Annotated in this window: 81 protein-coding genes and 5 tRNA genes (2 of these 86 cut by a window edge); 37 read left to right on the forward strand and 49 right to left on the reverse strand. The window is 46.6% G+C overall.

Annotated elements, in window-relative coordinates; translation table 11 throughout:
- Together BC349_RS03955 and BC349_RS03960 are read right to left on the reverse strand one after the other, a co-directional pair.
- On the reverse strand, positions 1-531 hold the 5' portion of the coding sequence (locus tag BC349_RS03955; RefSeq protein WP_187255433.1) for a CapA family protein. The gene continues 438 nt to the left of window position 1, outside the view; only the first 531 of its 969 coding nucleotides appear in the window; it begins with the start codon at positions 529-531; its stop codon lies off the left edge, out of view.
- Positions 532-541: 10 nt separating this feature from the next.
- Complete coding sequence (locus BC349_RS03960; protein ID WP_187255434.1) at positions 542-2,926, reverse strand: Lon protease family protein; 2,385 nt, start codon at positions 2,924-2,926, stop codon at positions 542-544.
- 192 nt (positions 2,927-3,118) lie between these two features.
- Here BC349_RS03960 and BC349_RS03965 point away from each other — a divergent pair, with 192 nt between their 5' ends.
- The gene (locus BC349_RS03965; protein ID WP_187255435.1) at positions 3,119-4,249 is read left to right on the forward strand and encodes a baeRF3 domain-containing protein; all 1,131 of its coding nucleotides are present in this window, start codon (positions 3,119-3,121) and stop codon (positions 4,247-4,249) included.
- Between the two features lie 11 nt (positions 4,250-4,260).
- Here the strand turns inward: BC349_RS03965 and BC349_RS03970 are convergent, their stop codons facing one another.
- The 9 genes from BC349_RS03970 to acsA are packed head-to-tail and all read right to left on the reverse strand — an operon-like array spanning position 4,261 to position 12,589.
- Positions 4,261-4,899 carry a dienelactone hydrolase family protein gene (locus BC349_RS03970; protein WP_187255436.1) on the reverse strand — a complete coding sequence of 213 codons (639 nt, stop codon included), beginning with the start codon at positions 4,897-4,899 and terminating at the stop codon, positions 4,261-4,263.
- A 10-nt stretch (positions 4,900-4,909) separates the two neighbouring features.
- The gene (gene polX, locus BC349_RS03975) at positions 4,910-6,697 is read right to left on the reverse strand and encodes a DNA polymerase/3'-5' exonuclease PolX (protein WP_187255437.1); all 1,788 of its coding nucleotides are present in this window, start codon (positions 6,695-6,697) and stop codon (positions 4,910-4,912) included.
- Between the two features lie 11 nt (positions 6,698-6,708).
- Positions 6,709-7,098, reverse strand: a complete 390-nt coding sequence (locus tag BC349_RS03980) for a hypothetical protein (RefSeq protein ID WP_187255438.1) — start codon at positions 7,096-7,098, stop codon at positions 6,709-6,711.
- 17 nt (positions 7,099-7,115) lie between these two features.
- Complete coding sequence (locus BC349_RS03985; RefSeq protein ID WP_187255439.1) at positions 7,116-7,445, reverse strand: HPF/RaiA family ribosome-associated protein; 330 nt, start codon at positions 7,443-7,445, stop codon at positions 7,116-7,118.
- A 48-nt stretch (positions 7,446-7,493) separates the two neighbouring features.
- Positions 7,494-7,772: an acyl carrier protein gene (locus BC349_RS03990; protein ID WP_187255440.1), complete on the reverse strand. Its 279-nt coding sequence runs from the start codon at positions 7,770-7,772 to the stop codon at positions 7,494-7,496.
- On the reverse strand, positions 7,769-8,881 hold the full coding sequence (locus tag BC349_RS03995) for a dihydrolipoamide acetyltransferase family protein (protein ID WP_187255441.1): 1,113 nt from the start codon (positions 8,879-8,881) through the stop codon (positions 7,769-7,771). The genes BC349_RS03990 and BC349_RS03995 overlap by 4 nt, the downstream gene beginning before the upstream one ends.
- On the reverse strand, positions 8,874-9,872 hold the full coding sequence (locus tag BC349_RS04000; protein ID WP_187255442.1) for an alpha-ketoacid dehydrogenase subunit beta: 999 nt from the start codon (positions 9,870-9,872) through the stop codon (positions 8,874-8,876). The genes BC349_RS03995 and BC349_RS04000 overlap by 8 nt, the downstream gene beginning before the upstream one ends.
- Position 9,873: 1 nt before the next feature.
- Positions 9,874-10,854 carry a pyruvate dehydrogenase (acetyl-transferring) E1 component subunit alpha gene (pdhA, locus tag BC349_RS04005; protein ID WP_187255443.1) on the reverse strand — a complete coding sequence of 327 codons (981 nt, stop codon included), beginning with the start codon at positions 10,852-10,854 and terminating at the stop codon, positions 9,874-9,876.
- Between the two features lie 7 nt (positions 10,855-10,861).
- On the reverse strand, positions 10,862-12,589 hold the full coding sequence (acsA, locus tag BC349_RS04010; protein ID WP_187255444.1) for an acetate--CoA ligase: 1,728 nt from the start codon (positions 12,587-12,589) through the stop codon (positions 10,862-10,864).
- Positions 12,590-12,713: 124 nt separating this feature from the next.
- Here acsA and BC349_RS04015 point away from each other — a divergent pair, with 124 nt between their 5' ends.
- The 3 genes from BC349_RS04015 to BC349_RS04025 all read left to right on the forward strand — a co-directional run bounded on the left by BC349_RS04015 (position 12,714) and on the right by BC349_RS04025 (position 15,398).
- Positions 12,714-13,430: a 3-ketoacyl-ACP reductase gene (locus BC349_RS04015; RefSeq protein WP_187255445.1), complete on the forward strand. Its 717-nt coding sequence runs from the start codon at positions 12,714-12,716 to the stop codon at positions 13,428-13,430.
- Positions 13,431-13,795: 365 nt separating this feature from the next.
- Positions 13,796-14,392, forward strand: a complete 597-nt coding sequence (locus tag BC349_RS04020) for a hypothetical protein (protein ID WP_187255446.1) — start codon at positions 13,796-13,798, stop codon at positions 14,390-14,392.
- 244 nt (positions 14,393-14,636) lie between these two features.
- Positions 14,637-15,398 carry a murein L,D-transpeptidase catalytic domain family protein gene (locus BC349_RS04025; RefSeq protein ID WP_222840062.1) on the forward strand — a complete coding sequence of 254 codons (762 nt, stop codon included), beginning with the start codon at positions 14,637-14,639 and terminating at the stop codon, positions 15,396-15,398.
- A 2-nt stretch (positions 15,399-15,400) separates the two neighbouring features.
- On the opposite strand, the gene BC349_RS04030 is transcribed toward BC349_RS04025, so the two are convergent.
- The 5 genes from BC349_RS04030 to BC349_RS04050 all read right to left on the reverse strand — a co-directional run bounded on the left by BC349_RS04030 (position 15,401) and on the right by BC349_RS04050 (position 26,911).
- Positions 15,401-16,900, reverse strand: a complete 1,500-nt coding sequence (locus BC349_RS04030; protein ID WP_187255447.1) for an FG-GAP repeat domain-containing protein — start codon at positions 16,898-16,900, stop codon at positions 15,401-15,403.
- Positions 16,900-18,231, reverse strand: coding sequence for a vanadium-dependent haloperoxidase (locus tag BC349_RS04035; protein ID WP_187255448.1), 1,332 nt, complete (start codon positions 18,229-18,231; stop codon positions 16,900-16,902). Before BC349_RS04035 ends, BC349_RS04030 begins: the two co-directional genes overlap by 1 nt.
- A gap of 11 nt (positions 18,232-18,242) precedes the next feature.
- Positions 18,243-21,692, reverse strand: a complete 3,450-nt coding sequence (locus BC349_RS04040) for a VCBS repeat-containing protein (RefSeq protein ID WP_246456772.1) — start codon at positions 21,690-21,692, stop codon at positions 18,243-18,245.
- Between the two features lie 244 nt (positions 21,693-21,936).
- Positions 21,937-23,679 (reverse strand): RagB/SusD family nutrient uptake outer membrane protein, encoded by a 1,743-nt coding sequence (locus tag BC349_RS04045; RefSeq protein WP_187255450.1) that lies wholly within the window; start codon positions 23,677-23,679, stop codon positions 21,937-21,939.
- 37 nt (positions 23,680-23,716) lie between these two features.
- Positions 23,717-26,911 (reverse strand): SusC/RagA family TonB-linked outer membrane protein, encoded by a 3,195-nt coding sequence (locus BC349_RS04050; RefSeq protein WP_187255451.1) that lies wholly within the window; start codon positions 26,909-26,911, stop codon positions 23,717-23,719.
- A gap of 276 nt (positions 26,912-27,187) precedes the next feature.
- Between BC349_RS04050 and BC349_RS04055 the strand changes: the two genes are divergently transcribed.
- The 4 genes from BC349_RS04055 to BC349_RS04070 are packed head-to-tail and all read left to right on the forward strand — an operon-like array spanning position 27,188 to position 33,290.
- Positions 27,188-28,162, forward strand: a complete 975-nt coding sequence (locus tag BC349_RS04055) for a Gfo/Idh/MocA family protein (RefSeq protein WP_187255452.1) — start codon at positions 27,188-27,190, stop codon at positions 28,160-28,162.
- A 5-nt stretch (positions 28,163-28,167) separates the two neighbouring features.
- On the forward strand, positions 28,168-29,577 hold the full coding sequence (locus BC349_RS04060; protein WP_187255453.1) for a sugar transferase: 1,410 nt from the start codon (positions 28,168-28,170) through the stop codon (positions 29,575-29,577).
- Between the two features lie 15 nt (positions 29,578-29,592).
- Positions 29,593-32,361, forward strand: a complete 2,769-nt coding sequence (locus BC349_RS04065) for a M1 family metallopeptidase (protein WP_187255454.1) — start codon at positions 29,593-29,595, stop codon at positions 32,359-32,361.
- A gap of 2 nt (positions 32,362-32,363) precedes the next feature.
- The gene (locus BC349_RS04070; RefSeq protein WP_187255455.1) at positions 32,364-33,290 is read left to right on the forward strand and encodes a GNAT family N-acetyltransferase; all 927 of its coding nucleotides are present in this window, start codon (positions 32,364-32,366) and stop codon (positions 33,288-33,290) included.
- Here the strand turns inward: BC349_RS04070 and BC349_RS04075 are convergent.
- Positions 33,265-34,053: an FkbM family methyltransferase gene (locus BC349_RS04075; RefSeq protein ID WP_187255456.1), complete on the reverse strand. Its 789-nt coding sequence runs from the start codon at positions 34,051-34,053 to the stop codon at positions 33,265-33,267. The two genes, BC349_RS04070 and BC349_RS04075, sit on opposite strands and share 26 nt — an antisense overlap.
- Positions 34,050-34,730, reverse strand: coding sequence for a 2-C-methyl-D-erythritol 4-phosphate cytidylyltransferase (locus tag BC349_RS04080; protein WP_187255457.1), 681 nt, complete (start codon positions 34,728-34,730; stop codon positions 34,050-34,052). The genes BC349_RS04075 and BC349_RS04080 overlap by 4 nt, the downstream gene beginning before the upstream one ends.
- 31 nt (positions 34,731-34,761) lie before the next feature.
- Between BC349_RS04080 and BC349_RS04085 the strand changes: the two genes are divergently transcribed.
- Both BC349_RS04085 and BC349_RS04090 read left to right on the forward strand, forming a co-directional pair.
- A complete protein-coding gene (locus tag BC349_RS04085) occupies positions 34,762-35,337 on the forward strand; it encodes a DUF4230 domain-containing protein (protein WP_187255458.1) in 576 nt (191 codons plus the stop codon).
- The gene (locus BC349_RS04090; RefSeq protein ID WP_187255459.1) at positions 35,334-35,966 is read left to right on the forward strand and encodes a DUF4230 domain-containing protein; all 633 of its coding nucleotides are present in this window, start codon (positions 35,334-35,336) and stop codon (positions 35,964-35,966) included. The genes BC349_RS04085 and BC349_RS04090 overlap by 4 nt, the downstream gene beginning before the upstream one ends.
- Positions 35,967-35,976: 10 nt before the next feature.
- Here the strand turns inward: BC349_RS04090 and BC349_RS04095 are convergent, their stop codons facing one another.
- From BC349_RS04095 to rpoC, 4 genes are all read right to left on the reverse strand, one after another.
- Positions 35,977-36,963, reverse strand: coding sequence for a bifunctional heptose 7-phosphate kinase/heptose 1-phosphate adenyltransferase (locus BC349_RS04095; protein ID WP_187255460.1), 987 nt, complete (start codon positions 36,961-36,963; stop codon positions 35,977-35,979).
- A 30-nt stretch (positions 36,964-36,993) separates the two neighbouring features.
- A complete protein-coding gene (locus BC349_RS04100; RefSeq protein ID WP_187255461.1) occupies positions 36,994-38,460 on the reverse strand; it encodes an APC family permease in 1,467 nt (488 codons plus the stop codon).
- Between the two features lie 196 nt (positions 38,461-38,656).
- Positions 38,657-39,247, reverse strand: coding sequence for an OmpH/Skp family outer membrane protein (locus BC349_RS04105; RefSeq protein ID WP_187255462.1), 591 nt, complete (start codon positions 39,245-39,247; stop codon positions 38,657-38,659).
- A 153-nt stretch (positions 39,248-39,400) separates the two neighbouring features.
- On the reverse strand, positions 39,401-43,693 hold the full coding sequence (gene rpoC / locus BC349_RS04110; protein ID WP_187255463.1) for a DNA-directed RNA polymerase subunit beta': 4,293 nt from the start codon (positions 43,691-43,693) through the stop codon (positions 39,401-39,403).
- Positions 43,694-44,021: 328 nt separating this feature from the next.
- Here rpoC and BC349_RS04115 point away from each other — a divergent pair, with 328 nt between their 5' ends.
- Together BC349_RS04115 and BC349_RS04120 are read left to right on the forward strand one after the other, a co-directional pair.
- Positions 44,022-50,588, forward strand: coding sequence for a PKD domain-containing protein (locus tag BC349_RS04115; protein ID WP_187255464.1), 6,567 nt, complete (start codon positions 44,022-44,024; stop codon positions 50,586-50,588).
- An 8-nt stretch (positions 50,589-50,596) separates the two neighbouring features.
- Positions 50,597-51,625 (forward strand): PorP/SprF family type IX secretion system membrane protein, encoded by a 1,029-nt coding sequence (locus BC349_RS04120; RefSeq protein WP_187255465.1) that lies wholly within the window; start codon positions 50,597-50,599, stop codon positions 51,623-51,625.
- Position 51,626: 1 nt separating this feature from the next.
- Here the strand turns inward: BC349_RS04120 and BC349_RS04125 are convergent, their stop codons facing one another.
- A complete protein-coding gene (locus tag BC349_RS04125; RefSeq protein ID WP_187255466.1) occupies positions 51,627-53,180 on the reverse strand; it encodes a hypothetical protein in 1,554 nt (517 codons plus the stop codon).
- A gap of 205 nt (positions 53,181-53,385) precedes the next feature.
- Between BC349_RS04125 and BC349_RS04130 the strand changes: the two genes are divergently transcribed.
- From BC349_RS04130 to BC349_RS04200, 15 genes are all read left to right on the forward strand, one after another.
- Positions 53,386-54,552, forward strand: coding sequence for a 2-isopropylmalate synthase (locus BC349_RS04130; protein WP_187255467.1), 1,167 nt, complete (start codon positions 53,386-53,388; stop codon positions 54,550-54,552).
- Positions 54,553-54,594: 42 nt separating this feature from the next.
- Positions 54,595-56,046 carry a 3-isopropylmalate dehydratase large subunit gene (gene leuC / locus BC349_RS04135; protein WP_187255468.1) on the forward strand — a complete coding sequence of 484 codons (1,452 nt, stop codon included), beginning with the start codon at positions 54,595-54,597 and terminating at the stop codon, positions 56,044-56,046.
- Entirely contained in the window at positions 56,043-56,636 is a 594-nt protein-coding gene (gene leuD, locus BC349_RS04140) for a 3-isopropylmalate dehydratase small subunit (RefSeq protein WP_187255469.1), read from the forward strand. Before leuC ends, leuD begins: the two co-directional genes overlap by 4 nt.
- 1 nt (position 56,637) lies before the next feature.
- Complete coding sequence (locus BC349_RS04145) at positions 56,638-58,116, forward strand: ATP-binding cassette domain-containing protein (protein WP_187255470.1); 1,479 nt, start codon at positions 56,638-56,640, stop codon at positions 58,114-58,116.
- An 11-nt stretch (positions 58,117-58,127) separates the two neighbouring features.
- Positions 58,128-59,243 (forward strand): 3-isopropylmalate dehydrogenase, encoded by a 1,116-nt coding sequence (gene leuB / locus BC349_RS04150; protein WP_187255471.1) that lies wholly within the window; start codon positions 58,128-58,130, stop codon positions 59,241-59,243.
- A gap of 259 nt (positions 59,244-59,502) precedes the next feature.
- The gene (ilvE, locus tag BC349_RS04155; protein ID WP_187255472.1) at positions 59,503-60,399 is read left to right on the forward strand and encodes a branched-chain-amino-acid transaminase; all 897 of its coding nucleotides are present in this window, start codon (positions 59,503-59,505) and stop codon (positions 60,397-60,399) included.
- 30 nt (positions 60,400-60,429) lie between these two features.
- Positions 60,430-62,115 carry a dihydroxy-acid dehydratase gene (ilvD, locus tag BC349_RS04160; protein ID WP_187255473.1) on the forward strand — a complete coding sequence of 562 codons (1,686 nt, stop codon included), beginning with the start codon at positions 60,430-60,432 and terminating at the stop codon, positions 62,113-62,115.
- Positions 62,063-63,802, forward strand: coding sequence for a biosynthetic-type acetolactate synthase large subunit (gene ilvB, locus BC349_RS04165; RefSeq protein ID WP_187255474.1), 1,740 nt, complete (start codon positions 62,063-62,065; stop codon positions 63,800-63,802). The genes ilvD and ilvB overlap by 53 nt, the downstream gene beginning before the upstream one ends.
- 63 nt (positions 63,803-63,865) lie before the next feature.
- Entirely contained in the window at positions 63,866-64,456 is a 591-nt protein-coding gene (gene ilvN, locus BC349_RS04170; RefSeq protein ID WP_187255475.1) for an acetolactate synthase small subunit, read from the forward strand.
- Between the two features lie 54 nt (positions 64,457-64,510).
- A complete protein-coding gene (gene ilvC / locus BC349_RS04175) occupies positions 64,511-65,569 on the forward strand; it encodes a ketol-acid reductoisomerase (protein WP_187255476.1) in 1,059 nt (352 codons plus the stop codon).
- A gap of 15 nt (positions 65,570-65,584) precedes the next feature.
- Positions 65,585-66,934, forward strand: coding sequence for a threonine ammonia-lyase (gene ilvA, locus BC349_RS04180; protein WP_187255477.1), 1,350 nt, complete (start codon positions 65,585-65,587; stop codon positions 66,932-66,934).
- A gap of 204 nt (positions 66,935-67,138) precedes the next feature.
- Positions 67,139-71,656, forward strand: coding sequence for a glutamate synthase large subunit (gene gltB, locus BC349_RS04185; protein WP_187255478.1), 4,518 nt, complete (start codon positions 67,139-67,141; stop codon positions 71,654-71,656).
- A gap of 76 nt (positions 71,657-71,732) precedes the next feature.
- On the forward strand, positions 71,733-73,235 hold the full coding sequence (locus BC349_RS04190) for a glutamate synthase subunit beta (RefSeq protein ID WP_187255479.1): 1,503 nt from the start codon (positions 71,733-71,735) through the stop codon (positions 73,233-73,235).
- 357 nt (positions 73,236-73,592) lie between these two features.
- Positions 73,593-74,984, forward strand: coding sequence for an ammonium transporter (locus tag BC349_RS04195; RefSeq protein ID WP_187255480.1), 1,392 nt, complete (start codon positions 73,593-73,595; stop codon positions 74,982-74,984).
- A gap of 113 nt (positions 74,985-75,097) precedes the next feature.
- Positions 75,098-76,225: an outer membrane beta-barrel protein gene (locus tag BC349_RS04200; RefSeq protein WP_187255481.1), complete on the forward strand. Its 1,128-nt coding sequence runs from the start codon at positions 75,098-75,100 to the stop codon at positions 76,223-76,225.
- A 99-nt stretch (positions 76,226-76,324) separates the two neighbouring features.
- On the opposite strand, the gene BC349_RS04205 is transcribed toward BC349_RS04200, so the two are convergent.
- Complete coding sequence (locus tag BC349_RS04205; RefSeq protein ID WP_187255482.1) at positions 76,325-78,910, reverse strand: phosphoenolpyruvate carboxylase; 2,586 nt, start codon at positions 78,908-78,910, stop codon at positions 76,325-76,327.
- A gap of 351 nt (positions 78,911-79,261) precedes the next feature.
- Here BC349_RS04205 and thrA point away from each other — a divergent pair, with 351 nt between their 5' ends.
- The 3 genes from thrA (at position 79,262) to thrC (ending at position 84,054) form a co-directional block, all read left to right on the forward strand.
- Positions 79,262-81,706: a bifunctional aspartate kinase/homoserine dehydrogenase I gene (gene thrA / locus BC349_RS04210; RefSeq protein WP_187255483.1), complete on the forward strand. Its 2,445-nt coding sequence runs from the start codon at positions 79,262-79,264 to the stop codon at positions 81,704-81,706.
- Positions 81,707-81,720: 14 nt separating this feature from the next.
- Positions 81,721-82,680, forward strand: coding sequence for a homoserine kinase (locus tag BC349_RS04215; protein WP_187255484.1), 960 nt, complete (start codon positions 81,721-81,723; stop codon positions 82,678-82,680).
- Positions 82,681-82,758: 78 nt separating this feature from the next.
- Entirely contained in the window at positions 82,759-84,054 is a 1,296-nt protein-coding gene (thrC, locus tag BC349_RS04220) for a threonine synthase (RefSeq protein ID WP_187255485.1), read from the forward strand.
- A gap of 12 nt (positions 84,055-84,066) precedes the next feature.
- Here the strand turns inward: thrC and BC349_RS04225 are convergent, their stop codons facing one another.
- Entirely contained in the window at positions 84,067-86,043 is a 1,977-nt protein-coding gene (locus BC349_RS04225; protein WP_187255486.1) for a S9 family peptidase, read from the reverse strand.
- Between the two features lie 124 nt (positions 86,044-86,167).
- On the opposite strand from BC349_RS04225, the gene BC349_RS04230 reads away from it, so the two are divergent.
- Genes BC349_RS04230 through BC349_RS04240 form a run of 3 tightly spaced genes read left to right on the forward strand, consistent with a single transcriptional unit; the run spans position 86,168 to position 89,403 of the window.
- On the forward strand, positions 86,168-87,640 hold the full coding sequence (locus tag BC349_RS04230; RefSeq protein ID WP_187255487.1) for a sodium:solute symporter: 1,473 nt from the start codon (positions 86,168-86,170) through the stop codon (positions 87,638-87,640).
- Positions 87,618-88,106, forward strand: a complete 489-nt coding sequence (locus tag BC349_RS04235; RefSeq protein ID WP_187255488.1) for a GNAT family N-acetyltransferase — start codon at positions 87,618-87,620, stop codon at positions 88,104-88,106. The genes BC349_RS04230 and BC349_RS04235 overlap by 23 nt, the downstream gene beginning before the upstream one ends.
- Before the next feature lie 10 nt (positions 88,107-88,116).
- Positions 88,117-89,403, forward strand: a complete 1,287-nt coding sequence (locus BC349_RS04240) for a serine hydrolase domain-containing protein (protein ID WP_187255489.1) — start codon at positions 88,117-88,119, stop codon at positions 89,401-89,403.
- A 217-nt stretch (positions 89,404-89,620) separates the two neighbouring features.
- On the opposite strand, the gene rpoB is transcribed toward BC349_RS04240, so the two are convergent.
- From rpoB to BC349_RS04275, 7 genes are all read right to left on the reverse strand, one after another.
- Positions 89,621-93,424: a DNA-directed RNA polymerase subunit beta gene (gene rpoB, locus BC349_RS04245; protein WP_187255490.1), complete on the reverse strand. Its 3,804-nt coding sequence runs from the start codon at positions 93,422-93,424 to the stop codon at positions 89,621-89,623.
- Positions 93,425-93,639: 215 nt separating this feature from the next.
- The gene (locus BC349_RS04250) at positions 93,640-94,935 is read right to left on the reverse strand and encodes an ABC transporter permease (RefSeq protein WP_187255491.1); all 1,296 of its coding nucleotides are present in this window, start codon (positions 94,933-94,935) and stop codon (positions 93,640-93,642) included.
- A 1-nt stretch (position 94,936) separates the two neighbouring features.
- Complete coding sequence (locus BC349_RS04255; protein ID WP_187255492.1) at positions 94,937-95,671, reverse strand: ABC transporter ATP-binding protein; 735 nt, start codon at positions 95,669-95,671, stop codon at positions 94,937-94,939.
- Positions 95,672-95,680: 9 nt separating this feature from the next.
- A complete protein-coding gene (darH, locus tag BC349_RS04260) occupies positions 95,681-96,682 on the reverse strand; it encodes a BtrH-related acyltransferase DarH (RefSeq protein WP_222840063.1) in 1,002 nt (333 codons plus the stop codon).
- Between the two features lie 16 nt (positions 96,683-96,698).
- Positions 96,699-97,109, reverse strand: a complete 411-nt coding sequence (locus tag BC349_RS04265) for a DarG family dialkylresorcinol biosynthesis protein (RefSeq protein WP_187255493.1) — start codon at positions 97,107-97,109, stop codon at positions 96,699-96,701.
- A 22-nt stretch (positions 97,110-97,131) separates the two neighbouring features.
- On the reverse strand, positions 97,132-98,268 hold the full coding sequence (darB, locus tag BC349_RS04270; RefSeq protein WP_187255494.1) for a dialkylresorcinol biosynthesis protein DarB: 1,137 nt from the start codon (positions 98,266-98,268) through the stop codon (positions 97,132-97,134).
- Between the two features lie 42 nt (positions 98,269-98,310).
- Positions 98,311-99,231 (reverse strand): flavodoxin family protein, encoded by a 921-nt coding sequence (locus tag BC349_RS04275; protein WP_187255495.1) that lies wholly within the window; start codon positions 99,229-99,231, stop codon positions 98,311-98,313.
- A gap of 77 nt (positions 99,232-99,308) precedes the next feature.
- On the opposite strand from BC349_RS04275, the gene BC349_RS04280 reads away from it, so the two are divergent.
- From BC349_RS04280 to BC349_RS04290, 3 genes are read left to right on the forward strand one after another with little or no spacing between them, the layout of a single operon-like run.
- A complete protein-coding gene (locus tag BC349_RS04280; protein WP_187255496.1) occupies positions 99,309-99,566 on the forward strand; it encodes a phosphopantetheine-binding protein in 258 nt (85 codons plus the stop codon).
- Between the two features lies 1 nt (position 99,567).
- Entirely contained in the window at positions 99,568-100,776 is a 1,209-nt protein-coding gene (locus tag BC349_RS04285; protein WP_187255497.1) for a beta-ketoacyl-[acyl-carrier-protein] synthase family protein, read from the forward strand.
- Positions 100,769-101,830, forward strand: a complete 1,062-nt coding sequence (locus BC349_RS04290) for a beta-ketoacyl synthase chain length factor (RefSeq protein ID WP_187255498.1) — start codon at positions 100,769-100,771, stop codon at positions 101,828-101,830. Before BC349_RS04285 ends, BC349_RS04290 begins: the two co-directional genes overlap by 8 nt.
- A 168-nt stretch (positions 101,831-101,998) precedes the next feature.
- Here BC349_RS04290 and rplL read toward each other — a convergent pair whose 3' ends face one another.
- From rplL to rpsU, 15 genes are all read right to left on the reverse strand, one after another.
- Entirely contained in the window at positions 101,999-102,373 is a 375-nt protein-coding gene (rplL, locus tag BC349_RS04295; protein WP_187255499.1) for a 50S ribosomal protein L7/L12, read from the reverse strand.
- Between the two features lie 104 nt (positions 102,374-102,477).
- The gene (rplJ, locus tag BC349_RS04300; protein WP_187255500.1) at positions 102,478-103,020 is read right to left on the reverse strand and encodes a 50S ribosomal protein L10; all 543 of its coding nucleotides are present in this window, start codon (positions 103,018-103,020) and stop codon (positions 102,478-102,480) included.
- Between the two features lie 46 nt (positions 103,021-103,066).
- Positions 103,067-103,759, reverse strand: a complete 693-nt coding sequence (gene rplA / locus BC349_RS04305) for a 50S ribosomal protein L1 (RefSeq protein ID WP_187255501.1) — start codon at positions 103,757-103,759, stop codon at positions 103,067-103,069.
- 26 nt (positions 103,760-103,785) lie between these two features.
- The gene (gene rplK / locus BC349_RS04310; RefSeq protein ID WP_187255502.1) at positions 103,786-104,229 is read right to left on the reverse strand and encodes a 50S ribosomal protein L11; all 444 of its coding nucleotides are present in this window, start codon (positions 104,227-104,229) and stop codon (positions 103,786-103,788) included.
- 244 nt (positions 104,230-104,473) lie between these two features.
- Positions 104,474-105,040 (reverse strand): transcription termination/antitermination protein NusG, encoded by a 567-nt coding sequence (gene nusG, locus BC349_RS04315; RefSeq protein WP_187255503.1) that lies wholly within the window; start codon positions 105,038-105,040, stop codon positions 104,474-104,476.
- Positions 105,040-105,234 (reverse strand): preprotein translocase subunit SecE, encoded by a 195-nt coding sequence (secE, locus tag BC349_RS04320; RefSeq protein ID WP_187255504.1) that lies wholly within the window; start codon positions 105,232-105,234, stop codon positions 105,040-105,042. The genes nusG and secE overlap by 1 nt, the downstream gene beginning before the upstream one ends.
- Positions 105,235-105,336: 102 nt before the next feature.
- Positions 105,337-105,407, reverse strand: a tRNA-Trp gene (locus tag BC349_RS04325).
- A gap of 94 nt (positions 105,408-105,501) precedes the next feature.
- Positions 105,502-106,689: an elongation factor Tu gene (gene tuf / locus BC349_RS04330; protein ID WP_187255505.1), complete on the reverse strand. Its 1,188-nt coding sequence runs from the start codon at positions 106,687-106,689 to the stop codon at positions 105,502-105,504.
- Between the two features lie 143 nt (positions 106,690-106,832).
- Positions 106,833-106,904 (reverse strand) — tRNA-Thr (locus BC349_RS04335).
- 10 nt (positions 106,905-106,914) lie between these two features.
- Positions 106,915-106,987 (reverse strand) — tRNA-Gly (locus BC349_RS04340).
- 88 nt (positions 106,988-107,075) lie between these two features.
- Positions 107,076-107,158 (reverse strand) — tRNA-Tyr (locus BC349_RS04345).
- An 11-nt stretch (positions 107,159-107,169) separates the two neighbouring features.
- Positions 107,170-107,242 (reverse strand) — tRNA-Thr (locus BC349_RS04350).
- Between the two features lie 171 nt (positions 107,243-107,413).
- Positions 107,414-107,713 (reverse strand): HPF/RaiA family ribosome-associated protein, encoded by a 300-nt coding sequence (locus BC349_RS04355; protein ID WP_187255506.1) that lies wholly within the window; start codon positions 107,711-107,713, stop codon positions 107,414-107,416.
- 142 nt (positions 107,714-107,855) lie between these two features.
- Positions 107,856-108,785 (reverse strand): tyrosine-type recombinase/integrase, encoded by a 930-nt coding sequence (locus BC349_RS04360; protein WP_246456774.1) that lies wholly within the window; start codon positions 108,783-108,785, stop codon positions 107,856-107,858.
- 51 nt (positions 108,786-108,836) lie between these two features.
- Positions 108,837-109,034 carry a 30S ribosomal protein S21 gene (gene rpsU / locus BC349_RS04365; RefSeq protein WP_187255507.1) on the reverse strand — a complete coding sequence of 66 codons (198 nt, stop codon included), beginning with the start codon at positions 109,032-109,034 and terminating at the stop codon, positions 108,837-108,839.
- 106 nt (positions 109,035-109,140) lie between these two features.
- Here rpsU and BC349_RS04370 point away from each other — a divergent pair, with 106 nt between their 5' ends.
- Positions 109,141-109,728: a riboflavin synthase gene (locus BC349_RS04370; protein WP_187255508.1), complete on the forward strand. Its 588-nt coding sequence runs from the start codon at positions 109,141-109,143 to the stop codon at positions 109,726-109,728.
- Positions 109,729-109,947: 219 nt separating this feature from the next.
- Here BC349_RS04370 and BC349_RS04375 read toward each other — a convergent pair whose 3' ends face one another.
- Both BC349_RS04375 and porU2 read right to left on the reverse strand, forming a co-directional pair.
- Complete coding sequence (locus tag BC349_RS04375) at positions 109,948-110,514, reverse strand: hypothetical protein (protein ID WP_187255509.1); 567 nt, start codon at positions 110,512-110,514, stop codon at positions 109,948-109,950.
- 916 nt (positions 110,515-111,430) lie between these two features.
- A protein-coding gene (porU2, locus tag BC349_RS04380) for a putative type IX secretion system sortase PorU2 (protein WP_187255510.1) crosses the window boundary here: on the reverse strand, positions 111,431-115,343 show its 3' portion. Its footprint extends 1,169 nt past the window's final position; 3,913 of the gene's 5,082 nt are visible here — the last part of the coding sequence; its start codon lies beyond the right edge, outside the window; its stop codon occupies positions 111,431-111,433.

Here is a 115,343-nt window from a genome sequence, read left to right on the forward strand (position 1 = left end):
AGCAATACTCTTAACCGCAAATTTCCGGTCGACGCCCGAAGAAATATCAATATAGTTCGTACCGGGTTCCGCCTCCCCGGCTTTCCAGTCCGGCTCATTATCAGTAAATCCAACAACACCAACTGCCAGACTGTTTTTCACAAGAACCCGGGGACGAATGGCTTCTGCCCGGTTTAAACCGGCGCCGGCATAAGCAATCCCGGCTTCTTTCAGGGTTGACAAAGTTTCAATTAAACCTTCCTTTCCAAAATCCAGCACATGATTATTGGCGAGGTTTACCAGGGAAATTTCAGCACCAAGCAGGGTATCCACCTTATCCGGTGTTGCTTTAAAATTGAAAGTTTTGGGAGCCTTCCTGTTGTAATGAGTAAATGCATTTTCCAGGTTAACGATATTGATATCGGAAGTCTTCAAAACCGGCAGCAGGTTTCCCCATGGATATAGTGATCCATTTTCGCTGATGGCCGTGTGAACGCCTCTTCCCAGCATCACGTCACCAGCCAGACCTATCTTGATGTGATGACCATTCATAATTCATTTATCAAACAATTTCTGCATTATTTTCCTGGTTGCTGAACTCCTTCATACGGTCTGCATATTCATCCAGTGCCTGTTTGACAAAATATGCCACTGTACCTTCCTGCACGGGACTGCCGGATTTTACCCCGGTCAGGATTTCAATACCGTCATCAATTGTATCCACTGCCCAGATATTAAATTGCTGCTGTGATACAGCCTTCAGTACCTCATCTTTCAACATCAGGTTCCTGACATTTGAAGCAGGAATGATTACCCCCTGTTCACCCGTCAGACCAACTGATCGGCACACTTCGAAATATCCTTCAATCTTTTCATTCACCCCGCCAATAGCCTGAACTTCGCCCTTCTGGTTAACAGAGCCGGTTACTGCAATTCCCTGTTTTATCGGAAGTTTCGACAGGCTTGAAAGGATGGTATACAATTCTGCAGAGGATGCACTGTCGCCTTCAACCTCTGAATAACTTTGTTCAAATACAATCCGGGCGACAATACTGGCCGGACTGTTCTGGAAATATTTTTCAGACAGGTAGCCGGAAAGGATCATGACGCCCTTGGTGTGAATGGGGCCGCTTAATTCAGCCTCCCTCTCGATGGCAACCACCCCTTCTTTACCCAGGTTAACACTGCAGGTTATGCGATTCGGCCGGCCAAATGCGATGTCGCCCAAATCAATAACGGAGAGACCATTGATCTGCCCGGTTTTCTCACCTTTCAAATCAATGAACAGTTGCCCGGTGGTGATCATTTCATTTATCTTTTCCTGGATCAGGTTAGACCGGTACAATTCTTCTTCGATGGCTTTAAGGATATGGCTTTCTGTTATGTGGTCTGATTTATCCCCGAGGGCATAATGGTGAGCTTCCCGGACGATGTCTGCAATATCCCCGAAACGGGTACTTAGCTTGTGCTGGTCACTTACCAGCCGGGAACCATATTCCACTACCCTGGCCACCGCATCTGCACCAGGTTTCAGCAGGTTTTCATTTTTGCAGGTGTACTGGACAAACCTGGAATATTCACTTTCTCCTTTGGGTGTCCGGTCCATTTCTGTATCAAAATCTGCCTTCACTTTAAAGAGTCCTTTGAATTCGGGCTCATAGGAAAACAGCAAGTGGTAATAGGTCGGATGGCCAATCAGGATAACTTTTACATGCAGGGGAATGGCCTCCGGTTTCAGTGTTTTTGTGGTGAAAAAACCATATTGTTCGCCGGCTTCCTCAATTACAATTTCCTTGGTCTTCAGCGCCCGTTTCAACGCATTCCAGGAAAAATAATTACGCAATAATTCTTCCACCCTGATAATCAGGTACCCGCCGTTGGCCGCATGCAGGGAGCCCTTCCGAATCATGGTAAAATCTGTCAGCATAGTACCCATGTAGGACTCTTTTTCAACCCGGCCCATCAAATTGCTGTAGGTGGGATTTTGTTCAATAATTACCGGGGCCCCGTTCAATTCAGAATTATCAACCAGGACATTCACTTCATACCGGTTCAGGAAATTGCTGGCGCGCTGCCCGTTATTTCCACCCTGACTTTTATGGGCCAGCAGGAATTCCGCAAGATTATCCAGGATATCATTCTTAACATCCATGAGGTACTCAAGAACCAGCGGCACCTGTTTGTAATTACCGGCCACATCTTCTATGCGGGAACTTATCGTAATGATGGCAACATCCTTTTCGAGCTTACTCAACTCCCGGTTTACTGCTTTTTCCTGCTTACGCAATTCACTCAGTTTGACCTTGATTTCATCCAGGAACTTATCCTGTTTCTTGCGCAGATCGTCCTGCTGCCACTGGGGAAGGGCGCCAAATTGTTCGTCTGTCAACGGTTCTCCGTCAATCATCGGGATCGTAATGATTTCCCATGGCGTTTGCTTTAATAACAGGGACTCCTCTTTTGCCCTTTCACTCAGGACATTAATAGCCTGGGATTGCTGCTCTTCAAACGCGGAAATAACCTTTAAACGGCGGTTGGCATATTCTTCACTCTCAAAAGCCTTGAACAAAGATTGCCATACATCCACGATCAGATCTTTCATCTCTTTTTTGAATGCGATTCCCCTGCCTGTAGGCAGACTCAGTTTTGTAGGCTGATAAGGATCCCTAAAATTGTTCACATAACACCAGTCTCCTGGAGTCGCTTCGCTTTTTGCAGGTTCCTGAACAAATATCTTAACTGCTGTGAGGCGCCCCGATCCGGCCATTCCGGAAGCGTAAATGTTAAATCCATCGGATTTGATGCCCACCCCCAGCTTTAACGCCTTCGAAGCTCTGGGCTGACCAATAATCGGGTTTGAAATCTGGGTAAGATCGGCTGATTCAATTACAACAGTTCCGGTATCGCAGGTGTTACGCAATTCGTTTAGAGCAAGCTTCTTTTTCATCTGTTGATTATTTACTTATAAATCCAATCCTACCCTCGTTTAAATTTAGTCAAAACAATACTGGAAACCAATTTTAACAGCCTCCAATTTGGAGGCTTGATGTTAATCAGCCCACCCTTTGAGTTCTGTCATTTCCAGGGCAGATTTGAATCAATACCTTTAAGCAGATCGTTAAACTTCAATACTTTCTATATGTTAAGTGAAACCCTGGTCGGCGAAGACCTGCTCGCCATGCAAAATGAGAAAGGAAATATCTGTATTTCCATAGTTGTTCCCACACACCGGCTTTCACCTGAAAGAAGGGTTGATGTCCAGGAGTTGGAAAAAGCCATACAAAACGCAAAACAACTTCTTGAATACAAATATCCTGACAATGACAATAAGCCGTTGAGTGAGGCCATGGATGATTTGTACAGCACAATCGACTTTACGCACAATTCAGAGGGAATAGGATTATATATTTCCTCCCACCTGAAACTGGCTGTAAAATTCCCATTCCCGGTTGAGGAAAAAGTGATGGTGGGAGATGATTTCGAGATCAGGGACCTGCTGTATAAAGTGAACCTTTCCCATCCCTACTATGTCCTCAGACTGACAAAAAACGGGGTAAACCTGTTCGAGGGAAGCATGGATCGGTTAGAGGAAATCACGGATAAGAATTTCCCTTTGAAATATGAGGACGAATACATTTACAATGCTCCGGGACAGAGTGGTTTCTTTGGCGGCCAGTCCGTTGTAAAAAGCGTTGAACGGGACAAGTCAACAATGGAAGCGATCCGGTTTGAAGACTTTTTCCGGCACATGGATTCGGCACTGAATGATTACCTGGTTGGCAACACACCGTTTATTGTAATGGGAATTGAAAAGGAGCTTGCCTGGTTCACTAAGGTGTCAAGGCATAACAGCCTCCTGGCAGGAAAAATTTCCGGCAGTTACCATCACGCCAACCTAAAGGAGTTATCAGAGTTGGTTTGGCCATTGATGCAGAAGCATTTCAATGATGAGACAAAGAGACTATTGGCAGACTTCGTGGAACAATACGGACGTAAACTGGGTCTTTATGGAATTGAGGATGTATGGCAGGCGGCACGGGAAGGAAGGGCATTCAAACTCCTGGTGGAGAAGGATTACAGATGCCCCGGTTTTATTTCACTGGAAGACAATAAATTTCATTTAAGGGTGCCAAACAGAACCCATAAAATCCTGGCAGACGCTGTGGATGAGATCATTGGAATGGTACTTGAAAAAAATGGTGAAGTTCATTTCACCGATAATGGTGAACTGGAAGAATTCCGGCATATTGCACTGATAACAAGGTTTTGACCAGCCGGATGCTATTGAAGGTAGCGGATAAACCATTCTGCTGCTACTTCACAAACCTGTTCCATCGTTCCGGGTTCCTCAAACAAATGGGTAGCATCCGGAATGATGGACAGTTTTTTTACATACTTTAACTGGGCAAGGGCCTGCTGGTTCATTTGTATTACATCAAAATCCCTGCTGCCAACAATCAGCAAAACCGGGGCCGCAACACGGTCCAGTACTTCCATTGCAAGGTCGGGACGTCCACCACGACTTACCACTGCTGCGATCTGCGGCAGCGCTGCAGCTGCCCTCAAAGCCGAAGCAGCCCCCGTGCTTGCACCGAAATAACCTATTGAATGTTCTGTTGCCACAGGCTGGGTTTCCAACCATTCTGTTACACTCACCAGTCGCCGGGTCAACAGGTCAATATCAAATCTGTTGGAATAGTTGATGTCCTCCTCCCTTGTCAGCAGATCAAACAGTAGTGTGCCCAGTCTTCTCTTGTGCAGGTAGTTGGCCACCATCCGGTTGCGCGGACTGAATCTACTGCTGCCGCTTCCATGTGAAAAGACCACGATACCGCTGGAACCTGAAGGAATCACCAGGTCGCCCGAAACCGTTACATTACCAACAGGTATTTCCACTTCCTCCTTTAATTCGAAATGCATAAAATATTATTTAAGATTCAACCTTCCTGTGCTTTCTTTTTTGTTGCCTGAATTTCTCCACCTGTTTCCAGGAATAACTGTTCAGGATGTTTTCATGGGTGCACCAGCCACGCCTGGCAACAGATACTCCCTGGCTCATGAAAGCATACTGATCCAGGGAATGCGCATCGGTGCTGATAGTAAGCATGACACCTTTCGCCACGGCAGCTTTAACAAGATCATCTTTCAGGTCGAGCCGGTTTGGCTGGGCGTTGATTTCAATTGCAGTACCTGTTCTTACGGCAGCGTCAAAAAGCTTATCCCAGTCCACCCCGTAAGGCTCCCGCTTTCCGATCAGTCTTCCGCACGGATGACCGATGCAGTTCACAAAAGGATGATTGCAGGCACTGATCAACCGTTCGGTATTGTCTTTGGTAAAACCGCTGTGAATGGATGCCGTAACCCAGTCAAACCTTTCCAGCAAATCATCCGGAAGGTCAAGCGAACCATCGGACAGGATATCAACCTCTGCGCCTTTCTTTACAAAGTCCAGTTTCAGTTTTTTATTCACCCTATCGATTTCCGCAAACTGTTTTATAAAATCTTCAACCTGCAGACCACCGGCGATTCTCTCGGAAGGCGAATGGTCCGTCATTACAATGTATTCATAGTACGGGTAGTCCTTTTGTATAAAGCGGGCGATGGTCTCAATATCTTCCGCCCCATCACTCCAGGTGCTGTGCATCTGCATATCACCACGCATAACCGACTCCGTTAGCAGGTCGGGTAATTCATGCTTTATTGCCAGTTCAACTTCTCCCCTTTCCTCTCTAAGTTCAGGAGGGATCCATGACATCCCGAAGAGTTTGTAGATCTCTTCTTCTGTTGCACCTGCCAGCATTTTATCAGATGCCGCATCGAACACACCGTATTCATTCAACTTCCATCCTTTCTCCCTGGCCCAGGTACGAAGCCTGATATTATGTTCTTTTGAACCGGTAAAATAAAGCAGGGCTGCGCCGTATTCGTAATCATTCACCAGGCGAAGATCAACCTGAACGGAATTGTCCTTGAGTAATATACTGGCTTTGGTTTCACCGCTGGCAAGGACCCGGTCGACCAGGGGTAAAGAAATAAACCGGGCTACAATTCTTTTCCTGTTTTTTTTATCCGCAATTGCTATCAGGTCAATATCCCCGATCGTTTCCTTGCGCCTGCGAAGACTTCCTGCCAGTTCGGCCTTCCTGATGCCGGGGATGGAAAGCAATTGTTGAAGGATGGCTTCCCCTGTTTTCAGGGCATCCCAGAGAAGCATTCTGCTGTGTGCTTCCTTGAAAAGTTTGAGACCGCGTTTCATGTTTTCAATCCGCTTTGCGCCAAATCCCTTCAATGAAGCCAGTTTGCCGGATTCTATCGCCGCGACCAGGTCATCGCGGTTATTGATGAGTAACTTTTCATGGAGCAGGCGCGTGGTGGCGGGACCAAAGCCGTTTATGTCCATCAGTTCCAGCAATTCTACCGGAACCTCCTGCTTCAGTTTTTCAAATGTTTTTATTTTTCCTGTTGCCAGGAACTCCATTATTTTTTCAGCGATGCTTTCCCCGATACCTTTTAATTTATCAAGTGAGGCAATGTCTGTAGCATACACTGAAATATCATCATTTAACGCAGCGATGGTACGGGAAGCCCCGTCATAGGCGATCACCCTGAACCGGTGTTCTGTACCGAGATAACGATAACAGGCAGCCATCTGGTGAAAAATGGCGGCCAGTTTCGCATTGTGCGATTCACCTGAACCGAGTAGTGGAGCAGGTATCATGTTGTTTTAATTCATTGCTTCAACAATCCCGACAGGAAATCATACACCCCATATTTCAGGTCAATGAAATCCTTTTCTGCGGTGAACATATCTGCCCGAAGGGAATCCTGGCTGGAGATTACATCAGGTGGCAGGTTGGTATCATCCAATAACTCACCGTCCTGCATGATCCGGTTATCCTGGGCCTGGATGGCCGCTTCCAACCTTAATAGTTCCGTCTTTTTCAATTCCAGCCTTTCGAGCAGATCCTCTGCCTGGCCAGCCAGTGCGGGAATACTGTCGCGTCGGATAGCATCATCCAGGCGCTGTTCAAAATCTTCCAGTTCTTCCCTTAAGAAACGGATCATTTCATCCCAATCGGTTAACTCATCGAAACAATATCCTGCAATTGAAAATATCATAATGTAAATTTAAACTATCATACATCTACCGTACTGGTTGTTTCTTCCGGCGGTTCCTTTCCCAGTTCAACCTGTCGCAGCACCCTGGTTTTCAATTCATCCATGACCTCACGGGCTGACAGGTAAAAATTTTCAGAAACCCTTCTTGCGTATAAATTATCACTGAACACAGTAAGCCTGATCTCACAGATCTTATTATCAGCCGGCTGAGATTCATCTTCTCTGAAAAATACTTCCGCCCGCGAAATATCCTTATTCAGGTGTGAAAGCTCCAGCAATTCCTTTTCCATTGATTTCAAAAATGATTCTTCAATTTTCAGGTGCGGGCAATTTATTTCTATGGTCATAACATCCGTTTTAAATGGAGTTTTATATTGGATTAAAGTTAGTTCCATTCAGAACCGGCAGGGATGATGATCCTCAGGAAAACGGATGATTTTCCTCCCTACATATTCCACAACCTTTGCCAGGGTGCTGATTTTCCCATAATCCTCTTCAGGTATATCCACTCCTGTACGTTCATCCAGTGCCATCAGGAATTGCAGGGCATCGAAGGAATCAATACCCAGAACATCCCTGATAATATCATCTTCCGCCAGTTTTTCCGGTTCGGAATCTGGAGCAACCTGCTTTAACAATTGACATACCAGTTGCCTGATTTCTTCTTCTTTCATAATGATCCGGGAGTTTGAAGTAAGGAATTTAATTCAGTCAGGAAGCGACTTCCCGTCATTCCATCCGTAGCGCGATGGTCCGCAGCCAGCGTAACGCTAACAGTTTTCCTGACATTCAGCATGCCATTTTCGGCCCAGGGCTGCTCCAGGATGGCGCCAAATCCGACCAGGGCTACCTGTGGCGGATAGATCACTCCGTACACAAGTTCCACCTGCCCTTCACCAAGGCTGGTAATGGTGATGGTAGTATTAACCAGTTCGGAACTCCTGAGTTTCATGGCGCGGGCACGGGGGATCATATCATTTAATGCCGTCATCAGTTCGTCCAGGGACTTTCCCCCGGCATCCCTGATGGCAGGGATCATGACTCCGCCGCCACGCAGTGAAACCACAAAGCCAATATTGATCTCCTCTTTTTTGACAAGTCCATTTTCATACCAGGCATTTAGCTCAGGAACTTTTTTCAGGGCAAGGGCCACTGCCCTGATCAGTAAAACCACCGGAAGCAACCTGTTTTTTACAGTTCTTTCACGGTTGGTTTCAGTGAGCCATGCCAGCGACCGGGTCAGGTCAATTTTTGTTTCAAGATAATAGTGCGGAATCTCACGGTTCGATTTACTCATGGCCGAAGCAATAGCCTGCCGGATATTGTGGCGGGCGGATGAAGTTTCCAATAGCTCAGTGGCCTCCTTCTTTTCATCGACTTGCGCAGTTTTTTCAATCTTAGCAGAAATAACGGCTGCTGCAGCTTTTTCCACATCCTCTTTTGTAATTGCGCCACCTTCGCCTGTACCTGTAACAAGTGCCAGGTCAATGTCCTTTTCCGCTGCCATCCTTTTAGCCAGTGGCGATGCCTTGATTCCGACACGGTGTTCCGTGGAATCCAGTACTGCCAGTGTTTTACCAACAGGTACTTTTTCACCTTCCCCAACAAGGAGTTCTTTAACAACCCCTTCTTCAAATATTTCAATATCGATCAGGCCTTTCTGTGTATCGACCTGGGCAATGATATCGCCCCGCTTTACAGCAGCACCCGGTTTCACCAGCCATTCGACCAGGGTCCCATCTTCCATATCTGCGCCAAGACTTGGCATTCGGAATTCAATCATGCTGCAGGATTTTTTTAATCATATTAACGATATCCCCTGCCTGGGGAACAGAAATATCTTCCAGGTGTTTCGGGTAAGGCATTGGTACTTCCACCCCGCACAACCTGTGTACAGGAGCATCGAGTTCATAAAATGCCTGCTCCATAATCCTGCTGCTGATTTCAGCAGAAATGCTGACCGAACGCCATGCCTCCTCCACGACAAGTGCGCGGTGTGTCTTCCTTACAGATTGCAGGAAACAACTTTCATCGAGGGGGCGCAGCACCCTGAGGTCAACCACTTCGGCATCAATGCCCAGCTTAGCCAGCTCATTGGCAGCTTCCAGGGATTTGTACACCCCGGGGCCATAGGTAATAATGGAAATATCTTTCCCTTCGCGCCTTATTGCAGCCTTCTGAATCTCCACTATGCCAGCACCGGCAGGTATTTTACCCTCCAGGTTCAGCATTGCGGTATATTCAAAAATAACAACCGGGTCTGGTTCCTTCAGGGCCGCCAGCAACATCCCACGGGCATCCTCATGCGTACCTGCGGATAACACTTTCAGTCCGGGTATATGCGCATAAAAAGATTCCCAGCTGTGCGAGTGTTGCGCAGCCAGTTGACGGCCCAAACCTGAATTCATTCGGATAACTACAGGCACATTCACCTGTCCGCCCGACATGTGCAACAGGGTGGCAGCATTGTTGACAATCTGGTCCATGGCCAGCAGGCTGAAATTAACCGTCATCACTTCAACGACAGGTCTCATCCCTGCGATGGCAGCACCAATTCCTGCACCCACAAATCCGGATTCGGACAATGGGGTATCCATGATCCTGTCCGGACCGAACTCTTCCAGTAATCCCTTGCTCACTGCGAAAGCGCCGCCATAGCGTCCTACATCTTCGCCCATCAGGAAAACCCGCTCATCTGCACGCAGCGCATCCCTTAATGCCTGTTTAATGGCTTCCCTGTAGGTGATGCTGATGGTATTATTTTCGTTTGCCATGTCAGCTGTTTTGAGGTTCACTGTAAACAAAACGTGTCAGATCTTCAACAGGCTCCCAACTGCCTGCTTCCGCAAAACCAACTGCCTTTTGCACGGCTGTTTCCACTGTTGATTCCAATTCACTGATGGCTGCAGCATCAAGGCTGCCCTGTTCCAGTAGCAGGTTCTGAAGTGCAGTGATGGGATCCTGCTTTTTCCATTCTTCCACTTCTGCTTTGTTCCGGTAGAGTTCGGCATCAAACATGGAATGCGCACGGAACCGGTAGGTATTACAAACAAGTAAAAAGGGTTTGCCGGTACTGCGTATCTTTTCAGCTGCGCGTATAGCAGCTTCTTCCACCGCCAGTACATCCATGCCATTCACGGCCATGGACTCCATGCCATAGGCGCTTCCCTTTAATTCGATCTGCGGAAGGGAGTGAGAATAACGCAAAGCCGTACCCATTGCATAGAGATTGTTCTCGCAAACAAACAGCAGGGGAACCTCCCACAACATGGCAAGGTTCATTGACTCGTGGAACTCACCTTCGGCAGCAGCGCCTTCCCCGAAAAAACAACAGGTAAGCCTGGCCGCTTTTTGTTTTTTTGCGGCCAGCGCCACACCAACGGCCACTGGCAGATGGCCTCCCACGATCGCATTACCGCCGAAAAATTTCTTACCTGCATCGAAGAGGTGCATGGAACCGCCCCTGCCCCTGCTACAGCCTTCCTGTTTACCATACATTTCTGCCATGATTCTTCCGGGATCAACACCCCTCGCCAGAGCGTGACCGTGTTCACGGTAGGTACTTAAAATATTATCATCCGTCTTCAGGGCCTGCATCACGCCAACAGCCACAGCTTCCTCACCAACATAAAGATGCAGGAAGCCTCTTATTTTTGTCTGGGTATACAACTCCGCTGCTTTTTCTTCAAAGCGCCGAATCAGCATCATCTGGTAAAGCATCTGCTTACCATGATCCCTGTCGATTGTATTTTCCATGTGTTAACTATGTTTGCTCCAGGGTCGACAGGTCCCCTTCAGGCAGGCCCAGTTCCCTGGCTTTTAATAAACGTCTGAGAATTTTTCCGCTTTTGGTTTTGGGCAGGGCGGTAATAAAACTTAACTCTTTCGGCGCAACGGCAGCACCAAGTTTTTTTCTCGCGAATGCGATGATATCCATCTGCAGTTCCCTGCTGCCGGCATGGCCGTCCTTTACCACAATGAATGCCTTTACCAGTTCCCCGATCAGCGGATCAGGCTTCCCGATCACAGCCGCTTCCGCTACGGCAGGATGGCCCAGCAGTACAGATTCAACTTCAAATGGTCCAACCATGTGGCCGGATGTCTTGATGATATCATCCGCCCTTCCGGCAAACCAGAAATATCCCTCTTCATCAATGCTGGCCATATCGCCTGTGAGGTACCATTCGCCCCTGAAACATTTATCATACCGCGCCTGTTCATGTATATAGGTACGGAACATGGAAGGCCATCCTTTTTTAATCACCAGCTGACCTTTTTTACCGGGTTCTTCAATAATGCGGATATCTGTTTCCGTTATATCTGCAATGCCGGCAGTGATTCCCGGCAATGGTTTTCCCATTGAACCGGGTTTCACTTTCATTGATATGAAATTGGCAATCATGATGCCACCGGTTTCTGTTTGCCACCAATTGTCCAGAATCGGTTTTCCAAACATCTTTTCTCCCCACAGAACTGCATCAGCGGGTAAGGGTTCACCCACACTGCAAATCATCCTCAAATGTTCCAGGTTGAATTTTTCAGTTGGATTAAGGGATACCCGCATCAACCTGCGGATGGCAGTAGGGGCCGTGTACCATATATTCACTTTTTGTGCTTCCAGCAACTCATACCACCTGAGGGCATCAAACTCTTCCTCATCGATTATATTGGTAATACCATTTACGAGCGGAGCGATGATGCCGTAGGACGTGCCCGTAACCCAGCCGGGATCAGCAGTACACCAGAATACATCGCCCGGATGAAAATCAAGCACATACCTGCCTGTTGTATAATGCATCAAAACCGCGCCGTGCACATGCAGGGCGCCTTTAGGCATTCCGGTTGTTCCACTCGTGAAATGCAGGAGGGCCGGTGTTTCCGGATCTGTCGGAGCTATGATAAACTCATCGGGCGCTTCCCGCATTAACTGACTGAGGGATAATACCCGCCGGTCTATATGACCGGGCACATCAGTAAGTAAAATATACCGAAGGGATGGCAACCTGTCGAGCTGTGGCTTAAGTTTTTTTTCATACAGGTCCCGGGTGGTTACGAGTAAAACAGCTCCGCCAATATGAAGACGCTGGTATATCGGCTCCGGCCCGAATACGGAAAACAGGGGACAATAAACTGCGCCTGATTTCAGGGTTCCCAAAGCAGTTATGTATAATTCCGGGATGCGGCCAGTAAGCGTAAAAACGGTTTCGCCCCTGGCAATACCTAACTGTGACAACAGATTGGCAAATCTCGCGGTTAGTTTCTTCAGGCTTTTATAGCTGAAATCCTCAACACTCCCGTCTTTCCTTATCCAACGTAATGCAACCAGGTCAGACTTTTTGGATTCAGCATGCCGGTCAACCGCTTCATAGGCAATATTAATCCCACCGCCATGAGGTAATCCATCCAGGTTGCCAAATTCCGTTTTCCAACTAAATGAAGTGTGAAGAAGGGAATAATCGGCCAGGTTAGGTAATTTTGCTGTTCTTGCCATGACATAGATTGATACAGTATGTCAAACTTTTTTCAAGGTACCGGTTATATCCAGCCGGAAAAATGACCTTGCTCATCATTCGTAATGATCAATATTATTAAATTTAAAATACGAACAGTAGCTTATGGAATCACTAATAGGGAAAACAGCACTGGTTACAGGAGCTGGTAAAGGAATCGGTCGTGCCATCGCACTGGCGTTGGCAAATGAGGGAGTCCACCTTGGATTGCTTGCAAGAACCGCTAAAGACCTGGAGGAACTGGCGGCGGAGATCACCAGTAAAGGCGTCAAATGTTCAATAGCTGTCGCAGATGTGAGCAATATGCAGGAAGTAAACTCAGCTGTTGAAAAAATAAACAAAGAACTGGGACTGGTGGATATTCTCATCAACAATGCCGGCATTGCATCTTTTGGAAAATTCCTGGAATTGCAACCAGCAGAATGGGAAAATATCATCAGGGTAAACCTGCTGGGTGTATATTATGTTACTCGTGCTGTTTTGCCGCAAATGATTGAAAGAAAAACGGGCGATATCATCAATATTGCCTCCACCGCAGGACAAAGGGGCGCAGCCCTGACCAGTGCCTACAGTGCATCAAAATTTGGGGTGATCGGCCTTACTGAATCGCTGATGCAGGAAGTAAGGAAACATAATATCAGGGTAACCGCCCTCACCCCAAGTACGGTGGTTACGGAACTTGCGCAAAGCCAGAACCTGATCACCGGTGATCCGGAAAAAGTAATGCATCCGGAAGATATTGCAGAACTTATCCTGGCACAATTAAAGCTAAACCGAAGAGTGTTTATTAAGGAGGCAGGAATCTGGTCTACTAATCCATAACGTAAATCTACCATAGTAAAATTACGAATCATACTATAAAAAAAAGAGACGTATTACTACATCTCTTCGCGCCAAAGCCGGTGAAAATTCATTTTGCATTGGCAGAGCCTTGCTTTCATTTAATTCAGAAAGCGATTGGGTTTCACAGGCATGAATACAAACGGGCCATTAATACGGGTAACAAGGTACCACCGGTTTTTCAAAGGACCTGGACTGGATTGGATATGGATATTTAAAAACTTCAATTACTAAACAAATTCGAGGCCAAAATCGTCCAATCAGAAAATTGTGGATATCTGCTTAATAAGTTGGCATCTGAAAAAAATATTATTAGGTTAGCGCCTACTTTTAAACAAATCCCAAAAATGAAAAAACTCCTTATCGCAGCCCTTGCCCTATTTGCCCTTACGAAAACAAATGCCCAAAGCTTTATGCATGGTGCCGGTACCGGTCTTTCGGTTGTCACTATGAAGAACGGCGACCCTTCCGCTTATGGCACTTTGCTGTATTCACCGCGGTTAACTGTGATGGAAACCGAAACTTCCTCCATTACCGTAGGTATTCCGCTTACGCTTGGCCTGGCGGGATCATATTCTTACGATAATTACTACGGTGAAAGCAGCGACATCCAATACCTGGTCAATGCGCCGCTGATGGTGAACCTCAATATCGGGGCTGGCTCATCACCCATTACTGAAGACCGCTTCGGATTTTTCATTGGCGGTGGTTTCGGGATAAACTATGGAAACTACCTGGTAGACGATGTCATTATTGTTGATGGATTTGAATATTATGACCAGGTTTCGAAAAATGTGACGACCTATGGCCCGGCAGCCAATGCCGGTGTCCGGATTGGTGTGGGAAGGCAAACCAAAAACATAGAAATCCTGCTTTCCTATATGAAGGGAATCAATGAAACGAAGCCTAATACATTTGGTCTGGCCTGCCTGTTTAATTTTTAAGCGACCGATTCTACTGAATACACCAAAAGCAGCAATCCCGCCTCCGGAGGCGGGATTGCTGCTTTTAAAAGCCATCCGGCTAACCGGAAAGGCTTAAAATTCGTTTATGGCAGGGTTTATGCGCCAATTCCAGCCGGCCGAACAACCTTTAGCCACCTGTTTACGTCTACCGGGGTAAGTAGGGACTATCAGTCCTCCAGTGTGACGGGAATTATTTTTTGACAGTTAAACAGCAGATAAACCTATGAGTTTTAAAAAAACCGGAATTCTGATAGCAGCAACCGCAACAATCCTTCTCTCCTATGCAGGCATCCTTGCAGCTGGAAAAAAAGATTTTGAAGCAAAGCCCTCCCCTTTATACCCTGCCAAAACTTATTCAGACAGCAGTCTGGTCAATACGGGTGCTGAAGAAATGAATTCAACCGGACTCTATTCCTCCCTTAAACTTGATTCGCTGGGCCTGAATGAGCCCGCTTTCCAGCAGGCACTGAAGGGCTGGAGAAAATTAAAGTCACAAGGGCTGCTGGACCGGGAAACGATCATGACCATTGCCGATTTCAGCCAGCCAAGTACCCGTAAGCGCCTGTATGTCATTGATCTGGAAAGCAAAAAAGTATTATACCATACTTATGTGGCACATGGCCGGAATTCCGGGAAAGAACATGCCATACAGTATTCCAACAGACCTTCATCCTACCAGAGCAGCCCGGGTTTTTATCGGACAGAAGGAACCTATTACGGAAGTAATGGATATTCGTTGCGGCTGAAAGGACTTGAAAAGGGAATAAATGACAATGCTGACCGGAGAGCCATTGTGATGCATGGCGCGGAATATGTAAGCGAATCGCTGATCCGTAACCAGGGCTACCTGGGCCGCAGCCAGGGTTGTCCAGCCATTCCCGTGAAACTGACCCGCCCCATCATCAACACCATTAAGGATGGGTCCTGCCTGTTCATTTATACACCGGTTACACAATATGCCCAGCGTTCCAACCTGGTCAGATAAAATTACCTGGTCTTGTTATAAAGGATTATGAAGGATGGGGTGGAGTTTCCCGTTTTGGCGGGGGCGATTGCATCCCCCATTCCAAAATCTGCACTGCCGATTATCAGGTCTATGTCACCATCGCCTTCCACATCACCTGCATCCATGGTAATCCAGTTTCCATAAGTAACTTCTTTAAAAGAATAAGGGGAAAAGTCGAGGTCGCCGTTATTCTCCCAAAAAACAAAACCTTCTTCAGGGGTAGCAGCCCTGTCGGGGAAAAATGAAATGGAGGCAATGTCCATATCACCGTCACCATCAAAATCATTCGCAATAGCTTTCCCGGCGCCATTCATAGGTAGGAACAATTGTTCTTTAAACCTGTACTTTCCGTCATTCAGGTAGATCCTGATGCCATGATAGGCTTTCAGGATCGGAGGGTAATCCCCATTGTCACCGTTGGTGGCAACTATATCCGAAAACCCATCGCCGTTCATATCTGCCAGTTCAAAATAATTGGATCCGTAAGCAGGGGGAAACTGCAGGATTCTTTCTTCCCTGAATTTTCCATTGCCCTGGTTGTAATAAATAAAAATGCCCTCATCCCCCTGGGCCATCAAAGCCATGATATCGGGCCTGCCGTCTTTATCAAAATCCTCGACAACATTCCTGATGGCACCCGGCAATTGCCTTAAGATATGCCGTGTATAGCCGCCTGTTTCCTTTTTTTCATACCAGCACAACTGGCCTGACAGGTTACCAAATTCACACATGATCAAATCCTCCCTTCCATCACCATTCAGGTCGGAAATGGATGCTTGAACTGGTCTTTGCAGGCTATCCAGCAAAATATTTGCTTTTCCCATTTTCCCGTCAATGGACCTAAGCTCACCAAGTTTCAGATCGGAAGGCACCAGTACTCCCATCGTCAGGGCCAGCAATTCATTGTTCCTAATAAGAAGCTGTGAAATCCCCGTACCCACAGGCACAGAATCTATCACCACAGAATTGCCGCGGGTTTTATACAGCTGGCCTGACAAGCCATCTCCCCAATAAATCAGCCTGCTGCCGGTGTCAATTTTCACCATGGTGGTAACCGGGTGTTCGGTTGAAAAGGAAGGAATTACAGGCTCAAAAAATTTAAGCCCCATTTTTATTTTCGGGGAGGGGGCAGATCTTTTCAACGGCTCCGAGGGCGCCTCACTCAGGTAATAGTGAATAATCTTATCCCATTGATCAGGCTTTAATGCGGGTTCATTGCTGGTCTGCACATAATGATTCATACCCAGATGCCGGTAACCGACCATTTCACTCATTTTCGGCAAAACAAAATTGGCCCAGGTGGTTTTATTCAGCAGCTCCGGTTCGGGAAGAAGATGGCAACTTATGCAATACTGTTTTGCCAGGAGATACCCTTCCGCCGATTTATCATCAGTGAATCTTTTTGCTTTATTACTGTTACAATATGTCAGCCAGGCGATACAAAAAAATATGCCGGGAAATATCACAAATGCTTTCTTCATCAGGGTGCAGTAGCCGTTGTTTTGTTAATTACCAGATTGCCGACCAAAACACCCTGCCGGGCCCCGGCATCAACCCCTGAGCGATAGTGAATGCCACCATATACACGACTGATGGATGCTTCATTTGCCGCTTCCATAAACGAATTAAAATCCTTTTCCATACCAATGTATTCTTTATCGCTGTCATCATGAAAGGAGAAATTTTCACCGATCAGTTTTGTTAAAATTGTTGCTGCAGATGCAGAAATTACACTGTGACCACTGGGGTATTCAGGAAAAGGCGGAGTCTGTAAAAAGGGAGACCAGCTTTCATCAATAAACTCATTGATAACGGTAACCGGCCTTATCACCTGGCTGGCATATTTTTCTTCCCAGCAGGAAACAAAACCATCCATTAGCCCCACCGCTGTTAAAGCAAGTACCCGGGCAGTTTTCTCCGCGTCGGCCTTGTCTTTTTTACAGGCAATGGAGGCGATTCCCATCCAATGTCCTCCAGGTGTTATTTTTTTATTTGCGAACATCATATGCCCGGCATGCTCCACCACAAATGGATTATCGTCCCAATAGGTAGCAATGTCTTTTTGTTCTTTTGTAAGGTTTTTACCAATAGAGTAAACTTCATAGGCGAATTTGAAGAAGGCACTGGAACTGTCCATACTGTAAACCGGAGGGGGCGGCAATTTGAACTGAGAGCCTGAATCGAGGACGAAACCTTTCATATCACCCCAGCAGGGTTCTACTGCATCGCTGTAATCCGGTGGTGTAGGGCGCCATTTACCGGGCTCCTTGCTTCCAATAAACCGGGGCTTTCCTCTTGTTTGGGGATAGTTATCCACTGCCGCCCTGGCAAGTACCTGTCTGCCCACGGATTCACCATATGCGATTGATCTGTCAAATGTTTCAGCATCCAGTTCATTTCGGAAATTCTGGAGCAGTTCCTTCTCATAAACTTTCAGGGTGTCAATAGAAAAAGTAACCTTGTATGCAACCGTGAAAAATGCCTTGGATGCTGCTAACAGAAAATTATAAGATTTACCTTTTTCTGGTTCCGGCATCGGTGCAAAGCCATTCAGTTTTGCTGTAAGGGATGGCGCTCCCGGTTTTGAATGCCGCACTGCCTCATAGGATGCAAGAGAAGTATAACTGTAGATCCTGGCAGCAACCGGTGGGGTGAATACATCATAAATGATGAGGTCTGTTAATACTTTCTGGTTGTTGTGCAATACTGTCGGATTATTCACATCAAATGAACCCTTACTGCCTGGTTGTTTGCATGAAAGCTGCAGTAAACATAGGATTACCAAAACACTTACAATTTTTACCTGTTTCATAGCCACGAAAATTAGAATGTTATTTTCCTTGCAGTACCCTGGTTATTGGTGATCAGTACTTCACTAACCTGATCATCAACCTGGAGATATCTTCCGGATTGTGATAAAAAGGATGACCCATAAAAAGCCTCCTGTTTTCTTATTTTCCCGTTCCTGAGTTTCATAGTTGCGAAGGCATCTGTAGCCAGGAAGGGAATCTGCCGGGACTGCTTTTGCCATTTAAATGTTTTCAAAGGTCCGCGGTTCTGTCCGGCTATAATCAAAGTATTACCATTTGCTGAATTTAACTTCACCAATGATTTTCCGTTACCCGGAATATAAATACCGCTTTCCGAAATGGGTTTGGGAATAAATCCGCCATTGGCATCTCCCTGCAGGAACAAACCATTCAACGCATCGTAACGGCCAACGGATACTTCGGTTCCGAAATCATTGCCATTCATTAACAGGTCAAGCCAGCCGTCGCCATTAAAATCTTCGGCAACCATTCCGTTAATCTGTGAAATCTGGGCCTGCATGGGAAGGGCTGTCATGGTGAAGACGCCTTTCCCGTCGTTTCTCAGCAAACTGCTCTTCATGTTATTTGCCTCCACAACGAGCATATCTTTTCTCCATTCCTCTGTAATCAACTGATCCATGGTTGAATTGGCAAATAGATTGTAATTCTGGAACCGGGTTCTCAGACTGATGATCTGCTTGATCAGGTCGTCCCTGGTCTGGGCGGGAAATTCCTTTTTATTTCCTTCCTTGTCAGGCAGGTACATAGAGGGGATGGCATCAAAAGAATTATTGTTGTCAAAATCTTTTGCGTAGATCCTGACCGGGTAAAGATTAGTGGCGCGATAAAAGGAATTTTCTCCCATGTTTCCAACCACATAATCCATATCCCCATCTGAATCATAATCACCCGGCGCGATACTGTTCCAGAATCCCAGTTCATTATTAATTCCGGAAAGTTTTGACACATCAGTGAATACTCCTTTTTCATTCTTCAAAAATCTTAACGGCATCCATTCGCCCGCCAGCATAAGGTCGGTCCAGCCGTCGTTATCAAAATCTGTCCATACCGCATCACACACCAAACCGATATTGGACAATCCGGCCGCGATTGAACTGGTTACATCCGTGAATTTTGCCTGACCGTTTTTTGAATCATTGCGGTAGATAAAACTTGAAACAGGTTTAGGATAATTCCATGGTTCTACCCTTCCGGCAAGGAATAGATCAAGATCGCCATCCTTGTCAAAGTCTGCCGCGCGAACGCATGATTTGCTGACATAGTTTTTCGGAATTGCCATAGTATCCATTGAGAAATTTCCCTTTCCGTCATTGGTATAAAACTTATCCTGGTAATGAACCGAATTCGGGTCTGTTTCATAGCTTCCGCTGGCGGTATAAAGATCCAGGTCGCCATCTCCGTCAGCATCAAACAGCAATAAGCCCATATCTTCCCATTGTTTGGTAGCCGCACCTGCATTTTCCAATATGTTTTTTCTGACAAACATTCCATTGGATTGCTGCAGAAGCATCACCGGGCTATAAGAATAGGAGCCGCCCATTACCAAATCATCCATACCATTGCCATCAATATCACCCACTGCCAGTCCTGGACCGTATTCGGACAGTTTATGCGGAAGTAATTTCTGAATATTAAAATCACTGAAATCGATTTCCTCCTGTTGTAAGGAAAGCCCCAGTGAATCGGTAATATCCCTGAATAAAGTATTAACTGCCAGTACTGCCGGGGTTTGCGCAGAAACAGGTTCCGCCTCACTGAATTTTACCTTGAGTAACTGGTCGGCCTTTACCCCTGTTAATTTTTGCCTTGCACCACCCGGCCATTTAATAATCAGTGAATCCAGTGACGCCAGTTTCCCCAATCCAAAATGACCGATGTCCTGGATGGATGATAAATAGCCCCTGTAAGGCGTATGGTCGTACACCTGTTTTTTGCCCTTGTCATAATATAATTCTGCAACAGCACCCAGGCCATTCCTGTTCTGTGGGCCGCCTTCAAATTTAATCTGCAGGAAATGATTGCCTTTTTTTCCTGGTTTTACTGACCTGTTTTCATAGATCATGGCTTCCTGGTTCGTATTGTTTATAACCAGTTCAAGGTCTCCGTCATTATCGAGGTCTCCATAGGCAGCGCCGCTGGAAAATGTTGGATCCGTCAGTCCCCATTTCAATGAGACATCGGTAAAGCGGCAATCACCATTATTCCGGAAAGCATAGTTGGTCAATTTGACTTCCGGAATCTGTTCCAGTAAAATATCCTTGGAAGCAATTTTATTGGCTTCAGCCCTGTAAGTCATAAAATCACGGTCGGTGATATCCTTTGGATAACCGTTGGTAATGATCATATCCCGCCAACCGTCATTATCAAAATCGGTTACCATTGGGGTCCAGCTCCAGTCTGTTTCAGCTATGCCGGCATAAAAAGCAATATCGCTGAAAACAGGATGGGAAATAGAGTCCTTCCCTGTAATCGTATTACCCTGGTTCAACTGCAGTGTATTTCTTACGTATTGATACTGGTAACCAAATTCTTCATTGTTAAGGTAATTCTGGTAGCTGTTGGCGGACATCATCATTTTTTTCCGGTGATTGGATGCCGGCAGCATATCAACTGCGATAATATCCATTAAACCGTCATTGTTGATGTCGGCAACATCATTCCCCATTGCGGAGTAGGAACTATGTTTCAGGTAAACGTCTGCCATATTGGTGAATGTGCCGTTGCGGTTATTGATATAGACCAGGTCATTGGACAGGAAATCATTGGTCACGTAAATATCTTTCCAGCCATCCTGGTTAATGTCGGATATATTGAGTCCTAGTCCATACCCTTCAATCAGGATGCCGGCTTCTTTGGAAACATTTGTAAACACAGGATGTCCCTTGGCTGTATCCCAGTCATTTCGGTACAACCTGTCAGTATTTTCAGCCGATCCATCAGTTACTTTTTTCCTGTACTGATTTGGATAGCGAACATCATCCATTTTATTAGTCAGAACATACAGGTCGAGGTCTCCGTCATTATCATAATCAAAAAATGCGGCGTTGGTGGTATGTCCGGTATCTGCTACATTATAAGCCAGGGCTTCATCGACAAATACAGGCACTCCGTTTGCGTCGGGACCTTTATTGATATAGAGTGTATTGGCTCGCTGCTTAGGATCGTTTTTAATGGAAGCCCCTACATAGAGATCCATCAGGCCATCATTATTAATGTCCACTGCAGCCACGCCTGTAGACCATTTGCCGGCGCCATCAGTCTTCGAAAGATCAGTCACATCACGAAACTTAAGGCCGCCTTCGTTCAGGTAAAGTTTATTGGGAACCCGGTTGCCGGTAAAATAAATATCCTGCAGGCTGTCATTGTTAAAATCAGCAATAGCCACTCCACCGCCATTGTACACGTATTCAAGGTCCAGGATATTAATGGAATCATTTTCCATTATGTTATTAATAAACCTGACACCTGATTCGGAGGAATCCAGTTTCTGAAATATCTGATCAGTATGGGTAGAACAACCTATAATCAAAACTACCAGGAGCAACAGTGGAAAAGGAAATTTCATTTATCACAGGAATTTAAAACCCAATTTAGCCAATTATAAGACTATTGTATAAAAGAAAAGGGTAGATAATATCTACCCTTTTCTTTTGAAATATCTATGATCTACATCAGTTAATCATGAATTAATAACCGGGGTTCTGTTCAAGTGTGGAAGCTCCGCCACTTGAATGCAGGTCAATCTGGGTTTGAGGAATGGGGAAATATTCATTTTTACCCTTTACAAAAGTTGCGCTACCATAACCGGCGCTCAACTTAGGCTTCTCATAATTCAGGAAGGCATTCAGTGCTACATCAGCAATACCCCAGCGTACGAGGTCGAAAAAGCGATGTCCTTCCATACCCAGTTCAAGCTTGCGCTCAAATCGTACTGCTGCTTTTGCTGTAGCCGCATCAACCCATGGGGTGTTGTAAAGGCCAATCACATAGTTGGCGTCAGCATCCGGCACTTCAGTTCCAGGCTTGGCAGCTCTTGCACGAACCAGGTTCACATATTCGCGAGCTTTTTCAAGGGAACCGCCACCATCGATTTCTGCTTCAGCAGCCATTAACAATACGTCTGCAAAACGCAGAATTTTGTAGTTGGTTGAAGTCAGGCCGCTGGTCCAGTTGGTAACATCTGTTTGTTTACGTTCCTGGGCTTTGTAATAGGCCATTTTCTTGGGTGCGTAAGGACCACCGTTACCCTGGTCACGGATCCATGACTTACCAGGATGGGGACCCCAGTCCAGGTAAGGGATACCCCTTCTTCCAACAGTCCAGTCGAGACGCGGATCCAGGTTACCCTGATCAGTTGTAAACGGATCAGTCGCTTCAAGGCCCATGTCATTCTTAACCTGATTGGTGCCTACATTGTAGGATCCATCCAGTAAAGGCAAACCGAGGGCATTAGTCCTGAAAGAGTTTACAAATTCAAAAGATGGCTGGAAAAATCCGCAACAACCACCAGGACCACCATTGTAAGGGAAGTTCAGGATATGGTCATAGTTGGCATTTGCTCCACCGGAACCATCGTTGATGGAAGCCTCAAAAGCGAACACTGTTTCTGCGCGGACAGCCGGGTCGGTTTCGCGGTCTGCGTTGAACAGGTCATGAAAAGCAGGCGCAAGGGCATACTTCAGATTTCCTGAAGTCCGTCCGTTTTGAATGATATCAGTAAAGATGGGTCTGGCTTCTGTATATTTTCCCTGGAATAACAAGGCTTTTGCATACATGGCATCAGCACCCCATTTGTTGATACGACCAACTGCACCCGGATCTACCAGCAGGTTTTTCCTGGCGAAATCCAGGTCTTCCATAATTAGCGGCCATGCATCAGTAGTATTGGGAACTTTCAGGTTGCTGATATTGATGGTCTCGTCCACATAAGGAATCTTATTCCACATTTTTTTAGCCTCAAAATGGTAGTACCCACGAAGGAACCTTGCTTCAGCGATCATCTGGGTTTTATCCGCATCTGTAATGTCATTGGTAGTCAGGTTATTCAGAATCCTGATGGTACTATTGGTGCGGGCAATACCTTCATATAAAGCCTGCCACTTAATATTAAAGTAGTTATTGGTAGGCAATGGAACGTATTGCTGGATAGGCACGATATTGGCCTGGTCACCGGCATCAGAACCCTTGTTGGCTTCACCGCCAACAATGCTTCCGTAAACCCAGTTGGAGCCACCGCCCTCCCAGCCGCTGCCTTTCAGCGCGGCATAGGAACCAATCAGGAATTGCTGGGCACCTTTTTTACTTTGTGCCTGCTCTTCGGTTAACAATCCGGTTGTGCTCTGGTCAAGGAAGTCTTTGTTACAAGCCACCATCAGGGAAATGGATGACAGCGAGAACAGTGAAATAAATATTAGTTTCTTATTAATCATTGTAATAATATTTTATAGTGTTAACCCTTTGCCTGAATTATAATCCAACACTCAGTCCAAATACAATCTGCTTGTTAACCGGGTAGTTGCCGATATCAACACCGAAGTTGGTATCTACACCGCTAACCGCAGGATCTGTTCCGGTATAATTGGAAATGGTAAACAGGTTAGTACCCTGAAGGAAGAAACGCAATCTGTCCAGCCTTGCTTTTTTCAGTAATGCAGCAGGTACGGTATAACCGATCTTCAAACTTCTCATCCTGAAATAGCTTCCGTCTTCAACATAATAGGAGTTTAACACACCATTGGTGCTGAAGTTAGAAATATTCTCAATCCGGGGCAGAGACGCACCCGTATTATCTGGAGTCCAGGCACCCAGTGTTCTGGTTGATTTACCGATACCGGCAAAAGAAGGATAGAAGTCAGTGAACCAGCGGGTGAAGTTTAACACTTCACCACCAGCAACACCATAGAACAATGCTTCCAGGTCAAAATTTCCAAACATCAGGCGGGCATTGAATCCGTAGGTGAAATCAGGGTTGGGGTTCCCGATATAAGCCCTGTCCTGGTCATTAATGGCACCATCCTTATTAATATCAGCATATTTGAAACGGCCCGGACCAGCACCGCTCTGCGTAGGTGATTTGGATACATCTGCATCATCAGCGAACAGCCCAATTACCTGGTAGCCATAGAATGAAGACACAGAATGACCTTTGGCATTGCGTACAACGCCACCACCGATCCTGTTAGTAAAGGTTACGTCAAAGAAATCTGTACCATCAGAGACTTTAGTGATTTCATTCTTGTACTTGGTGAAAATTCCATCCATTTCATAACGGAATTTTCCAGCTTTACCCTTGTAGGTAATCATCAGGTCTATACCACTGTTTTTCATGGAACCGATGTTCACGAATGGACGGGTTGCCTGTCCGACAGTAGCAGCCAGGTTATCACGGAACAACAGGTCGGTTGTTTTACGGGTATACCAGTCAAAAATGATATCGAGTTTGTTCTTGATCAGTGTTCCGTCAAAACCGATGTTAATGGTGGTGTTCTCCTCCCATTTTGCTTTCGGGTTACCGATACCGGTGAGAGCAAGGCCTGAGAATGTGCTGGTGTTGGCTCCTGTGATATCATAACCGAATTGTGCACCTGATCCTGCTGAGTTGGTCAGGTTGTTAGGGCTGATACGGGAGTTACCCATTTTACCCCAGCCACCCCTGATCTTCAGTTCATTCAGCCAGGTGATATTTTTCATGAACGCTTCTTCTGTAATGCGCCAGCCTGCAGATACCGCGGGGAATACACCATAACGGTTGTCCTGACTGAATACGGAAGCACCATCACGCCTTAAAGTGGCACTTAACAAATACCTGTCATCATAACCATAATCAACTTTACCAAACTGTGAGAACAACTTGGTAAGCGGAGAACCACCACTGTTAACAACGCGACCACTGGCGTCTGTATTGGTAATGGTTACATAGTTAGGATTAATGGTGAAAGGATTCAAACCACTACCACTCAGGTTCCTTGAATAACCGTCAGCAATAGCTTCGATACCACCAATAAAGTTCACATTATGGTCTCCAAACTCCTGGGAATAACGAACGGTATTCGTCCAGGTCCAGCCACCACCGCTTCCGGCACCTTCACCGAAAGTATAGTTACCTACGTTTTCAGAATTCTCATATGTCCTGTAATTCAGGAAACGGTTCTGGAAGAAATAGAATGCACCGCCAAAACTTGACCTGAAGGTGAAATGGTTAAGGAAGTCAACCTCACCATACAGGTTACCGAAAATTCCGGAGCTAAATCCTTTGTTGTCTTTTGACCGGATACGCCTGGCGATGGGATTGGTTGAGTTGTTGAAGCCTTTGGCCGTAGTACCGGCAAAACCACCACCCTCGTCATAAACGGGTAGTAATGGGTTGATGGTCAGGGCGAACATGATGTCATTTTCACCTGCAGGACCACCGATATTGGGGTTTTCTCTATGGGTAAACTGGAAGTTTTCACCAAAGCGAATACCTTCTTTTACCTTAAACTCAGTGTTCAGGCGAAGGGAATACCTTTTAACATAAGTGTTGATAACAGTACCCTTTTCATCATAGTAACTGATACCTGCATAATATTTGGCGTTTTCATTTCCGCCACTGAAACCAAGGGTATGGTTCTGTAAAGGATTCGTTTCGGTAAGGGCGTCATACCAGTCGGTTCCGGCCTTATTGGCCTTGATCACCTGGTATATGGCTCCTTTATCAAAATTCACGTTGAATTTTGCCGGATCCAGACGAGGGTCATTGGCAGAAAGACCGGAAAGGCCGGACTCATCACCCACTTTCAGGTAATCCGGAATTACCGGTGTAGCACCTGAACCGTACTGGGGATGTGTAGTAGCCTGGCCAGCATTCTTTAGGGCAGTCCAGGTCAGGTCAGCCTGTTGCTGCGGATTGAGCAGGTCGATTCCTTTTCCAGGCATGGTAAATCCATAACTCATGTCATAGGTAACCTTCAGTCCCCTGGCAGTTTTTCCTTTTTTGGTGGTGATCAGAACTACCCCTGCAGAGGCACGAGCACCATAGATGGATGCAGAGGCAGCATCTTTGAGCACAGTAGTTGACTCAATATCATTACCGTTCAGGAAATCAATGTTGGTTGTCGGAACTCCGTCTACCACAAACAGCGGGTCGTTTCCGGAGAAAGAACCAAAACCACGGATCCTCACCTGGCTTACAGTTCCTGGCTGGCCTGAGGTGATTACGGTCATACCCGGCACCCTTCCCTGGAATTGTTGTTCTACGTTACCGGTCTGTACCGCGGCCAGTTGTTCACCTTTTACAGTGGACACAGCCCCTACGATGTTTTTTCTTTGCTGTGAAGAGTAACCGGTTACTACGACTTCACTTAAACCGGAAATATCCTCTTCCAGGGTAATACCCAGGGAGGTTTGATTTCCAACTTCTACTTCTTTTGAAAGGAACCCGATCGTACTGATTACCAGGGTATTTCTTCCCTGGGGCAGATTGATGGAGAAAGTCCCCTGATCCGTAGAGGCAGTGGCGATGGTTGTGCCTTTCACCAGCACGGTTGCCCCCTGAATGGGTTGACCGGCTTTGTTGATCAGTTTTCCCGTAATTGTTTTTTGAGCACTAGCTTCGAAGGCAAGCAAAGCTAATAGAAATGCAAGCAGTCTGCCCATCTTGGGCACAGCAATTTTCTTTGGCATTGGCAATCTTTTGTTTAGTTTGGTTATTAAGTTGCTTTGAAAGCAGCAAGGGCAATTTAACAAAAATTTTAACCAAATTTAAATTCATGACAATTTAATATTGGTAAATGTTAAAAAATATATACTGATTTTGGAGATAATCACGGAAGACTTAAAAATATTTTATATATAATTCAGTTTTTCAGCACTTTTAATACATAATCATTGTCATTCCCGCCCAATATCAGCACTATACCTTGGCATCGCTTGATTATCTTTGATAAATAATCAATTAATATGCTGAAAATCGGTGTTTTTGGTGTCGGCCACCTGGGGAAATTCCACTTAAATAACTGGAAAGAAATAAAAGAGGTGGAAATCATAGGCTTTTATGACCCGAATGACTCCATTGCAGCCGAAGTCAGCGAAAAATACCAGATAAAAAGGTTTGAAAACCCCAATGAGCTTATCAAATTAATTGACGCGGCCGATATTGTAGCCCCAACCAATTTTCACTTTGAACTTTGCCAGCTCGCCATCCGGAATGGCAAACATGTTTTTGTGGAGAAACCACTGGCCAATACCATGGAAGAAGCGAGGGAATTGGTGAAGCTGGTTAAGGAATCCAATATTAAAATGCAGGTGGGGCACGTAGAAAGGTTCAACCCGGCTTACCTGGCTACCAAATCGCTGAAACTGGACCCAATGTTCATTGAAGTGCATCGACTGGCGCAATTCAATCCCAGGGGTACGGAGGTAAGCGTGATCCTGGACCTAATGATCCACGATATCGACATTATTCTGAGTATGGTAAAAAGTGAGGTGAAGAATATTTCCTCCAGTGGGGTTTCCGTAATGACCGATACGCCGGACATCGCCAACGTTCGAATCGAATTCAATAATGGCTGCGTGGCCAACCTCACCAGCAGCAGGATCTCCATGAAGAAAATGCGCAAAATGAGGATCTTCCAGAAAGACGCCTATGTCGGTATAGATTTCCTGAACAAAAAAACAGAGGTTATCAGGCTGAAAGGCGAGGCCGATGAAAATGTCTTTGAATTTGATATTGACACACCCAAAGGGAAAAAAACCATTGCGGTTGCCAACCCGGTTGTTCCGGAGGTAAACGCGATAAAAATGGAACTCGAAGTATTCAGGGATGCCATCCTGAATAATACGCCAACACTGGTATCTGAAGTTGACGGTTTGAGGGCTATGGATGTAGCACACCAGATACTTCAAAAGATCCGTTACAATTCGATCAACTCCTGAGAAAGATGCCGACAACCAAACCCATTGCCCCCGGCTGGTACGCATTGAGCGATTACCTGGCTGCCGCATTGGTCTGGTTCGTTTTTTTTCTGATCCGAAATAAATTGCTCGGTTTCCCACTGGTACAGGAAGGAAGGATCGTCCTGAATGACGGATTTATTCTTGGCTGGATCCTGCTGCCGGTTTGCTGGGTTATTTTTTATTTCCTGATCGGCAGCTACAATTCACTTTATAAAAAATCGAGGCTGACTGAATTCACCTCTACCATTGTTGCCAGCCTGATCGGGTGTACCGCAATCTTCTTCCTCATTCTGTTGAATGATGAGCAGAAGACCCTTTACTACTATTACACCTCCTTCCTCACTTTTGTTACCCTGCAAACGAGCATCACCTTCCTGGGCAGATGGTTTTTATTAACCCGTGCAAAAAAGCAATTACTGGAGGGATCCATCCGGTTCAATACAATATTGGTAGGCGATTCAGGTGTAGCGAAGAATATCTACCAGGCTACCGGCGACCAGTTGCGCAAGGCTGGTTATAATTACAGCGGATATGTGGCCGCACAACCGAATGGCCTGAGTAAAAAACTGGAATATTTCGGCACACCGGAGGATCTTGAAAAAATCATTGACCATCATCATGTCAACCTGGTGGTATTGGCGCTGGACAATAACAGGCAGGCAGAAGCTGAAACCTATATCAGGCGACTCAGTGAGAAGGATGTCGAAATCAAACTGGTGCCCACCGCCATTACGATCCTTTCAGGGGCCATCAGGACAGATGATGTATTCAGTCCGATACTGACCGATATTCATACCGGCCTGATGCCGCTCTGGCAGCAAAATATAAAACGACTGATCGATATATTGTTTGCCATAACCGGCCTTCTTGTACTATTCCCACTGCTGGCCTATGTTGCCATCAGGGTCCGGCTTTCTTCCCCGGGTAATATTATCTACCGGCAGGAACGAATAGGCTATAAAGGGAAACCATTCACCATGCTTAAATTCAGGTCAATGGTATCAGATGCTGAAAAAAACGGGCCGGCACTGTCTTCGGATACGGATCCCCGTATTACCCCCTGGGGAAAAATAATGCGTAAATGGAGGCTGGATGAACTACCCCAGTTATGGAATATCCTGCTGGGCGACATGAGCCTGGTGGGACCAAGGGCGGAAAGGAAATTTTATATTGACCAGCTTATTAAACAGGAACCCTATTTCAGATACCTGCAGAAAGTTAAACCCGGGCTTACCTCATGGGGTATGGTACAATTTGGTTATGCGGAGAACATTGAGGAGATGTTACAGAGAATGAAGTATGATCTTTTGTACATTGAAAACATTTCACTGGCACTCGACTTCAAAATCATGTTCCACACCATCAGAATCATTCTGTCCGGCAAGGGCAAATGAACAGATTTGCAACCCATGAAATTCATCAAACATATCATCGCCGGACTATTGCTGCTGCATGGCATTGAATCGTTTTCACAATCTGAGTACTGGCAGCAGAAAGTGGATCACACCATTTCTGTAACGCTTAACACCACTGAAAAAAAACTGGAAGCCTTTCAGGAAATTGTTTATACGAATCACAGTCCCGACACCCTTCGTTTTATTTATTTTCACCTATGGCCGAACGCGTACAGGAATGATAAAACCGCTTTCAGCGAACAATTATTAACCAATAACCGGACGGACTTTTATTTCAGCCATGAAGCACAGAGGGGCTATATCAACCGGCTGGATTTCAGGGTAAACGGAGAAAGAGCTGAACTGGAAGATCATACGGTTCACCAGGATATTGCCAGGCTCCTGCTTCCCGAACCTTTACCTCCTGGAGGATCCCTCCGCATCACCACCCCATTCCAGGTTAAACTTCCTGCCCTGTTTTCAAGAAGCGGTTACCGGAAGAATTTTTTCGTCATAACCCAATGGTACCCGAAGCCTGCCGTGTATGACAGGAATGGCTGGCACACCATGCCGTATACTGACCAGGGTGGCGCTTATTATGAATTCGGCGACTATGAGGTGAGTATCACCATTCCGGCCGGGTATCAACTTGCCGCAACCGGGGCCCTTATTTCCAATACAAACTCAGGAAATGAGGGTGATCATCAAAACACCTATCGCTACAAAGAAAACCAGGTTTCTGACTTTGCCTGGTTCACCTCCCCTGACCTGATAAAAATCTCAGACTCCCTCCTGCTCCCTTCCGGCAAACTGGTGCAGCTTCACAGTTTTTTCATGCCCTCGTCAGCAAAGACCTGGGAAAAAAGCATGGCATATATAAAGGATGCCCTCAGGCTCAGAAGCAAATGGCATGGAGATTTCCCCTATTCCAGGTTCATAGTTGTAGACGGTATACAGGGACAAGGCATTAAGACCATGGAATATCCGGGTATTGCCGTAATAAACCAGGTATTTAATGAACCAGACCTTGACCTGGCCATCAGTCATGCTGCCGGACAAATGTGGTTCAAAAACGTGGTTGCAACTGAGGAACGAAAAAATGTATGGTTGAATGAAGGCCTGGTTTCGTTTTATGATCACCGTTATGAAAAGCAGAAGTATGGCAACAAATTACAGGACCAGGGGTTTATGGCGAAGCAATTCCCTGCCGGCAAAGCGATCCCGATACTGGCAGGGCTCGAAAGCATTCACCGGAGCCAATCCATCCAATCACCATCAGATTCGTTGAAGCAGGGAAATTTCATTTTACTGACGCAGCATAAAACCGCCTGGGTTCTTGAGAAACTGGAAAAAGAGTTGGGTGCCCAAATGTTCGACAGTTCAGTTCAGGAATATTACCGGCAATACAGTTACCGGCATACTGCGCCTGAAGACCTTTTTAACAGCTTTAAGAAGATTTCAGGGAAACCACTTCCTGTCCTGAAAGGATTCAACGAACCTGTTACAGGAACCCTGTTAAAGAACAGGAAAATTAAGCCGGCTTTCCTTTTTGGCAACCAAAACTGGCAGGATACCCGATATGTTTCAATCGGACCATTACCCGGCTATAACCATTATGACGGGCTGATGGTCGGCGGCTTCATACACAACTACCAATTGCCATTGACAAGGTTCCGCTTTTTTGCTGCCCCACTTTATGGTACCAAAAGTAAAAACCTGAACGGACTGGCTAACTTATCCTGGAACTGGTATCCCTCAGACAGTGGCAGCGGACATACCCGGATATTCAGGCAAATTACACTGGGGCTTGACGTGGCAAGATTTACGCACAATGAATTTAAACTGGCACCAACCAGCCTTAACTTTCAGTTTAACAAAGTCGCACCATACCTTAGAATTGACCTGGCTAATAAAAATCAACTGTCAAAAAGGGAACGATATTTTCAGTACAAGTCCATTCTATTCCGTGAAGAATGGCTCGATTCGAGGTTGGAGATAAATGGCGGCGACACCATACTTGTGGATGGTATAAAATCCGTTTCAAGATCATTGCAACAAATAAAATTTGTATTTGCAGACCATCGCATACTCTATCCCTATGAATTGGAAGCTAAGCTGGAAAGCAGCACTGACTTCACCAGGCTGGCACTAACCGGGCAGTATTTTGCAAACTACCCAAACCGTGAAGGCGGCCTGAAAATCAGGTTATTCGCAGGTAAGTTTTTCACACATGGCAACAACAGTATTCAGAAACAATTTAAAAATGACAGGTTTTACCTGAACCTTACCGGAGCAAACGGTTACGAGGACTATACCTACAGCAATTATTTTGCGGGGAGAAATGAATTTACCGGCTGGAAAAGCCAGCAGATCATGATAAGGGATGGCGGGTTCAAGGTACGAACCGATCTTTCCAGTGAAAAGGTTGGCAAAACCGGTAACTGGCTTGCAGCGATCAACCTTTCCGCAGATATTCCTTCTTCCATCAATCCATTGAACAAACTTCCCATTAAGATTCCACTGAAGGTATTTGCGGACCTTGGCACTTTTGCCGAAGCCTGGGAGGAAGAAAATGAGTCATCAATAATACTGTTCAGTGCAGGGCTTCAACTGCCCCTTTTCAAAAATCTGGTGAACATCTATATCCCCGTAATAAACAGCAGCATATTCAGGGACTACAACCGATCAACACTGGGGGGAAAAAAATTCTGGAAAACAATATCTTTCAGTATCGATATCCAGCAGATCAGTGCAGGTAAACTGCTGTCAAAAGCCGGACTGTAAAAATGAATACCCCAAATGAAATAAAATATCTCTCCCGCGAACAGATAGATGAGAAAAAATGGGCGGCCTGCCTGGAGCAGTGTCAGAATGGGCTGGTCTATGGCTGCCATCATTACCTGGATGCGATGTGTTCTCATTGGGATGCACTGGTGTTGAACGATTACGAAGCCCTGATGCCCCTACCCTGGCGAAAAAAATGGGGGTTCAGGTACATCTACCAGCCTGCATTTATCCAGCAAACCGGAATCTTCAGCATCAACCAGCTATCTCCTGACCTGGTTGATGCTTTCCTGCATAATGCCAGGAAATACTTTTCCTTCGGAGAACTTAACCTGAATGTTGCCCCTGTAACATTCAGCAGCAAAAACAGGAATAACTATATCCTGGCACTGGACCAGCCATATTCCATAATATCCTCCAGTTACCACAATGACCTGAAGAAGAATTTGAAAGAAGCAAATAAAAACAGGTTACTGTTTACTGAAAATGTAAATCATTCTGACATACTCAGCCTGTATAAAAACCTGTACCAAAGCATCATGGGTTTTAAAGAATCCGATTATGAGCACATGGAAATATTGATCCGGTTCCTGGAAACACAGGGCCGGGTGGTCATTCGCGGGGTATTCCATGAACAGGAAATGATCAGCGGGGCTGTCTGCCTGAAAGATGCCAGGCGATTGTATTTACTGGTTTCAGCCACAAATGAGAGAGGAAGGAAATTGTCGGCCAACCATTTCCTTATAGACTCACTGGTTAAGGAATTCAGTGAAACCAAACTGGTGCTTGATTTTGAAGGTTCCGACCAACCGGGTATTGCCCATTTCTATAAAAACTTCGGGGCTGAGAACCATCCTTACTATTTTATTTTATGGAACAGTCTGCCCTGGCCGGTAAAATACTTTAAAGCCCAACCGGCACACGACTGAAAAAATACAGCCCGGAATCAAATCCTGTTCTCCGGATAAACTGAAATCCATGAGCCCGGATGATATCAATGACATGCTCACAGCCTTCATGAATCTCTGCCACAATGTATTTCACCTCGAACAGCCAGCTGGTGTCTGAGTCCAGCAGAAATTTTTCGCTGCCCTCAATATCAATTTTAAGCAGGTCTATGGAACTGAGTCGATATTGCGCCATTAATGTCGGCATGGAAATCTGGTTCACTTTTATTTCGCCGCGATCATCCACCACTGAGTTGTAGGCATACCTTGACCTGCGAATGGAGGCATTTCCGTCACTGTTGCCGATTGCAGCCCAAACCGGTGTGCAGCCGGGCAGGTTATGGGTATTTTGTTGCAGTAGTTCAAAATTAGCGGGATCCGGTTCAACTCCCAGAATTGCAGCTGCAGGAAACAACCCGGCCCACCACTGGATTGTCATCCCGATATTTGATCCAAGATCAACGATGTTGACAACTTTTCCTATATCTACCGGTAATGCATAGTTGCGACGCCAGAACACCTCATAAAACATATCAATATCACCGGAGTAGTTCCTCAAAACAATATCTGCAGGCCCTGCAGGGAGATTCAGGAGGTAGGTTGCTGATAGGGATTTATCGACAGTATCACTGTTCCGGTTATGCGAATACATTTTTGTCCTGTACAGGAGGGAAAAAAACGAAGGGATGCCGGCAGATATTTTTGCACAGAAAAAAAGCTTGTCTAAAAGATCAGGTAGTTTCATAGGCCCATTTCCCGTTCTTCCAGCAATTTTTCAGCTATCAGCAGGTCCAGCGGCCGGGTAATTTTTATATTACTGCTTTCCCCTTCCACCAGGTGGATCTTAACGCCCAGTTTCTCAACCACACTTGCTTCATCTGTAAAGGATTCATGATAATCCTGTTCAAATGCCGTTTTAATGATGTCTGAATAAAAGGTCTGCGGTGTCTGGATAAGATGGATTTTATTCCGGTCCACCTGCTGGTTTCCATCCAGGGTTTCTATTCTGACTGAATCGACTGCCCTGGTAGCCGGGATGGCATTCCCTTTATCAACGGCAGCGTTAAAACACCTTCGTATGAGCCCGGGTGTAAGCAGGCAACGTACCCCATCGTGCACAAATACAATTGAATGCCTCTGTATGTGCCTGAGTCCGTTCCTTACGGAATGAAACCTTGTTTCACCGCCAACAGTCATCCAAATCCGGTCGGGATCATAGGTGGATCGTAAAATGGCTTTACCGGTTTCCAGATGCTGCTCAGGCAATACCAGGATGACCTGCATATCCTCAAAGGAATCCAGGAAGGCTGTAAGGCTGTACCACAATACCGGTTTATCCCTTAATAAAAGGAATTGTTTGGGAATGGTTGTACCCATTCTCAGACCAGATCCACCCGCCACTACAACAGCATATTTTTCCATACTCAATTTTCGAAATGCGTAATTTGCAAATATGGGCAAAATTAGGCACTATGCTTATTCGGTTCTCCTGGTATTGCTGATTTCCTGTGCTGGCAGGGAAGAACCTGCCGACAGGGTACTGTACATCAGGGAAATGGGAGACCTGGCCACCACTGAATATACCGTTACCAAAATTGTAAAAGCCAACGACAATAAAACCTGGTACAAACCGGGTGACCGTAAAATTCTTATATCTGTTGAAGCGGTGCTGAAATCAGGGATTGACCTTACCAGCGTGAAAAAAGAAGACATAAAAATTGACGGGAAAAATATCAGTCTTCGGCTCCCCCCGCCAAAACTCATTTCAATTAATATTCCCCCCGAAAAAATCAAGGTTGAATTCGAAGAAATCGGGATTTTCCGTACTGGTTTCGACAACGCGGAAAGGGATGCTTTGCTGGCACAGGCAGAACAACAGATCAGGAACAGTATCAATGAAATCGGTATTTTGAGGACTACGGAAAATAATACCAGGCAGTTTCTGACCCGGTTCCTTCAGCAGTCAGGATTTGAACAGATCAGCATCAGTTTTGATAAGGATTCACCAGCCAAACAAAATCTCCGATGATAAAAAACATCCGTCAGTTACTTGTTGGTCTGGTCATACTTGCGGGCGGGTATTTCCTGGCTGTATCATTCAACCTGCTGCCATCCTTCAGTAAAATTTTCAGTGCTGCACCGGTCATCATCGATGATACACCCATTCTGATCAAAGAAGTGAGGCAAATCAGTGAAATGGTATCCATCACCTCCTTTGATGAAGTGGTAGTCAGTTCCCACAAGCCAGCTCCCGCAGGATCGGCCCGCCAGTTGATTGAACTGGTGAGTCCGGCTCCATTGTATTCCCTCGACAGACTGGTTCTGGTGATCAAAGGGAAAATAATGGTGGGAACCGATCTCGCGCAACTCAGTAACCGGCAGGTCTATATCCAGGGTGATTCAGTATCCATGCAGATTCCACCTGCACGTATCCTGGACATCATTGTAAATCCATCCGACACGGAAACCTTTATTGAAAAAGGAGACTGGAGCCCTGCCGAGGTGAATGAACTGAAGATGAATGCAAGGGAAAAACTGCGCGCACGCGCGATTGAAAAAGGATTGCTAAAGAAAGCGGACGAACAGTCCCTACTGGTAATCAGTAATTTCCTGCGGATGCTGGGTTACAAAAAAATCAGGGTGGTTACGGCCCCATGACCTGAAATCATCAGGACAAAAGTTGTTTACACTCCGTCAAAAGCCTTTCCTTATTGATGGCTGCAGTTCCAACTTCTTCGCAAACCAATCCCCCTGCAATATTCGCCATACGTGAAAACAAGGCGGTATCTCCTGTTGCTGCGAATACCAAAGATGCCACAGCAATTACAGTATCCCCGGCACCGGAAACATCTGCGATGTTTCTTATGTGTGATGGTATGATTTCTGCACGTTCATCATCCTGGTAGAAAACCCCCTTTTCTGATAGTGTAATAAATGAAACGCGGTGACCAAGTTCTTCTTTCAGGAGCCGGTGTACATTTTTCAATTTGTCGAGGGAAACCCCATCGAGTGAAATGTTCAATCCTTCTTTTACCTCTTTCAGGTTGGGTTTAAAAATATCCACGCCTCTATAACTGAAAAAGTTTTTCTTTTTAGGATCCACCGTGGTTATAACCCCATGCTCTTTGCACAACGCGATGACTTTATTGATAAGGCCCTGCGTCAGGACCCCCTTATTGTAGTCTTCAAAGACCAGAACAGCGGGCTTTTCAGCAAGGATATAATCTCTTATGCGATCAATCAATGCAGCTTCTTCAATCTCCCCCAGGTCAGCAGTTGTTTCACTGTCGAGCCGCATCATTTGCTGGTTTCTGCTGATGACCCTGACCTTATTGGTTGTTTTGCGTTCATGGCTGAAAATGATATAGGAAGTATCGACCCCACTGTCGGTAAGTAACTGATCCAGCGCCCTGCCTTCCTCATCTTCTCCCATGACCGAAAAAATATTCACCCTGGCACCCAATGCCACCAGGTTAAGGGCAACATTACCTGCACCGCCAATTCTTAATTCTCGTTTATCCAGTGCGACAACCGGCACCGGCGCCTCCGGTGAAATGCGGTCCACATGCCCCCACCAGTAGGTATCGAGCATTACATCGCCCACAACGCCTACTTTGATACTGGAAAAAGAATCAAATAATTTATCGAAGTCCATTACACTTTTGTTGTTTGTGTTGTGTTGTTCTTAACGCTCCCCTTCATTCCTTCCCTTCCTGCTCGCCACTGCGATATAGTAAATCGGAATTCCGATCAGCACGATGAGCAGGCCGAATGATGCAAATTTCGGTTTATATAACAACAATGCAATACACATGGCAGTTGCCAGTATGATATACAATGCAGGAAGGATTGGATAACCAAATGCCTTATATGGTCTTGGCATGTCGGGACGGGTTGCCCTCAGCCTGAAGATGCCGGCAATGGTGAGGATATAAAAAATCAACACAACAAAAACCACATAATCCAGCAGGTCGCCGTATTTTCCGCTTAAACAAAGTATACAGGCCCAGAGGCACTGTACCCATAGACCTTTGGAAGGAACGCCCTGCTGGTTCAATTGTCCAACCTGCCTGAAGAAGAGTCCATCCTTAGCCATTGTATAATACACCCTGGCACCTGCCAGGATCAGTCCGTTGTTACAACCAAATGTGGAGATCATGATCATAATGGCAATCACGATGGTTCCGGCATTGCCGAAAATATACTGGGAGGCGGCTACCGCAACGCGGTCATTCTCAGCAAAGGCCATTTCATTCATGGGAAGGACAGCCGTATACATCAGGTTGGCCGAAACATAAATAATGGTAACAATCAGTGTTCCCAGGAAAAGGCTCAGTCCAATATTCTTTTCAGGCCGCTTGATCTCTCCTGCGATAAAAGTTACATTGTTCCAGGCATCACTGCTGAAAATGGATCCGACCATGGCAGCGGCGATAGCGCCGATGATGGCAAACATGGATGGGTAGGAAGTTTTGGCTATTGCTTCGCCAACAAATACGAGATCGTTCCCTCCCTCTGTGCGCGACAATTTACCAAAGTTCCAGGCATCGGTCCAGTTGGCCTCCCATACCCCTGCTTTGGCTCCGATCAGAAATCCAAATATGATCAATCCGAATAAGGCCAGGAGTTTGGCCATCGTAAAGGTTGTCTGGATGATCTTTCCTTCCTTAACACCACGGGTATTCACGTATGTCAGCAGGATCACCAGCAGAATCGACACCAACTGGGCTGCCGATAACTGGAAATAAGCCAGGTCGATCAGCATATTGGTTTCACTTAGTGCCGGAAAAATATAGGCCGCAAACTTTGAGAAAGCCACTCCCACAGCCGCGATGGTTCCGGTTTGAATAACGGCAAAAAAGCTCCAGCCGTACAGGAAACCAACCAGGGGATTATAAGCTTCTTTCAGGTAAACATACTGCCCTCCGGCTTTTGGGTACATAGCACTTAATTCACCATAGCTGAGTGCAGCCGTAAGTGTCATAAAGCCGGTCAGCAACCAGACGAATACCAGCCAGCCAGCGCTGCCAACATTTCGGGTGATATCCGCCGATACAATGAAAATTCCGGAACCAATCATCGAACCGGCCACAATCATCGTGGCATCCAGTAATCCAAGGGTGGGTTTAAATCCAGAAGCAGTTTGACTCATATGCAGTTGTTAGGTAGGGAAGATAGAAAAAAAGTGAATAGGGCAATAGGTGAAAAAGTGAAAAGGTGAATGGGGCAATGGGGTTACCAGTATAGAGAAAGCCACCCGGTTGGGATGGCTTTCTCTCAAAATCGTTTAAAATCCTGTCTCACCTCTTCACTCATTGACATATTGACTCATTCACTTATTGACCTTTTCACTTCTTCTTATATTCCGCATTCAATCCTTCAATCAGCTGATCGGTAATATTGTAGACGGTATCCTTGTAAAACATCAGTTCAGGCTCGTAGGACATAATATAGGAATAGCCTTTAGACTTGTTGAACTCTTTCAGGTACCCTTCAATTTTATTCTTGATATTCTTCTTATAATCCATTTTCAGGTTCTCCAGCTGCTGCTCCAGGGTCAATCGACGCTGCTGGTAATTCTGCTGCATCTGCGCATACTCACGTTGAACCGCATCAGCTTCCGACTGGCTCATGGACGCTCCCTTTTGCTGCCACTCACTGATCTTTTTCTGGTAAGAACGTTCCAGTGAAGAGAGTTCCTTATTCATCGACTCTTCTTTCACTTTCAATTCTGCCAATGCATCCTTGAAGAACTCGTATTTGTTTTGCAGTGAATCGATATCAAAATAAGCTATTGTAAATTCATTAGCTTCAGTGGTTTTACCAGTTTCAGCCTGAACAGAATTCGTTTGTTTGCTACCGTTTGAGAATTGCTTATACAGCAGGAAACCGCTTGTCAGGGTCGCTATCAAACTCAAAACCAGGGGAAGTTGCTTCATGAAATATTGTTTGTTACCGGCAAATTAAGGGGTTTCCACAGAATGCAGAAAACCGCCGTGAAATTCTTTGGAAATTTAACTAAAAGAAAGGTGTCTGACGTACGTCAGACACCTTAATTAAGCGTCTGACGTACGTCAGACGCATTATAAAAATTACTCTTCTTCGTCGAAATTCATGGCTTCGCGGGTAGTCTGGAGCAATTCATATTCTTCCTTGCTACCTACGATCATGTTCTCGAAATCGCGCAGACCTGTACCAGCCGGGATCTGGTGACCTGTGATGACGTTCTCTTTCAAGCCCATCATATCATCGGTCTTACCATTGATGGCAGCGGTGCTCAGAACCTTTGTTGTTTCCTGGAAGGAAGCAGCAGAAATCCAGCTCTGTACACCCAGGGATGCCTTGGTAATACCCAGCAGCAGCGGATGTGAAGTCGCGGACTCAGCATCACGGTACTCTACCAGTTTTTTATCAGAACGACGCAGAATAGAGTTCTCTTCACGAAGTTCACGCAGGTTCACAATCTGCCCGGCACGCATCCTGGAGCTTTCGCCCGGATCAGTTACCACCTTCTTGTCGAAGATCCAATCGTTCTCTTCAATGAAATCAAACTTATCTACAGTATCGTCTTCCAGGAACTTGGTATCTCCCGGATCAACGATGGAAACCTTCTTCATCATCTGGCGAACGATCACTTCAATATGTTTGTCGTTGATACGTACACCCTGCAAACGATACACTTCCTGGATTTCATTCACCACATATTCCTGAACAGCGAACGGTCCTTTAATGGAGAGGATATCACTTGGTGCGATCTGTCCGTCCGACAATGCCACACCCGCTTTTACAAAGTCGCCATCCTGGGCCAGGATCTGGCGAGTCAGCGGCACCAGGTATTTCTTGGTAACACCATCGCGGGCTTCCACAATCATTTCGCGGTTACCACGTTTGATGGCACCGAATGCAACCACACCGTCAATTTCAGAAACGATGGCAGGGTTACCCGGGTTACGAGCTTCGAACAATTCCGTTACACGAGGCAAACCACCGGTGATATCCCGGAGCTTTCCAAGTACACGCGGAATCTTCACTACCACCTGTCCGGCCTTCACCACATCACCCTCTTCCATGATGATATGTGAGCCTACCGGTAGGTTATATGATTTGATTTCTTTTCCTTCTACCAGGATCGCAGGAAGCTTGGTCTTGTCTTTGGATTCAATTACCACTTTCTCACGGTGACCAGTTTGCTCATCTGCTTCCTCCCTGTAGGTAAAGCCTTCCAGGACGTGTTCAAACTTGATGGTACCAGGAATTTCGGCGATGATAACGTTGTTGTAAGGGTCCCAGGTACAGATCACATCTCCCTTCTTCACTTTCTGGCCGTCTTTTACCGCCAGGGTAGCACCGTAAGGGATGTTCACCACATTCAGGAGGCGGTCGTTCTCCACATCCATGTTCCTGATTTCACCGGTACGACCGATTACCACCTGAACCTTTTCACCTTCCTGGTTTTCGATACCAACCGTACGCAGACCATCGAACTGCATGGTTCCGTCGAACTTGGCCAGCAGGCTTGATTCTACTGAAGCAGAACCAGCCACACCACCCACGTGGAAGGTACGCAGGGTAAGCTGTGTACCAGGTTCACCGATCGACTGGGCAGCGATGATACCCACCGCATCGCCTTTCTGTGCGGTATAACCTGTTGCCAGGTTTTTACCATAACACTTCACACATACACCACGCTTGCTTTCGCAGGTGAGTACAGAACGGATCTCAACGGTTTCAATTCCGGATTCTTCAATGCGCTGGGCTGTGTCTGAGGTGATTTCTTCACCTGCGGTAACAATCAGTTCATCGTTCAGCGGATCATAAATATTATGGAGGGAATTTCTTCCTTCAATGCGGTCTTTCAGCGGCTCGATAATGTCTTCATTATCTTTCAGTGCCGTTGTTGCAATACCACGCAGGGTACCACAATCTTCTTCTGTGATCACCACATCCTGCGCCACGTCTACCAGACGACGGGTAAGGTAACCGGCATCCGCTGTTTTAAGGGCGGTATCGGCCAGACCTTTACGGGCACCGTGCGTAGAGATGAAGTAATCCAATACGTTCAATCCTCCTTTGAAGTTGGAGAGGATCGGGTTTTCGATGATCTCGGAACCGGTAGATCCACTCTTTCGCGGCTTGGCCATCAGACCCCTGATACCGGCCAGCTGCTTAACCTGCTGCTTGGAACCACGGGCACCTGAATCCAGCATCATGTACACAGAGTTGAAGCCCTGCTTGTCATTCTGCATTTCGCGGATAAGGGTCTCCGTGATACGTGTATCCACCCTTGACCAGATGTCAACGATCTGGTTGTATCGTTCGTTATTGGTGATCAGACCCATGTTGTAGTTATCCCACACTTCATCCACTTCACCCTTGGCCATATCAAGCAATTGCCCTTTAACTTCCGGGATGATCAGATCCTGCGGGTTGAACGACAAGCCGCCACGGAAAGCCATACGGAATCCGAGGGTCTTGATATCGTCGAGGAATTTAGCAGTCTTCGGAACGTTCGTGATCTTGATGATGTCACCAATGATATCACGAAGGCTCTTCTTGGTGAGGAGAGCATTCACAAATCCAACCTCATAAGGTACATGCTGGTTAAACAGTACGCGACCTACAGTGGTTTCGATCAGCTTTTTCTCCAGTACACCTTCTTTGCTTCGCACATTGGTTTTCACCTTGATGGGCGCATGCAGGTCGATCCTGTCTTCATTATAGGCAATGATCACTTCCTCGGGAGAATAGAAGGACATGCCCTCGCCACGAACTTTTTCTGTTTCAGTGGATTTCTTACCCTTGGTGATATAATACAGACCGAGTACCATGTCCTGTGAAGGCAGGGTGATCGGCGTACCGTTCTGCGGGTTAAGGATGTTGTGTGAAGACAGCATTAATAACTGTGCTTCCAGTACCGCGGCATTGCTCAGGGGTACGTGAACCGCCATCTGGTCACCGTCAAAGTCGGCGTTGAAGGCCGTAGTAACCAGTGGGTGTAACTGAATCGCTTTTCCTTCGATCAGTTTGGGCTGGAAGGCCTGTATAGACAAACGGTGCAGCGTTGGGGCACGGTTCAGCATTACCGGGTGACCTTTCAGAATATTTTCGAGAATATCCCAGATAACGGGTTCTTTTTTATCCACCAGTTTACGGGCACTCTTCACAGTTTTTACAATACCTCTTTCGATCAGCTTGCGGATAATAAACGGCTTGAACAATTCAGCCGCCATATCTTTCGGCAGACCACATTCGTGCATTTTCAGTTCGGGACCTACCACGATTACGGAACGACCAGAATAGTCAACCCGCTTACCGAGGAGGTTCTGACGGAAACGTCCCTGCTTTCCTTTCAACACATCTGAAAGTGATTTCAGCGCGCGGCCACCTTCAGCTTTCACCGCGTTGGATTTACGGCTGTTGTCGAACAGTGAATCGATCGCTTCCTGCAGCATCCGCTTTTCGTTACGCAGGATCACCTCAGGAGCTTTGATCTCCAGCAGGCGCTTCAGACGATTGTTACGGATTATCACCCTGCGGTAAAGGTCGTTCAGGTCAGAAGACGCGAAACGGCCACCATCCAGGGGAACCAGCGGACGCAGTTCAGGCGGAATAACGGGAATATATTGCATAACCATCCATTCCGGACGGTTGGTGATACGACTATTGGCATCGCGGAAAGCTTCCACCACACTCAGACGCTTCAGGGCATCGGCTTTACGCTGCTGTGAAGTTTCAGTCGCGGCAGCATTGCGCAGGTCATAGCTCAACTGGTCAAGGTCAATGCGCGCCAGGAGGTCATGAACCGCTTCAGCACCCATCTTCGCGATGAACTTGTTGGGATCTTCATCAGGCAGGTACTGGTTATCTTTTGGCAGGGTTTCCAGCATATCGAGGTATTCCTCTTCTGTCAGGAGATCACCCACATTCTGTCCCTTGTCGGCACGGATACCAGGCTGGATTACCACAAATCTTTCGTAATAAACAATGCTCTCCAGTTTCTTGGAGCTCATGCCCAGCAGGTAACCGATTTTGTTGGGAAGGCTCTTGAAATACCAGATGTGCACCACAGGCACCACCAACTTGATGTGGCCCATGCGCTCACGGCGAACCTTCTTCTCGGTAACCTCAACACCACAACGGTCACACACGATACCCTTGTAACGGATGCGCTTGTACTTGCCACAGGCGCATTCGTAATCCTTCACTGGTCCGAAGATCCTTTCACAGAAAAGACCGTCGCGCTCCGGCTTGTAGGTACGATAGTTAATGGTTTCAGGCTTCAACACTTCACCGTAACTTTTTTCCAGAATGGAATCGGGTGAAGCCAGTCCAATCGTGATTTTGGAAAAACTGGACTTGGGACGATTTTCTTTTTTGATAGCCATAGATATACTGCAGATTGTGTTTTATGGATCCTACCCCGCTGGTTCAGAAGGTTTTACATACAAATTCCTGTTCGTTAACCACTCCTCTGGAGTGCCAACGAAACAGGCTGAAAATCAATTCTTTATATGAAATACACCTATCTTTCCCAACTTAAATAGTGGGCAAAGGTAATAAAAGGAAAGCATTGTAAAAAATTGAAAGAGTTGAAAACCATCAATTTTCATCCCTACTGCAGATTCTGATTGTTAAAAGAATACAAAAAAATAATCTCCAAGGCATTGAATACATAGAATATTTTTTTCATATTGTGGGCCAATACATTTACCATTGGCTCCTGTAACCCTGAAAAAACCAGCTACCCGGGTAGTATGGTTATTGCTGTTTATTGTAATACCAGGCTTATTTTCTGGTATTTTGGCGCAGGCGCCTGCCACCGTCATACGGGTGGACAATGCGAACAGACAGGATCCTGATACGCTCAGTATTTGCATCAACGGATCCCTCAACTTTGCTGACGGATCATTCGGAACACCCATAAAATGGAGCTGGACTTTCAGTAACGGCTCACCGGCAAGCTCAACGGTCAGACACCCGGGCCAGGTAAGATTTAGTGTTGCAGGCATTCAAAAAGTCAGCCTGGTCAGCGAAAACCTCGACGGGAAAGACACAGCCTTTTTTTATGTGGATGTAAAGAACATCAAACCAGTACCGGATTTCAGCTTCTCCCCCAATAATAATTGTGGCAACATACCGGTAAAATTCTCCAACTCCAGCAGCGGGGCTAGCAGATACTTATGGAGATTCGGTGATGAAGACACTTCCATCCAGAAGGACCCATCCCACCAATACCTTTCTCTCACCGGATCCGGGACAGTGACTGTTCAGGCCAAACTGATTGCCTACAATCAATATGGTTGCAGTGACTCTGTGCAGAAACCGGTAACCGTACTGAAAGTGCCGGATGCGTCCCTGGTGTCCACCGATCTCGACGTGCAACTGGTCACCTTTAGTGGAAGACCCACTTTTAAGAAGTGTTCGAATGAGGAAAATTATGTGTTTCATTTTAAAAACGGTTCCAACACCAATGCATCCATTACCCGCTGGGAAATTGACTGGGGAGATGGTTCGCCCAAATATGCAGGAACCACACTTCCCGATACCAGCCATCCCTTCAAACTGGGAAATACGGTGATGACTGTTTCCGCATTTGGAGCAGACGGCTGCATTGGCATAAAAAAATACAATGTGTTTTTGGGAACCAACCCGGCAGGCGGCATTGGATCACCCGGAAATACCACCATCTGCGGCCCCCAGACACTTAGTTTTCCCATCACGGGAACCAGCAATAACCCACCCGGCACCCAATACCAGATTGTGTTTAATGATGGCAGTCCCACCTGGCTTCAAACCCATCCGGCACCGGGACAGATCGACCATGAGTTTGTGGTGGGGTCCTGTGGCGTAAGCAGCAGTAACGGATCCAATATTTTTCAGAACTCCTTTAAAGTTACCCTTGACATTATCAATCCCTGCGGTATAAGCAGCAGTACAGTTACACCAATATATGTATCAGCCAAACCACAACCGCTGATCGGCATCAGCCCCGATTCGATAGTGTGTGTTAACTCCACTGCCACCATTTCTGACATCAGTCGTCTCGGAAACTTTATCACGGTGTCGGGTGCCAATTCAACCTGTGAAACAAACTCTGGTACTGCCTGGAAAGTTTATCCCGCCACCGGCTGGACCACAGCCTCAGGCAAATTGGGCTCACATAATAATAGCCTGAACAATTACAGGCTCTGGAACAACGGATCTTCAAACCTGGGACTCCGTTTCACGGTACCGGGAAATTATACGGTAACACTTTATAAAGCCAATGAATGCGGCGTTGATTCCATTACCCGCATCATTTGTGTGAGGGAACAGCCAAAAGCAAGTTTCACGCTCAACAAAACAGAAGGCTGCGGCCCCCTGCCTGTGGCTGCCGCTAATACCAGCCCGCTCCCCTTGTGCGGTGAAAATATTTTCACCTGGGAAATCACCAGGCTTGATCCTGAAAATTGTGATCCAGCCGGCGGAACTGGTTATACCTATACCAACGGTACCAGTAAAGAATCACTCAACCCGTCGTGGAATTTTAGTTTGCCTGGAAAATACCTTGTCAGGTTAAGGGTACAGGCTGCCGGTAACAGCGCCGCGAGTTGCAGTCCGGATGAATTTACCGATACCGTTACCATCAAAGCCAAACCAAAACTGGGTATCAGTGCACCGGCCACCATTTGTGTTGGCCAAACCATTCAACCAACTGTAAGCACCATCTCCTGTTACGGGAATAGTGTTGCAGGATATGAATGGACTTTTACCGGTGGATTGCCCGCCACTGCAGGTACGGTGGTTCCCGGCGACATCCGCTATAGCACTGCCGGCACCTATTCCATTGCACTCAAAGCAGCCAATGAATGTGGCAGTTCAACGGTAAATACTCCCGTGCAGGTAGTGGCCCTTCCTGCCGCCAGCGCAGGCAAGGATTTAACCGTCTGCAGCGGAGACCAGGTTACTCTTGGATCTCCGGCAATTTCGGGCTACAGCTACCTATGGCAACCGGCAACCGGACTTTCCGGTCCTGTAGCAGCACAACCGGTTTTTTCAGTAGCTAACAATACCGGCACCAACAAAGAATACCAATTGGTCCTGACGGTTAAAGCCGGCTCAGGCGCCAATGCCTGCGCCAACTCCGATACGGTGAATATAACGGTGAAACCAGCGCCGGCTGTGGTGGTTATACCAACTTCGGCAACTGTTTGTGTGGGAGACAGTGTACTGCTGCAATCATCCGGAGCCAAAAGTTATTCCTGGTCACCTTCACCCGGACTAAACCTGGCTTCCGGCGACTCCGTTTGGGCAGGACCATCCACCACCACCACTTACACCGTCACCGGAACGGATACCTCCGGATGCAGATCTTCGGCAACGGCAACGATTACCGTTAAACCGCTTCCACCTGCAGATGCAGGAAATAACCTGGCTTTATGCCTGGTAAATGAAAACATTATCCTAACCGGGGGCATCATACCCGGAGGCGTGTGGATAGGTACCGGCATCAGTGCCGGAAGTGGGGGGTATAATTTTAATCCCTTCCTGGCTGGTATTGGAAACCACAAAGCATACTATACAGTAACCCAGAATGGTTGCACCGCTACCGACTCTACCCTGATTTCAGTATCCGGCCAGGAAGAAGCCAAAGCCGGTGCGGACCAAACCGTTTGCCAGAACAGCGGCGCAATTCAGTTGTCGGGTTTACCCTCCGGAGGCAGCTGGTCGGGTTCCGGACTGGTTACCGGATCGGGACTATTCACACCCGCGCAGGCAGGGGTGTTCACGCTGAAATATAGCTATGGCGCGGGATCCTGCCAGGTAACAGACGAGTTGGTGATAACAGTCTTACCCGGCATAGAAAATAATATCATCCGGAACAGGCAGGATATCTGCGTTGGCAGTACGCCGCAATTGCTGACGGGTTCTGTACCTACAGGGGGAGACAGCTCGAAAATATTCCAGTGGCAGATCAGCCAGGACAGCATAACCTGGACCAATATTATTGGGGCATCAGGGAAAGATTACCAGCCGGAAGCGCTTACTGGTCTCCGTTACTTCCGCCGCCTGGTAAGTTCTACATTGTGCAATGGCCTGCAGGTGAGCACCAGCAACATTATTGATATTGTTCCACATGGCGATGCCATTGCCTCCTTTTCTGCTGCAAAGAATATCAGTTGCTCACCCTTTCAGATAGACCAGTCCATCATAACAACCGACATACAGCCCGATCTCAATGGAAGCTATTGGTGGTTTGTCAATAACAATCCGCTTAATACCAATTCCAGTCCGGTTTTCCCGGGCTACACCATCAACGCAAACAACGACTCTGTCAGCATTTCTTTGGTGGTGCGGAGCCAGTGGGGCTGTGCTTCAGATACTACCACGGCAAAATTCGTTACAATTGCAGGGACCACGGCATCATTTACCAAAGACAGTTCGGAGGGATGTGCACCCATCTCCATTCGATTTACCAATACTTCCAGCCGTCTGGATGGAGTTCAGTTCAACTGGGACTTCGGTGACGGCCAGACTTCAGATTCAGCGCAACCGGATGCAATATTGTACCGTGGCAGCCAGTTCGGCAATGATACCACCTACGTGATTTCACTCAGTGTTTCCAATGGTTGTGAAACTTCTGTTTACAAAGATTCTGTGCAGGTAAGGCCCCTGCCCAAAGCCATATTCGGAATTGATACCACTGCAGGCTGCTCCCCTTTTAAACTTCGCATAAATAACACGTCAAAAGGCGGCTCTGCCACCTATTACTGGGACTTTGGGGATGGCAATACTATGACAACCACAAATAAAGGAGTCATGGAACATGTCTATACCAGTGGAACCGTGGATACCTTCACCATTAAAATGCGGATGGTAACCGAATGCGGGGAAGACAGCCTGGCATATAACATTGTGGTCTCACCGAACCAGATACAGCCCCAGGTGGCAGTCAATGGCAACCAGTTATACGGTTGTACTCCCCATACAGTAACCATCATCAACACTACTCCCGGCGCATCAAGATTTGAATGGAATTTTGATGACGGTTCTCCATTGCTGGTCAGCGATGAAATACCGCAGACGCTTACCCATACCTATACCGATACGGGTACTTTTAATATTTCAGTGAGAATGACCAATGGATGCAGTGACACCGTGATCTACCGACAAGTCATCGTATTACCCGGACCAACCGCGGGATTTGAACCCATTACCCGTCCTTATTGCGAAAGGGATTCTGTTCGCTTCACCAATACCAGCAAACAGGCTGATGCTTACCTCTGGAATTTCGGTGACGGCAAAACCAGCATTCTGGCATCACCCGTGCACCGTTACGAGCAGCCGGGAAAATATTGGGTGATCCTGGTCGCATACAACAGCAACCCTTTCGGCAACAGGTGCAGTGATACCATCAGACAGGAGATCGAAGTGCTGGCTAATCCGGTCGCCTCCATCCTTACGAATGCGGGTACGCTCAATTGTGCACCCTTTACCCTAAACGCCACCACCAATCCGGCCGGCGCCCTGAATGCCAACTGGTATTTTGATGACCCGAACGACCCCACACCCGCAGTAGGCTTCACCGCCAGTCATACCTTTACCAAAGGGGGAACCTACCGCATCAAGCTGTTAGTGTACAATGCAGCGGGCTGTGTTGATTCCTCCTTTACATTGATAAGAGTTCAATATTCACCCGAAACAGGGTTCAACCCGCTGAATACCATCACATGCAGCACTGATTCAACCATCAGTTTCACGAATACTACCACTTATGAAGGCACAGACCTCACCGGTTTCAGGTGGCTGATAGACAGTATACCGGTTAACACTAACCGAAATTTGAATTACCGGTTCAGACTACCCCAGGGAGAACTACTGCCTAAAACCTATGCGGTAACGTTAATCAGCACCAGCAGCATTGGCTGTGCAGATACAAGTTATGGTTCGGTTCGAATGAACCCCACGCCGGTGGCATCTTTTTCCATTCAGAATGACAGGAGTTGTGTTCCCTTTGCACCTGCCATCACTAATAATTCGCAATTCGCGGATGATTTCCGCTGGTACCTCGATGACAGCCTGGTTTCTGCCGACCGAACGCCCGGAAACATTCAACTGCTGCGCGCAAACAGCAACTACCGATTACGCCTGATCGCTTCCAACAGGTATGGGTGCGATCCTGATACCATGGAACAGGTCATTACAACGGCTCCCAAACCTGTTGCGGGCTTTGCGCTCTCAGACTCCCTGGGCTGCACGGGCGTACTTGATGTGCGCATGACCAACAATTCGGTTGGGGCTTCGCGTTATGAGTGGCAATTCGGGGACCAGACACCGTCGGTAAATACGCAGAATGTTCGTCATTTCTATGGCCAGAGCGGGGAATATGATGTGTTGCTGATAGCGGATAATGGTATCTGTCGCGATACGGCAACAAAGATCATCAGGGTAGGCATCAAACCAATTGCAGCATTTGAAGTGGATACGGCACAAGGCTGTAAACTCCTGACGGTAAACTTCCGCAACCTGTCAACCAATGCCACTGCCTATATGTGGGATTTTGACGATGGTAATTTCAGTGGTTCGGAGAACCCGGTACATAGTTTTGGTTTTATCAATTCGCCGTATACCATCCGCATGATTGCGAGGGGAACCTATGGTTGCGAGGACACTGCAGTAAGGCTGAACTATATCACAGTGAAAACGGCGCCAACCGCTTCATTCCGTGTATTGCCATCCCCCGTAATTGAGATACCGGATTATACCTTTGAATTCCTGGATCAGAGCACTGACCTGAAATCACCGGATTACAAGTGGTATTTCGGCGACCAGGCCGGAGTGGGATCAACAATTCCGAGTCCAACCTATACCTATAAGGATACTGGTATTTACCAGGTAAAAATGATTGTAATAAACAAGGATGATTTCTGTTCCGACACTGCCAGCCTGAATGTTCAGATAATGGGTATTCCAGGTTGGCTGCAGGTGCCCAATGCTTTCCAGCCCGGAAGCGCAAGAACAGAACTGAACCGGTTTATACCGAAGGGAACAGGATTGAAAGAGTACCGTCTCCAGATCTATAATGCCTGGGGTGAACTCGTTTTTGAAACCAATAAACTGGATGATAAAGGCCGGCCGGTTGAAAGCTGGGACGGAAACTACAAAGGACAGGGGGTGCAGCAGGATGTATTTACCTGGCGTATTGTTGCCCGCTTCCTTAATGGCACCGAATGGAAAGGCATGCGATATCCTGGAAACGACCAATATAAGAGAGTAGGAACCATTACAGTTATTAAATGACGGTCGTCATGAAAAAGATTTTATTGATTGCAACCATCGTGTTGTCAGGTTATCATTTGTGTGCGCAGGACCACCTGTATTCGCAGTTCCTGAATTCGCCGTTGTACCTCAACCCCGCGCTTACAGGAACGGCTGAAAATGACCTGAGATTTGGGGCAGCATACCGGCGGCAGTGGGCTTCCGTACCCTCAGGCATGCAGTACTACAGTGTATTCGCGGATAAATACATACCTGTTTTCAAAGGTGGATTCGGGATGATGTTTACCGGGTCACATGAAGGATACCTCCACAAACAAAATGTGTCGGCCATGTATTCTTATGGGTTTGGGGGGGAAGATTACCTGATTTCTGCAGGGATCCAGGGCGGTTTCAGCAGTCGTGCCGTGCGTTGGGAAAAGCTCTATTTCTCTGACATGATCAATGACCAGGGCGTCATTCCGGGAGCCCGTTCCCAGGCTGAACTGCCCATTAATAACAATAAATGGTTCCCTGATTTCGGTGCCGGAGCCACCTGCGTTTACAGGAACCTGATGGTTGGATTTTCTGTGCAGCATCTCAACCGGCCCGATGAATCACTCACCCAGGGAGTAACTTCCAATCTGCCCAGGCGCCTGATTGCCCACGCAAGCCTTGTCCTGGTAAAAGAAAATTATGATGATGAATTCGGTCCAAGGCTGATTCCCTCTGCAGTGTATTACCAGCAGGGCCAGTTTAAATCGATTAGTGGCGGGCTGGAATATAAAAACGATTATCTCAATATCGGTCTCTGGTACCGCAACAATGTGGACCTGCGGAAAAACGATGCCATTGTACTATCGATAACCCTGGATTCTTTCCTGGGCGGGGGTGACAGGGGCCGTAAAATGCGTATGGGAATCAGTCACGATGCCACGATATCACATCTGGGTTACACCAATACCACCGGTTCAACGGAGGGCGCCTTCCTGTACGAAGTTTCCACCAACCCCGAATTATCCGGACGGTACCGGAATGACAATATCGGAAGGGGATCTATGAGGTGTTATGATTTCCACTAACTCAGACTTTTTTCCGCCTTGCCACTTCGGCCTTCCTGCGGATTACCTCCTGGACAGGAATGCTGTCGACCTTGCTCTCCAGCCAGGAGATCACATCCAGGTAGGAAAAGGTCCTGGTTTCGCGCGGGTCATTCTCATAAGGTTTAATGCGTTCCAGTAATTTCCGGAAAGCGGCTTTTTCCGTTCCGGCCGGCATGCCAAAGGATTTGCGAAGGAAACGGAACATCTCTTCCTCCACCACGCTCAGGCTGCCCATTTTGGCCATGAAACGATACACTGACTTTACCAGGTATTCGAGGATTTCTGTGTTACCAAGCTCATAGTGGGCAATCAGGTGCAACAGGCGGGCATAACATTGCAGATCGGTCCGGAGGTCCACCTTCCAGTTAATGATTTTTTGCAGGTAATCGATGGCCTTCTCATTGTCCCCGCTGCCAAAATAAAGGCAGGCAATTTTATAGTAAAAGACCAGCACCCGGTGGCGGTCCAGCTGCAAGTGGTATTCCTCTAGTTTTTCTTCGAGGTAGGGAACAAGCGCCAGGCCTTCCGTGAAAGTACCCTGCATAAAATGCTGGTTGATGCGGCCCAGTTGCAGGTATACAAATGCCTGGATCCGGTTGTTATCGTTGTGTTGCACCACTTCCGACTGTTCCAACTCTTCGAAAAGCTTCAGGGTTTTTCCGAACCCTTCCTGGTTTTTGAGGTCGAAATGGGCATTGAGCAGGTTGTGCAGGCCTTTAATATACTGGAGGGTTTCAACCTTAACCATTTCAGGATGCTTACGGAATGACTCCACCCATTTGCTGGTATAGCGGTAATACATCAGGAAATCCTGGCGGATAAAGGCATACCAGCAATAGCTCTGGTACACATACAATTGTTCATAGAACCCTTTGGAATGCACAGCACCGTCGGGCAGGTGCTTTTCAAAAAAGGTATCCAGCTCCGCCTCATCCTTTTTATTCCGGGCATGGCCATGGCGGATGTACCAATCATAGAGGAGCAGGGATAAATTGGAACCGGCATTGATATCTGACAGCTTTCTGACCACCGATTCCGATTCACTTACCAGCGATAAGGCCCTGTGTTCACTGCTGCGGGTTATGTGCAGAGCCTCGATTTTCTTCTCAAAAAAAATAGCCTGCATGAGGAAGCTTGCCTGATTGTGCTGTCTGGCCAGTTCCTTCAGTTTATCCAGAATTTTCAGGCTTTGCAGGTAAAGCCCCTTATTATATAGGATACGCGCATAACCCATTTGCTCATGTAGCTGAATATCAACATTTTGATCATCCTTAATGAGGCGCAGGCTCGATAATAACAGCCGGTAAAGATGGGCTTTCAGGTTGCTGAGCTGCTGCTTTTTAATGCCGGAAGTCTTTTTGAGCAGGGTCGTTTCATCGTATTCGTTCATTTTGTCGAGCGCATCGAAAAGCTCGATCACCTTGAGGTTCTCGGCTGAGGTATTGCGGGAGACAAATAGCTTGAAATTCCGTTTTTCTGACTTTTCAAGTGATTTGACCAGTTGAAACAAAGCATCTACAGTCCTGTTGGGCATCGTAATATTCTAGATTTAAAATCCTTGTCTGTACTGCATTCCAGGCCATCCGGAGCAGTTTAACCAGTGTAATTTACGGGGTATTTTGATTTCTCCCCCCTGCCGCGGAATGGTACTTTCGGGTTGCAGGTCTCCGTATTTCACATTCATAGCAAGCAAAACGAAATTACGAGACCTGCATTTTTTTACAAATTCACCCTCATATATGGATAATAAGATATTCATTTTTGACACGACCCTCCGCGACGGAGAACAGGTGCCCGGTTGCAAGCTCAATAAAAAAGAAAAGATTGAACTGGCTCTTGAACTGGAAGCGCTGGGGGTGGATATCCTGGAAGCAGGATTTCCTATTTCATCTCCGGGCGACTTCGAGGCTGTGAACGAGATCGCCAAACTACTTAAGAACACTGTTGTTTGCGGCCTTAGCAGGGCAGTCCAGAAAGATATTGAAGTAGCTGCAGAAGCACTGAAACCTGCTGCCCGCCGCCGTATCCATACGGGTATCGGCACCTCAGATTTCCATATCAGGTCAAAATTCAATTCAAATCGGGAGGATATCCTTCAGCGTGCCATTCAGTGTGTAAAATGGGCCCGTAATTTTACCGATGATGTTGAGTTCTATGCGGAAGATGCAGGCCGCACCGACAATGAATACCTGGCGCGTGTGGTGGAAGCCGTAATCGCTGCAGGAGCTACCACCGTAAACATTCCCGACACAACCGGTTATTGCCTCCCCCACCAGTACGGGGAAAAGATTGCCTACCTGATCAACAATGTACCCAATGTGGACAAAGCCGTATTAAGCTGCCATTGCCACAATGACCTCGGATTGGCAACAGCCAATTCTATTTCAGGTATTATCAATGGTGCCCGCCAGATTGAGTGCACCATCAACGGACTTGGAGAAAGAGCTGGAAATACATCGCTGGAAGAAGTGGTGATGATCATCAAACAGCATTCATCCCTGGGCTTCTATACGGGCATTAATGCCACCCAGCTGAACCCTATGAGCCGCAAGGTTGCCGAAACCATGCGTATGCCGGTACAACCGAACAAAGCAATTGTGGGAGCCAATGCCTTTTCCCATTCCTCCGGAATTCACCAGGATGGATTCCTGAAAGACACTTCCACCTATGAGATTATTGCTCCGGAAGAAGTTGGCGCCGACAGTTCTAAGATTGTACTGACAGCAAGGAGTGGCCGTAGTGCCCTTGCCTACCGCTTCCAGAAACTCGGGCACCAGTTCAACAGGAACGATGTGGACGTGCTTTACCAGAAATTCCTTGAAATAGCAGATACCAAAAAAGAGGTTTGCGACGAAGACCTCGAAGCCATGGCCAAAGCTTACAGCAGTTCAACAGTAGTTGCTTAACATAATCGCGTCTGACGTACGTCAGACGCACGTCAGACGGGTATGAAAACATTATTCGATAAAATTTGGGAAAAACATGTGGTGCAGCAGATAGCAGGCGGCCCCTCAGTGTTTTATATAGATAAGCACTTCATCCATGAAGTGACCAGCCCCCAGGCATTCCAGGGCCTGGAAAAAAGAGGATTGCCGGTATTCCGCCCGCAACAGGTGGTGGCTACGGCGGACCATAATGTTCCCACACTGAACCAGCACCTGCCCATTAGGGAAGAATTATCCCGCCGGCAGGTGGCCACCCTCATTGAGAATTGCAGTAAGAACAATATTGAATTATATGGCCTTGGACACCCCTTTCAGGGCATTGTGCATGTCATCGGACCGGAACTGGGCATCACCCAGCCGGGAATGACCATCGTATGCGGCGACAGTCACACTTCCACCCATGGTGCATTCGGAGCCATTGCATTCGGAATCGGCACAAGTGAAGTGGAAATGGTACTGGCCACCCAGTGCCTGATGCAAAGCAAACCCAAACTGATGCGTATCAATGTTGATGGTATGCTGCAAAACGGTGTGGGCGCAAAAGACATCATCCTTTATATCATCTCACAGATTTCGGCCAGTGGTGCCACCGGGTACTTTGTGGAATATGCGGGATCAGCCATCCGTGCCCTGAGCATGGAAGCCCGCATGACCATTTGCAATATGAGCATCGAAATGGGCGCAAGGGGTGGTTTGATTGCACCGGATCAAACCACTTTCAATTATATCAAGGGCCGTTTGTTTGCTCCGCATGGAGAACTGTTTGATGAGAAAGTAGCTGAATGGTCGCAGTTGTTCACTGATGCCGATGCAACATTTGACAAAGAGATTTTTATCGACGCGGCTGCCATTGAACCCATGATCACATATGGAACAAACCCGGGTATGGGTATTCCGGTCACAGGTCATATACCCGCTCTTTCCGAGGTTGAAGCAAGCGAAAGACCCTCTTTCGAAAAAGCGCTTCATTATATGGGCTTACAACCCGGAGCTGCCATCAAAGACCAGAAAGTAGACTATGTTTTTATTGGCAGTTGCACCAACAGTCGTATAGAAGACCTCCGCCAGGTAGCTGCTTTTGTAAAAGGCAAACACAAGGCAGATAGTGTGGAAGTATGGGTTGTACCCGGAAGCAAACAGGTTGAAAACCAGGCAAGGGCTGAAGGCATTGACAAAATTTTTGAGGCCGCCGGTTTCCAGTTAAGGCAACCTGGTTGCAGCGCCTGCCTGGGTATGAATGAAGATAAAATCCCCGCTGGAAAATATTGCATCTCTACCTCCAACAGAAATTTTGAAGGCCGACAGGGCCCCAATGCAAGAACACTGCTTGCCAGCCCGCTGACAGCAGCACTGGCTGCAATTACCGGTAAAGTGGACGACATAAGGAACTACCTGGAACCGGTTGTCATCAACGAAAGGTGGAGAATGGAAAACGAAATACTGGTTAACCAATGAAAGCAATATCCCATATCTCATCTACGGTAGTCCCGGTAAAGATGGAAAACATCGATACTGACCAGATCATTCCGGCCCGTTTCCTGAAAGCAACCAGCAGGGATGGTTTTGGAAAGAACCTGTTCCGCGACTGGCGTTTTGAGAACGATGATGAAAACCAGCCAAGGAAAGACTTCGTACTGAACAACCCTGTCTACAGGGGAAAAATACTGGTGGCAGGAAAAAATTTTGGCTGTGGCTCATCCCGCGAACATGCCGCCTGGGCCATCAAGGATTTTGGGTTTGACGTGGTTGTCAGCAGTTTTTTCGCTGATATATTCCGTAACAATTCACTCAACAATTTTCTGCTGCCCGTACAGGTAACGGAAGCATTCCTGCAACAAATTTTCGCCATCACGGAAAAGGATCCGGCAACCGTTGTTGAGGTGGATATTCCCTCCCAAACCATCAGTATTCCATCAGCCGGATTATCGGCGTCCTTTGACATCAATGCTTATAAAAAAACCTGTCTGTTGAACGGGTATGATGATATCGATTATTTGCTGAGCATCCGAAAGGAAATAGAACAATACGAAACAAACAGAAGATAAGATGCCCGGTATTACCACCATAGTGAAAAATCTTTCTCTCCACCTGGGTGGTAAAAAACTTCTTGACTGTATTTCCTTTGAATTAAACAGCGGCAAACATCTATTGATAACCGGACCTTCCGGAAGCGGCAAAACCCTGCTGACAAAAGCCATTGCTGGTCAGCTTTTCCATGAAGGCACCATTAATTTTGTTGAAAATGGCCAGGCTGTATCTCCCTCCATAGTAAGGGTCGAACAGCATTACCATTTTACCAACCTGTCGCACGTAAACCAGTTCTATTACCAGCAACGCTTTAACAGCATGGACGCCGATGATGCTGCCACTGTTTCAGAAGAACTGAAACAGTTCGGTCAGCCTGAGGAAAAGCTTAACCTGCTGTTGAATCTGTTCGGACTGAAAGAACGACTCCATTCACCACTGCTTCATTTATCCAGCGGTGAACACAAGCGTTTCCAGTTAATCCGCGCTTTCCTGCAGGAACCACGGATCATGATCCTGGACGAACCATTCACAGGAATGGATACACGAAGCAGGGACATGCTTCGTGCATATATAACCGAAAAAGCAAAAGAAGGCTGCCAGTTCATCCTAATTTGCGATCCGCATGAGTGCCCGGAAGTAATTGAAACCGTTGCGTTGCTGAAAGACGGGCGCCTGGAAACCTTTGACAATATAAGTGGTATCCTGGCAAAACAACCGGAAAGCATGCGCAGGTTCCTGCCATCTTACCACAATATTAACCTGCCTGTAAAACCTCTCCCCGCTCTCTTCAGCCGCATCATTGAAATGAAAGATGCAAGGATAGCATACGGGAATAAAACCCTGCTGGAAGCGATCAACTGGGCGGTGCTGAATGGAGAACGCTGGTGGCTTAAGGGGGCCAACGGCTCCGGAAAATCTACCCTGCTGAGCCTGGTTACTGCAGACAACCCAAAAGCTTACTCCAATGACCTCTTGCTTTTTGACAGAAAAAGAGGAACCGGCGAAAGCATCTGGGATATCAAAAAAAATATCGGTTATGTATCGCCTGAACTGCAATGGTATTTTGATAACAGCCAGACCTGTTACAATGCAGTTGCTTCCGGCCTTTTTGACACCATCGGATTATTCAGGCAGCTGAATGAAGAACAGCACCGGCAGGTGATGCAATGGCTTGAAGCATTCGGGCTCATGGCATACAGGCATAAACTTCTTTCGCTGTTGTCAACCAGTCAGCAAAGATTAACCCTGCTTGCCAGGGCTATGGTAAAAAACCCTCACCTGCTCATCCTGGATGAACCCTGCCAGGGATTGGATGACCAGCAACGTGATCATTTTACCGATATGGTTGACATGTTCTGCGAAGATGAAAATCGTACGCTCATTTACGTTACACACTATGAAGAAGAACTGCCCGCCTGTATCACCAGGAAAATAGAACTGGATAAGGGCAGGGCAATATCAGATAATTACTTTTCCGAAAAATTACTATCAGTATAAGGGAGGGGAATATGGAAAAAAAGATAGCTGTTATATTGGGAGATGGAATAGGGCCGGAAGTAACCCGCCAATCCATCCGCGTGCTGGATGCAGTCGCCAAACAGTTTGGTCATGTATTTCATTATTCTTATGCACTCATGGGAGCTGATGCTATTGACAAAACAGGCAGCCCCCTGCCCGATGAAACCATCGAAACCTGCCTTAACAGCGATGCCATATTATTTGGTGCAATCGGTCATCCGAAATACGACAATGACCCCAATGCAAAAGTAAGACCGGAACAGGGTTTGCTGATGCTACGGAAATCATTGCAACTATTCGCCAATATCCGGCCGGTCACAACCTATGCATCCCTTCAGCATTTATCGCCGCTGAAGCCGAAAATCCTGGAAGGAATCAATTGTGTCATCTTCAGGGAACTGACAGGCGGCATTTATTTTGGCAACAAAACCTTATCGGAAGATGGCAACACCGCCTCTGACGATTGTATTTATACGAAAGGAGAAATTGAGCGAATCGCTCACCTCGCTTTCAGGGCAGCTCAGCAAAGAAGGAAGAAACTTACCCTGGTTGACAAGGCCAATGTATTGGAAACCTCCAGGCTATGGAGAAAAGTTGTGCAGGAAATGGCTGCACAATATCCCGATGTTTCTGTTGACTTCCTGTTTGTTGACAATGCCGCCATGCAGCTCATCATAAACCCCAGGCAATTCGACGTGATCCTCACCGAGAATATGTTCGGCGATATCCTGAGCGACGAAGCAAGCGTCATTACCGGATCACTGGGGCTCCTGCCATCGGCTTCCATCGGTAATGGCGGTGCTTTATTTGAACCCATCCATGGTTCCTATCCGCAGGCTGCCGGGAAAGACATTGCCAACCCCCTGGGGTCTGTACTTTCGGCAGCAATGATGCTCGATCACTTTGGCCTTACGGTGGAAGCTGCCAAGGTTAGGGCGGCAGCACAGTGGACCCTGGACAGCGGTTTTGTTACCAAGGACATTGATCCAGTAAATTTTTATTTCACTTCGACAATCGGGGAATTGATCTGCGATTTTGTACAGGATAAAATCCATACTGAATTGCATCCGGAAAATATCCAGTTGAGAAAATCTACCATCATTTGAGGCCGCAGCGTCGGCACGAATGATTGATTGAATATTAAAAGTTCTTTTTTTAAATTGACGGGCGTTTGTATATTTGTAATATATCATCGCCTGATGAAAGGAAAAACAATACATATCATCCCAGCACTGATCGCAGTCATTATTGTGGTGGTTATTATTATTATTCCTGTCATGCAAGGAGGTGGTAACTGTATATAAAATAGTCAAACTAAATACAAACGGTCCACCTCAAAAAGGTGGACCGTTTTTTTTATTAACCATGTCAACGTATTATAACAAAAACACGATTCTTTACCTCAATGGCCAATTTGTAAAAGCCAGTGAGGCAAATATTGACCTGTATAGTCAGTCAATGCATTATGGCTATGCGGTATTCGAAGGCATCCGCTCTTACCGGACAGCCAGCGGAGAAACCCGGATATTCAAGCCGGCAGAGCATTACGAGCGGCTGCAACGCTCCGCCATGGCCATGAATATGCCATATTCCTGGGGCGTGGAGGAGTTGACAGATGCCACTTACAAAGTTTTGGAGGCCAACCATTTGCAGGATGCCTATATCAGGCCATTGGTATTTGCACCTGCCAACATGAGTTTCAGCCTCAATAAAGAATCCTATCTCACCATCCAGGTATGGGCGATGGAACCCTTCCTGGGAGAAAACCTGTTGAATGTGATGGGTTCCTCTTTCCAGCGGCCCAATCCAAAAGGATTTCATATAGAAGCCAAAGCATCCGGGCACTATGTGAACTCGATCCTTGCCAGCCAGGAAGCAAAATCAAAGGGTTTTGATGAAGCCCTGCTTACAGACATGAATGGCTTTATCGCTGAAGGACCGGGAGCCAATGTGTTTTTCGAAAAAGACGGCAGGTTATTCACTCCGCCCGCAGGGAATATCCTACCCGGCATCACAAGGGCAACCGTGTTGGAATTATGCCACCATATGGGAATAGAAGTGGAACAGAAATTATTTACCGCTGAAGCCCTGAAAGGTTCCGATGCCGCTTTCTTTTGCGGTACCGCCGCTGAAGTGATCGGCTGGAAAAGCTTTGACGGCGTTCCTTTTGCAAAAAACTGGAACGATTCCCTTGGCCGAAAAATCCAACTCGCCTATAAAGCTCTTGTTACAGAATCAATAACAGAACCTGTATCTGCCTGATAAAAAATTAATCAACAACCATATTTCTACATGTCAAACGAATTGAATAAATATTCCAAAACCCTTACACTGGACCCGACCCAACCTGCTGCACAGGCCATGTATTATGGCATTGGCCTTACTGATGAAGATCTTCAGAAAGCGCAGGTCGGTGTGGCAAGCATGGGTTACGACGGCAATACCTGTAACATGCACCTGAACGATCTGGCCAAACTGATCAAGGAAAGTGTATGGCAGAATGATATGGTTGGACTTACCTTCCATACCATTGGTGTAAGTGATGGTATGAGCAATGGCACGGATGGCATGCGTTACTCTCTTGTTAGTCGCGATATCATTGCCGATTCCATTGAAACTGTTTGTGGCGCGCAATACTATGATGCCGTTATTGCAGTGCCGGGTTGTGATAAAAACATGCCTGGTTCCATTATTGCAATGGGTAGACTAAACCGTCCGGCTATTATGGTCTATGGTGGCACCATCGCTCCCGGGCATTATAAAGGCCAGGACCTGAACATTGTTTCGGCATTTGAAGCATTGGGACAAAAAATTGCGGGCCAGTTATCGGAAGCCGATTTCAAGGGTATTGTAAAACATTCCTGTCCGGGTGCCGGCGCTTGCGGAGGCATGTATACTGCCAACACCATGTCTTCAGCCATTGAAGCACTTGGCATGAGTCTCCCCTACTCTTCTTCCAACCCGGCGCTCAGCGAGGAGAAAAAGAAAGAATGCATGGAAGCAGGAAAAGCCATCCGGCTTTTACTTGAAAAGGATATCAAACCCAGCGATATCATGACCCGTAAGGCATTTGAAAACGCTGTTACTGTCATCATGATCCTTGGAGGATCAACCAATGCGGTTTTACACCTCATAGCGATGGCAAAGAGCGTTGGTGTTTCGCTTACCCAGGATGATATCCAGGCCATCAGTGATAAGGTTCCGGTGCTGGCGGACTTCAAACCAAGTGGTAAATACCTGATGCAGGACCTGCATGAACATGGTGGCATACCATCAGTGATGAAATACCTTTTACAAAATGGATTGCTGCATGGCGACTGCCTGACAGTTACCGGAAAAACCATTGCTGAAAACCTGGCTGCGGTTCCCGACCTGAATTTTGAAACCCAAAAGATCATCCGTCCGCTGGAACATCCATTGAAAGCAACAGGGCATCTCCAGATTCTTTATGGTAACCTGGCCGAAGGTGGCAGTGTGGCTAAAATCAGCGGCAAGGAAGGCGAAAATTTTGTTGGACCGGCGCGCGTCTTTGACGGCGAGCAGGAATTGATCGCAGGTATCAGCAGCGGAAGGGTTAAGCCCGGAGATGTTGTAGTGATCCGCTATGTAGGGCCCAAAGGTGGGCCAGGAATGCCGGAAATGCTGAAACCGACATCCGCCATCATTGGTGCCGGTCTGGGTAAATCCGTTGCATTGATCACAGATGGCCGCTTCAGTGGCGGCACACATGGATTCGTCGTCGGACACATCACGCCTGAAGCATACGATGGCGGGTTGATTGCATTGGTCCATGACGACGATACCATTGAGCTCGATGCAGTGAACAACACCATCAATCTCAAGGTTGCACAGGACGTGATCGAAAGCAGAAAAGCAACCTGGTCGAAACCATCATTAAAAGCAAACAAAGGAATTCTATATAAATATGCAAAGCACGTTAAGTCAGCCGCAGACGGCTGCGTTACCGACGAAGACTGAGAACATCAGCGGATCCCAGGCAGTACTGGAAGCATTGGTGGCAGAAGGCGTTAAAACTATATTCGGTTATCCGGGCGGGGCCATCATGCCTATTTATGATGCGTTGTATGATTACAGCGAGAAACTGGAACATATCCTGGTAAGGCATGAACAGGGAGGCATACACGCAGCCCAGGGATTTGCCCGCACATCGGGTGAAGTGGGTGTGGTATTTGCCACCAGTGGTCCGGGTGCCACCAATCTGGTTACCGGATTGGCAGATGCCATGATCGACTCTACTCCTATTGTAGCGATCACCGGGCAGGTGTTTGCACACCTTCTTGGTACGGATGCATTCCAGGAAACTGATGTGATCAATATTACCACACCGGTAACCAAATGGAATTACCAGGTGACCGATGCAACGGAAATCCCCCATGTACTCGCCAAGGCATTTTATATTGCCCGCAGCGGCAGGCCGGGCCCCGTATTGATCGATATCACCAAGAATGCACAGCTGCAGAAATTCGATTACGAAGGGTACAAGGCCTGTGACCATATCAGGAGTTACCGGCCCAAACCTGTTGTCAGAAAAGAATTCATCAGGGAAGCTGCCAAACTGATTAATGAGGCCAAACAGCCATTTGTTATTTTTGGCCAGGGAGTGATCCTTGGTAAGGCAGAAAAGGAGTTTCTTCAATTCATTGAAAAAGCAGGTATTCCTTCCGCCTGGACCATCATGGGTATGAGTGCCATCCCTACCGATCATCCGCTGGCTGTTGGCATGCTTGGCATGCATGGCAACTATGGCCCTAACGTACTCACCAACGAATGTGATGTACTCATTGCCGTGGGTATGCGCTTTGATGACCGTGTAACGGGCCGCCTGGATAAATATGCAAAGCAGGCAAAGCTTATTCATCTCGACATCGATCCGTCTGAGATCGACAAGAACGTAAAAACAACTGTCCCTGTCTGGGGTGATTGCAAAGAAACTTTACCGATCCTGACAGGGCTGATTGAACAAAAAGTATATCCACAATGGTTGCAACGTTTCCGTGATTTCGAACTGCAGGAAAAGGAAACATGTGTGGAGCCCGAGCTGAACCCGACCAGCGATAATATGACCATGGGTGAAGTAATCAGAACCCTGAATGAATTATCCGGCGGCAATGCAGTTATAGTGACGGACGTGGGACAGCACCAGATGGTAGCCTGCAGATATGCTAAATTCAACCAGTCAAAGAGCAATATTACTTCGGGAGGATTAGGAACCATGGGCTTTGCATTGCCGGCAGCCATTGGCGCTAAATACGGAGCACCGGATAGAACCGTAGTGGCTGTAATAGGTGACGGCGGTTTCCAGATGACAATCCAGGAACTGGGTACCATCATGCAAAGCAATGTGGATGTAAAGATCCTGATCCTGAACAACCATTTTCTTGGAATGGTTCGCCAGTGGCAGCAGTTATTCCATGACAAGCGATACTCCTTTGTGAACATCGCGAGTCCCGATTTTGTACAGGTTGCAAAAGGATATGGTATTGATGGGAAAAGCATCAGCGAAAGAAAAGATCTTCAGACTGCCATGCAGGAAATGCTCCACCATAAAGGAGCCTACCTGCTGGAAGTAAATGTAGGTAAAGAGAACAACGTATTCCCAATGGTGCCGCAGGGATGCAGTGTTGCGGAGATCAGGCTGAGGTAGTGAATAGTGAATGGTGAATAGTGAAACCAGATTTTTTTTTCGAATCGCAAAAAACATCAAACAATGACCAAGCAAGAATATACCATAACCGTTTACACCGAAAACCAGATAGGCCTGCTGAACCGCATTGCCATTATGTTTTCACGGAGGAAAATCAATATTGAAAGCCTGAATACATCACCCAGTGAGGTGGAAGGTATACATCGATTTACAATCGTCATCCACGAGGTGGAAGAAGTGGTGAAGAAACTGGTTCGCCAGATCGAAAAACAGGTGGAAGTATTAAAAGCCTATTATAATAACAATGAAGAACTCATCTGGCAGGAAATGGCGCTTTATAAAGTGTCAACTGATGAGATCGCAGAAAAGGTAAAAGTGGAAAGGCTGCTGCGCGAATATGGTGCAAGGGCGGTGGTGATCAGAAAAGACTATACCGTTTTTGAAACCACCGGCCACCGCGAAGAAACAGACAAGCTGATCAGGGTACTGGAACCCTTTGGCCTGATTGAGTTTGTGCGAAGCGCGAGAATTGCCATTATAAAAGCAAGCCGTGGTTTTCATGAAAAAATCCGCGAGTTCGAGCAACACGAACCCAGTGAACAGGTAATTGAAAACGAATTCCTGGACAAACAGCAGGAAGTGTTCTCCATGTGAAATGGTGAATGGTGAATTGTAAATAATCTTTCAAGCAATAACAAACCCAAAAAAATGGCAAAATTAAATTTCGGCGGTGTAGAAGAAAATGTAGTAACCCGCGAAGAGTTTCCTTTAGCGAAAGCACAGGAAGTTTTAAAAAATGAGACTGTAGCTGTTATCGGTTATGGTGTACAGGGCCCCGGCCAGGCATTGAACCAGCGTGATAACGGTATCAATGTAATAGTAGGTCAGCGTAAAAATTCAAAGAGCTGGGACAAAGCCGTTGCAGACGGATTCGTTCCAGGTGAAACACTGTTCGATATTGAAGAAGCTTTACAACGCGGCACCATCATTTGTTACCTGCTGAGTGATGCTGCACAGATCGCCCTGTGGCCAACCGTAAAAAAATACCTGACCCCCGGAAAGGCTCTGTATTTCTCTCACGGTTTTGGAATCACTTTCAACGAGCAGACCGGCATCATTCCCCCGGCCGATGTGGACGTATTCCTGGTTGCACCCAAAGGAAGCGGTACATCACTTCGCCGCATGTTCCTGCAGGGTCGTGGACTGAACAGTTCCTATGCCATTTTCCAGGATGCAACCGGAAAGGCAAAAGAAAGGGTAATTGCCCTGGGCATAGCTGTAGGCAGCGGTTACCTCTTTGAAACCGATTTCAAAAAAGAAGTATACTCTGACCTTACCGGTGAAAGAGGAACCCTGATGGGTGCCATCCAGGGAATTTTCGCAGCGCAGTACCAGGTATTACGCGACAAAGGACATACCCCCAGTGAAGCATTCAACGAAACTGTTGAGGAACTGACACAGTCACTGATGCCGCTGGTGGCAGAAAACGGAATGGACTGGATGTATGCCAACTGTTCTACAACAGCGCAGCGCGGAGCACTGGACTGGTGGAAGAAATTCCGCGACGCAACAGCCCCCGTATTCAAAGAGCTGTATGAAAGTGTGGCAACCGGCAAGGAATCACAGCGCTCTATCGACAGCAACTCTCAGCCCGACTACCGCGAAAAGCTGGAAGAGGAATTGAAAGAACTGCGTGAAAGCGAAATGTGGCAGGCTGGCAAAACAGTTCGCAGCCTCCGTCCTGAAAACCAGGCAGGAAAAGCATAATGATATCAGGGATTTATGGTCAATGGTGAATGGGTGATTGAGTCAATCGGCAGCCCATTTACCATTGACTTATTCACCCATTCATCCATTCACCCATTCACCATTAACCAATTGACCATTCACCATTTGCCCCATTCCCTCGACTTCCACAAAGCAGCTTTCCGGATAAAGAAAGTGGTTAAAAAAACACCCCTGACCTTTAACCAGAACCTGTCGCGCATGTTTGGCTGTAATGTGTATCTGAAGCGGGAGGATCTGCAGGTGGTGAGAAGCTACAAACTCCGCGGCGCTTACAATATGATGAGCAGCCTTCCCCCGGAACAATTACAGAAAGGGGTTGTTTGCGCCAGTGCCGGCAACCATGCGCAGGGATTTGCTTACAGTTGTAAAAAACTGAAAGCAAAGGGTGTCGTTTTCATGCCGATCATCACTCCAAACCAGAAGGTAAAGCAAACTAAAATGTTTGGGGAGAACTGGATTGAGATCAAACTGGTGGGTGATACATTTGACGACTGCGCCTTTGCAGCAAAAGCCTTTACGGAAGAACATGGAATGACCTTTATCCCTCCCTTCGACGACGAAAAAATCATAGAAGGCCAGGGCACCGTAGGGGTTGAAATTCTGGAAGAACTACCCGAAATAGATTATGTGTTCATACCGGTTGGCGGAGGCGGACTGGCAGCCGGGGTAGGCAGTTACCTGAAAACCTATTCTCCCAAAACCAAGATCATTGGTGTTGAGCCCGAAGGCGCACCTTCCATGACCCGAGCCCTCGAAAAGGGAGAACCGGTAACCGTGGAAAACATTGAGCGGTTTGTTGACGGCGCCGCTGTAAAACGAGTGGGCGACAAAACTTTTAAAATCTGCCGTGAAGTGCTGGACGATATGCTGCTGGTGCCCGAAGGCAAGGTCTGCTCCGTAATCCTGAGATTATACAATGAAGACGCCATCGTGGTGGAACCCGCAGGCGCTTTGTCCATAGCCGCACTTGACCAGTACGCCGACAGAATTGCAGGCAAAAACATAGTCTGCATCATCAGCGGCAGCAACAATGATATCGACCGTATGCAGGAAATCAAGGAAAGATCACTGCAATATGAAGGACTGAAACATTATTTCCTGATCCGTTTTGCCCAGAGACCGGGCGCATTGAAAGAATTTGTAAATTTTGTACTGGGACCCAACGACGATATTACCCGGTTCGAATACATGCAAAAACATAACAAGGAAACAGGTCCCGCCCTGGTAGGAATTGAATTGCAAAGCCGTTCCGATTACGAAGTTCTCCTGGGAAACATGGCGCGCTACAATATCAATTATACCGAACTGAATAAAGATGATAACCTGTTCGGCTACCTGGTGTAACAACAGCCTCCTGCCACCAATGGAACCAGGCTCTGGCTTGGTATACCAGGGATCCGGAGTCCGGCTAAAAAATATTACAACTGTAAAATTTACCCGTTTTTTCAATTTTTTGTTGTATATTCATAGCCTGCTTGCTAGATATATTAAATTCCATATAGGAAACAGCATATTTTATTGAAAAATTTCTAAACTGCATTATCAACGATGGCAAGCAATCAGGGTTTATACCACCCCTCCTTTGAGCACGACGCCTGTGGAATTGGTTTCGTAGCCAACATTAAGAGCAACAAATCTCACCAGATTATTTCCGATGCACTTACCATTCTGGAAAACATGGAACACAGGGGCGCCTGTGGTTGTGAGGTAAATACCGGCGATGGCGCAGGAATCATGATCCAGACCCCGCATGAGTTTTATTTTGACGAATGCGTTAAACTGGGCATTCACCTGCCCTCATTCGGCAAGTATGGTGTAGGTGTGTTGTTTTTCCCCCGCGAAATCAGGCTAAGGGAAGAATGTCGCGACATATTTAACCGTGCTGCGGAAAAGCTTGGACTGGATGTAATCGGCTACAGGAAAGTACCTGTTAACACCGAAGGTATCGGCCCCACCGCGCTCAGTGTTGAACCGGAAATGGAGCATGTGTTCATTGCATGTCCCGACCATATCAACAACCCCGATGATTTTGAGCGTAAACTGTTTATCCTGCGCAATTATGCCAGCCATACCATCAACAATACAGTAAAGAAAGATGCCATCGGTTTTTATATCGCATCGCTTTCCTACAAAACAGTAATCTATAAAGGTCAGCTGACCAGCCACCAGGTCAGGGAATACTTTCCTGATTTGAGCGACAAAAGAATGGTAAGTGCTTTCGGACTGGTTCACTCCCGTTTTGCTACCAACACCTTCCCTTCCTGGAAACTGGCACAGCCTTTCCGTTATATGGCACACAATGGTGAGATCAATACGCTTCAGGGTAACCTTAACTGGCTGCGCACCAGCGAAAAAGGCTTTACTTCCCCGTATTTTACCAAGGAAGAAATGGACATGCTGCTGCCGATTGTAACAGAAGGCCAATCAGACAGTGCATGTCTCGACAATATGATTGAACTGCTGACGCTCACCGGTCGCTCCCTGCCACATGTTATGATGATGCTGATCCCGGAAGCCTGGGATGGCAACGAGCATATGGACCCGGTGAAAAAAGCTTTTTACGAATTCCATGCTGCTTTCATGGAGCCATGGGACGGTCCTGCATCAATCTCATTTACCGATGGGAAAATTATTGGCGCCACCCTCGACAGGAACGGTCTGCGCCCTTCACGATATGCTGTAACCACTGATGACCGGGTGATCATGGCTTCGGAAACCGGCGCATTGCCTGTAGATCCTGCCCTCATCAAGGAAAAAGGCCGCCTGCAACCGGGAAAAATGTTTGTAGTGGACCTGGAACAGGGACGCATCATCAGCGATGAAGAACTAAAACAACAGATATGCTCCCAAAAGCCTTATGCAGAATGGCTGAATAAATATAAGATCAGGATGGAAGAACTGCCTGAACCAAGGGTACTCTTCACCCATCTGGAGCACGACCAGGTGTTCAAATACCAGAAAGCATTTGGCTATTCTACAGAAGACCTGGAAACAATCATTGCCCCAATGGCAGTTGATGGAAAGGAACCAATTGGTTCAATGGGCACCGACACTCCACTTGCTGTATTGAGTGACCAGCCCCAACACATCAGCAGCTATTTCAAGCAATTATTCGCACAGGTAACCAATCCGCCAATCGATCCAATCCGTGAAAGACTGGTGATGTCACTGGCTACCTTCGTTGGCAACAATGGAAACCTGCTGTCGGAAGATCCGCTGGCAGCCCACAGTGTAGCCCTGAAGCATCCTGTGCTCAATAACCACGAACTGGAAAAGATAAGAAGTATCGACACGGGTATTTTCCAGGCAAAAACATTACAGTGTTATTTCCGTGCCGATGGCAAACCAGGTTCAATGCAAAAAGCGCTGGACAGGATCTGCCGTTATGCAGTGGACGCCGTTCAGGATGGATTTGAAGTACTGATCCTTTCAGATCGTGCCATCGATTCTGACCACGCCCCCATTCCGTCACTTTTATCTACTGCAGCTATACACCACCACCTCATCCGGAAAGGATTCCGTGGACAGGTCGGGTTGGTTGTAGAAGCCGGTGATGTATGGGAAGTGCATCATTTCGCCTGCCTGATCGGATTCGGTGCCACCGCCATCAACCCCTACCTGGCATTGTCAACCATCCGCGACATGAAGCTGATGGACAAAATGGAAACAACACTTGACCCCGACCAGTTGAAGAAAAACTATATCAAGGCGGTTAATGAAGGTCTGCTGAAAGTGTTTTCAAAGATGGGTATCTCCACACTTCAGTCATACCAGGGCGCACAGATCTTTGAAATTATCGGGATCAACAAAACCGTGGTAGATAAATATTTCACAGGAGCCACTTCGCGTATTGAAGGCATGGGCCTCGATGAGATCGCGAAAGAAGCGCTGGCAAAGCATTTCCTGGCATTCAGCAAAAAAGATATCCCGGTAGATCGTTTACCCGTTGGCGGTATTTACCAATGGAAACGCAAAGGGGAAGCGCACCTGTTCAACCCACAGACCATTCACCTGCTTCAGTACGCTACCAGGATGAATGATTACAATACTTACAAGAAATATTCAAAACTGGTAGATGACCAGGGGCTGAAAGCCACTACCCTCAGAAGCCAGTTACAATTCAAGAATAACAGGCCTTCTATTCCGATTGAAGAAGTGGAATCTGCAGACAGCATCATGAAACGTTTTGCAACAGGTGCGATGAGCTTTGGTTCTATTTCGCATGAAGCCCATTCCACACTGGCAATTGCCATGAACCGCATCGGAGCAAAAAGTAATACCGGCGAGGGTGGTGAAGATGATATGCGCTACCAGGCCCTACCCAACGGCGATTCTATGAAAAGCGCCATCAAGCAGGTAGCATCAGGAAGGTTTGGGGTAACAAGTTATTACCTCACCATGGCCGATGAACTGCAGATTAAAATGGCGCAGGGTGCAAAACCCGGCGAAGGCGGTCAGTTACCCGGACATAAAGTTGACGAGTGGATCGGCAAAGTCAGACACTCCACACCTGGTGTAGGATTGATCTCACCCCCGCCCCACCACGATATTTACTCCATTGAAGACCTCGCGCAATTGATATATGACCTGAAGAATGCCAACCGTGCTGCCCGTATCAGCGTGAAACTGGTAAGTAAAGCAGGTGTGGGCACCATTGCAGCGGGTGTTGCGAAAGCAAAAGCAGATGTTATCCTTGTAGCAGGTTTTGATGGCGGAACCGGTGCATCACCTATCAGTTCCATCAAACATGCGGGCCTGCCATGGGAACTGGGACTGGCAGAAAGTCACCAGACCTTGCTGAAAAACAAACTTCGCAGCAGGGTGGTATTACAGGCAGATGGTCAACTCAGAACCGGACGCGATATTGCCATTGCCACTTTACTTGGTGCAGAAGAATGGGGTATTGCCACCGCCGCCCTGGTGGTAGAAGGCTGTATCATGATGCGTAAGTGTCACCTGAACACCTGCCCCGTTGGTGTGGCAACCCAGGACCCGGAACTGCGCAAGCGCTTTACCGGAAATGCAGATCATGTGGTTAATTTCTTCCGTTTTATTACGGAAGAATTCCGTGAAATCATGGCGGATCTCGGTTTCCGTACAGTAAATGAAATGGTCGGACAGGTTGATTTCCTGGAACAGAGAACTGATATCACTCACTGGAAATACAAGGGACTTGACCTGTCTCCCGTGTTGTACAAGGAACCGGCATCCATGTATACAGGATTGTACTGTGTGGAAGAGCAGGATCATGGTTTAAGCACTGTGATCGACTGGAAATTGCTTGAAGCCGCCCGGCCCTCACTGGAACAACAACAGAAAGTATTTGCATCATTTGATGTGAAGAACACAGACCGCACCATCGGTACCATTCTGTCGAATGAGATTTCCAAAAAATATGGCGCGGCAGGACTGGCAGATGATACCATTCATTTCAAATTCACCGGAACCGCCGGACAAAGTTTTGGTGCCTTCAATACCAAAGGGATTACCCTTGAACTTGAAGGTGATGCCAACGATTATTTCGGTAAAGGTCTCAGCGGGGCCAAGTTGATCGTTTATCCGTCACTGTTAGCAACATTCAAACCGGAGGATAATATCATCATTGGCAACGTTGCGTTTTACGGTGCAACATCGGGCACTTCGTTTATACGTGGTAAAGCCGGAGAACGTTTTGCTGTGCGTAATTCCGGAGCTACTGCAGTGGTGGAGGGAGTAGGCGATCATGGTTGTGAATACATGACAGGCGGCAAAGTGGTGATACTTGGTGATACCGGCAGGAATTTCGCTGCTGGTATGAGTGGAGGTATTGCATATGTGTATGATGTAAAAGGAATTTTTGCAGGTAACTGCAATACTGAAATGGTTGACCTTGATCCTGTTGGCGAGGATGATACAGCCGATCTGAAAGAGATCATCAGCCAGCATTATACGTATACCGGCAGTACTGTTGCCCAGTTCATCCTGAAAGATTTCGACAACCAGTTACACAATTTCGTTAAAGTATTCCCGCGTGATTACAAGAAAGTTCTCCTTGAACGCAAGGCCAAACAGGAAGCGAAACGGTGAAACGGAGAAACAGTGAATGGTGAATGGTGAATGGTGAATGGTGAATTAATAACAAACTTCAAATTTCAAACTTTATATGGGGAAGCCAACAGGATTTATGGAGTTCACCCGCGAGTTGCCCGGCAAGCGGCCGGTAGAAGAGCGTGTGAATGATTATAATGAATTTGTAAACCGATATTCGGACGAGCAGTTAAACAAGCAGTCTGCAAGATGTATGAATTGCGGCGTACCGTTTTGTCACAATGGATGTCCTTTAGGAAATGTAATTCCTGAATTCAACGATGCAGTATATCGCAAAAACTGGGATGAAGCATATGACATCTTAAGTTCTACCAATAATTTCCCCGAGTTCACCGGGAGGATCTGTCCTGCACCCTGCGAAACAGCTTGTGTGCTGGGCATCAACCAGCCTGCAGTAACCATTGAGGAAATCGAAAAGCATATCATCGAAATTGCCTTTGAAAAAGGATTGGTGAAAGCCCGCAAACCCAACCTGCGCACCGGCAAGAAGGTAGCGGTAATTGGTTCCGGCCCGGCCGGACTGGCAGCTGCGGCCCAATTGAATTATGCAGGACATTCCGTTACTGTTTTTGAAAGGGACGAAAAGCCCGGTGGACTTTTACGTTTTGGTATCCCTGATTTCAAACTGGAGAAATGGGTAATCGACAGAAGGGTTTCCTTGCTGGAAGAGGAAGGCGTTGTATTCAAATGCCACTCCAATGTAGGCGTGAATGTCAGGGTGAATGACCTGCTGAGAGAATACCAGGCAATTGTACTGGCCGGCGGATCCACCGTTCCCCGGGACCTGAATATTCCTGGCCGCAGTCTGAAAGGAGTGCATTTTGCAATGGAATTCCTGAAGCAGCAGAACAAGCGCAATTATAATGCAGACCCATTGGCATTCGGGGATATCGAAAGCAATATCCATACTGAACAACTGATGGCTACTGGTAAACATGTGGTGGTGATAGGTGGGGGTGATACGGGAAGTGACTGCGTTGGCACCTCCAACCGTCATGGTGCTGCTTCCATAACCCAGTTTGAATTATTACCAAAACCACCGGAAAGCAGAACACCTTTCATGCCCTGGCCGACCTACCCCATGGTCCTGAAAACCTCCACCTCTCATGAAGAAGGTTGTGAGCGGCAATGGGCGGTAGCCACCAAGGAATTCATTGGTGATGAAGCCGGGAACCTGAAAGCACTGAAGATAGTTAACCTGGAATGGACCAGCAGTGCTGATGGGCGGCCGGCGCAGTTCAGGGAAGTGGCTGGCTCGGAAAGGGAAATACCCTGCGAACTGGCTTTGTTCGCAATGGGATTTGTACACCCGCAGAAAGAAGGAATGTTATCAGAGTTGGGTATTGAGCTGGATGAAAGAGGAAATGTAAGGGCTGGCGAAAAGGCATTCCAGACAAATATTCCGAAGATCTTCACCGCTGGTGATATGAGGCGGGGACAGAGCCTGGTTGTTTGGGCTATCAGCGAAGGCCGCGAGTGTGCCAGGAAGGTTGATGAATTCCTGATGGGACAGTCAGTACTTGAAACAAAGGACGCAATGTTATCTGTAGCCAGTTGACATATTATATTTAATTACATATTTATTAAAAAGCGGCTTTTGCCGCTTTTTTTATTTATATCCTGAATTCTATTCATTTCCGTTATGCTTTAATACCAATGTTTAAGGGTGAAATAACACTGAATTTCGCTACGCCTGCAATAATTTATATAATTATTTGATTTTCAATATTTCATATAGATAATTATAGCTCCGAAGAAAGGATCGCCCCGCATTGTTTGAAAAAAGCTCGCGCAGAATTATATTATTTTATTTTATATGTGAATATTTAAAGCATTTTAACATGATTTTTATAGGTACTTTAGAGGAATAGTAACAAAGTATTTATTTTTTTAATATTCACTAAAACCTACCGAAATGAGTAAACTGACAACGAAGCAGGTTGCCCCCTTCCTGGTCCTGGCTGGTGTAGCTATTGCCTCTTTATTTATTCCCGCATTGCCCAACTTTGATGATGGCGGCAAACTGTACAGTGCTGCTGATACAGGTTGGATCATCGTAGCCACTGCGCTTGTTTTCCTGATGACACCCGGACTGGCATTTTTTTATGGCGGGATGGTGCATCGCAAGAATGTAATTTCTACCATGATTAAAAGTGTGGTAGCAGCCGGAGTGGTTAGCATTCTTTGGGTGGCTGTTGGATTCAGCCTTTGTTTTGGTGAATCTATTGGAGGATTCATCGGCAACCCTTTGACCTTCGCATTTTTCCAGGGAGTTGGTTCAGGCGCACCCTGGAGCCTGGCACCAACTATTCCACTGGCCCTCTTTGCATTGTTCCAGCTGATGTTTGCAATTATTACTCCCGGACTTGTAGTAGGGGCAGTGGCTGAAAGGATCCGTTTCACGGCATATATTATGTTCATCGCCTTGTTCAGCCTCCTGGTATATGCTCCTATTGCGCATTGGACCTGGCATCCGGAAGGCTTCCTTTTCAAGATGGGCGTACTTGATTTTGCCGGTGGCACTGTAGTGCACATTTCTGCAGGTTGTGCTGCCCTGGTTGGTGCACTTGTCCTGAAACGCCGCCAATCGCATATTGACCAGAAGGAAATCCCACCTGCGAACATTCCCTATGTACTGATAGGTACCGGATTGCTGTGGTTCGGATGGTTTGGATTCAATGCAGGATCTGCACTTGGTGCCAACGCACTGGCCGTCTCCGCATTTGCCACAACCAATACAGCAGCAGCAGCAGCCGGCCTGAGCTGGATGTTCTTTGATGTTGCCCGTGGTAAAAAGCCTTCTGTTCTCGGATTTTGTATCGGTGCAGTCGTGGGCCTTGTGGCAATTACGCCGGCTGCCGGTTTCGTTACCATTCACCACAGCATTTTCATTGGTGTTATTGCAGCCATCATTTCAAACCTGGCTGTTTATTACAAACAAAAATCAACCCTCGATGATACGCTTGATGTGTTCCCCTGTCATGGTGTTGGCGGCATGGTAGGCATGTTACTGACCGGTTTTTTTGCTACCAAAGCCATCAACGGCGCGGGTAACGATGGCTGGTTCTTCGGTAACCCATCCTTCTTCTTTACCCAGCTGAAAGCGCTTGGAATTGTGGTGGCCTATAGCACCATAGTATCCTTCGTGATCTTCAAGTTCATCAACTTCGTATTACCGCTGCGCGTAAGCTCTGAAGAAGAGGAACTGGGTCTGGATGCTACACAACACAATGAAAAATACCTGCAGGGCACCCTACTGGTTCACAATAACGGAGCCCTGACCGAAGAAGAACTTTCTGAAGTATAACCAAAACCAAAACTAACTGCTCCTAAAAAGCAGAAAAAGGTACAGCATAATGATAAACTTCTGACACAAGTTCATCGCCGTACCCTTTCCCTTAACACTTAAAATGTTACACAATGTTACAAAAATTCTTTGCAACAGGCCTTGCTTTTGCCTGCACAGTCTCGATATACGCCCAAAGCGGAGAAACCTCAAACCCTGCTCCGGCTTCCTCTGAAACCACTTCTGCTGAAAGCGCTCCACCTGCTGAAGAGAAAAAACCCCTGGTCAGTTTCACTGGTTCCGCAGATGTGTATTACCGTTATGATTTTGGGAAACAGGCCGGTAATAACCGTACCAGTTTCACCGGCGCGCACAATTCCTTCGCTCTGGGAATGGCAAGTATCAAAGCTGAACACCAGGGCGACAAGGTCGGGGTAGTTCTTGACCTTGGTTTCGGTCCAAGGGCAAAAGATTTTGCCTATGCGGATGAAGGTATTACCCAGGCCATCAAACAATTTTACATCAGCTATAAAGCCACGGACTGGCTGAAATTCACAGCCGGCACCTGGGCCACGCATGTGGGATATGAACTCGTTGACCCACAGCTGAACCGGAACTACAGCATGTCGTACATGTTTACCAATGGGCCGTTCACCCATACCGGACTGAAAGCTGAGCTGTCAAAAGGCAAAAACGGATTCATGGTCGGCGTATCCAATGCAACCGATTACCGCATACCGCCGACTGGCCAGGTCAACAAAAAATTCCTCATTGCACAGTATAGTTTCGCGGCTAGTGACAACCTGAAGTTCTACCTCAACTATGTGGGCGGAAAAAATCCCGACACCTCCAAAACAAGTCAGTTTGACCTTGTAATGACAGGAAAAATCAGCGACGCCTTCAGCATAGGCTACAATGGAACCGTTAACACTACAAAAACCTGGGATGGTGACAAAAATGCTGATGGCAAATCCTGGTGGGGTTCTGCCCTTTACCTGAACCTTGATCCCAAACCCTGGTTCGGTCTCACCCTGAGAGGCGAATACTTCAGTGATAAAAATCAGTTCAAGATCCCTACCAGTGGCCCTGATGGTGCAAGCCTGTTCGCCACCACCCTTTCAGCTAATTTCAAAGTTGGCGGCCTGACTTTCATACCCGAATTCAGGATTGAAAATGCAAACCAAAATATCTATACAGATGCAGATGGCGCAGGAAAAAAATCCTCCGGCAGTTTCCTGATGGCTGCTATCTATAGCTTCTGACCGCTGTTTCACATATGGCAAGCAATCGTTGAGCGTCCCCTGTTTCTACAGGGGACTTTTTTTGGTGAATGGTGAATGGTGAAGGGTGAATGGTGAATGTTAGGCGGAATTGCGGCCGGCATTGATTATACCGAATGAACAGCGCATAACGAGCTTCTCATAAGTAGCTTTCATCTCTGCCTGCTTTGACTTTGCAGCAGCCCCTTCCATTTCACGCACTTTCGTGATCGCATATTGCTGGATGGTAGTCAATGGTAATACGATCCGCTCACGCATGGATACAGACAACTGCTCCACCGGATAATCGGCCATCAACTCATTCTTACCAGACAAAAGAAACAGGTATTTCCTCGTCAGTTCATACTCACTGTAAATCATATGCCATATCTCACCAAAGGAAGGGTGATCAGCCAGATGACTGGTGAGGGGGAAATAACATTTCAGCATGGCCATCTCGCAGTTATCGATCAGTGTCTTGAAGAAGACAGAATGCTGGTACATTTCCTTTACCAGTTTCCATTCGCCCCGCTGCTCCGCTTTCTGAAGGGCTGTACCAACACCATAATAACCCGTTACATTCTGTTTCAACTGGCTCCAGGCCCCCACAAAGGGAATTGCCCGCAGGTCCTTCAGGCTGAGCCTCGATGCTGAGCCTCGTTTAGCCGGTCTCGAACCGATATTCGTTTCAGCATAAAACCTGAGCGGACTTGCATGTGCCAGGTAATCTACAAAAACCGGGTGTTCTTTCAGGGACACATATGCATCAAAACCATCCTCGGCCAGTTTCAACAGAAGATCCTGCTGATTTTTTTCAAGTGTCGGCCTGGTATTGCCCCGTAGTGAACTGCTCAAACCGGCGTTCAGTAACTGTTCCATATTGTATTGCGCCGAATCGATGGTTCCAAAATTCGAACTGATGGTTTGTCCCTGTACGGTGAGTTGGATCTCTTTTCCTGAAACATCGTTCCCCATGGAAGCATAAAACTTATGTGTTTTGCCGCCTCCGCGGGCAGGTGGGCCTCCCCTGCCATCGAAGAACAATACATCAATCTGGTACTTCGCTGAAAGCGCTGTAAGGGCTTGTTTTGCTTCCAGAATGCTGTAATTCGCCATCAGGTAACCACCATCTTTTGTTCCGTCTGAAAATCCAAGCATAATGGTTTGCCTCCTGCCACGCTTTTCCAGATGCTTTCTGTAAGCGGGGAAGGTATATAATGCTTCCATGATTTCACCGGCACGCTGCAGGTCATCAATGGTTTCAAACAATGGCACTATATCAATTGTCAATGAGTCTTTATTCCATCCCGCCAGCAGGAATATGCCATACACTTCCATCACATTGATGGCACTGTTACACTGGCTGATAATGTAGCGGTAACAACCTGTTTCACCATTCTGTTCCTGGATGGAAGCTATTGCCCTGACGGATTGTATCACATCCTGGTGAAGCGGGTCCCTGAACATAACGGATTCATCCAGTCGTGATAGTCCCGCCAATAACTTCAGCTTTTCGCCCTCATCCAGTTTGTGGTAATCTGCCGGCAATACTTTTCCATCTGCTGCCAGCATAGTATAAAATGACTGATGAATTGAACTGTCCTGTCTAACATCCAAAGAGGCATAATACAGGCCGAATGCCTTTATTTTCTGGATCAGGTTATCCACTGACCCCGCAAATAATCCATTGTGCTGATACACCAGCGTGTCCCTTATCTGGTTCAGTTGCTGTATCATTTTCCCTGCATCCAGATCTTCCTGTTTTACCTGCCCGAAAACTTCGTTGTACAACTGTTTTTCAAGATTGGCGATCAGTTGGTCTGTTTCCTTGAAAGTGAGTCGCCGCTTCAATTTGCGTACATCCATATAGTATTGCTTCACAATACTGGAACGCAGGGCGGAAGCGACCTGCAAGGTGGTCTCTGCAGTTACAAAGGGATTTCCATCCCTGTCACCTCCCGGCCAGAACCCCATCTGCAACAATGGCTTATCCTCCTGTAACCAGGGAGTCAGTTCGTTGGCGGCATAGGTCAGTATCCTGCCCACAGCATGATAAAACACATTATCAAGGTACCATATCAGGCTCATCGCCTCATCGTATGGAGTGGGCTTTTGTTTTTTGAAAAACGGAGTTTTGCCCAGTTGCTGCAGATAAGTATTAACCAGCGAAGTGTTATTTTCCTGTAACGCTTTGGAAAGGTCATGAATGATTCCCAGGACGGATCCCGGATAGAACTGGGTAGGATGGGCTGTAAGCACCATCCTTACACAGAAATCATCCTGTACGGATTTCGCGGGATCTCCGTCTGTCTGCTCTAAGGATGATTTTAATTGTTTGAGTGTACCTGTGCCGGAAAGATCATTCACCTTACTGAAGGCTGCATCTTCCAAAGCATCAAAAAGAACTACCTGGCGCTCAACATACTGAACGAACCGGAATAAAAGATCGGTCTGCTCCTGCTCCAGGCGATAGCTGCTATGACTGGAAAAAAATTCGTCCATTATCTGAACGGGGCTCTTTTTTTTCTTGTATCCTTCCTCACAAACGTTCAGCAACATGGAGAGAAGAATGCCGGTCTTTTCAATCCGGTGAAATGGAAGGGAGGTAAACAAACTGTTGTATAACTGAAATTTCAGTGCTACTTCACTTTTGAACTTTTGCAGGGCTGCCGGGTCCATACTTGGCATGATTTCGTTGACTTTAAAAATAAAACATGTGTGGCAGCAATCGGGGAATGAATATAAGAAATCAACAGCAAATCGAAGCCAGACATATTAATAACGAAAAAAATATCAAACTAACGCTTGTTATAATTTGATGGCATAGTACCTTTAGCCCTCCAAAGAAAAGTGGCAAATTTTAACACATATAAGTCAGGTTCCATGACGGCTGTCATCACAGCCTCCACCACGACTATTACCACTATTACAACCCGTTAAGGGTTGTTCATTTCCATATTATCCATTGGGCCTTCAGGCTGTTTCCAGAAGTTCAATCATTTCATTTTCAATTATTTTTCAACATTCCAGAATATTTATATGCAGGTAATAAAATTCGGCGGTACATCAGTTGGTAGTCCCGAAGCCATTTTGCAGGTCATTGAAATAGTCGCAGAAAAAATAAAACAGGAGCCGGTCATTACGATAGTTTCAGCTTTTGGTGGCACAACAGATGCATTGCTGCAGTGCGGGGCACTTGCCGCCGGAGGAAACGAACTCTATAAAGAACAGGTAAACAACATCACTAACCGGCACCTGAATGCTGTAAAACAGCTAATCCCCGTGCAGCAGCAGAGCAGCCTTCTGAGCGCAGTGAAAAAACTCTGCAATGAAGTGGAAGACCTCTGCAACGGAATATTTTTGCTGGGCGAAACAACAGCACGCACAAAGGATAAACTGGTGAGTTATGGCGAACTGATCTCATCACAAATCATAAATGCTGCATTCCAGGCCCGTGGTGTTAAATCTACCTGGTGGGACAGCAGAAAGCTTATCCGCACCAATTCTGAATTCGGAAATGCTGTGGTTGACTTCCCTAAAACCGGTGAACAATTCTCTGCCGCCCGGAAAGAACTGTCTACCTCACTGGTGCTAATGCCGGGCTTTGTGGCATCGGATGCAGCAGGCACCACCACAACACTTGGACGAGGCGGTTCTGACTATACTGCAGCCATCGCAGCAGCCGCGCTGGATGCCAGCAAACTGGAAATATGGACAGACGTCAGTGGTATGATGACTGCTGACCCGCGATGGGTGCCCAATGCTAAAGTCATTCCTTCCATCTCCTACCAGGAAGCGATGGAATTATCCCATTTTGGCGCAAAGGTGATCTACCCGCCAACCATTCAGCCGGTCATGAACAAACACATCCCGGTCTGGATCAAAAATACATTTGCTCCAGCGGACCCGGGCACTGTTATTGAACTGGATGGATTCCGAAATGGCAATCCTGTTCGTGGGATTTCAAGCATCAACAACCTGGCACTGCTGAGCCTGGAAGGCAGCGGCATGATCGGAGTTCCCGGATTTTCAAGAAGATTGTTCGAAGCCCTTTCATCGCAGCAGATAAATGTAATCCTGATTACGCAGGGATCTTCTGAACATTCAATTTGCGTGGGTGTGGATGTGCTCAGTGCAGAAAAAGCAAAACAGGCCGTGGACGCGGCTTTCGAGCCAGAGATTACTTTGCAGAAAGTGGATCCGCTGATCGTTGAAAAAGACCTTTCCATTGTTGCACTGGTGGGAGAGCAGATGAAAAGCCATCCCGGAATCAGCGGAAAAATGTTCGGCGCCCTGGGGAGAAATGGCGTGAATGTAAGGGCCATCGCGCAGGGTTCATCAGAGAGAAACATTTCCGCTGTCATATCAACCCGTGATGTAAGGAAGGCCATCAACCTGCTGCATGAAGAGTTTTTTGAAACCACCAATAAACAGGTCAACCTATTCATCACCGGCGTTGGAAATGTCGGCAGCAGGCTCCTGCAACAACTGGCCCAGCAACAGCAATACCTGCTGCAACATAACAAGCTGCAACTTCGCGTTGTAGGGCTTGCAAACAGTAAAAAATATGTGATCAGTGAGGAAGGTTTGGATCTGCAAAACTGGAAAACCGAGCTGGAAAATGGTTCTGATGGAGACATTGCTTCATTTACCGATGGTATTATCCAGCGTAATCTGCGAAACACTGTTTTTGTTGACATCACTGCAAGCGAAATTGTTGCCAGGATATATCCCAAACTGCTGGAAAAAAGTATTGCTGTTGTTGCCTGTAATAAGATCGCCTGTTCATCTCCGTATGTATATTACCGTGAGTTGAAAGACAAAGCCCACGCATTCAATACATCCTTCCTGTTTGAAACCAATGTTGGTGCAGGTTTGCCCATCATAGGCACATTGAATGACCTGTTAAAAAGCGGCGACCAGGTTCACCGTATTGAAGCCGTGCTTAGCGGAACCCTAAACTTTGTTTTCAACAACTACGATGGCAGCAGGCCATTTGCGGAAGTTGTGCGGCAGGCGCAGGACGAAGGATACACCGAACCTGATCCCCGCCTCGACCTGAGTGGTACTGATGTGATGCGCAAGATCATGATACTTGCCCGCGAAGCAGGGGAAACAATTGAAATGGAAGCCATCTCCAATAACAGTTTCCTGCCTGAGTCATGCATGAAGGGAACTGTAGATGATTTTTATAGGGAGATGCTGAACCAGGAAGCCCATTTTAAAGCCATCTATGACGAAGCCGCTGCCAATGGCAATAAGCTGAAATTCGTAGCGAGCTTTAATAACGGTAGGGCGGCAGTGGGGCTGAGACAGATAGCACCTGGCCACGATCTGTATCATTTATATGGAAAGGATAATATTATTTTGTTTTATACCGAACGTTACCCCGAACAACCATTGGTGATCAAGGGTGCAGGGGCAGGTGCCGATGTAACTGCGTCAGGTGTATTTGCAGATATTTTACGTGCAACCCTCAATTAAAACCAGTACCCGACATGAACCAACCTGAACAATCATCTATTCTATATGGCCGGAAAATAACTGTTGAATGCCCGGCAACAGTAGCCAACCTGGTATGCGGGTTTGATATTCTCGGCATGGCCCTGAAGGATCCGCAAGACCTCATAGAAATGTCGGTGTCAGATCAACCTGGCATTCGAATCAGCCATGCAGATGGCTATGATCTTCCAACAGATCCCGCCCAAAATGTGGCAGGTGCCGCATTGCTGGATCTTATGCAGGGAGTGGAAGAATCGGTGGGATTTGACCTTACCATTACAAAACTCATCAAACCCGGCAGCGGACTGGGCTCCAGCGCTGCCAGTTCTGCCGGTGCCGTAGTGGCAGCCAATCAACTGCTGGGCAATCGTTTCAGCCAGAAGGACCTGGTACGCTTCGCCATGGCCGGCGAGAAAGTGGCCAGCGGTGTGAAGCATGCCGATAATATAGCACCCTGCATTATGGGTGGCATCACATTGATCCGCTCTATCTTTCCCCTGGATATTATACAACTCTCCGCTCCTCCCATGTATGTGACCGTGGTACACCCACAGATTGAGGTCAGGACTTCGGATGCCAGGCAGATCCTGAGAAAGGAAGTCCTGCTGAAAGACGCTATTCGTCAATGGGGCAATATCGCCGGACTGGTTGCAGGTTTCCTGCAAAAGGACTATGACCTGATCGGCAGGTCGCTGGAAGATGTCATAATTGAACCCGTTCGAAGCATCCTGATTCCCGGTTTTGACGAAGTGAAAAAAGCGAGCAGGGAAGCAGGCGCACTTGGGGGTGGAATCAGTGGCTCCGGACCATCCATTTTCATGCTGAGCAGGGAAGCGGCAACAGCACAAAACATTTCAGTTATCATGAAAGATGTGTACGATTCCCTAGGCATAGATTCAAAAATCTACGTAACCACATTAAACAATGAAGGTGCTACGATAAGGAATTTGACCTGAGTTAATTTCTGATTCATTCACCCATTGACTTATTCACCCATTAACCCATTGCCTCATTCACCCATTGCCCCATTCACCATGAATTATTACAGTCTTAACCACCAGTCACCTATAACCGATTTCAGAAACGCTACCATTCAGGGGCAGGCTCCGGATGGTGGTTTATATTTTCCCGAAAACATCCCCCAAAAAGGCAGAGACTGGATCGGTAATCTGAAAAATATTTCCAGGGAAGAAATTGCCTTCCAGGTGATCAGGCCGTTTACAGGCAATACCATACCGGAAGATATCCTCTGGAAGATCGTGGCGGAAACCATTGATTTCCCTATCCCTTTGAAAAAAATCCACGACAATTACTATTCCCTGGAATTGTTTCACGGACCTACCCTCGCCTTCAAGGATATCGGTGCCAGGTTCATGAGCCGCTGCCTGGGATATTTTGCCAGGGAGCGTAGTGAAAAGGTTACCGTATTGGTAGCCACTTCCGGCGATACGGGAGGAGCCGTTGCCAGCGGTTTTCACAACGTGGAAGGAGTAGACGTGGTGATCCTATACCCTTCTGGAAAAGTGAGCTCAGTACAGGAAAAACAACTCACCACTTTCGGTGGTAATATCCATGCGCTGGAAGTAAATGGAAATTTTGACGACTGCCAGCAAATGGTAAAACAGGCATTTTCCGACAGGGCACTGACTGAAAAAATATTTCTCACTTCGGCCAATTCTATCAATGTTGCCCGCTGGTTGCCACAACAGTTTTACTATTTCTTTGCCCTGCAGCAATGGACGGAATCAGAGCCACCGGTAATAAGTGTTCCCAGCGGAAATTTCGGAAACATCTGTGCAGGGATCATGGCCTGGAAAGCGGGTTTGCCGGTGAAGCATTTCATCGCCGCCTGTAACGCCAATGATGTTGTTCCCAAATTCATGGAAACCGGAAAATACGAACCCCAAAAAGCGGTTGCCACCATCTCCAATGCCATGGATGTTGGCAACCCCAGCAATTTTGTCCGGATCCTTGAAATATTCCAGAACCAGTCCACTGAACTGAAAGCGATCTTCTCCAGTCACACTACCAGTGATGAACAAACGAAAAAATTGATTTCCGATGTTTTTAACCAGCACAGTTACCTGCTCGACCCGCATGGAGCTGTCGGCTATGATGCTTTGCACGACTGGATTTCAGGCCATCCTGACGAAAAAGGTATAGTGTTGGAAACTGCTCACCCCATCAAGTTCCTGGATGTGGTGGAACCAGTAATCGGACAAACCATCCCGGTACCGGAAAGTATTGCGGAAAGCATGCAAAAAGAAAAAGCAGCTACCCCTGTCAGCAACAATTATGCTGCCCTTAAAGAGTACCTGCTTTCCCGCTGATTTACGGCCTGGTTATTTCAGATATTTATCAAACCAGTAGATATGACGCTGGAACCTGTCCTTCAGGTAACTGGGAACAGATATGCCATGATTTTGATTAGGATAGATGATCAGTCCGGTTGGTATATTCAGCGACTTAAAAGCCTGGTACATCTGTTCTGCACCAATCACAGGTACGTTAAAATCACTCTGGCTGGCCATGAACAATGTGGGCGTTTTAATTTTATCGGCTTTGAAAAAGGGATAAGAAAGCGCCAGCCATTTATCCTTGTTTTTCCAGGGCACTCCTAATTCTTTTTCATATTGGGTGATATACTGGTCACTGCCATACATGCTTAACTGCAGGGAACTTCCGGCACCGCTTACGGCAGCTTTAAAGCGGCTGTCCGTTGCTATGGTATAATTGGTGCTAATGCCTCCGTAGCTCCATCCAGCCAGTCCCATCCTGTTTTCATCAACGATGCCGGCTGCTACCAGATGGTTGGCTACGCCAATAATATCCATCACCTCCCTGTTGCCCCAGTCGCCATAAATGGCACGGATATACGAAATACCCCGCCCGCTGCTTCCGCGGTAATTCACGGCAGCAACAGCATATCCAGCGGAAGCATAGACCATGCGTGTCATATCAAAATCAAATTCATCCTGTGCCACAGGACCTCCGTGAATGAAGATCATCAGGGGCAGTTTTTTCCCTGCCACCGCATCATGCGGAGTATACAGGATTCCGGACACAATGGTTCCGTCTTTGCTCTTCGATTTGAATCCTTCCACCTTCGGCAATACCAGCGGTGCCAGGAAGGAGTCCTGAATCTGTGTGAGCCTTCTCGGTTCACCACCTTCAACTGCAAATATTTCCGCCGGCTGGTGAGCAGTACTCATCACGGTGATCCAGCTGTTCTTCGCTGTATTTGGTTCCAGGTCGTAAAAACTGTGGTCACCGCTTGTTAAACGGGCATTCATGCCTGTAACCGCATCGAAGCTGACCAATTGCACCTGGCGGTCATCTTCCATCAGGCCAACGATAGTCCTGCCATCTTTAGACCAGTGAATATTCCTTAGCGGACGGTCAAGGGCAGCAGACAGAATTTTTTTATCGCCGCCACTTGAAGGGATTACCGCCAGCAGCGGATGTCCGTACATGGTGAAAGGCTCATCGCTGCTGCTTTGCAGGTAAGCAATGGTTTGCCCGTCAGGGCTCCATACCGGGCGGAAGTCCTCCCCGGACCAGGTAGTCAGTTTCACCGCTGCTGCCCCGGGTTTGGCGTCCATCACATAAATATCTGTATTCTCATTATTATCCGGTACTGCTGTACGATTGCTGGTGAAGGCAATTCTTTTTCCGTCAGGAGAAAAAGCCGGCTGGGTTTCACTATAAATACCTTTGGTGAGCGTGTCCAGTTTTTTGGTGGCCAGATCAAAAATGTACAGATGTGTGGCGGTACTATCAAGGTAGCCCTGGTAATCCTGCTTGAAGTGATACCTGCTGATCACATAGGGCTTCCTGATTTTCGTGCTGGCAGAGTCTGCATAATCGGGATCGGAAATGGTCATTACAATTCTATCACCGGAAGGAGACCATTCGTAATCACCGATTCCACCTTTTATATTGGTGAGCTTTTTTGCCTCTCCACCTTTTGTATTCAAGAGGTAAATCTGGCTGTATTTGTCTTCGCCCCGTTTAGCAGTAAACGATATATATTTTCCATCAGGACTCCATCTGGCATTGGATTCACCCGATGGCTCATAGGTTAGCTGAACCTGTTCCTTTCCATCCCAGCTTGTCATCCACAGATCCTTCGTGAACCTGTCTTTTGTACTGTCGGGGGATCGCAATTCATATAAAACCCAGTTGCCGTCAGGTGAAACTTGGGGCGAGGATGGGTGTTGCAAACGATAAATATCTGAAGGAGAAAGCGGTCTTTTGGTCTGGGCATTGGCAGCCATGGAAAACAATAGTAGTCCGACCAGGAATTTACTTGATTTCATATTTTGAATTTAGCAAATCAACTTAAAACAGCAACATATACTTTTCCATAATATCAAAATTTTTAGCCGGAATTCTGATTAGTGCGTACATTGAAAAAATTTGCTACCATATAATTCCGCCAGCATGAGCCCTACCCTGATTTTCTTAATCATCCTTGGCTACTTTTCGATCCTGATGCTCATTTCAAGGTTCACATCAAGGCATTCGCACGACAATACTTTTTTTGACGGAGACCGTCAATCACCCTGGTTCCTGGTTGCTTTTGGCATGATTGGTTCGGGCATTTCTGCCGTTTCTCTGGTATCGATCCCGGGAAATGTTGGTAATAATAACCTCTATTATTTTCAATTCATACTAGGCACTATTGCAGGATATCTCTTCATCGTTTTTGTACTTACACCTCTCTATTACAACCTTAAACTGGTTTCCATTTATACCTATCTGAAGCACCGCTTCGGGAACACTTCCTATAAGACCGGTTCGCTTTTTTTCATGGTATCACAATCATTCGGGGCGGCACTCAGGCTATTGCTTTCCATTAAAATACTACAGGCTGCCTTCTTCGACAAGCTTCATATTCCCTACTACTTAACCATTATAATTGTACTGCTCCTGATCTGGTTGTATACCAATAAATCAGGTATCAAAACAATTGTATGGACAGATGCTCTGCAATCATTATTCCTAATTACAGTAATCATTATTTCAATTATTACCATCAAAAATTCACTCGGACTTACCACCGGCGGCATGGTTAAATCCATTGTGCACCATCCTTATGCCAGACTGTTTAACTGGGATGCTCATTCCGGTTCCAATTTCTTTAAGCAATTCATCTCAGGCATGCTGATCACAATTGCACTGGTTGGACTTGACCAGAGTATGATGCAAAAAACACTAACCGTCAAAAATGTGAAGGATGCAAAAAAGAATGTCCTGACCTTCAGCTTCTTTATTGCTTTCGCCCAGACACTTTTCCTTGGCCTTGGCATATTGATGTATCTTTTCGCTGAACAAAAAGGAATCAGCCTCGTTTCCCTGAACGGCGAGTTTCAGAATACAGATGAACTCTACCCGCTCTTAACATTGAACTATTTTGGCCAGATCGGTGCCATCGCCTTTTTCATAGGTGTCATTGCTTCCACCTTTGCAAGCATAGATTCCTGTATTGCCGCACTTACAACATCTTTCAGTTACGATTTCCTGGACTTCGAAAACCAATCCCATGAGGCAAAAACAAAAATTAAGAACGGCGTATTATTGGGTGTTAACCTTGTAATGTTCCTGATCGTTATGCTGTTCTGGAACAGCCAGGGAGCCATCATCAATACCATTTTCAAAATTGCCGGTTATACATACGGCCCGCTGCTGGGACTTTACATCACCGGGTTGTTCACCAAAATGAAACTAACGGAGAAATGGGTACCGATTGCGTGCCTTGCCGCAGCCTTGCTGACCTACCTGCTGAATATTTACTTCATAAAGGCATTCAGGTTTGATTTTGGTTTTATGAATATCCTCGTGAACGCAGCGCTGACGATTTTATTCCTCACCATTATTCAAAAGAAGAACAATGAGTACGCAACCGGACAATAATATCCGCCTTACAACTGATCGGAAACATATGGAAGTTTGTGCCCGCATGATGGCATCAACTGATCCCTGGATAACACTGGGTATCTCCTATGAACAATGCCTTTCTGCACTGGAAGGGCCATGTAAGGAATTATATATCCTGCAAATGGACGAGGAGATTGCCGGATTTGTAATATTGCAGGTCTGCGGATCATTCAGAGGATATATTCAAACCCTTTGTATAGATCAAAGATTCAGGGGAAGGGGACTGGGCTCCACTTTATTGCAGTTTTGCGAAGCCAGAATTTTAAAAATATCTCCTAATATTTTTATCTGTGTATCATCCTTTAATAAAGGAGCCCTGAAACTGTACCTGGAATTCGGCTTTAAACAGGTGGGTGAACTGGAGAATTTTATAAAGGACGGATACACAGAATTATTACTACGGAAAACAGTCGGGCCAATCAATGGCTATAATCCAGGATAAAATAATCTATATGAGATACTTCCTTTTATTGTATAGTTTCTTAGCAGTTGCCATGCAGCCGGTAATTGCACAAAAATCAGGCAACAGGGCCCTGAAGACAGAACTTATTCAAAGCATTGACAGCATTCTGAACAGCCAGGTAAGCAATAACCTGATTCCCGGTGCCGTGATCCTGGTGAAAAGAGACAACAAGGTCATTTACAAACAGGCTTTTGGAAATGCTGTACTGTACGATCGCAACAACAACAAACTGTCTTCACCTGAAAAGACAAGTATTGACCATTTGTATGATATTGCTTCACTTACCAAGGTCGTTGGAACAACCACATCCATTATGTACCTGGCGGATAGGAAAATGCTTTCTGTGGATGACCCGGTGGGTAAATACATCAAAGCCTTTGAAAGCCCGGAAAAAAAAGCCATTACCATCCGGCATTTGTTAACCCATACGTCCGGTATATATGAATGGTATCCTATGTACTACCGTTCTTCAAATAAACAGCAAACCTTTTTCCTGATTGGCGAATTACCTTTAATATTTCCAACAGGTTCCGAACGCAGGTACAGTGATCTTGGATTTACCATACTTGGCCAGATCATTGAAGTGGTCTCTGGTCAGTCGCTGGAACAATTTATGCAGGAAAAAATCTTTGAGCCGCTGGGCATGAAGCACACCACCTTCAACCCCCTAAAAACCGGTCGCTTTACAAAAATTGCCGCCACGTCTTTTGGCAATCCATATGAAAAGAGGATGGTGTATGATTCGTCTCTCGGTTTCACTGTAAAAGAAATTGATCCCGCTTCCTGGAACGGCTGGCGCGATTATATTCTGAAAGGGGAAGCCAATGATGGAAATGCCTGGTATGCCAATGGGGGTGTATCCGGAGCAGCCGGACTGTTCTCAACCATTGATGATATCCAGCGCCTGGTTGATATGTTGCTGAACAAGGGAATGCACCAGGGAAAAAAGTTTATCTCGGCTAAAACCGTCGAGGCATTTCTCACCATGGATAAATTCAAAAATGGTCTGGGCTGGATGATGGACCCGGTGAATTCGTTCATGAAGAACGGCCCCGAAGGCACATTCGGACATACAGGTTTTACAGGAACAAGTATTGCAGTTGTCCCGAAATATAAAACATCTGTGGTATTGCTCGTAAACCGCCAGCATACAGGCCTTTCCGCCAAAGGGGAATACTACAACCTGAACTCCGTCAGGCAACAAATATTCAATGCGGTTATATCCGCGTCTGACGCGCGTCTGACGTACGTCAGACGCGCGTCAGACGCGGAATAGCCTGATCCAACGGTCGGAAGCCCAATGATGGCTCATTTTGTCGGGTTTTGCTAATTAAGAAAGTGCTGAGAAAAATTGCACTTCGCCTGGCAGTGGGCAGAACCTACTTCTCCCCCTTAATACCTCTTCTGCAGACGCATAAAAAAAAGCCACCCAAACAGGTGGCTTTTTTTTATGCGTCTGGCGCGCGTCTGACGTACGTCAGACGGGTAAAAAATTAATCAAATTTCAGGTCGAGACCGAGACCTCTCAATTCGTGGATCAACACGTTGAAAGATTCCGGTACACCGGCTCTTGGAATATTGTCGCCCTTAACGATGGCTTCATAAGTCTTTGCACGACCGATGATATCATCTGACTTAATGGTGAGCAATTCCTGCAGGATGTTGGATGCACCATATGCTTCCAGGGCCCACACTTCCATTTCACCGAAACGCTGACCACCGAACTGGGCCTTACCACCCAGCGGCTGCTGTGTGATGAGTGAGTATGGTCCGATAGAACGCGCGTGCATTTTGTCATCAACCATGTGGTGCAGTTTGATCATGTAGATGATACCAACTGTAGCCTTCTGGTGGAAACGATCACCGGTTTCACCATCATAGAGGTGCGTGTGACCCATCATCGGAATGCCGGCCTGGGTACAATACTGCTCAATTTCATCGGTGGATGCGCCATCGAAGATCGGAGTTGCAAATTTCACACCCAGTTGCTCACCACACCATCCGAGTACGGTTTCATAGATCTGGCCGAGGTTCATACGGCTGGGTACACCCAGGGGGTTCAACACGATATCCACCGGTTCACCATTCTCGAGGAAAGGCATGTCTTCCGCACGAACGATCTTGGCTACAATACCCTTGTTACCGTGACGACCCGCCATCTTATCACCCACTTTCAGCTTACGCTTTACAGCCAGGTAAACCTTCGCCAGTTTCAATACACCGGCAGGCAGTTCATCACCAATAGAGATATTGAACTTCTCGCGCTTGTAACGACCGAGTTCTTCGTTGTACTTGATGCTGTAGTTGTGCAGCAGGATGTTAATCTGCCCGTCAATCTTTTCGTCGCCTGTCCAGCCCAGCGGGTTGATGTTCAGGAAGTCAAGACCAGCAAGGTTTTTAGCGGTAAACTTCGCACCTTTACCGATCTGCATTTCACCGAAATTGTTGCTTACACCTGCAGAGGGTTTTTCTTTCAGCAGCGTCTGGAGTTTGCTCAGCAATACTTCCATCAGGTCAGTTACGTTTTTCTCGTGGACCTTCTCTATTTTTTCAAGGGCTGCTTTTTCACGAACCTTTGCGTTCTTATCTTTCTTGGCGCGCTGGAACAGTTTCTTATCGATCACCACACCTTCCACACCGTTTGGTGCTTTCAGGGAAGCATCTTTCGCATCACCTGCCTTGTCGCCGAAGATGGCGCGCAGCAGTTTTTCTTCCGGAGTCGGATCGCTTTCACCTTTTGGAGTGATCTTACCGATCAGGATATCACCTTCCTTCACGTGGGCACCGATGCGGATGATACCATTCTCATCGAGGTCCTTCGTTGCTTCTTCAGAAACGTTAGGGATATCCGGAGTCAGTTCTTCTTCACCCAGTTTGGTGTCTCGTACTTCCAGTTCATATTCAGAGATGTGGATGGATGTGAAGAGGTCTTCACGCACCACTTTCTCGTTGATTACAATGGCATCCTCGAAGTTATAACCCTTCCATGGCATGAAGGCCACTTTCAGGTTGCGTCCGAGTGCAATTTCACCACCCTGTACCGCATACCCCTCAGTCAGGAAATCACCTTCTTTCACCGCCTGGCCCTTCTTAACGGCAGGCTTCAGGGTGATGGAAGTTTCCTGGTTGGTTTTCTGGTACTTGGTCAGTTTGTAAATTACCAGGTCTTCTTCAAAGCTTACCAGGCGCTGTTCGTCGTTGCGGTCGTAACGGATATGAATTTCGTTACCATCCACAAATTCAACCACACCATTTCCTTCAGAAAGAATCTGAACCCTGGAGTCACGGGCAGCTTTCGCTTCCAGACCGGTACCAACGAAAGGCACCTGGGGTTTGATCAGGGGAACGGCCTGGCGTTGCATGTTCGATCCCATCAGGGCACGGTTGGCATCATCATGCTCCAGGAACGGAATCAGTGATGCAGACAGTCCCACGATCTGGTTAGGCGCAACGTCCATATATTCAACTTCCGTCTTTTCGAGGATCGGGAAGTCTCCGGTTTCGCGGCTTACAATCTTATCCTCCACAAACTCGCCTTTTTCGGAAAGCGGTGTATTCGCCTGGGCAATTTTTGCGGTATCTTCTTCTTCAGCGCTCAGGAAGGTCAATTCCTTCATGTTCACTTTACCATTGTCCACCTTACGGTAAGGCGTTTCAATAAAGCCCATCTCGTTGATCTTCGCGTGAACGCAAAGAGTGGAGATCAGACCGATGTTCGGACCTTCCGGTGTTTCAATAGTACACAGACGACCGTAGTGGGAGTAGTGTACGTCACGAACTTCGAAGCCCGCACGCTCACGGCTCAGACCACCTGGTCCGAGTGCGGAGATACGACGCTTGTGCGTGATCTCTGACAGGGGGTTGGTCTGGTCGAGGAACTGCGACAACTGCGAGGTTCCGAAGAAGGAGTTAATAACGGAAGACAGTGTACGCGCATTGATCAGGTCAACCGGCGTAAATACTTCGTTATCACGAACATTCATACGCTCACGGATGGTACGGGCCATACGGGCCAGACCCACGCCAAACTGGGCATACAATTGTTCACCTACAGTACGCACACGACGGTTGCTCAGGTGATCGATGTCATCGATCTCAGCCTTGGCGTTGGTGAGGCGAACCAGGTATTTAATGATCTCAATGATATCTTCCTTGGTCAACACTTTGTGGTCAAGGGGATAATTGAGATTCAGTTTTCGGTTGATCTTGTAACGGCCTACTTCACCAAGGTCGTAACGCTTATCGGAGAAGAACAGCTTGTCGATGATACCACGGGCGGTTTCATCATCGGGCGCGTCAGCACCACGCAGTTGGCGGTAGATGTGCTGAACGGCTTCCAGTTCGCTGTTCGAAGTATCCTTATTCAGGGTATTGTAGATGATGGCATAATCACCACCTACGTCTTCGCGCTGCAGGAATACACTCTTCACATCCATGTCAACGATCATTTCGATCGCTTCTTCGTCGAGGATGGTGTCACGCTCCAGCACGACTTCATTACGCTCAATGGATACCACTTCACCGGTATCTTCATCCACGAAATCTTCCACCCATGTACGGAGTACGCGGGCAGCGAGTTTCTTGCCAAGGTATTTATCCAGGGCTTTTTTCTCTCCTTTCACCTCGTCGGCCATGCCGAAAAGTTCCAGGATGTCCTTATCTGTTTCAAAGCCGATAGAACGCAGAAGGGTAGTTACCGGGAACTTCTTCTTACGGTCGATATAGGCATACATTACGTTGTTGATGTCGGTAGCAAATTCCATCCATGCACCCTTGAAAGGAATCACACGGGCAGAATAGATTTTGGTACCGTTGGGGTGGATGGACTGGCCAAAGAATACACCGGGTGAACGGTGCAACTGGGATACCACCACACGCTCAGCACCGTTGATCACGAAAGTGCCGCGGGGAGTCATGTACGGAATGTTTCCTAGGAACACATCCTGTACGATTGTCTGGAAGTCAACATGCTCTTCGTCATTACAACTCAGGCGCAGTTTGGCCTTCAGGGGAACAGCGTAGGTTAGTCCGCGCTCCATACACTCATCGATGGTGTAACGGGGAGGATCGATAAAGTAATCGAGAAACTCCAGCACGAAAATATTCCTGGTGTCGGTGATCGGGAAATTTTCCTTAAACACCTTGAACAGGCCTTCGTTGTTACGCTTGTCGGGAGTGGTTTCTAATTGGAAGAAGTCTTTAAACGATTGAATCTGCACTTCCAGCAGGTCAGGAGCTTCAGCGAGGTGTTTGATCTTACCAAAGTTGATCCTGGTGTTCTGTTTAGTTGAAGACATATGTATTTTAAACCGGTTTTAAAGTCTTATAATAATCGTCGACAGGATACATTCCGTTGGGTATTTAAAGTACCCAGTGCACTGAATTTTAGGAAGTTACAAATAAATGGCCATTTTATAACCTCCTTAGATAGCTAGCCGAATATATTAAAACGGACGGCAAAGGTAGGAAAATAATGTGAAAAAGTCAATGGGGCAACGGGTGAATGAGTCAACTATTTTTTTCTGGCTGTTTCCGTCCAGCCAGCAATTGCAATAAAAACAGCACCAAAGCCAAACAATACGATCAGGTTTGGCCAAACGGCCTGAAGACCACCCCCGCGGAGAAAGATTCCGTTAATGGCGTCCAGGGCCCAGTAAAGCGGCGATAGTTTCGCCACCTGCTGCAATCCGGCAGGAAGTATTTCCACCGGTACCCAAATCCCACCCACAGCCGACAGGATCACTATGGAGATGGCTCCGAAAGGCAGGGCCTGGTTAGGTGTCTGGAACAATGAACCGACACAAACCCCATAGGCGGTGGCGGTCATGGCAATGACCAGAGCTGTAACCAATAATGCCAGGGGGGCACTTCCCATCTGGAGGGATGGCAAGCCGAACCTGGGCAATATCAGGAGTCCTGCCGCCAGCATGATGAAGAACTGCAGGGTTCCCAGCAGCACATAAAAAGACAGCTTCCCCGTAAGAATGGAAAAATAGGATCCCGGGATCATCCTGATCCGCATCAGGCTGCCGTCTTCCCGTTCGCGGATGGAATTGCCGGCAATGGGAATAATGATAAAGAAAAGCCCGAAAATAGCCCAGGCCGGCACATTATGCTGCACACTATTGGTATTCAGGTTAATCTTGTTTTCCGGGGCGGCGGACAATTCCTTTATGGTTACGGCCCGCATTTTTGCCTGCAGGTCGATCGGCTCCACCCCTGCACTGTCGCCCTTCTCCCCCTTCATCTTTTCCTCCAGCCTGGCCAGGATGATCTCTGCCTGCACCTTCGTGAGCTGTTTGTCCAGGGCGTTCAGCAGGGAGAGCTTCATAGCTTGTTTGGTGACCGGATCGAAATATATTTCAAGGTTGGCGGGACGGCTTTCGCGCTGGGGCAGTTTTCCGGCGGCCCCCATCCTTTGTCCCATTTCATTGGCTACCTGGTTGGCGCTGTTCACCACTTCTGCCGATACACCATCTGGTAAAATGATGGCAATTTTATACTCACCTTTCTGTACCAGGGCGCGGGCCTGACCTGCCTCTACCGGCTTTCCATCCAGCTCCCTGACCAGCCGGAATTGCTTGATTTCTTCCAGCCCCTCTCCCATTTGCAGGGCCATTTTGCCCTTATCATTGTCCACCCAGAGGATGTCAAAACGAATATCCTGGTATTCCCGGAATGGTGCGTCCTGTATCAGTGCCATGATGATCGTCAGCGCCAGCGGCATCAGGAACAGGAGTGCCACTCCCGCCAGGTCTTTCCGGAAAAGGCGGAACTCATTCAAAACGGTGGCTGCTATTTTTCTCATATCAGTCGCGCAGGCTGTAGCCGGTTAAGTGAAGGAATACCTGCTCAAGGCTGGTAGCACTATTTTCGGTCATCAGGTTGGAAGGCTTTCCTTTCACCACCAGTTGTCCGTGGTCAATAATGGCCACTTCATGGCAAAGCTGTTGGGCCTCTTCCAGCAGGTGGGAGGTATATATGATGGAATGGCCCTGCCGGTGGTAATCCTGCAGGAATGCCAGGATCATATTGCGTGATTGCACATCCACACCGGCAGTGGGTTCATCGAGTATCAGTAATTCGGGGGCGTGCAGTAGTGAGGCGATGATATTAGCCCGGCGCTTCATACCGCCTGAATAATGCCGGATGGCTTTATGGGCGCTTTTCTCCAGCCCGAAAGCATGGAGGTAAAGGCGGATCTTTTCTTTCAGTTCACGGGAACCAATGCCATAAAGTTTTCCGATATATTCCAGGTTTTCCACCGCAGTAAGGGTCGGATAAAGCGCTATGGATTGCGGCACTACACCAATAAGTTTTTTGATTTCCTCCAACCCTGTTGCCAGGTCGTAGCCCAACACTTTTACACTGCCCGAATCGGCTTTCACCAATCCGCAGATGATGGAAATAGTGGTGGTCTTACCTGCGCCGTTGGGGCCGAGCAATCCCGCGATGATATTCTTTCCGAAGGACAGGCTCAGTCCGCTGAGGGAAGGCTCTGCCGCGTTACGGTAAGTTTTGTGGAGATGGCTGATTTCTAACATCGGGGCGCTTTAGAGCATTTGTTTCAGGCGGGTAAAAAAGTCCTTTTCCCTGGCCCCGAGTGCAATCATCATATTGCCCAATTCCTCATAGGAAGAAAGGCTTCCCGAGCGGTCCTTCATTACACGGGCACAGGAGAAGGCAAAATTTCGCCATTCGTCGCCGATGGATGTCATCTCCCCGGACATGGTGAGAAATCGATCATCTTGTAGGATTGCAGCCGCTTCCTGTAGAAAGGCAGCGTACAGGAAACGGAATCCGCCGCCGCCGGTGCCGATTTCTTCCTGCATCCGCACGATGCTTCCGATATAGAGGGCAGCTTTTCGGCCGCCCAGTTTTTCGGGATATTTTTTGATTTTCTTACCCAGATACACCATGCCATGATAACCGAATAAAGGAGGCGGCGAACTCAGCATAAAAAAGCAGGTCTTCTTCATGCCTTTGATGATGGCAGCCGGAAGGTTGGCTTTTCCGTATGCCTGAACAGGGTAATACATTTTCCCATTGGGGGCGGGAAAGCCTTTTGCAAACCTGGCTTTTTGCAGATCGGCCGCACCCAGGCGGGTGGCGGTTTCCATGATCGGGTCGCTGACCAGGTACTCATCCCCTTCTTTTCCATATACGATCAGGTTATGGGCGTTGAAATGGAATCGCCAGGCAGGGGGGAAATAAGGCAGAAAGTAAACACTCGACTGCAATCCCACCGGGTGGTTATTGGCCAGTGCTTCGTCCAGGGCCCTGGTGGCTTTTTCGGGTGAAGAGAATTTCTGCACCTTCATTTTTACGCCCAGCTCCTTACAAACCTTTTTGAAAATATATCCGGGCATGATCCGGAAGCTGGTACCCGGTACACCATTCAGTTTCACGAAAGGCAGGTGCGTAAAAAACAATCCGGCGCCTATGCCAAAAATGAGGGGCTCCGTCAGCTCAATGCCATAATGTTTGAGCAGGCTGAGGGTTACACCATTTTCGCAATGGGCTGATTGCTGGTGTTTGAAATCCTTAACTATCATGCGGGTGGCGGTGATTTTATTTTCCTGAAAAATGCTTCAGGTCATCAACAGCTACGCCGAGAACACTGGCATAGCGTTGCAATTTTTCATCGGTCAGCTTTTTAAAACCGGCCGGTTTCAGGTGGCGGCTGACAAAGAACCGCCAGAAACCGGCATACCGGGCCAGTGAGGCCGGGGTCATCAGTGCTTTTTCCATATAATAAGCAATGGGACTCAGTTCCCCCGCCAGCACTTTTTGCCGGGTGGCTTCGATTTTTTCATCTATTTCATCCCAGGCCTGGCTCATGGCAAGGTTTTCCGCTTCCCAGCCTTCTGAAATACTTGTCTCATATTTCCCTTCCTGGTTGGTTACATAGACCACTTTTGCCAGGCTGTTGTCTTCGCCATGGATGATGCGCTTATCCTGGGGAACTTCGTCTTTTTTCATATGGGGAAATATTGGTTCCTTTTTATACTACTGTAAAATGGGCATAAATATAGCTGAACCTGGCGCTTTCAGGGATCATCATCAGCAGGGTATCGCCTTTTTTCAGCTTACCGCTGTGGAAGAGTTCTTCGAGCATGAGGTAGGGAGAAACGCTTCCTACATTTCCTACACGTACCAGGTTGGTAAACCATTTATCGCGGGCAATATTGATCCCCTGGGCTTCAAAACCTTCCTGGATCTTTTCGCGGAAAAATTCGGACGAAATATGGGGCAGGATCCAGGTGACAGTTGATTCGTCAAATCCTCTTCTGGCAATTACTTCCTTCAGGTATTCCACTCCTTTTTTTACGATATTAACACCCAGCAGCCGGGTATCCTGTTTGAAGGAAAAAAGGCTCTGGTTGGCCCATTCTTCAGCCGGATATTCGGGCCAGCCCACCAATGAGCCATCGGGATTGCGGGTGGCACCAGAATACATACAGGCGGGCAGTTCATTGGCGTATGACTTGATATCGATCCAGTCTATTTTGAGTGAGATGCCATTGTCGTTGGGTTTATCCTGCAGGAGTGCGGCGGCTGCACCATCGCTCAGCATCCAGCGCATGAACTCTTTTTCGAAAGCGATCATGGGGTTGGCATCCAGTTGCTTCAGCTTCTCTGCTTCGGCTTCAAATTTATCAGAACGCAGCCAGGTGCTGACTTTTTCAGAAGCACCGGCCACGGCAAACTTTTTGTCGCCGCATTTTACCGACAGGAAGGCATATTTCAAAGCCTGGAACCCGGAGGCGCAGGAACTGCTGATGGAGGCAATCTCAATGGAAGGGCAACCGAGTTCACCATGTATCATGGCAGTATGGCTGGGCAGCAATTGCTCAGGCGACATGGTTCCGAAGGTCAGCAGGTCGATATGTTCAATGGCAAGATTATCATCAAACAATCCTTCCACAGCTTTGGCGGCAAGCTGCACATTGCTATGGGTGCTTTTACCATTTTTATCCATAGCATAATAACGGGAGGTGATCTTATTATTAGTAAGGATCTTTACCCTGGCACGGGAGGGTTTACCATCCACCATTCCCAGGTATTGTTCAATATCCTCATTGCTGACAGGTTCATTGGGCAGGAACTTCGACAATCTTGTTATAAACACATCTCCCATATACTTTTCTATTTGAATTCGACTGCAATATTATAAAACGATTTAGATTAGGTCTTTCTCGTAGCTGATCCCTTTAAAATAATTTAACTGCCCGCGGTATGTTTTGCGTTTCAGCAGACTGGTCATTTTTGCGGTAAATCCTGAAACCGGAGAAAGCACAAAAATACCGGTAAGCAGGATACGTTTGAACAAATGCACACGTGGCATGCGGTCAGGATTTCCATGATCGCCTTTTTTCCGGATATAAACGGCAAATTTACGAAACTGTTTGATAGCTCTTTTTTCGAGGACAATCAGGGTTGGTTTTAACTCAATGGCACCTTTTCCAACTAACTGGTCCTGTAATCCCGACCACTGGTTTTTTTCCAGGGCATCCAGGATGATGGGACCAAAACGGCTGGCGGCAGCAATATCACGGCTTTGCACACCTGCTTCCGGTAAAAACCGGCTTGCTTCTTTACGACCGGTGAAATTCCAGCGAATGATCGTAAAAAGAGAAATCAGGTTATGGTTGGTGTCGGCCAGTACGATGTTACCAACGAGGTTGGCACCAAGTTTCTGCAAGGCCTCCTTTACCCTTTCCTGGGCGTTCAGCCACATATTACGGGTACCCAGCACGGTGATGACGGGTTTGCCTTTCAATATGCCGGCATATTCACTCTGCAGGAAACTGGAAGTTGGCCTTGAAGGCGATAAGAACCAGGGTTGATAGCCCAGAATCACCAGATCATAATTTTTGTCGGGGATTGAAACCGGTTGGAGCGGCATAGGAATTTGCTGCACGCATTCAGGCATGGCGTCAAAAAACTGGTCGCTGGTCCAGGGGAATGGGTAGTCATTCACCGGCTTGTATTCCACCATGGTAACTTCAGCCTGATTGCTTATAGGGTCAAGCATTTTATCCAGAATATTCCTTAACTGTCCTGTCTGGGAATAATAAATAACGAGGATACTTTTTGCCATAGGTTGCAATTTAAATGCTTACTGCAATTAATTCCTAATTATGGCTAATTTTGGCCTCTTTAAATAATTATCCCTGCATGGAAGATTTTAAACGTACGTTGAAGTTGCAGATCATCGAAGCCCTTAATCTCCAGGGTATGCAACCTGAAGAAATTGATGACAGTGCACCGCTTTTCGGAGAAGGGCTTGGACTCGACAGTATAGATTCCCTTGAAATGATCGTTCTGATGGAACGTAACTATGGTATTAAAATTGAGGATCCCCGTGAAGGACGCAGGGTTTTTGAGTCAATAAATATGATGGCTGAATATATACAGACCAACAGAAAAAAATAATATGTGCAAGGTGTATGTAACCGGTATGGGTATGGTGTCGGCATTGGGTATTGGGGTGGACACAAACCGGGATGCATTAATCTCCAGGCGATCCGGCATCGGATATGCAAAACACCTCAACAGCCTGCTCAGGGACCAGTTACCTGTCGGTGAAATTGATCATGCCACAAGTGAATTATTCAGGTTCCTTCACAACCCAGGCAACCTTCAGGAAAGCAGGCTGGTATTGCTGGCTGCTATCGCCCTTCAGGAAGCGCTGGCCACGGCGGGTATGCCTCTTAATGAACAAAAAAAAGCAGGCTTTATCAATTCCACCACTGTTGGAGGCATGGCGGATGTTGAATATGTGTATGAACAATTAATCGATCCCTCGATTCCTGAGATCAGCGCTGATTTGGGTGATTCGCTTGATTGCGCCCATGGTACAGAGGAACTGGCGAGGCATTTCGGGTTAACCCGCTTCATCAGTACGGTGAGTACCGCCTGCTCCTCCTCTGCCAACGCAATTATTTATGGGGCAAGACTGATCAGGGGAGGCATGCTGGACCAGGTTATTTGCGGTGGTGTGGATACGCTGACCAGGTTTACTATCAATGGTTTTAACAGCCTGAAGAATATGGACAGAAATCATTGCAAGCCATTTGATGCCAACCGGAATGGACTGAACCTGGGAGAAGGAGCTGCCTACCTGGTATTGGAAAGCGAAGAATCGATTTGCAGGACTGGCAGGAAGCCGCTGGCACAATTAAGCGGGTACTGCAACTTCAATGAAGCCTTTCACCCCACCGCTCCTTCCCCTGATGGGGATGGTGCGTATCAGGCGATGAAAGGAGCCATCCGGGAAGCCGGCCTGACCACCATGGACATTTCCTTTATCAACGCGCATGGCACTGCTACGATAAATAATGATATAGCCGAAGCATTTGCGCTACGCAGGTTATTTGGGGAGAACATTCCACCTTTTAGTTCCACAAAAAGCTATACCGGCCATACCCTGGCGCCTTCAGGAGCAATTGAAGCAATCTATTCCATACTCAGCATTTTGAACAACGAGGCTTATCCTGTGTTGAATTATGAAACGGCTATGCCAGAAGTCGAACTGGAACCGGTTACAGAAGTCATGTACAATGCCGGTATTCAACATGTATTGAGTAATTCATTTGGTTTCGGAGGAAACAATGCAAGCCTTCTATTCAGCAAATATGATTAAGCCGGTATATATCAGATCTGCCCGGGCCATCTGCGCCCAGGATACTTTTACCGGAAACTGTTTACCAAAAGAGTTGACCGATGCAGTAAACAACGCACTCAGTTATAATCACCCTGATTACAGCCGGTATTTTTCCATTATGCAACTCAGACGCATGGGCAGGCTTACAAAAACCGGTATGGTGGCAGCAATAGAATGTTTGAGGGATGCAGGTATTTCCCATCCGGACGCTATTATAACGGGAACGGGTAAGGGAAGTATGAGTGACACCGAAAAATTCATGGGCAATATCCGTGAATTCCATGAAGGGACCCTGAACCCCACTCCGTTTATCCAGTCGACCTATAATTCACTGAACGGATTAATCGGGCTTCACCACGGTACCAGTTGTTACAATACTACTTATGTACACCGCGGGTTTTCACTGGAGCATTCTTTGCTGGATGCCATGCTCCTTTTTAGTGAAGGACGGGCGAAAAATGCGCTGGCGGGATCTTTTGAAGAGATGACGCCGGAGCATTTTATCATTAAAAAGAAATTGGGCTACTGGAAGGAAGCCCCGGTTTCCTGCATGGATTTGCTGCGTTCCGGGACCTCTGGCAGTATATCGGGGGAGGGTACTTTTTTCTTTCTTTTACAGGATAGCGAAAGCAATGCGATGGCCCGGCTGGACGGGATCAGGATATTATTTGAACCAACCCTGCAGGAACTGACAGTGGAAGCCGGAAGGTTTTTAAAAGAACATGGATTAGCCTGGGCTGATATCGACATTCTGCTTTCAGGTGAAAACGGGGACATCAGGTTTGGAGACTATTATAAAACAATTTCAGCGGAGATACCTGAAAGGGCACATCATCTAGCTTTCAAGCATGTATGCGGAGAGTTCGATACGGCTGCAGGATTTGCATTATGGCAGGCTGCGCATATCCTCGAGCGGCAGGAAGTACCGGATGTTTTACAATTGCGGAAAGGCACCGCAGGAAATATCCGCCACCTCCTTATCTACAACAATTATTACGGTAAGCAACATGCATTTTACCTGTTAGGCGTCTGACATAGGGGTTCGGGGGAAGGCGTCGGGGGAAGGTGTCTGACGTTTGAGATGGTTGAATTCAGTAATCCTAAACGTCAGACACCTCAAAACCCCAAACGTCAGACACCTGTAAGAAATAAAAAAGCCGCAACATAAGTTGCGGCCTTTTTATTATTTGCACCTGGGTGATTAGTTGATTTCAACATCAGCACCGGCTTCTTTCAGCTTGTTAGCGATATCATCAGCTTCTGCCTTTGATACACCTTCTTTAACAGCCTTGGGAGCGCCGTCAACCAGTTCTTTTGCTTCTTTCAGACCCAGACCTGTCAGGTCCTTAACGATCTTAACTACGTTCAGTTTAGAAGCACCACCGCTCTTCAGGATAACATTGAAAGCGGTCTTCTCTTCAACTGCGGCACCAGCACCGGCACCTTCAGCAGCTACTACTACTGCAGCAGCAGCAGGTTCGATACCGTATTCAGATTTCAATACATCAGCCAGTTCCTGTACTTCTTTTACAGTGAGGCCAACCAGTTGTTCAGCTAAAACTTTTACGTCTGCCATTGTTTAAAATTTTTACCGTCTTCACAGCCTGACGCTCCGACGGCGGTTTTTAAAAAAATTCTAATAACCCCCTTCAGGCAGGGGAATGTTTTATTGATGAGTGATTACTCAGCAGGAGCTGCTTCAACAGGAGCAGCAGCGGCTTCAGCACCACCTTCGTTCTTGCCTTTTTCCAGCAAAGCAGCGATAACACGCTTGGCAGGAGATTGCAACAGACCGATAACTTCGCCGATAAGCTCGTTTTTGGTCTTGATCTTGGTGAGGGCCTTCAGCTGGTCATCGCCAACATAGATATCACCATTGATGAAAGCTGCTTTCAGGATAGGACGATCACCTTTAGACTCTGTACGGAAAGTAGAGATGATCAAAGCCGGATCCTTGGGGTTCTCGGAGAACAGCAGGGCTGTTACGTTGTTGAGTGCTTCATACACACCGCTGTACTTTTCGGCATCCAGAGATTCCAGTGCCTTTTTGATCAGGGTGTTCTTAGCCACTTTCATTTCAACCTGCTTGTCGAAACAAACGCTGCGAAGCTTGGACACCTGAGCCACAGAGAGGCTTTCAGTGTCAGTGATATAGAAGTTATTGTATTGAGAGAACTTGCCCTTCAGCAGTTCAATCACTTCTTGTTTTTGTTCTTTAGTCATACCGCAATAATTTATATCTGCCCTTTAGAGGAGAACGGTTTTTGAATTAGTGGATGAATGTTTTGGTGTCGATAGTGATACCAGGACTCATAGTACTTGCCATGCTAACACCTTTCAGATAGGTGCCTTTAGCAGTAGCAGGCTTGAGTTTAATGATAGCGTTGATCAGTTCCTGGCTGTTCTCGGCAATCTTATCGGGACCAAAACTTACACGACCGATGGAAGCATGAACGATACCGGCTTTATCAACCTTGAAGGCGATTTTACCGCCTTTAACCTCGTTCACGGCAGATGCTACATCATTGGTAACAGTTCCGGTCTTGGGGTTTGGCATCAGGTTACGTGGACCCAGGATTTTACCAAGTTTACCAATCTTAGGCATTACAGAAGGGGTAGCGATGATTACATCAATATCAGTCCAGCCGCCTTCAATCTTCTGGATAAACTCGTCCAGGCCAACGTGGTCTGCACCAGCACCTTTTGCATCGTTCTCTTTATCAGGGGTACAAAGTACCAGTACACGCTTGGTTTTACCTGTACCGTGAGGCAGGGTAACGGTTCCGCGTACAGCCTGGTCGGCCTTCTTCGGATCAACACCCAGACGGATATGCAGGTCAACAGAAGCGTCGAACTTAGCGATATTCACTTCCTTCACCAGTGAAGAAGCTTCTTTCAGTGAATAGATTTTATTGGAATCAACCTTAGGGTTAACTGCTTTTCTTTTTTTAGTGATAGCCATTGCTCAAAAGTTTTTGTGTTTCACAATTAATTTTCCCATGGAGCAACACCATCAACAGTGATACCCATGCTGCGTGCTGTACCGGCTACCATTTTCATGGCACTTTCCAGGGTGAAGCAGTTCAGGTCAGGCATTTTGTCCTTCGCGATAGCTTCTACCTGGGCCCAGGTAACTTTACCAACTTTTGAACGGTTAGGCTCCTTAGATCCACTCTGCAGTTTTGCAGCTTCCAGTAATTGCACAGAAGCGGGAGGAGTTTTGATAACGAAGTCGAAAGACTTGTCAGAGTACACTGTAATCAATACAGGCAGTACTTTTCCCATTTTGTCCTGGGTTCTTGCATTGAATTGCTTACAGAACTCCATGATGTTCAGACCTTTAGAACCGAGGGCCGGACCAATGGGGGGTGCAGGATTGGCTTGACCGCCTTTACACTGCAGCTTAACGAAACCAGTGATTTCTTTTGCCATTTTAAAAAGTTTTTTTGGTGATAGCGTCCGGCAATGCTTTCGCAGCACCTGACTCCCAAATCCAATTCGAAAAAAGAACTTATGATTGGGGGTGCAAAACTATGAATAATATTTAATCTGTCCAAGAGTTTCCTCAAAAAGCCAGTCAATTCAACCATTGCAGCCGGGCAAGCAAAAAAAAGAGGATGTACCGCCTGGACACATCCTCAATTATATACCATCTGACCTGGGTCAGAAATGTTTATTATGATAGTTTTTCTACCTGCATGTAGTTCAGTTCAACGGGTGTGGAGCGACCGAATATCTTAACTGTTACCTTAAGTTTCTTCTTCTCGTCGTTTACTTCCTCGATGATACCATTGAAATCATTAAAAGGACCTTCGATGATTTTGATGGTTTCGCCAACAATGAAAGGCTCACTCATGCTCATGCCGCCGGCTTCGCTCATTTCATCCATCTTGCCCAGCATTTTATTCACTTCAGCCTTACGCAGGGCAATCGGGTGTTCTTTCCCAAGGAAATGAATCACATTGCTGGTATTTTTGATGGTATCACGAAGATCATCTCCCAGTTTACCATCCACCACTTCTATCATTACGTATCCCGGGTAGTAGTTACGCTCGCGCATCACTTTCTTCCCGTTCTGTACTTTATACACTTTCTCCACGGGCAGGAATACCTGTTTTACCACTTCACTCCATCCTCCGCGGCTGATTTCCTTGTCCAGGTATTCCTTTACCTTACGCTCTTTGCCGCTTACGACACGCAGAACGTACCATTTGGTTTCCTGTTGGTTAATAGTTTCTTCCATTATGCAAAGAATGAGTAAATCAATTTCAATAGGGAATTAGAAGCAAAATCCATCAGCCAGATTACCAGGGTGATCAGGATGGTAGCTACCAGCACAATCATGGTAGACTGCTGTAACTGTGCCCAGTTTGGCCAGGTTACTTTCTCCATCAGCTCTTTGTAAGACTCGCTGAAATAGGTTGTTACTTTATTCATGATACAAGATTACTTGTTTACAAACTTTGACAGAAACAAAAGAACTCAACAGGTTGTCTGACCTGTTGAGCTTTTGCAAAATAATGATTTCCTGTCAATTCGCACGGGCAACAGGATTCGAACCCGTATCAAAGGTTTTGGAGACCTCTATTCTACCATTGAACTATGCCCGTAAAAAAGCCACTGGTTATTGGCTACAGCCGTTAGCAAATTTACAACTAAAGACTGATCGCTAACACCAGTGGCTGCTATTGAGAATCAAATAAATTACTTGATGATCTCAGTCACCTGTCCTGCACCTACGGTACGGCCACCTTCGCGGATAGCGAATTTCAGACCTTTTTCCATAGCGATCGGCTGGATCAGGGTAACTTTCAGGTTGGTGTTATCACCAGGCATCACCATTTCGGTTCCTTCAGCCAGGGTACACTCACCAGTTACGTCCGTAGTACGGAAGTAGAACTGAGGACGGTACTTGTTGAAGAACGGAGTGTGACGGCCACCTTCTTCTTTGCTCAGCACGTACACCTCACCACGGAATTCAGTGTGTGGGGTGATTGAACCGGGCTTACAGATAACCATACCACGGCGGATATCCTTCTTTTCAATACCACGGAGGAGCAGACCGGCGTTGTCACCAGCTTCACCTTCGTCGAGGAGTTTCTTGAACATTTCAACACCGGTAACGGTAGAAGTCATTGGCTTTTCCATCAGACCTACGATCTCAACGGGCTCACCAACCTTGATACGACCGCGCTCGATACGACCAGTTGCAACAGTACCACGACCTGTGATAGAGAATACGTCTTCTACAGACATCAGGAATGGCATATCAACCGGGCGGGGAGGCAGCGGGATGTAGCTGTCAACAGCATCCATCAGCTCGTCGATTTTCTTAACCCACTTTTCTTCTCCGGCCAGTGCACCGGTAGCAGAACCCTGGATGATTGGAGTATTGTCACCATCGAAACCATAAGAGGTCAGGAGGTCACGGATTTCCATTTCAACCAGTTCAAGCAGTTCAGCGTCTTCAACAAGGTCAACTTTATTCATGAACACAACGATCTGAGGTACACCTACCTGGCGGGCCAGCAGGATGTGTTCTTTAGTTTGGGGCATAGGACCATCGGTAGCAGCCACAACCAAGATGGCACCGTCCATCTGAGCAGCACCGGTAATCATGTTCTTCACATAGTCAGCGTGACCAGGACAGTCAACGTGAGCATAGTGACGGTTTGCTGTCTGATATTCAACGTGTGCAGTATTGATGGTGATACCGCGCTCTTTTTCTTCAGGAGCTCCATCAATTTCATCGTACTTCTTTGCTGTCGCCAAACCCTTACTTGCCAGAATGGAAGTAATAGCGGCAGTCAAAGTGGTTTTACCGTGGTCAACGTGGCCAATAGTACCTACGTTAACGTGGGGCTTTTCCCTCTTAAAGGTCTCTTTTGCCATTTTATTTGTTTTTAAGTTGTGGTTTAAAACTGGAAGCCCCTAAAGACTTCTTATTATTAATGTGCTTCACGCACACCTGTTTACAAGAACTACCGGCCCTGATCACATTCCAATTGCTTTCACTTCCGGTTTAAAGCTCTCTGAGCCGTTAGTGAGAATCGAACTCACGACCTCTTCCCTACCAAGGAAGTGCTCTACCCCTGAGCTACAACGGCGGAAAGAAAGAGCGGAAGACGAGTCTCGAACTCGCAACCTATAGCTTGGAAGGCTATCGCTCTACCAATTGAGCTACTTCCGCTTATACCACCCTGCTATTCGCAGGGCAGCTGATTCATTCCTGATTTTAAGAACTATGCCCACTTTATCATCATATAAAGCGGGCGTTGTGGGCAGGAGAGGATTCGAACCTCTGAAGTCGAAAGACAGCGGATTTACAGTCCGCCCCATTTGGCCGCTCTGGAACCTGCCCCGATTTACAAGAGCCACTTGTCGGAATCGAACCAACGACCTACTGATTACAAATCAGTTGCTCTACCAGCTGAGCTAAAGTGGCGATTGAAATTTAAAAAAGAACTACCCCTTTTTGTTTCGGGATGGCAAAGGTAAAAGAATTTAAGAAATACAAAAATTTTGAAAACACTTTTTTTAAAAAAATAAATATGCTCAGCCCGGGAGTGGTTCAGGGCAAAAAAAAAGACCTCCGGGGAGGTCTCTGATGCCTTTGTCAGGCGAAATTTTTTTCTTTTTTTCTTTTTATCTGATTAACCAGGGAATCAAGTGCGCTGTCAAAAGACTCTTCAAATGATTTGGAACTGGCTTTTACGAAGAAGTCATGTTTGGGTACGTGTACTCTGATCTCCGCTACCTTGTCTTTAATCTGATGCACAACATTGTCTAATTTCAAAAAAACATCCACTTTGATGATCCGGTCATGAAATGTAGCCAACTTGTCGATCCGGGTGGTTACATACTCCACGAGTTTTACGTCTGCATCAAAATGTACAGTCTGAATGTTAACGTTCATAGCAATCACGTTTTTAACAGTGAACAATAAATAAAGAACTCATTGTTATGAAGATAACATAAAGCAGTTCATTTTCCAAGAATGGATCCGTTTATTTTTGTTTTTCACAATACATTCACATCCAACACTTTACAATAATATTTCAACCTTTTGGATGAGCCTTCCTGTGTACCTCTTTCAACTTGCCAATAGTAGTGTGAGTGTATACCTGCGTAGCAGCCAGACTGGAATGGCCAAGCAACTCCTTTACTGCATTCAGGTCGGCACCATTATTCAGCAAATGGGTTGCAAAACTATGCCGAAGAATATGCGGACTTCTTTTTTTCAGTGTGGTGAAGTCTTTGAGGTAGTGATTTACGATCCGGTACACATACTGTGGATATAATGCCCGTCCTTTGTCTGTCAGTAACAGGTGAACAGTATCAAATTGTTCCCATTGGCCGCATTTTAATGACTCATAATGGCGGATCATTTCCAGCAGATCCTGCCCCACCGGTATCAGTCTTTCCTTGTTCCCCTTTCCCAGAACTTTGATCGTACGGGAGTAGAAATTCACCTGTTCCTGCTTCAGGTTTACCAATTCACTCAGCCGCATGCCAGTCTGGTAAAACAGGTTCAGGATCAATTCCGTGGTCAGGCCCTTCCAGCCATCTCCATAGGAATTACCGGCAAAAAGCCTTTCAGCCTGCTTTTCTTCTACATAAACAGGTAATTTTTTACCCGATTTCGGGGCCGAAAGACTGGCCACGGGTGAAGCCGGGATTACCGACTTTTTTAAGAGGTATTTGTATAAAGACCGGAGTGAGGAGAGTTTCCGGCCGATAGACCTTGCTGATAGCGGCTGCTTCCCTTCCTTCAGTGAAGATAGCCAGCTACGAACCATTACCGTTGACGCTAAAACCAGCGAACCAGTATCATATTCCAGTTTCAGGTATCCGGCAAATTGTGAAATATCGTCGAAATAGGCCCTTACAGTATGGCCTGTAAATCTTTTTTCGAGCTTCAGGTATTGAATAAAATCAGTTAAATGCGGATCTTCACTGGTATACATAGATAAAAGGGATCGCAGCAAAACTAATGTTTTGCTGCGATCCCGTCACACTATAATGAACAGTTCTAAATCTTATACTTCGAACTTGCCGGCTGCAACCTGCTGCTTATAAACTGCTTTCAGCACTTCAGCCCGACGTTTGATTGACGGCTTGGTGAATGACTGGCGCTCTCTTAACTGTACCAGAACCTTGGCTTTTTCAAACTTCTTCTTGTACTTCTTGAGCGCTTTGTCGATGTTTTCGCAGTCTTTAGAATCGATGATCAGCATAACAATATACCTCCTTTGGTAATTTTTTGGAGGGCAAAGATAGGAAAGAATATTTTAACACCAAATCCTTTTTACCAAAAAAAGAGCTTTAAACTATATTGCGTGCATGTTTACAGGAATTATTGAAGCGATGGGTACAATTACCCGGATTGAAGATTCTGGAACCAACCGGATATTTTGGCTGGAATCGCCTATTTCCCAGGAACTCAGTATTGACCAGAGTGTTTCCCACGATGGTGTTTGCCTCACAATTGATGCCATTGAACCAGGTAAACACAGGGTTACGGCAATTGCTGAGACTCTCTTAAAAACAAACCTCAGCCAGTGGGCTGAGGGCAACCTGGTAAACCTGGAAAGAAGTATGTTGATGAATGGAAGGCTGGATGGGCATATAGTACAGGGGCATGTTGATTGTACGGCAATTTGTATTTCCCGGCATGATAAAAACGGCAGCTGGGAGTACCGATTCTCAATACCAGCAGAATTTGCAGCATTAATTATAGAAAAAGGTTCCATCACTATCAACGGTACCAGTTTAACGCTTTATGATATCACAGATACAGAGTTTTCGGTGTCTATCATACCCTACACTTTTGAAAATACCGATATACAAAAAGTTTTTCCGGGGAGCGCAGTAAATATTGAATTTGATATAATCGGAAAATACATCCGGAGGCTGAAGCAATTTGAATAAAGTGGCAACTGGCTAAACTATGATTGAGTAAATCCTTTCGCGGACCTGGTTCATCCAAGGAATTTGCCCAGAAATTTTACGGCATGCCTGTTTTCTTTTATCCTGTAATACCTTATGGGATCCACGTTTCAATGTGACGACTGGCACAGTCCATTCACCATGGCAATAATACCGCACATATTTCCCCTTGCTGCGCAGGGTTTAAAAAAAGGGGAAAATTTACCTGAGCGGATGTTTTTGTATTGAAAAAGCTGAGCGCGGGTCAAACAAGCATATAATTTTTCCCGAATAACAAGTATCAAAATATATGTGCCCATATTCTTCTGTCAGCCACCGAAAGCCTGAAACAGGTATGATTTCAAGTGTATCTTTTACATGTACAGTGGCGGAATCAACAGTTGTAAGCCAATCAACTCCCTCCGCAAGTCCGATTCTTAAAGTAGGCACCCCATTGAATTCATATGGCAAATCGATCTGAATTTCATTGATGGTTGATTTTGATGCCAACTCAATTTTTTCAAACAACTGGGCATTCAACCGACCCGCCATTTTATAATCCTTTGCATTTTGAAGGGTAAAAAATGAATAGCCTATCAACAGAACCATTATCACCAAAAATTTATACCGATTATCCAAACGGTTCACAACCATCAGGTAAGAAATTAAAAGACAGAAAAAAACAGAGGGTAAATACAAAAACCTTTCCGACTCCCTGTCATGGGTATCAATGCCAAGCGTAATAACAGGAAACAGGGAAAGCCCAAAACAGGCAATCATTAAGTACAAAAAGTAGTGTTTTTTGATGGGCCTGAAATACCTATAAATCAGCACAACCATACCCAGCAGAACCAGCCCGTATAAAACAATAAAATTTACTGTTGAATCCATTGGTGGCAGGAATGAACGTGCCAGCAACCTGTTGTAATTCAGTATAAGGGGTTTAATAACAGTTGCAACAGAAGCATTCAACTCATAATCAGATGCCACCCTGCCCAGGAAGAGATGACGAAATAACAGATTCCCGATAAATATTGTCAGGAAAAGGCTTGCCTGCTTCCATGTGATTCTACTGCCCTCCATTGTTAAATAACGATCTGAAATCGCCAGGAAAATAACCAACACCGGTAAAATCCAGACAGATTCATAAGTAAACAAGCCAATTCCGAAGAAGGCAAGAGATAAACCCAGCCGAATTACAGAATGATACTTTGACAAAAGAAATACAAGCGACAACAGAAAGAATACACAGGCCAGGGATGCTGTTCTTCCCAATATCCAAAGAACCGCCTCCGAATGAAATGGGTACAGGCAAAAAACTGAAGCGGTAATCAACGCGAAATTAAGGCCATCAAATGATGACTCAGGCGCATATCGTTTGAAGAGTTGAAAAGAAAGCTTTAAAACCAGAAATGTACAGGAAATATGAATCAGCAATTTGGTTATATGGTAGCCAATTATTGCACCTCCCCATACATGGTAATCCATTGTTAATGAAAGTTCATGTACCGGCCGTTGAAACCTATTCTGAAAAACCTTGCCCTTAATACTTTCCGGAATATGTATCAGATCATCATTTAAAAGGTAAAAATTTCCCGGGTAGTAAGCCAAAATTGTAGTGAACAGACATAACCCAAACAACAACCATGACATTTCCCTGGGGTACTTTTCGAAAAATGAACCAACCCGATTTCTGACTGCCATCTTACCTGATTAAGTACATTTTGCCATATCCCTTCGTGAAAAATTTATCAGTAGTATCCCCATTGGCTTTGTATTTTTCCAGCTTTTTGCCATTCAGCATGGAAATCACCCTGTACAAATAAACGCCATTGGCCAACCTTTGACCAAACTGATCGGTTCCGTCCCATTTAAACTCTGTAATATTTCTGCCGATCCTGATCGGGCCTAGTTCATCACCTGTAATTTCTCTGACAATTTTTCCTGTCACCGTCAGTATCTGAATTTTAAAATTCGTCGGGATCTCGCTGCCGGTAAGTGTAAATACAAAAGCCGTAGATGTTGAGAATGGGTTCGGGTAATTAAGCAGATTAGAGATCATCGGCTTATTTATCACTGTAAATTCAACTGAATATGAAATTTTACCTGCAGGATTGTTGCTGGCATCTTTTCCGGTTACAATCAGTTCATAATTGTCTATCCCGTTTTCCTCATCAAAGGTATTCAGGAAGGCCGGGCTGAATTCAATTGTAGCAGTATTGTCTGAAGCAGATACTGCCGGTATGAACCGAACGGTATCATTATCAAAACGGTAGGTTTTAATGGATCCGTCGGGATAACGCACCTGGACGCGCATCAGGGAAGTATCATTCAGTAACAAATATTTCGATTCGTCTTTTAATTTGATCTGAATTCTGGGACGAGCCGATACTATATCCCCATTCAGAATGTGAACACCATCGAATGTGACATCCAAAAGCGGATTCTTTCTGTCATCATCTACATACAAATTCCTGAACAGGAAATTGTTGAAATGATATTGTTCTGGCTGGTGATCGTCGGGGTTAAAATCAATATACAGGGTATTCAATCCAGGGAAATTGCGGGTATCTATCTTATAGGTAAACCTTACCGTATCACCGCCGCCAAGCGGCTTCAGCAAGCCCACAGGCAGTTCATGCGGAACATTATTGGCATCAGTCAGTATGACTTTTATTTTAAGGCTGTCAAATGGTATTGATGTGATATTCTTGAATGCAATACCAAACTCCACAATTTCCCCCAGCCCAACAGTATCCTTGGTAGTAAAGAAAAGGTTCGGTGTTATAGCGCCTTCAGGAACGGGATCATAAATCAATCGCCAGTAATCGAGCTGGTATGGACTGAAATTTACCGAATCTGCATTTCTCATGTTAAGTTTCAGTTTAGGATAAATGGCCGCATCAATATCTGAAACATCCACTACCGTTTCATTTATCCCAACTTCTTTCAATACATGAGTACTTCTGTCCTTCCTTATACCAAGTATTTCAATCTTAACTTTATCCGGTGAATTTGATTCAACAGGATGTCCTTCCCATCTTAACTCCTTCCATTTTTTTGAAGGTCCGAATTCGGGTGATTTCAGATACCCCACAGAATCGGGAGTCGTACAGGTAGCGGAAATAAAGAAACGATCATACAAACCCACAGAAACCTTTCCCAGGGCCGTAAAGTCCGGATCATTTTTTCGGTAAATAAGCCCCCAGGATTTGGGTGCATTAATATCATCAATTATTGTAAGGCCTGCCTCCAGCAACTTGTGGTATAAAGAATTATTGCTGCCATACAAACTTGTATCGGCACGCCAGGTACTTGAATAGGAACGCGGATTATTATAATCGTTGGAGCGGATTACAACATAATAGGATGGCGGAATTGAGTCCATAAAATCCATAATCAGTTTCCTGGACTCAGGTGTCATGTAGGAGAATTCAAAATTCCAATTCGTGCTTGCTTTACAATTGGCACTTCCACTTCCAAAACGATAAAGGTTATTACCATTTTCATCAACATTCAACCACGGCTTGAATGTACGGGGATCAATAACATGGAACACAAGGGATCTTCCCACACACGCGCTCCGGATGAAATCATCATCATTGATCAGTACAGAAAAATCTGAGTCTTCAGTCCCCGATGTGGGGTACATGGCCTGCCGCAAAACCAATGAATTGGCTTTTTTCCCAAATACCCATTGACGCTGCTCATCCAGGACAAGGCTATTAAATTCAGATTCTCTGTGCTGGAAAAAATGTGACTGGTTGAACCCCGACTGATTTTCCGATCTGAACATGAAGGAAGACTGATTCCAGATAAAGTCACCGCCCTCGCCAGGTACTAATGCAGTTCTCCAATAATACACCACACTGTCCAGGAAACTTGTCTGCGGATCAAACTCCAGCAAACCTCCCACCGAACTAATGTTCACAGTACGTTTCAGGGAAGAATTGAACAAGGCTGTTGTATCAATTTCCATTACATATTGCTTGAGATTGCTGAATGGATTGGCCGTTGAAGCGTATAATTTTTGTGCAGGATCAGAAACGATGGCGTAATTATAAGGATAGGCTGGAGTGGCTTCATCTTCATAAATAAAAAAGGACTTCGAAACTGAATTGTTATCCTGTACCATTTCATCAATTTCATCGGCGCCATCGAGAACAACGCTCAGCCTGCTCTGCCCTTTGTGGAGGGTAGCTACAACTGGCAGGTCAAATTCAAGAGAGTCTGCATAATTTACTGCCGGACGCTTCTGATTGTACAGGATATTTACACTACCATCAGGGTTAATCCTTTTTATTTCTACGTGGATAGAGTCATTGATAGCCTTGCCCATATTGAAATACCTGACTTTTACCTTAAAGGATTGATCAGATATTGAAATAAAATTCGGACTGATCTCAACCATCGACTCCTCCACTACGTAATCAGGTTTAGGCTGAAAGTTCATTTTTAATGCAGGATCACCATGAAGGTTCAATTGTTCCGCATTTGCTTTTGCCAGGAAATCCAGCGGGGAATAGGAACTGGTCATCTGGGTAAGGGCATCAATATTGAGTCTTCCCAGCGTTGCACCATAATCAGATTTACCCATTTTCGTATAGAATGCATTCAGGTAGGTGGAAAGATAATTCACTACCCCAAAATGCGTACTGGCCAGGAAAGCAATTCCACCTTTTTGTTTTGCGAGCACAAACTTCTCCGTCAGTGATTCAACCACCTGGAAACGACTTGGTGCGTATTGGAAAAAGTCGCCCGCATAACAACCATTCACGGAAAACACCGGGTATTTGCCTTTATTGTTATAATCCACCGGGTCTTCAATACTAAATTGCAAAGTGCTTGCCGAGGAATGTCCGAAATAAGTAAGTAAACTAATTCCTTCTTCAAATTTTTCGCGAATGATCTGGGCCCCGGATTGATCGGTCTCATCCCCAACACTTTTACATAAAACAGTTGTATTGGCTCCAACCAGCGTATCATTTATCAGGTTTTTGTATGTATTCAGGTAACTGCATAACTGAACTCCCAATAAAGCATCCGTTGCCCCCATTACATGGACAATATTTTTCATCCATAATTTGTCTTCAGTTTTCCCTGAAATGGTTTGCTGAACCTGTTCATACTCTTTCACTTTTTCAAGGTAATCTTCCACTTCTGTAGGACTGACAGCAGATAAACGACCAATTCCCGTAAGCGCCAAAGAACTTTCCGGACCCGTAGAGCTAAGCAGGTTATCCGATCCCGGATAGCCATATGTGGGAACCAGGTTGAGTTGGTTCAGCAGGGGCCTTTCTGTTGTTGGGTTGGCCCTGAAAGCATTGTAGGAAACGCCCTTGCCAATAAGAAAAATGTTTTTTACTTCCGAAGAAAAATTGGCCCTGGCAAAGCGGAGGAAATTTTTTACAGACAATGGGTGCCCTTTGATCCCGAAGGCAAACTGGTCAACCAATTCATTGATATCGTAAAGTTTTGCCGAATGGCTTCCGCCGGCTACACTGCTTCTGTAGGCCCGGTAATCTTCAACCGGGTTATTCCCGTTTGCTCCGTTATACAGTAAAGGATTGGAGATAATCAGGTAGTCACCCTGTTCGGCAGTATTCCGAAAATCAGTA

It is taken from the genome of Flavihumibacter stibioxidans, assembly GCF_014332695.1.
GTDB classification, from domain to species: Bacteria; Bacteroidota; Bacteroidia; order Chitinophagales; family Chitinophagaceae; genus Flavihumibacter; species Flavihumibacter stibioxidans.

Bases quoted from the DNA above. Each gene is read 5' to 3' on its own strand.
- polX (WP_187255437.1), bottom strand. From the start codon at position 6,697: ATGATACCTGCTCCACTACTCGGTTCAGGTGAATCGCACAATGCGAAA.
- BC349_RS03985 (WP_187255439.1), bottom strand. From the start codon at position 7,445: ATGACCATAGAAATAAATTGCCCGCACCTGAAAATTGAAGAATCATTT.
- BC349_RS04230 (WP_187255487.1), top strand. From the start codon at position 86,168: ATGAGCCCTACCCTGATTTTCTTAATCATCCTTGGCTACTTTTCGATC.
- secE (WP_187255504.1), bottom strand. From the start codon at position 105,234: ATGAATAAAGTAACAACCTATTTCAGCGAGTCTTACAAAGAGCTGATG.
- ilvB (WP_187255474.1), top strand. From the start codon at position 62,063: ATGCAAAGCACGTTAAGTCAGCCGCAGACGGCTGCGTTACCGACGAAG.
- BC349_RS04105 (WP_187255462.1), bottom strand. From the start codon at position 39,247: ATGAAGCAACTTCCCCTGGTTTTGAGTTTGATAGCGACCCTGACAAGC.
- rplL (WP_187255499.1), bottom strand. From the start codon at position 102,373: ATGGCAGACGTAAAAGTTTTAGCTGAACAACTGGTTGGCCTCACTGTA.
- BC349_RS04020 (WP_187255446.1), top strand. From the start codon at position 13,796: ATGAAAAAACTCCTTATCGCAGCCCTTGCCCTATTTGCCCTTACGAAA.
- BC349_RS04090 (WP_187255459.1), top strand. From the start codon at position 35,334: ATGATAAAAAACATCCGTCAGTTACTTGTTGGTCTGGTCATACTTGCG.
- BC349_RS04120 (WP_187255465.1), top strand. From the start codon at position 50,597: ATGAAAAAGATTTTATTGATTGCAACCATCGTGTTGTCAGGTTATCAT.
- BC349_RS04205 (WP_187255482.1), bottom strand. From the start codon at position 78,910: ATGCCAAGTATGGACCCGGCAGCCCTGCAAAAGTTCAAAAGTGAAGTA.
- BC349_RS04200 (WP_187255481.1), top strand. From the start codon at position 75,098: ATGTTACAAAAATTCTTTGCAACAGGCCTTGCTTTTGCCTGCACAGTC.
- BC349_RS04290 (WP_187255498.1), top strand. From the start codon at position 100,769: ATGATTAAGCCGGTATATATCAGATCTGCCCGGGCCATCTGCGCCCAG.
- BC349_RS04045 (WP_187255450.1), bottom strand. From the start codon at position 23,679: ATGATTAATAAGAAACTAATATTTATTTCACTGTTCTCGCTGTCATCC.
- BC349_RS04215 (WP_187255484.1), top strand. From the start codon at position 81,721: ATGAACCAACCTGAACAATCATCTATTCTATATGGCCGGAAAATAACT.
- thrA (WP_187255483.1), top strand. From the start codon at position 79,262: ATGCAGGTAATAAAATTCGGCGGTACATCAGTTGGTAGTCCCGAAGCC.
- BC349_RS04125 (WP_187255466.1), bottom strand. From the start codon at position 53,180: ATGCCCAACAGGACTGTAGATGCTTTGTTTCAACTGGTCAAATCACTT.
- BC349_RS03970 (WP_187255436.1), bottom strand. From the start codon at position 4,899: ATGCATTTCGAATTAAAGGAGGAAGTGGAAATACCTGTTGGTAATGTA.
- BC349_RS04015 (WP_187255445.1), top strand. From the start codon at position 12,714: ATGGAATCACTAATAGGGAAAACAGCACTGGTTACAGGAGCTGGTAAA.
- BC349_RS04040 (WP_246456772.1), bottom strand. From the start codon at position 21,692: ATGGAAAATGATTCCATTAATATCCTGGACCTTGAATACGTGTACAAT.
- leuC (WP_187255468.1), top strand. From the start codon at position 54,595: ATGAAAACATTATTCGATAAAATTTGGGAAAAACATGTGGTGCAGCAG.
- BC349_RS04025 (WP_222840062.1), top strand. From the start codon at position 14,637: ATGAGTTTTAAAAAAACCGGAATTCTGATAGCAGCAACCGCAACAATC.
- ilvD (WP_187255473.1), top strand. From the start codon at position 60,430: ATGTCAAACGAATTGAATAAATATTCCAAAACCCTTACACTGGACCCG.
- rplJ (WP_187255500.1), bottom strand. From the start codon at position 103,020: ATGACTAAAGAACAAAAACAAGAAGTGATTGAACTGCTGAAGGGCAAG.
- rplA (WP_187255501.1), bottom strand. From the start codon at position 103,759: ATGGCTATCACTAAAAAAAGAAAAGCAGTTAACCCTAAGGTTGATTCC.
- nusG (WP_187255503.1), bottom strand. From the start codon at position 105,040: ATGGAAGAAACTATTAACCAACAGGAAACCAAATGGTACGTTCTGCGT.
- BC349_RS04285 (WP_187255497.1), top strand. From the start codon at position 99,568: ATGTGCAAGGTGTATGTAACCGGTATGGGTATGGTGTCGGCATTGGGT.
- BC349_RS04195 (WP_187255480.1), top strand. From the start codon at position 73,593: ATGAGTAAACTGACAACGAAGCAGGTTGCCCCCTTCCTGGTCCTGGCT.
- ilvN (WP_187255475.1), top strand. From the start codon at position 63,866: ATGACCAAGCAAGAATATACCATAACCGTTTACACCGAAAACCAGATA.
- BC349_RS04030 (WP_187255447.1), bottom strand. From the start codon at position 16,900: ATGAAGAAAGCATTTGTGATATTTCCCGGCATATTTTTTTGTATCGCC.
- BC349_RS04070 (WP_187255455.1), top strand. From the start codon at position 32,364: ATGAATACCCCAAATGAAATAAAATATCTCTCCCGCGAACAGATAGAT.
- rpsU (WP_187255507.1), bottom strand. From the start codon at position 109,034: ATGCTGATCATCGATTCTAAAGACTGCGAAAACATCGACAAAGCGCTC.
- pdhA (WP_187255443.1), bottom strand. From the start codon at position 10,854: ATGGAAAATACAATCGACAGGGATCATGGTAAGCAGATGCTTTACCAG.
- darB (WP_187255494.1), bottom strand. From the start codon at position 98,268: ATGGGAGATGTGTTTATAACAAGATTGTCGAAGTTCCTGCCCAATGAA.
- BC349_RS04075 (WP_187255456.1), bottom strand. From the start codon at position 34,053: ATGAAACTACCTGATCTTTTAGACAAGCTTTTTTTCTGTGCAAAAATA.
- BC349_RS04050 (WP_187255451.1), bottom strand. From the start codon at position 26,911: ATGCCAAAGAAAATTGCTGTGCCCAAGATGGGCAGACTGCTTGCATTT.
- ilvC (WP_187255476.1), top strand. From the start codon at position 64,511: ATGGCAAAATTAAATTTCGGCGGTGTAGAAGAAAATGTAGTAACCCGC.
- thrC (WP_187255485.1), top strand. From the start codon at position 82,759: ATGAATTATTACAGTCTTAACCACCAGTCACCTATAACCGATTTCAGA.
- BC349_RS04085 (WP_187255458.1), top strand. From the start codon at position 34,762: ATGGGCAAAATTAGGCACTATGCTTATTCGGTTCTCCTGGTATTGCTG.
- BC349_RS04035 (WP_187255448.1), bottom strand. From the start codon at position 18,231: ATGAAACAGGTAAAAATTGTAAGTGTTTTGGTAATCCTATGTTTACTG.
- BC349_RS03995 (WP_187255441.1), bottom strand. From the start codon at position 8,881: ATGATTGAATTCCGAATGCCAAGTCTTGGCGCAGATATGGAAGATGGG.
- BC349_RS04235 (WP_187255488.1), top strand. From the start codon at position 87,618: ATGAGTACGCAACCGGACAATAATATCCGCCTTACAACTGATCGGAAA.
- BC349_RS04145 (WP_187255470.1), top strand. From the start codon at position 56,638: ATGCCCGGTATTACCACCATAGTGAAAAATCTTTCTCTCCACCTGGGT.
- BC349_RS04265 (WP_187255493.1), bottom strand. From the start codon at position 97,109: ATGAAAAAAGACGAAGTTCCCCAGGATAAGCGCATCATCCATGGCGAA.
- leuB (WP_187255471.1), top strand. From the start codon at position 58,128: ATGGAAAAAAAGATAGCTGTTATATTGGGAGATGGAATAGGGCCGGAA.
- gltB (WP_187255478.1), top strand. From the start codon at position 67,139: ATGGCAAGCAATCAGGGTTTATACCACCCCTCCTTTGAGCACGACGCC.
- BC349_RS04355 (WP_187255506.1), bottom strand. From the start codon at position 107,713: ATGAACGTTAACATTCAGACTGTACATTTTGATGCAGACGTAAAACTC.
- rpoC (WP_187255463.1), bottom strand. From the start codon at position 43,693: ATGGCTATCAAAAAAGAAAATCGTCCCAAGTCCAGTTTTTCCAAAATC.
- BC349_RS04370 (WP_187255508.1), top strand. From the start codon at position 109,141: ATGTTTACAGGAATTATTGAAGCGATGGGTACAATTACCCGGATTGAA.
- BC349_RS04095 (WP_187255460.1), bottom strand. From the start codon at position 36,963: ATGGACTTCGATAAATTATTTGATTCTTTTTCCAGTATCAAAGTAGGC.
- BC349_RS04255 (WP_187255492.1), bottom strand. From the start codon at position 95,671: ATGTTAGAAATCAGCCATCTCCACAAAACTTACCGTAACGCGGCAGAG.
- BC349_RS04190 (WP_187255479.1), top strand. From the start codon at position 71,733: ATGGGGAAGCCAACAGGATTTATGGAGTTCACCCGCGAGTTGCCCGGC.
- tuf (WP_187255505.1), bottom strand. From the start codon at position 106,689: ATGGCAAAAGAGACCTTTAAGAGGGAAAAGCCCCACGTTAACGTAGGT.
- BC349_RS04250 (WP_187255491.1), bottom strand. From the start codon at position 94,935: ATGAGAAAAATAGCAGCCACCGTTTTGAATGAGTTCCGCCTTTTCCGG.
- BC349_RS04280 (WP_187255496.1), top strand. From the start codon at position 99,309: ATGGAAGATTTTAAACGTACGTTGAAGTTGCAGATCATCGAAGCCCTT.
- ilvE (WP_187255472.1), top strand. From the start codon at position 59,503: ATGTCAACGTATTATAACAAAAACACGATTCTTTACCTCAATGGCCAA.
- BC349_RS04225 (WP_187255486.1), bottom strand. From the start codon at position 86,043: ATGAAATCAAGTAAATTCCTGGTCGGACTACTATTGTTTTCCATGGCT.
- BC349_RS04065 (WP_187255454.1), top strand. From the start codon at position 29,593: ATGAAATTCATCAAACATATCATCGCCGGACTATTGCTGCTGCATGGC.
- BC349_RS04000 (WP_187255442.1), bottom strand. From the start codon at position 9,872: ATGGCAAACGAAAATAATACCATCAGCATCACCTACAGGGAAGCCATT.
- BC349_RS04080 (WP_187255457.1), bottom strand. From the start codon at position 34,730: ATGGAAAAATATGCTGTTGTAGTGGCGGGTGGATCTGGTCTGAGAATG.
- leuD (WP_187255469.1), top strand. From the start codon at position 56,043: ATGAAAGCAATATCCCATATCTCATCTACGGTAGTCCCGGTAAAGATG.
- BC349_RS03960 (WP_187255434.1), bottom strand. From the start codon at position 2,926: ATGAAAAAGAAGCTTGCTCTAAACGAATTGCGTAACACCTGCGATACC.
- rpoB (WP_187255490.1), bottom strand. From the start codon at position 93,424: ATGTCTTCAACTAAACAGAACACCAGGATCAACTTTGGTAAGATCAAA.
- BC349_RS03965 (WP_187255435.1), top strand. From the start codon at position 3,119: ATGTTAAGTGAAACCCTGGTCGGCGAAGACCTGCTCGCCATGCAAAAT.
- ilvA (WP_187255477.1), top strand. From the start codon at position 65,585: ATGGTCAATGGTGAATGGGTGATTGAGTCAATCGGCAGCCCATTTACC.
- BC349_RS04275 (WP_187255495.1), bottom strand. From the start codon at position 99,231: ATGGCAAAAAGTATCCTCGTTATTTATTATTCCCAGACAGGACAGTTA.
- darH (WP_222840063.1), bottom strand. From the start codon at position 96,682: ATGATAGTTAAGGATTTCAAACACCAGCAATCAGCCCATTGCGAAAAT.
- BC349_RS04130 (WP_187255467.1), top strand. From the start codon at position 53,386: ATGGATAATAAGATATTCATTTTTGACACGACCCTCCGCGACGGAGAA.
- BC349_RS04100 (WP_187255461.1), bottom strand. From the start codon at position 38,460: ATGAGTCAAACTGCTTCTGGATTTAAACCCACCCTTGGATTACTGGAT.
- BC349_RS03980 (WP_187255438.1), bottom strand. From the start codon at position 7,098: ATGATATTTTCAATTGCAGGATATTGTTTCGATGAGTTAACCGATTGG.
- BC349_RS04060 (WP_187255453.1), top strand. From the start codon at position 28,168: ATGCCGACAACCAAACCCATTGCCCCCGGCTGGTACGCATTGAGCGAT.
- BC349_RS03990 (WP_187255440.1), bottom strand. From the start codon at position 7,772: ATGAAAGAAGAAGAAATCAGGCAACTGGTATGTCAATTGTTAAAGCAG.
- BC349_RS04240 (WP_187255489.1), top strand. From the start codon at position 88,117: ATGAGATACTTCCTTTTATTGTATAGTTTCTTAGCAGTTGCCATGCAG.
- BC349_RS04055 (WP_187255452.1), top strand. From the start codon at position 27,188: ATGCTGAAAATCGGTGTTTTTGGTGTCGGCCACCTGGGGAAATTCCAC.
- rplK (WP_187255502.1), bottom strand. From the start codon at position 104,229: ATGGCAAAAGAAATCACTGGTTTCGTTAAGCTGCAGTGTAAAGGCGGT.
- acsA (WP_187255444.1), bottom strand. From the start codon at position 12,589: ATGGCAAGAACAGCAAAATTACCTAACCTGGCCGATTATTCCCTTCTT.